This is a genomic window from Plantibacter lichenum (genome assembly GCF_050587525.1).
Taxonomy (GTDB): Bacteria; Actinomycetota; Actinomycetes; order Actinomycetales; family Microbacteriaceae; genus Plantibacter.
In genome coordinates, this window is record NZ_JBOBFT010000010.1 from 112,930 (window position 1) to 200,927 (window position 87,998).

The 87,998-nt window shown below is 68.2% G+C and carries 84 protein-coding genes (1 of these 84 running past the window's edge); 42 read left to right on the plus strand and 42 right to left on the minus strand.

What is annotated here, in order from left to right:
- From ACQ3HB_RS14545 to ACQ3HB_RS14590, 10 genes are all read right to left on the minus strand, one after another.
- Window positions 1-580, minus strand: partial view of a polyprenol monophosphomannose synthase gene (locus ACQ3HB_RS14545; RefSeq protein ID WP_430920836.1) — the 5' portion only. Its footprint begins 194 nt before the window's first position; the window shows 580 of its 774 coding nt (coding positions 1-580); the start codon lies at window positions 578-580; its stop codon lies beyond the left edge, outside the window.
- Window positions 577-1,206: a sortase domain-containing protein gene (locus ACQ3HB_RS14550; protein WP_430920838.1), complete on the minus strand. Its 630-nt coding sequence runs from the start codon at window positions 1,204-1,206 to the stop codon at window positions 577-579. Before ACQ3HB_RS14550 ends, ACQ3HB_RS14545 begins: the two co-directional genes overlap by 4 nt.
- 20 nt (window positions 1,207-1,226) lie before the next feature.
- On the minus strand, window positions 1,227-2,405 hold the full coding sequence (locus ACQ3HB_RS14555; protein ID WP_430920840.1) for a glycosyl hydrolase family 8: 1,179 nt from the start codon (window positions 2,403-2,405) through the stop codon (window positions 1,227-1,229).
- A 2-nt stretch (window positions 2,406-2,407) separates the two neighbouring features.
- Window positions 2,408-3,316, minus strand: coding sequence for a DUF4397 domain-containing protein (locus tag ACQ3HB_RS14560; protein ID WP_430920842.1), 909 nt, complete (start codon window positions 3,314-3,316; stop codon window positions 2,408-2,410).
- 104 nt (window positions 3,317-3,420) lie between these two features.
- Window positions 3,421-5,445 carry an ArnT family glycosyltransferase gene (locus ACQ3HB_RS14565; protein WP_430920844.1) on the minus strand — a complete coding sequence of 675 codons (2,025 nt, stop codon included), beginning with the start codon at window positions 5,443-5,445 and terminating at the stop codon, window positions 3,421-3,423.
- Window positions 5,442-6,905 (minus strand): glycosyltransferase family 2 protein, encoded by a 1,464-nt coding sequence (locus ACQ3HB_RS14570; RefSeq protein WP_430920845.1) that lies wholly within the window; start codon window positions 6,903-6,905, stop codon window positions 5,442-5,444. The genes ACQ3HB_RS14565 and ACQ3HB_RS14570 overlap by 4 nt, the downstream gene beginning before the upstream one ends.
- Window positions 6,905-7,537: a GtrA family protein gene (locus ACQ3HB_RS14575; RefSeq protein WP_430920846.1), complete on the minus strand. Its 633-nt coding sequence runs from the start codon at window positions 7,535-7,537 to the stop codon at window positions 6,905-6,907. The genes ACQ3HB_RS14570 and ACQ3HB_RS14575 overlap by 1 nt, the downstream gene beginning before the upstream one ends.
- A 298-nt stretch (window positions 7,538-7,835) precedes the next feature.
- Window positions 7,836-8,858: an adenosine deaminase gene (gene add, locus ACQ3HB_RS14580; protein WP_430920848.1), complete on the minus strand. Its 1,023-nt coding sequence runs from the start codon at window positions 8,856-8,858 to the stop codon at window positions 7,836-7,838.
- On the minus strand, window positions 8,852-9,862 hold the full coding sequence (locus tag ACQ3HB_RS14585) for a nucleoside hydrolase (protein ID WP_430920850.1): 1,011 nt from the start codon (window positions 9,860-9,862) through the stop codon (window positions 8,852-8,854). The genes add and ACQ3HB_RS14585 overlap by 7 nt, the downstream gene beginning before the upstream one ends.
- A gap of 91 nt (window positions 9,863-9,953) precedes the next feature.
- On the minus strand, window positions 9,954-11,315 hold the full coding sequence (locus ACQ3HB_RS14590; RefSeq protein ID WP_430920851.1) for an MFS transporter: 1,362 nt from the start codon (window positions 11,313-11,315) through the stop codon (window positions 9,954-9,956).
- A 185-nt stretch (window positions 11,316-11,500) separates the two neighbouring features.
- Here ACQ3HB_RS14590 and ACQ3HB_RS14595 point away from each other — a divergent pair, with 185 nt between their 5' ends.
- Window positions 11,501-12,292: a GntR family transcriptional regulator gene (locus ACQ3HB_RS14595; protein ID WP_430920852.1), complete on the plus strand. Its 792-nt coding sequence runs from the start codon at window positions 11,501-11,503 to the stop codon at window positions 12,290-12,292.
- Here the strand turns inward: ACQ3HB_RS14595 and ACQ3HB_RS14600 are convergent.
- The gene (locus tag ACQ3HB_RS14600) at window positions 12,264-12,944 is read right to left on the minus strand and encodes a helix-turn-helix domain-containing protein (protein WP_430920854.1); all 681 of its coding nucleotides are present in this window, start codon (window positions 12,942-12,944) and stop codon (window positions 12,264-12,266) included. The genes ACQ3HB_RS14595 and ACQ3HB_RS14600 overlap by 29 nt on opposite strands.
- 116 nt (window positions 12,945-13,060) lie before the next feature.
- Between ACQ3HB_RS14600 and ACQ3HB_RS14605 the strand changes: the two genes are divergently transcribed.
- A complete protein-coding gene (locus ACQ3HB_RS14605; RefSeq protein ID WP_430920856.1) occupies window positions 13,061-13,342 on the plus strand; it encodes a putative antibiotic biosynthesis monooxygenase in 282 nt (93 codons plus the stop codon).
- A gap of 37 nt (window positions 13,343-13,379) precedes the next feature.
- Here the strand turns inward: ACQ3HB_RS14605 and ACQ3HB_RS14610 are convergent, their stop codons facing one another.
- A complete protein-coding gene (locus ACQ3HB_RS14610; protein ID WP_430920858.1) occupies window positions 13,380-14,087 on the minus strand; it encodes a DUF6518 family protein in 708 nt (235 codons plus the stop codon).
- Window positions 14,088-14,316: 229 nt separating this feature from the next.
- Between ACQ3HB_RS14610 and ACQ3HB_RS14615 the strand changes: the two genes are divergently transcribed.
- Window positions 14,317-15,531, plus strand: a complete 1,215-nt coding sequence (locus ACQ3HB_RS14615; RefSeq protein ID WP_430920860.1) for an FAD-dependent oxidoreductase — start codon at window positions 14,317-14,319, stop codon at window positions 15,529-15,531.
- On the opposite strand, the gene ACQ3HB_RS14620 is transcribed toward ACQ3HB_RS14615, so the two are convergent.
- From ACQ3HB_RS14620 to ACQ3HB_RS14635, 4 genes are all read right to left on the minus strand, one after another.
- Entirely contained in the window at window positions 15,474-15,899 is a 426-nt protein-coding gene (locus ACQ3HB_RS14620; protein ID WP_430920862.1) for a hypothetical protein, read from the minus strand. The two genes, ACQ3HB_RS14615 and ACQ3HB_RS14620, sit on opposite strands and share 58 nt — an antisense overlap.
- 281 nt (window positions 15,900-16,180) lie before the next feature.
- Window positions 16,181-17,851: a DUF222 domain-containing protein gene (locus ACQ3HB_RS14625; protein ID WP_430920864.1), complete on the minus strand. Its 1,671-nt coding sequence runs from the start codon at window positions 17,849-17,851 to the stop codon at window positions 16,181-16,183.
- Window positions 17,852-18,176: 325 nt separating this feature from the next.
- Window positions 18,177-18,944, minus strand: a complete 768-nt coding sequence (locus ACQ3HB_RS14630; RefSeq protein WP_430920866.1) for an SDR family NAD(P)-dependent oxidoreductase — start codon at window positions 18,942-18,944, stop codon at window positions 18,177-18,179.
- A 40-nt stretch (window positions 18,945-18,984) separates the two neighbouring features.
- Window positions 18,985-20,181, minus strand: a complete 1,197-nt coding sequence (locus ACQ3HB_RS14635) for an ROK family protein (protein ID WP_430920868.1) — start codon at window positions 20,179-20,181, stop codon at window positions 18,985-18,987.
- A 182-nt stretch (window positions 20,182-20,363) separates the two neighbouring features.
- On the opposite strand from ACQ3HB_RS14635, the gene ACQ3HB_RS14640 reads away from it, so the two are divergent.
- From ACQ3HB_RS14640 to ACQ3HB_RS14665, 6 genes are all read left to right on the plus strand, one after another.
- A complete protein-coding gene (locus tag ACQ3HB_RS14640; RefSeq protein WP_430920870.1) occupies window positions 20,364-21,158 on the plus strand; it encodes an amino acid ABC transporter ATP-binding protein in 795 nt (264 codons plus the stop codon).
- Between the two features lie 108 nt (window positions 21,159-21,266).
- Window positions 21,267-22,223, plus strand: coding sequence for a glutamate ABC transporter substrate-binding protein (locus ACQ3HB_RS14645; protein WP_430920872.1), 957 nt, complete (start codon window positions 21,267-21,269; stop codon window positions 22,221-22,223).
- A 93-nt stretch (window positions 22,224-22,316) separates the two neighbouring features.
- Entirely contained in the window at window positions 22,317-22,961 is a 645-nt protein-coding gene (locus ACQ3HB_RS14650) for an amino acid ABC transporter permease (RefSeq protein ID WP_430920874.1), read from the plus strand.
- The gene (locus tag ACQ3HB_RS14655; RefSeq protein ID WP_430920875.1) at window positions 22,958-23,914 is read left to right on the plus strand and encodes an amino acid ABC transporter permease; all 957 of its coding nucleotides are present in this window, start codon (window positions 22,958-22,960) and stop codon (window positions 23,912-23,914) included. Before ACQ3HB_RS14650 ends, ACQ3HB_RS14655 begins: the two co-directional genes overlap by 4 nt.
- A 65-nt stretch (window positions 23,915-23,979) precedes the next feature.
- Window positions 23,980-25,014: an asparaginase gene (locus ACQ3HB_RS14660; protein WP_430920877.1), complete on the plus strand. Its 1,035-nt coding sequence runs from the start codon at window positions 23,980-23,982 to the stop codon at window positions 25,012-25,014.
- Window positions 25,011-26,810, plus strand: a complete 1,800-nt coding sequence (locus tag ACQ3HB_RS14665) for a copper homeostasis protein CutC (protein ID WP_430920879.1) — start codon at window positions 25,011-25,013, stop codon at window positions 26,808-26,810. The genes ACQ3HB_RS14660 and ACQ3HB_RS14665 overlap by 4 nt, the downstream gene beginning before the upstream one ends.
- A gap of 227 nt (window positions 26,811-27,037) precedes the next feature.
- Here the strand turns inward: ACQ3HB_RS14665 and ACQ3HB_RS14670 are convergent, their stop codons facing one another.
- Complete coding sequence (locus ACQ3HB_RS14670) at window positions 27,038-28,015, minus strand: ribokinase (protein WP_430920881.1); 978 nt, start codon at window positions 28,013-28,015, stop codon at window positions 27,038-27,040.
- Between the two features lie 110 nt (window positions 28,016-28,125).
- On the opposite strand from ACQ3HB_RS14670, the gene ACQ3HB_RS14675 reads away from it, so the two are divergent.
- Window positions 28,126-29,103 (plus strand): LacI family DNA-binding transcriptional regulator, encoded by a 978-nt coding sequence (locus ACQ3HB_RS14675; protein ID WP_430920882.1) that lies wholly within the window; start codon window positions 28,126-28,128, stop codon window positions 29,101-29,103.
- Window positions 29,104-29,122: 19 nt separating this feature from the next.
- Here ACQ3HB_RS14675 and ACQ3HB_RS14680 read toward each other — a convergent pair whose 3' ends face one another.
- The gene (locus tag ACQ3HB_RS14680; protein ID WP_430920884.1) at window positions 29,123-29,797 is read right to left on the minus strand and encodes a DsbA family protein; all 675 of its coding nucleotides are present in this window, start codon (window positions 29,795-29,797) and stop codon (window positions 29,123-29,125) included.
- Between the two features lie 324 nt (window positions 29,798-30,121).
- Here ACQ3HB_RS14680 and ACQ3HB_RS14685 point away from each other — a divergent pair, with 324 nt between their 5' ends.
- The gene (locus tag ACQ3HB_RS14685) at window positions 30,122-30,610 is read left to right on the plus strand and encodes an FBP domain-containing protein (protein ID WP_430920886.1); all 489 of its coding nucleotides are present in this window, start codon (window positions 30,122-30,124) and stop codon (window positions 30,608-30,610) included.
- A 40-nt stretch (window positions 30,611-30,650) separates the two neighbouring features.
- Here ACQ3HB_RS14685 and ACQ3HB_RS14690 read toward each other — a convergent pair whose 3' ends face one another.
- Window positions 30,651-31,244 (minus strand): TetR family transcriptional regulator, encoded by a 594-nt coding sequence (locus tag ACQ3HB_RS14690; RefSeq protein ID WP_430920888.1) that lies wholly within the window; start codon window positions 31,242-31,244, stop codon window positions 30,651-30,653.
- 63 nt (window positions 31,245-31,307) lie between these two features.
- On the opposite strand from ACQ3HB_RS14690, the gene ACQ3HB_RS14695 reads away from it, so the two are divergent.
- Window positions 31,308-32,054, plus strand: coding sequence for an SDR family NAD(P)-dependent oxidoreductase (locus ACQ3HB_RS14695; RefSeq protein ID WP_430920890.1), 747 nt, complete (start codon window positions 31,308-31,310; stop codon window positions 32,052-32,054).
- Window positions 32,055-32,145: 91 nt separating this feature from the next.
- On the opposite strand, the gene ACQ3HB_RS14700 is transcribed toward ACQ3HB_RS14695, so the two are convergent.
- Window positions 32,146-33,024 (minus strand): alpha/beta fold hydrolase, encoded by an 879-nt coding sequence (locus ACQ3HB_RS14700; RefSeq protein WP_430920892.1) that lies wholly within the window; start codon window positions 33,022-33,024, stop codon window positions 32,146-32,148.
- A 130-nt stretch (window positions 33,025-33,154) separates the two neighbouring features.
- On the opposite strand from ACQ3HB_RS14700, the gene ACQ3HB_RS14705 reads away from it, so the two are divergent.
- From ACQ3HB_RS14705 to ACQ3HB_RS14740, 8 genes are all read left to right on the plus strand, one after another.
- Entirely contained in the window at window positions 33,155-35,116 is a 1,962-nt protein-coding gene (locus ACQ3HB_RS14705) for an AfsR/SARP family transcriptional regulator (protein WP_430920894.1), read from the plus strand.
- A 233-nt stretch (window positions 35,117-35,349) separates the two neighbouring features.
- A complete protein-coding gene (locus ACQ3HB_RS14710; RefSeq protein ID WP_430920896.1) occupies window positions 35,350-35,985 on the plus strand; it encodes a ScbR family autoregulator-binding transcription factor in 636 nt (211 codons plus the stop codon).
- Window positions 35,986-36,086: 101 nt separating this feature from the next.
- The gene (locus ACQ3HB_RS14715; RefSeq protein ID WP_430920898.1) at window positions 36,087-36,782 is read left to right on the plus strand and encodes a hypothetical protein; all 696 of its coding nucleotides are present in this window, start codon (window positions 36,087-36,089) and stop codon (window positions 36,780-36,782) included.
- A 121-nt stretch (window positions 36,783-36,903) separates the two neighbouring features.
- Window positions 36,904-37,722, plus strand: a complete 819-nt coding sequence (locus ACQ3HB_RS14720) for an SDR family NAD(P)-dependent oxidoreductase (RefSeq protein WP_430920899.1) — start codon at window positions 36,904-36,906, stop codon at window positions 37,720-37,722.
- Window positions 37,719-38,084 (plus strand): hypothetical protein, encoded by a 366-nt coding sequence (locus ACQ3HB_RS14725; protein WP_430920901.1) that lies wholly within the window; start codon window positions 37,719-37,721, stop codon window positions 38,082-38,084. The genes ACQ3HB_RS14720 and ACQ3HB_RS14725 overlap by 4 nt, the downstream gene beginning before the upstream one ends.
- Window positions 38,085-38,166: 82 nt before the next feature.
- Window positions 38,167-39,498: a GNAT family N-acetyltransferase gene (locus ACQ3HB_RS14730; RefSeq protein WP_430920903.1), complete on the plus strand. Its 1,332-nt coding sequence runs from the start codon at window positions 38,167-38,169 to the stop codon at window positions 39,496-39,498.
- A 185-nt stretch (window positions 39,499-39,683) separates the two neighbouring features.
- On the plus strand, window positions 39,684-40,319 hold the full coding sequence (locus ACQ3HB_RS14735) for a hypothetical protein (RefSeq protein ID WP_430920905.1): 636 nt from the start codon (window positions 39,684-39,686) through the stop codon (window positions 40,317-40,319).
- 184 nt (window positions 40,320-40,503) lie between these two features.
- Window positions 40,504-40,854, plus strand: coding sequence for a hypothetical protein (locus ACQ3HB_RS14740; RefSeq protein WP_430920907.1), 351 nt, complete (start codon window positions 40,504-40,506; stop codon window positions 40,852-40,854).
- A gap of 149 nt (window positions 40,855-41,003) precedes the next feature.
- On the opposite strand, the gene ACQ3HB_RS14745 is transcribed toward ACQ3HB_RS14740, so the two are convergent.
- Together ACQ3HB_RS14745 and ACQ3HB_RS14750 are read right to left on the minus strand one after the other, a co-directional pair.
- The gene (locus ACQ3HB_RS14745; RefSeq protein WP_430920908.1) at window positions 41,004-41,507 is read right to left on the minus strand and encodes a hypothetical protein; all 504 of its coding nucleotides are present in this window, start codon (window positions 41,505-41,507) and stop codon (window positions 41,004-41,006) included.
- Window positions 41,504-42,163 (minus strand): TetR family transcriptional regulator, encoded by a 660-nt coding sequence (locus tag ACQ3HB_RS14750; RefSeq protein WP_430920909.1) that lies wholly within the window; start codon window positions 42,161-42,163, stop codon window positions 41,504-41,506. The genes ACQ3HB_RS14745 and ACQ3HB_RS14750 overlap by 4 nt, the downstream gene beginning before the upstream one ends.
- Before the next feature lie 95 nt (window positions 42,164-42,258).
- On the opposite strand from ACQ3HB_RS14750, the gene ACQ3HB_RS14755 reads away from it, so the two are divergent.
- Together ACQ3HB_RS14755 and ACQ3HB_RS14760 are read left to right on the plus strand one after the other, a co-directional pair.
- Entirely contained in the window at window positions 42,259-43,770 is a 1,512-nt protein-coding gene (locus tag ACQ3HB_RS14755; protein ID WP_430920911.1) for a DHA2 family efflux MFS transporter permease subunit, read from the plus strand.
- Window positions 43,771-43,801: 31 nt separating this feature from the next.
- Window positions 43,802-44,545, plus strand: a complete 744-nt coding sequence (locus tag ACQ3HB_RS14760; RefSeq protein ID WP_430920913.1) for an SDR family NAD(P)-dependent oxidoreductase — start codon at window positions 43,802-43,804, stop codon at window positions 44,543-44,545.
- Window positions 44,546-44,634: 89 nt separating this feature from the next.
- Here ACQ3HB_RS14760 and ACQ3HB_RS14765 read toward each other — a convergent pair whose 3' ends face one another.
- Window positions 44,635-45,573 (minus strand): SDR family NAD(P)-dependent oxidoreductase, encoded by a 939-nt coding sequence (locus ACQ3HB_RS14765; RefSeq protein WP_430920914.1) that lies wholly within the window; start codon window positions 45,571-45,573, stop codon window positions 44,635-44,637.
- Window positions 45,573-46,313, minus strand: coding sequence for an SDR family oxidoreductase (locus ACQ3HB_RS14770; protein WP_430920916.1), 741 nt, complete (start codon window positions 46,311-46,313; stop codon window positions 45,573-45,575). Before ACQ3HB_RS14770 ends, ACQ3HB_RS14765 begins: the two co-directional genes overlap by 1 nt.
- Window positions 46,314-46,451: 138 nt before the next feature.
- Between ACQ3HB_RS14770 and ACQ3HB_RS14775 the strand changes: the two genes are divergently transcribed.
- A complete protein-coding gene (locus tag ACQ3HB_RS14775; RefSeq protein WP_430920917.1) occupies window positions 46,452-47,213 on the plus strand; it encodes a TetR/AcrR family transcriptional regulator in 762 nt (253 codons plus the stop codon).
- On the opposite strand, the gene ACQ3HB_RS14780 is transcribed toward ACQ3HB_RS14775, so the two are convergent.
- Complete coding sequence (locus tag ACQ3HB_RS14780; RefSeq protein WP_430920919.1) at window positions 47,210-48,124, minus strand: LysR family transcriptional regulator; 915 nt, start codon at window positions 48,122-48,124, stop codon at window positions 47,210-47,212. The two genes, ACQ3HB_RS14775 and ACQ3HB_RS14780, sit on opposite strands and share 4 nt — an antisense overlap.
- An 88-nt stretch (window positions 48,125-48,212) precedes the next feature.
- Here ACQ3HB_RS14780 and ACQ3HB_RS14785 point away from each other — a divergent pair, with 88 nt between their 5' ends.
- Window positions 48,213-49,253, plus strand: coding sequence for a nitrilase-related carbon-nitrogen hydrolase (locus tag ACQ3HB_RS14785; RefSeq protein WP_430920921.1), 1,041 nt, complete (start codon window positions 48,213-48,215; stop codon window positions 49,251-49,253).
- 97 nt (window positions 49,254-49,350) lie between these two features.
- Here ACQ3HB_RS14785 and ACQ3HB_RS14790 read toward each other — a convergent pair whose 3' ends face one another.
- The 7 genes from ACQ3HB_RS14790 to ACQ3HB_RS14820 all read right to left on the minus strand — a co-directional run bounded on the left by ACQ3HB_RS14790 (window position 49,351) and on the right by ACQ3HB_RS14820 (window position 56,399).
- Entirely contained in the window at window positions 49,351-49,962 is a 612-nt protein-coding gene (locus tag ACQ3HB_RS14790) for a DUF1349 domain-containing protein (protein ID WP_430920922.1), read from the minus strand.
- Between the two features lie 127 nt (window positions 49,963-50,089).
- Window positions 50,090-50,869, minus strand: a complete 780-nt coding sequence (locus ACQ3HB_RS14795) for an ATP-binding cassette domain-containing protein (protein WP_430920924.1) — start codon at window positions 50,867-50,869, stop codon at window positions 50,090-50,092.
- Window positions 50,866-52,134 carry an alanine racemase gene (locus ACQ3HB_RS14800; protein WP_430920925.1) on the minus strand — a complete coding sequence of 423 codons (1,269 nt, stop codon included), beginning with the start codon at window positions 52,132-52,134 and terminating at the stop codon, window positions 50,866-50,868. The genes ACQ3HB_RS14795 and ACQ3HB_RS14800 overlap by 4 nt, the downstream gene beginning before the upstream one ends.
- Before the next feature lie 8 nt (window positions 52,135-52,142).
- The gene (locus tag ACQ3HB_RS14805) at window positions 52,143-53,123 is read right to left on the minus strand and encodes an ABC transporter permease (RefSeq protein ID WP_430920927.1); all 981 of its coding nucleotides are present in this window, start codon (window positions 53,121-53,123) and stop codon (window positions 52,143-52,145) included.
- On the minus strand, window positions 53,120-54,112 hold the full coding sequence (locus ACQ3HB_RS14810) for an ROK family protein (protein ID WP_430920929.1): 993 nt from the start codon (window positions 54,110-54,112) through the stop codon (window positions 53,120-53,122). The genes ACQ3HB_RS14805 and ACQ3HB_RS14810 overlap by 4 nt, the downstream gene beginning before the upstream one ends.
- On the minus strand, window positions 54,109-55,128 hold the full coding sequence (locus ACQ3HB_RS14815; protein WP_430920931.1) for a phosphotriesterase family protein: 1,020 nt from the start codon (window positions 55,126-55,128) through the stop codon (window positions 54,109-54,111). The genes ACQ3HB_RS14810 and ACQ3HB_RS14815 overlap by 4 nt, the downstream gene beginning before the upstream one ends.
- A gap of 140 nt (window positions 55,129-55,268) precedes the next feature.
- Entirely contained in the window at window positions 55,269-56,399 is a 1,131-nt protein-coding gene (locus ACQ3HB_RS14820; protein WP_430920932.1) for a substrate-binding domain-containing protein, read from the minus strand.
- Window positions 56,400-56,638: 239 nt separating this feature from the next.
- Between ACQ3HB_RS14820 and ACQ3HB_RS14825 the strand changes: the two genes are divergently transcribed.
- Window positions 56,639-57,832 carry an ROK family protein gene (locus ACQ3HB_RS14825; RefSeq protein WP_430920933.1) on the plus strand — a complete coding sequence of 398 codons (1,194 nt, stop codon included), beginning with the start codon at window positions 56,639-56,641 and terminating at the stop codon, window positions 57,830-57,832.
- 198 nt (window positions 57,833-58,030) lie between these two features.
- Entirely contained in the window at window positions 58,031-58,681 is a 651-nt protein-coding gene (locus tag ACQ3HB_RS14830; protein WP_430920935.1) for a Pr6Pr family membrane protein, read from the plus strand.
- A 15-nt stretch (window positions 58,682-58,696) separates the two neighbouring features.
- On the opposite strand, the gene ACQ3HB_RS14835 is transcribed toward ACQ3HB_RS14830, so the two are convergent.
- The 6 genes from ACQ3HB_RS14835 to ACQ3HB_RS14860 form a co-directional block, all read right to left on the minus strand.
- Entirely contained in the window at window positions 58,697-59,728 is a 1,032-nt protein-coding gene (locus ACQ3HB_RS14835) for a LacI family DNA-binding transcriptional regulator (protein WP_430920937.1), read from the minus strand.
- A gap of 107 nt (window positions 59,729-59,835) precedes the next feature.
- Complete coding sequence (locus ACQ3HB_RS14840) at window positions 59,836-60,561, minus strand: heme utilization protein (RefSeq protein WP_430920939.1); 726 nt, start codon at window positions 60,559-60,561, stop codon at window positions 59,836-59,838.
- A gap of 98 nt (window positions 60,562-60,659) precedes the next feature.
- The gene (locus tag ACQ3HB_RS14845; RefSeq protein ID WP_430920941.1) at window positions 60,660-61,970 is read right to left on the minus strand and encodes an extracellular solute-binding protein; all 1,311 of its coding nucleotides are present in this window, start codon (window positions 61,968-61,970) and stop codon (window positions 60,660-60,662) included.
- Entirely contained in the window at window positions 61,967-62,785 is an 819-nt protein-coding gene (locus ACQ3HB_RS14850; protein ID WP_430920943.1) for a carbohydrate ABC transporter permease, read from the minus strand. Before ACQ3HB_RS14850 ends, ACQ3HB_RS14845 begins: the two co-directional genes overlap by 4 nt.
- A complete protein-coding gene (locus ACQ3HB_RS14855; protein WP_430920945.1) occupies window positions 62,782-63,726 on the minus strand; it encodes a carbohydrate ABC transporter permease in 945 nt (314 codons plus the stop codon). The genes ACQ3HB_RS14850 and ACQ3HB_RS14855 overlap by 4 nt, the downstream gene beginning before the upstream one ends.
- 233 nt (window positions 63,727-63,959) lie before the next feature.
- Entirely contained in the window at window positions 63,960-65,270 is a 1,311-nt protein-coding gene (locus ACQ3HB_RS14860; protein WP_430920947.1) for an ABC transporter substrate-binding protein, read from the minus strand.
- 193 nt (window positions 65,271-65,463) lie between these two features.
- Here ACQ3HB_RS14860 and ACQ3HB_RS14865 point away from each other — a divergent pair, with 193 nt between their 5' ends.
- The 3 genes from ACQ3HB_RS14865 (at window position 65,464) to ACQ3HB_RS14875 (ending at window position 69,179) form a co-directional block, all read left to right on the plus strand.
- Entirely contained in the window at window positions 65,464-66,351 is an 888-nt protein-coding gene (locus ACQ3HB_RS14865) for an inorganic phosphate transporter (protein WP_430920949.1), read from the plus strand.
- A 116-nt stretch (window positions 66,352-66,467) separates the two neighbouring features.
- A complete protein-coding gene (locus ACQ3HB_RS14870) occupies window positions 66,468-67,148 on the plus strand; it encodes a DUF47 domain-containing protein (RefSeq protein WP_430920951.1) in 681 nt (226 codons plus the stop codon).
- Between the two features lie 108 nt (window positions 67,149-67,256).
- A complete protein-coding gene (locus ACQ3HB_RS14875) occupies window positions 67,257-69,179 on the plus strand; it encodes a glycerophosphodiester phosphodiesterase family protein (RefSeq protein WP_430920952.1) in 1,923 nt (640 codons plus the stop codon).
- A gap of 104 nt (window positions 69,180-69,283) precedes the next feature.
- On the opposite strand, the gene ACQ3HB_RS14880 is transcribed toward ACQ3HB_RS14875, so the two are convergent.
- Both ACQ3HB_RS14880 and ACQ3HB_RS14885 read right to left on the minus strand, forming a co-directional pair.
- Window positions 69,284-70,009 (minus strand): IclR family transcriptional regulator, encoded by a 726-nt coding sequence (locus ACQ3HB_RS14880; RefSeq protein WP_430920953.1) that lies wholly within the window; start codon window positions 70,007-70,009, stop codon window positions 69,284-69,286.
- Entirely contained in the window at window positions 70,006-71,583 is a 1,578-nt protein-coding gene (locus tag ACQ3HB_RS14885; RefSeq protein ID WP_430920954.1) for an APC family permease, read from the minus strand. Before ACQ3HB_RS14885 ends, ACQ3HB_RS14880 begins: the two co-directional genes overlap by 4 nt.
- Window positions 71,584-71,784: 201 nt before the next feature.
- Between ACQ3HB_RS14885 and ACQ3HB_RS14890 the strand changes: the two genes are divergently transcribed.
- From ACQ3HB_RS14890 to ACQ3HB_RS14935, 10 genes are all read left to right on the plus strand, one after another.
- Window positions 71,785-73,263 carry an APC family permease gene (locus ACQ3HB_RS14890; protein ID WP_430920956.1) on the plus strand — a complete coding sequence of 493 codons (1,479 nt, stop codon included), beginning with the start codon at window positions 71,785-71,787 and terminating at the stop codon, window positions 73,261-73,263.
- A gap of 173 nt (window positions 73,264-73,436) precedes the next feature.
- Window positions 73,437-75,488 carry a primary-amine oxidase gene (locus ACQ3HB_RS14895; protein ID WP_430920958.1) on the plus strand — a complete coding sequence of 684 codons (2,052 nt, stop codon included), beginning with the start codon at window positions 73,437-73,439 and terminating at the stop codon, window positions 75,486-75,488.
- A gap of 12 nt (window positions 75,489-75,500) precedes the next feature.
- Window positions 75,501-76,112, plus strand: a complete 612-nt coding sequence (locus ACQ3HB_RS14900; RefSeq protein WP_430920959.1) for a hypothetical protein — start codon at window positions 75,501-75,503, stop codon at window positions 76,110-76,112.
- 202 nt (window positions 76,113-76,314) lie between these two features.
- Complete coding sequence (locus ACQ3HB_RS14905; RefSeq protein WP_430920961.1) at window positions 76,315-76,704, plus strand: DUF7882 family protein; 390 nt, start codon at window positions 76,315-76,317, stop codon at window positions 76,702-76,704.
- Complete coding sequence (locus ACQ3HB_RS14910; protein ID WP_430920963.1) at window positions 76,704-77,057, plus strand: DUF7882 family protein; 354 nt, start codon at window positions 76,704-76,706, stop codon at window positions 77,055-77,057. Before ACQ3HB_RS14905 ends, ACQ3HB_RS14910 begins: the two co-directional genes overlap by 1 nt.
- A 186-nt stretch (window positions 77,058-77,243) precedes the next feature.
- Window positions 77,244-78,425, plus strand: a complete 1,182-nt coding sequence (locus ACQ3HB_RS14915) for a cation:proton antiporter (RefSeq protein WP_430920965.1) — start codon at window positions 77,244-77,246, stop codon at window positions 78,423-78,425.
- 147 nt (window positions 78,426-78,572) lie between these two features.
- Window positions 78,573-79,022: a Fur family transcriptional regulator gene (locus tag ACQ3HB_RS14920; RefSeq protein WP_430920966.1), complete on the plus strand. Its 450-nt coding sequence runs from the start codon at window positions 78,573-78,575 to the stop codon at window positions 79,020-79,022.
- Window positions 79,023-79,030: 8 nt separating this feature from the next.
- Window positions 79,031-80,524 carry a catalase gene (locus tag ACQ3HB_RS14925; RefSeq protein WP_430920967.1) on the plus strand — a complete coding sequence of 498 codons (1,494 nt, stop codon included), beginning with the start codon at window positions 79,031-79,033 and terminating at the stop codon, window positions 80,522-80,524.
- Window positions 80,525-80,637: 113 nt separating this feature from the next.
- Window positions 80,638-80,829 (plus strand): hypothetical protein, encoded by a 192-nt coding sequence (locus ACQ3HB_RS14930; RefSeq protein WP_430920968.1) that lies wholly within the window; start codon window positions 80,638-80,640, stop codon window positions 80,827-80,829.
- Window positions 80,830-80,840: 11 nt separating this feature from the next.
- Window positions 80,841-81,236: a hypothetical protein gene (locus ACQ3HB_RS14935; protein ID WP_430920969.1), complete on the plus strand. Its 396-nt coding sequence runs from the start codon at window positions 80,841-80,843 to the stop codon at window positions 81,234-81,236.
- 135 nt (window positions 81,237-81,371) lie between these two features.
- Here the strand turns inward: ACQ3HB_RS14935 and ACQ3HB_RS14940 are convergent, their stop codons facing one another.
- Complete coding sequence (locus ACQ3HB_RS14940) at window positions 81,372-83,018, minus strand: sensor histidine kinase (RefSeq protein ID WP_430920970.1); 1,647 nt, start codon at window positions 83,016-83,018, stop codon at window positions 81,372-81,374.
- 314 nt (window positions 83,019-83,332) lie between these two features.
- Here ACQ3HB_RS14940 and ACQ3HB_RS14945 point away from each other — a divergent pair, with 314 nt between their 5' ends.
- From ACQ3HB_RS14945 to ACQ3HB_RS14955, 3 genes are all read left to right on the plus strand, one after another.
- Window positions 83,333-84,883 carry a sensor histidine kinase gene (locus ACQ3HB_RS14945; RefSeq protein WP_430920972.1) on the plus strand — a complete coding sequence of 517 codons (1,551 nt, stop codon included), beginning with the start codon at window positions 83,333-83,335 and terminating at the stop codon, window positions 84,881-84,883.
- Between the two features lie 32 nt (window positions 84,884-84,915).
- On the plus strand, window positions 84,916-85,626 hold the full coding sequence (locus tag ACQ3HB_RS14950; RefSeq protein ID WP_430920977.1) for a response regulator: 711 nt from the start codon (window positions 84,916-84,918) through the stop codon (window positions 85,624-85,626).
- Between the two features lie 139 nt (window positions 85,627-85,765).
- Window positions 85,766-87,229, plus strand: a complete 1,464-nt coding sequence (locus tag ACQ3HB_RS14955) for an alanine/glycine:cation symporter family protein (RefSeq protein ID WP_430920974.1) — start codon at window positions 85,766-85,768, stop codon at window positions 87,227-87,229.
- A gap of 75 nt (window positions 87,230-87,304) precedes the next feature.
- Here ACQ3HB_RS14955 and ACQ3HB_RS14960 read toward each other — a convergent pair.
- Window positions 87,305-87,998: MFS transporter (locus tag ACQ3HB_RS14960; RefSeq protein ID WP_430920975.1), on the minus strand; the 694-nt coding region annotated here is incomplete at its 5' end.

Genomic DNA, 87,998 nt, shown 5'->3' on the forward strand with positions numbered 1-87,998 from the left:
GCTGCAAGGCGCGCCAGAGCAGGTCGACCTGGAAGCAGTACCCCTGCGAGGACACCTCGTCGAGGTCGATGGTGCGCAGCGCGTCCGCACGGAACGCACGGAATCCACCCGTGGCATCGGCGACCCCGATGCCGAGTGCGAGCCGCGTGTAGACGTTGCCGCCCCGACTCAGGAGCAGCCGGTGCAGCGGCCAGTTCTCGACCTCGCCGCCCGGAACCCAGCGGGATCCGAGCGCCAGGTCGTGCCGGCCCAGCAGCCCGAGCAGCCGCGGCAGGTCCTCGGGGTGGTGGGATCCGTCGGCGTCCATCTCGACGATCGCGTCGTAGCCGCGGGCGAGCGCCCAGGCGAAGCCGACGAGGTAGGCCCCGCCGAGGCCGTCCTTCACGGCACGGTGGAACACGTGGATGCGCGGTTCCGTCGCGGCCAGCTCGTCGGCGAGCCGACCGGTGCCGTCCGGGGAATCGTCGTCGACGACGAGGATGTCAATGCCGGGGTTCGCGAGCGTGCGCTCGACGATGGGGCGCAGGTTCTCGACTTCGTTGTACGTGGGGATGATCACGATCGGACGCTGGACGTTCACGGGGTGCCTTTCGATGGTGTCTGCACGAGACTCGCGAACACGATGTAGTTGTTCGCATAGCTGCCGGCGGCATCGTCGTACGGCCCGTTGCAGGTGATGAGCCGCAGTTGGGCGTCCGGCGTCGGGCCGTAGACCTGCGCGGTGGGGAAGGTCTGCTTCTCGACGTCGATGGCGCTGTCGACCGCGAAGGTCGAACTGCTGCCGTCGGACAGGGTGACGACGATCCGGTCGCCGGGCACGAGTTCCTTGAGGTGGGCGAACACCGCCTCCCGGAGGGTCGTGTCGAGGTGCCCGGCGATGACCGCGGGGCCGACGCGCCCGGGAAGGACGCCGGCACGATACCAGCCGGCATCGGCCCATTCGACCGGTGGCTGGAGGACGCCGGCCGCATCGCGTTCGAGTGGTTCAGTGGCCGCGTCCACACTGATCGCCGGGATCTGCACCCGGCTCACGGCGAGGTCGGCGACGTCGGCCGGGGCACCGGTCGAAGCGACCGGATCCTGCTTGCCGTCGGCCGATCCGATGCTGCTGGACGAGGGAGTGGCCGCCGGCGAGGGACCGGCCGCCCCGGACGCACACCCGACGAGGAGCAGCCCGGCCGCGACGAACGCGGCTGCCGATGCCACCAGCCTTCCCGGCCGGCGCATCACGATCCACTCCCGGAGCCGAGCGTCCCGCATCCGCCGAGGCTGTCCGAAGCGAGCAGCAGCGGGCTGAGCGCGGACCACGCCGCACCGAAGTAGCTCGGCACGTCCTGCGCGAGCGCATCGGCGGTTCGGAGATCCTTCGACGCATCGGCCGTGTTGCCGACGGCCACCCGCGCAGCGGCACGTGCCTGCAGGGCGAGCGGATGACGGTCCTCGGTCATGGGCGATCCACCGAGGTCCGTCTCTGCTGCGATTCCGATGGTCCGGCCGAGGGTCGACGCGAGCCGTCCCGCGAGCGCGACGTCCGCAGGCTCGCACGACTCCGCGTAGCGCAACGGGAGCCGCGCGGCGTCGTAGCCGTAGCGGACGCTCTTGCCCTTTCCTGCTGCGCCCGGCATCGCATCGACGGATCCGTCGGCGTGGACCTGCGCCCAGTCCGGCGGGAGGGGGCTCTCGTCGAGGAGCGCGGCCGTGACGGCCGCGGACCCGGCTTCGAGTTCCGCCCAGCGGGGATCGCCGGTCGCCTCGCCGAGCACCGAGAAGGCGACGGGCGATGCGTAGGACGGGTTGTACGCGTACGGTTCGGTCGCAGCGGCCCACATGCCCGGAAGCAGGATCCTGCCGGCGGCGGTCTGCGCGGTCATCCGATCCGCGATCAGTCCCGCGAGCGCGACGCCGGCCGTTGTGAAGGACGGCTCCTGGAATCGGTCGCCAGCGATGACGAGCGCTCGGGCCGCGTCGAGGTCGCCGTCGCTCGCGGGTTCGTCGTCGACCACCTTGCCGTCCGCCCATCGCCAGGCGAGGAGTCCGTCCGGGCGCTGCAGGTTCGCTTCGGTCCAGTCCCAGATCTCGGTGAACGCGTCCTGGTCGCCGACCCCCGCGGCGACGAGCAGCCCGTAGGCCTGCCCCTCGCTCACGGTGTCGTCGCCCTGGTCGCGGCGGACGACACGGCCGTCGTCGACCCAGTCGTCCAAGAAGTCCCTGGCCGCCTGCGCACCGTCCCGCGGGTCCTGCTCGGTCGGTGTGCCCTGGCTCGGGGTGAGCGTGGTGTTCGCCCCGTCCGACCCCTCTGGCGAGGATCCGCCCGGGAATCCGGTCATGGCCGAGGCGATCACCGCGGTCGTCGCGACTGCGGCGACCGCGGTGACGGTGATCCCGATCGTGCGTCGGGTCGACACGATCAGCTCACCGCCGTCCGCAGCTCAGTGACGACGGCGCGGATCGCGGCGCTGAGAGCACCGGCAGCCGATGCTTCGGGTGCACCAGCTGCGTCGTGCCGTTCCTGCTGCTTGGCGAGTCCTCCGCCGCCGGTCTCGACGGGTCCGGTCGGGGCGTCGCCCGCGGCCGAGCTGTCGAGCACGGGCATGAGGGTGATGCCGCCGGAGGCGTTGTCGAGGACGAACAGGGTGCTCACGGTGCCGGGGGCGAGGTCGACGGATGCCGAGGCCTCCTGCTTGCCACCAGTGAGTTCGAGGTTCCAGGGTCCTGCGGGGACGCTCGCGTACCCCGTCGCCGTTCCCGTCGCGGCGCGCTTGGCGATCGGGGTTCCCGTGGACGTGCTGACGTCGACCGAGGAGACCTCGGTCGAGGCCTGGATGAGCCGGATGCGCGCCGAGCCTTCGGCCGGGCCGGTCAGGTCGTCGACGAACACCTTCGTCTGGAGCTTCGTGTTGGGTCCGTACGCCGCGACCGTCGCGGCCTCCCCCTGCGTGATCGTCACGTTCGTGCTGATCATCGCCTTGGTGCTCGTGGGCGATCCGGCAGGCACCATCGACACCACGTACGTGCCGGCGGCGAGGTCGGTGTAGGGGGACACCTGGCCGTAGGCGACGTTCTTCAATTCGAAGACCGTCGCTCCCCCGGCGAGCGCCGAGAGTTTCACGTCGACCGTCTTCGTGTCGGCGGAGAGGTGGCCGACACGGATCCAGCCGGAGCCGGACTGCGCTTCGGTGCCGGCCGCCTCCTGCGCTCCCGTGGTGGCGGCCGCGGATGCTGCGGTCGCTGCCGTGCTGCCGAAGCCGACGAGCGCTGCGGCGGTGAGCCCCGCGATGCCGGCGGCGATGAACCGTCTGGTGGTGGATGTCCTCATGGGATGTCTCCTGTTCTGTGGGTTCTTCATGTGCGGGAGTCCGCGTCTGCGGAGATCCGCGTCGTGCTGGTCTGCTGCTGGGATCGTTCGGCCGGGGCGCTCTGTCAGAGCACGTCCGGTTCCACAACGGAGTACTGGATGCGCACCCCTGCCGCGGTGGTCGTGACCCGCTCCGGCGCATACGTCCCGGTGATCGAGCGGAGCGATGCCGCGAGCCCGCGATCGCCGTCCGCATCGCCCGTGGTCACCACGGCCGTACGACGCACTTCGCCGGTCTCCCCCGCGAGCACGGGCGTGTCGACGAGTTGCAGCGGGGTCGTCGCGAGCGTCTGGCCGAGGACGACGAGCAGGCGACTGTCGAGCTGACCGTCCGCGATCGTCTGCCCGGCATCGGATGCGGTCCGCAACGACGGGTTCACGAGCAGCTGCGAGCCGACCAGCGACCGCTCGGAGGCGGCGGCCGCCTCCTGCTGCTTGGCCGCGTCGACACCGTCCCGTTCGATCCGGCGCACCTCGACGGCCTGCGTTCCGGACCCGAAGGTCGCGATCAGTTCGGAGTTCTCGATCGCACCCTTGACCTCGGGGAACGTGGTCGGGAAGGTCCGCATCGAATCCGTCGTGACGATGTAATCGGAGTCGCGCCACCCGTTCGGCGACTTCGCCTGGACGGCGGAGTCGGTGTCCATCTTGTAGTACCAGATGACGTTGTCGCGGTCGAAGCCGGCGTCGACGAGGTCGACCCACATCGCGTCGTCGACGATGACCCTGGAGTCCTTCGGCACGTTCGCCTGCACCCAGGTCTGGGCCTGTCGGACGGGCTTGTCGAGATCGGCGAGGAGGAATCCGCGCAGTTGCGCCGCAGTGTTCGGGACGGCGACGACCGCAGCCGCGAGCACGGCGGCGCCCCAGGCCACGGCGATCGTCCGACGGCGGCGGCGGACCCCTGCTGAGACCGCTTCGCGGGACCGGAAGCGCTTGATCGCGGCATCGGTCACCCCGAAGACGAGGATCGTGAGGAACGGGAGCGCCATGATCACGTACGGGACGGGCAGATACCCGCCCGGACGCAGCATGAACAGGCCGAGGAACACGACGAACGCCGCGATGGGACGGAACCGGCGGAGGAACAGGGCGACGACCGCAGCCGCACCACCCAGCACGAGGAGGACGGCGTCGAGCTGCCACCACATCGACAGGGTCTTCGCGGACAGGCTCTCCGGATCGAAGACCGATCCGCTCGCCACCCGGTTCGCGAGCTGGAAGAACACACCGCCGAGCAGGCTCACCCGGTCCGCGCCGGGCACGAGCTCGCCTTTGATGAGGGCGAACAGCACGTACGCGGCACCGATGACGACGACGATCGTCGCGGCGACGGGAAGCGTGTACCGACGGGTCTCCTTGCGCGCCGCACGCCACATCGTCCAGGCGAGGAACGGCAGGGCGAGCAGGAACGTCTCCTTGCTGAGGACGGCGATCGCGAACGCCGCGCCGGAGGCCGCGAAGCCGACGAGCTGGTTCCGTTTCACCGTCGCCAGGACGAACGCGGCCAGGAGCCACGGCACGGCGACGTTGTCGAGGTACACCGTCCGGTGGAACTGCACGGCGAGCGGCGAGATCGCGAAGACGAGTGCGGCACCGGCCGCCATCGGACGGCTGAGACGCACCCGACGGGCGAGGACCCAGACGAGTACGACCGAGATCATCGTGGCGACGAGCATCGCCTCCCGAGCGGCGATGACCGCGATGTCGTAGCGGTCGAAGGCTCCCGTGAGGCCCGTGTACGCCGCGATCTGCAGCCAGCCGAGCGGCGGGTGGTCGTACCAATAGGTGTAATGGGCGAGTTCGCCGAGCTTGAGGACGGACCAGGCCTGCGCCGTGTAGGTGCCCTCGTCGTCGATGCGTTGGGGCGAACCGCCCATGTTCATCGCCTGTACGACGGCGGCTATCGCGAGGACCGGGAGCAGGAACGCGAAGCTCCGCCCGTTGCGGTCGAGCCAGCGGCGGAATGCTCCCGGGCCGCGCGGGGCGGGCGGGCCGGAGGCGATCCAGTCGAGTGCGTTGTGCCCGGCCGACGTCGGCGACGCGTTCGCGGGCGGCGTCACGTCCGGACGCTCGAGGATGCCGGTCATCGGGTGCTCCCGTTCTGGAGGGCGAGCTCGGAGGCCGCGGGGACGACGACGACGGGAAGGACGGGTGCTGCTGCAGGCTCATCTGCCCGGTGCGCACCGGTGTGCTCCGTCTTCTCCCACGAGTGGTCGCCCTTCCACTCACGGAAGACGGAGCGCACGGCGGCCAGGCCGAGGAAGATCTGGTACGGGAACGTGCCGAGGATGAGGCGCGCGTAGTCGCGGAACCGCACCTTCTGCCCGTAGAGCCTTCCGAACTCGCCGAGCCCGGAGGCTTCGACGGCGAGCGTCACGATGGTCGGTGCGAGCGGGATGAAGGTGAGGAGCGCGATGGGCGCGGGCACCTTCGCGAAAAGGACGAGCAGGACTGACACGGGGATGAGGAGTCCGGTCGCGGCCTGGAGGAACGGCATCGCGAGCAGGTAGCGGGCGAACATGCGCTGGCGCAGGGTCGGCAGTTTCCGCCACTCGCCCTTCTTCAGGACCTGCAGGAAGCCCTGGTTCCAACGGGTGCGCTGCTTGTACAGCGAGGCGAGCGATCCGGGCGTCTCCTCACGGGTGACGACCTCCGGGCTGTACGCGACGACGACCTTCGCCCCCGCGCTCGATAGGCGGACGCCGAGCTCGCAGTCCTCCGCGAGACAGTCCGCGTCCCAGCCCTCCGACCAGTCCAGCCACGACTTCTTCACGAAGACCGTGTTGCCGCCGAGTGGGATGAAGCGCGAGTTCGCGTGGAAGTGGAGACGTGAGCGGAACCAGAAGTAATACTCGAGCACGTTCCGGAGCGACCACCAGCTCGTCTGGAAGTTCATCAGTTGGACGCCGCCCTGGACGACGTCGGCATCGGTCTCGGTGAAGCGGGAGTCGACGAGGGTGAGCAGCCGAGGGTGCACCTCGTCCTCCGCGTCGAAGACGCCCACGACATCGCCGCGCGCGATCTGCAGCGCGCGGTTGAGCGCTTTCGGCTTGTTCTTCGGGACGCTGTCGTCGACGACGACCGTGATGAGATCGGGATGCCGCGCTTGCGCCTCACGGACGACGCGTTCCGTTCCGGGGTCGTCGTGTCCGACGATCGCGATGATCTCGAAGTCCGGGTGGTCCTGCTGGGCGAGGCGGTCGAGGGTCTGACCCATGACCTCTTCCTCGTGCCGTCCGGGGACGAGGAGCGTGAAGGATCGCTGCGCTGGGAGCGGATTGGCCGAGAAGCCTGTGTTCTTCAGGTGTCCCGTGGACCGCCAGGCGTGGAGCATCCAGTAGAGGGTCGTGACGGCGATGATCGTGAGCGCTGCGGCGAAGAGCAGCATCGTCGAGTAGCCGATCCATTCGCCGATGCCCCAGGTTCCCGCATCGGCGACAGCGGATGGATCGATGGCGGAACCGCGGTTGGGCAGCGGCGCCGGTGCGACGGGGGCTGGCGTGAGGAGCGGTGTGGGCACGAGGGCGAGCAGGGCGGTGACGGACATCAGGAGACTCCTCCGATGGGGGCTGTGGTGCTCGGGACGGGACCGGACTGGGCGGGACGGGACTGGGCGGGGCTGGCTGTGACGGCACTCGTCGAGACGGCGCTCGAGCTCGGCCGACGGAACACGAGGTACCGGTAGGCGAGGAAGCGGAAGGTCATCCCGAGGAGCAGGCCCACGCCGTTGCCCGCGATGTTGTCGGCGAGCGTCGAGGTGAAGCCGAAGAGGTAGTGGGACACGAAGAGGCACAGTGCTGCGATGCCGAGGCCGATGACGTTCATGAGCGCGAAGAGGGCGCCCTCGCGCCAGACGGCTCGCTTCCTGCCGCCTGCCGTGTCGGCCTGCGGGTCCCGTCCTCGCTGTTCACGGAAGGTGAGCGCGCGGTTGCCGAGCCAGGCGACGAGGGTCGCGACGGCGACGGAGATGACCTTCGCGCCGATGGGCTTGTCGTCGAGGAGTGTGGAGCGTAGGACGTTGTAGATGCCGACGTCGACGACGAAGGCGACCCCTCCGACGAGTCCGAAGGAGACGAGCTGGTGTAGGAGCGAGGGCAGTCGTCGCTTCGCGACCGCAGGCTCAGGCGCGGGCTCAAGAAGAGGCGCAGGCGCAAGAGCAGGCGCGGCGATCGTCGTCACACGGGTGCTGGGGGTTGTGGCTGGTGCGGTTCGGACTGGGATGGGGGGCGCGACGGAAGGTTCGGTCTTCACGGTCATGGTGCCGGGTTCGGGGCTTCTCCGACATCGGTTTGGGTGTTCTTCGGCGCTGTGAGGTATTTGCCAGGTTCCCGACTTCTCCGCGAAATTCCCTAGGTCTTCGCGCGCTCCAGTGGTATTCGTGCGCGGGTGTAGACCGATTTCACTCGCTGTGCCAGCCCGTTGCGGAGGGGGCCGAGCCACCCATCCAGGAGGTGCATGATGAAGAACCCGGGACGGCTCAGCCTACGAGCCGCCCCTGGAGCATCCGCCTCACGTCGTCTTCCATGAAGCCGAAACGGATGCTGTCCGCTGCGAGCTGCTGCAGGGCATCCGCATCGAAGCCCAGCCTCGAGGCGAGCACATCGTGTTCGCCACTGAGCAGGGATCCGGTCTGCCGGGGGTTGTCGTCGCCGAGGACCAGCGGCACACCCCCGATGCGGAAGCTCGGTGCCGGGTGGTCCTCGATCGAGGCGATGGCTCCCGTGAACAGATTCGAGGTCGGACAGACTTCTACGGCGACTCCCAGGTCCTGGAACCGAATGAACACGTCGGGGTCGTCGACGATGTGCGCGCCGTGACCGATCCTCGTGACCCCGAAGAGCGCGACGGCGTCGAGAGCAGCCTGCCCCGGCGCGGCCTCGGCCGCGTGGCAGGTCAGGCCGAGGCCGGCGGCGCGGGCGATGGCGAACGCGTCGGCGAACGAGGACAGCGCGGGGAAACGGAGTTCGTCGCCGGCGAGGTCGAAGCCGACCACACCACGGCCCGCACGCCTTGCGGCCGCCCGCGCCACCTCGCTGTTGCGTTCGGCGTCGTTGAGCCGTAACGCCGCGACCACCACGCCGGCAGGCATCCCCGTCAGCTCCGTCCCCTGCGCCACGCCATCGCACACGGCATCGATGACATCGTCCAGACCGAAGCCGTCCCGGACATGGGATGCAGGCCCGAACCGAAGCTCGAGGTAGTCCTCACCGTCCGAGAACGCGTCTTCGACCGCCTCGCGCGCGATCCGAGTGAGCGACTCGCGCGTCCCGAAGAACGGATAGGACGAGGACACTTTCGCGAGGTACTCCGTGAGATCGGACGGTGCATCGAGTTCGAGTGCAGATCGCCAGTCGACGTCCGTCCGCAGCCCGGATCGCTCCGCCAGTTCGGCCGCAGTGTCCGGGCGCACACGGCCCTCCAAGTGCGTGTGCAGGTTGAGGAGCACAGGACGATCGACGAGCAGTGAGGCCCCGTCCGGCGCGGGCCCGTCGGTCAGCACGGAAGCGCCGCGCTCAGGACGGGAGCGGTGAGCCGATCGATCAACAGCGGACCGAGCGGGACGTCGGTGGCGAGCACGACGCGCGTCCGCGCTCCGGGCTGATCGACCGCTCCCCGCCGTTGTCCGCGGAGGTCGGCAATCGTCTGGCCGCGCGCAGGTCCGTCGGTCGCGTCGACCACGAGCGCGACGGCTGGCGCATTCGCGACGCGGACCATGCCGACCGCGAGCGCCGCCGCGAGCGGATCGTGCAACGCACAGCTCCGCTGCCCGTAGAGCTCGACGTAGAAGTCGAAGTACAGGTCCAGCATCTCGCCGAGCGCCCTCGCCACGGGGTTCGGCGCGGCGAGCAAGCGCTGCCGATCCGTCTCGTCGAGCGTGTTCTCGAGGGTGACGTCAAGCGGGACGAGCATGAAGTCCCACTCAGCCTCGACCACCGCCAGCGCCGCTTCGGGATCGTTCCACACGTTCGCCTCCGCGACGGCCGTGACGTTCCCGGGCACCATCGCGGCTCCGCCCATGGTCGTGACGGACGCGATCCGCCCGGGGAGCGTCGGATCCGTCGCGAGCGCGACGGCGAGGTTCGTGAGCGGCCCGACGCTGACGATCAGGAGCTCTCCCGCATACTCGTGGGAGAGGCGGATCAGGAGTTCGGCGGCGCTCTCATCGACGGGCTCCCGAGTCGAATGCGGGAGTTCGACGTCACCGACGCCGTTGTGTCCGTGGATGTGGGGCACCCCGCCCTCGTAAGCGCGGGTGAGCCAGTCGCGCTCGCCGATCGCGACGGGCACGTCGTCCCGATCGGCGAGCGCGAGCAAATCGAGCGTGTTCGATGCCGCCTGTTCAGCGCTCGTGTTGCCGCTCACCGTCCCGACGCCGACGAGGTCGATCTCCGGGGACGCGAGCAGCAGGGCGAGGGCGAGCGAGTCATCGATCCCGGTGTCGCAGTCGAGGTAGACGGGGCGCTTGTCGGTCCAGCTGGTGGAGCCTGGGGTCGTGGTGCTCATGGGGATCCGTTCGAGAGTGGTTGTGCGGGTTCAATCGGGTGCGCGATCAATCGGGTGGGCGTTCAATCGGGTGGGCGGCTCAGGAGACGACTCAGATGCGTTGCCCGGTGCGTGGGCGGATGAGCAGACTGGCGACGAGCGCGAGTGCGCTGATCCCCACCGAGATCCAGAGCGCGGTCCCGAAGCCGCCGGTCGTCCCCGATGCGGCGAAGGGTGCGACGAGTCCGATGCCGAGGCTCGCCCCGATGCCGAACGCTGCGCCGTTGAGGCCCGGCAGCGCACCCGGGGCATCGGGCGGTGAGAGGAGCACACCGAGACCGTTGATGGTGGTCAGCACCAAGCCGTTGTAGGTCACGCCGAGGACCGCGATCGCGGCGATGACGATGCCCAGCTGGGAGGGGAAGAGCGCGACGACGACGAGCGCGAGGATGCTGAGGACGAGACCGATCCGGAGCACCCGGATCCAACCCGTCCTGCCTGCCAACCATCCGGCGAACGGGGCCGCTGCGACGCCGATGAGGGCTGCAGGCGCGAGGAAGAGCAGCGCAGACGTCGCAGCGTCGAATCCGAACCCGATCTCCGAGTTCTGGCTCAGGAGGACGACCGTGAAGTTGATCACCGCGAACACGCTGGCGAGGGTGAGGACGGTCGTCACGATGACCGGCCAGACGTGGCGGGAGCGCATCTGGTCCACGGCGAACAGCGGGGAGGACCGGTGCTTCTCAATGAACCAGAATCCGACGAGCGCGACGATCGTCGCCCCCAGGTAGACGAGCGTGATCGGCGCCGTCCAACCCGCCGACGGGCCGCTGCCGATGAAGTAGGTGAGGCTGATGAGGCCGATCGAGAGCGCTGCGGCTCCCCACCAGTCCATCCGGCCTGTCGCCGTGGGCGGACCGTCCTTCGGCACGACGAGAGCCACGCTCGCGAGGGCGATGATCCCGAAGACGAAGATGACGACGAAGATGGATCGGAACCCGAAGGTGTCGGCGAGCAGGCCGCCCGCGTAGCCGTCGAGCCCGCCGACGCCTCCGTTGACCGCGGTGACGACGCCGAGCGTCGTGCCGAACACCTTCGCGCTCAACGACTCGCTGAGGATGATGTAGGTCAGCTGGAAGGCCGCGCTCGAAGCGCCCTGGAGCACCCGGCCGATCAGCAGCACGGTCAGGTTGGGCGCGAAGATGCACAGGACGGTCCCGATGGCGAGCACCACGAGCACGATGATGAGTGTTCGTCGTCTCCCGATGTAGTCGCTCCAGCGGGACAGCACAACACCTCCGACGGCGCCTGCGAGGAAGAACAGCGACGTGACCTGGGAGACGGCGCTCACGTCCTCCCCCAACGTCCTGGCGATGTCGGGCAGCGCGGGGGCGAGCATGCTCGCGTTCAGTTGATACGAGAGCACTCCGAGAATGAGGGCGCTGACGAGTGCGACGGCTCGACCGCCTGTCACGGGTGGCGTTTCTCGGGTGGTTTCTCGGGTGGTTCCGGAGGCTGTTGCGGGGGCGCTCATGGTGACTCCAATGTCGGGTGAACGGGAAGAACCGGGGTAGTAAGAAGTTATACCTCTCCGGTATGACATGTGCAACTCATCGTTTTTGTGATTGAATGAATGCCGATCACCACGCGGAGGAACCCATGAGCACGAGCGTCGACAGCTTCCTCGGAGAGCGGCTGATGAGCGCGGCCGGACAGCCGCTTCGCGTCGCCGTCTACTCGCGACTCGCGGACGGCATCCGATCCGGCGTGTTCCCGCTCGGCGCCATGCTGCCACGGGAGACGGAGCTCGCCGGCCAGTTGGGCATCAGCCGCACCCCGGTCCGCGAAGCGCTCATGCTGCTCGAGGAGGACGGGCTGATCAGGACCAAACGCGGCGTCGGGCGTTTCGTCACCGACTCGATCCCGCGCTCGGGACTCGAACTGTTCCAGCCGTTCGATCAGGCGCTCGCCCAAGGAGCCCGTGTGGAGATCCGGCCCCGGGAGTTCGGCATCCAGCCCACCACGGATTTCATCTCCAACAAGCTCGCTCTCGACTCCGCGGCGAACACCTGGTTCCGTGAGAGCATCGTCCATCGCGACGGGGATCCGGTCGCACTCGTGCAGGAGCACCTCCCCGCCGGGAAGTACCTCACCGACGTGAGCACCGCCGTCGCCAACGCGCTCGAGGCGGCCGCGAGTCGCCCCGCGACCCTCCTCGCGGGTCTCATCGAACTGTGCGGGCCGATCTTCGGCGGCGCCGTCTGCCAAGTGACCGCGAGCATCGCAGGACCGTCGCGCGGTGCGCACCTCGGTCTGAGCAAGAACGATCCGGTCCTCGTGCTGACCCAGACCGCCGAACTCGATGGCACGCCCATCTACCTCGCGAAGTGCATCATCTCCTCGCAGTTCGGGCACCTGTCCGTCATTCAGTCGAGCGCTCAGCCGAGCTGATCGAGGCTGCTGCTCCTGTTCTTGTTGCTGTTCTTGTTCCCGTTCCCGCAGGCACCCCTGCCGTTGCCGCTGATCCAGCACTCTTCGCACGCAGATGGATGCGCTGCCCCTGCTTGCCGAACATGCTGAGGATTTCGACGGGGCCGGTGCCGCCCGAACCGAACCAGTGCGGGTTGCGGGTGTCGAACTCCGCCGCCTCCCCCGCACCGAGGATGAGGTCGTGCTCGCCGAGCACGATCCGGAGTCGCCCGGACAAGACGTAGAGCCACTCGTGTCCCGTGTGCGTGTGGAGGTCGACGGCGTGTTCAGTCGCCGGGATCGTGATCTTGTACGCCTGCAGCTCGCCCGGATGCTGCGACAGCGGCGTGAGCACACGGCCATCCGCGCGTTTCGGCTTCAGGGGAACGCGCGGATCCTCGATCCTCGGCGAGCTCACGATCTCCTCGAGCGGCACCGACAGCGCGGCGACGACTGGCAACAGCAGCTCGAGACTCGGTTTCCGCTGACCGGACTCGAGCCGAGACAGGGTGCTCTTCGATATCCCCGTCGTCTTCGACAGCTCCTCGAGCGTCATGTCCTTCTTCTGCCGAGCTCGCCGAAGCCTCGGGGCGACCTGCTCCAGTTCGCGAACGATCCGCTGTGTGACACTCATGCGCCCATCGAACCAGGTCGTCCCGATTTCAGCAACGGATGTCCCAGGACAGACGCAGCCGCTGGCATCGTGGTCTCGAACACGACACTCGTTCGTCCCGTCGACCAGGAGCACCCATGTCACAAACCTCTTCACAGCCGGAGACCGCGCCAGTTTCCGTCGCCGCATCCGCACCGATTCCGGGGCCGCCGTCCATCCACGTCCGCGCCCTCATCACCTGGATCGCGATCTTCCCCCTCGTGAGCCTCGGCTTCTTCGCCATCGCCCCGTTCGCGGAGCACTGGCACCCGGTCCTGCGCGCTCTCGTCCTGACGCTCGTCGTGGTCCCGCTCGCCGTCTACCTCGTGGTCCCGCAACTCATGCGTGCGCACGGCGCGCTCCGGCACCGCCGTCGATAGCACCGATGGCGGTCGCTCGACCGCCGACCGGACTCCGTCAGAACGGGACGCCTCCGCCGAGCAGCGCCCACGCTCCGATGTAGGACGCGGCGCCGATCACCCAGACGGCGATCGCGATGCCGAGGTGCCGGGGCCGAGGGCGAAGCCGGGTCGCCGCGACGGAGAAGAACAGCACCGACAGCACGATCTCGATGATCCAGTACGTGCTGCCCGTCGTGTCGGCGATCGTCTGCAGCGAGTGGATCCCTTCGCCAAGGAGCACCGCGCACAACGGAGTCACGGCGAGGATCCGCCACATCGGTGTTCCGTATCGGAGGAGTCCCGCTGCGGCGCCGACCACTGGTCCCACGACGACGCCCGCGAGTGTCCAGAACGAAGCGAGGGCGTTGAAGTCGTAGCCGCGAGCGGTCGACACGATGCCGTAGCCGAAGACGAGCGCTTCGAAGGCGATGAGTCCGAGGATCGCAGCGACGGCTGGTCGAGTGCGTCCGAGCCAGACGAGCACGAAGGCGAACATCGTCCAGCCGCCTGCGGAGTTCGCGAGTGGGCGGAGCCAGTCGGGCAGATACTGCTGACCGAAGCTCGTGAGGCCGCCGAGGGCGAGCCCTCCGGCGAGTGCGATGGCGAGTGCACCGGTGAGTGCGATGAGGAGGGCTCGGGGCGTCGAGTCGGGGGTTCGGGGCGTCGAGTCGGGGGTTCGGGGCTCCGCGCCGAAGGCGGATCGCGGTGACGCTCGTTGGGGCACGATCACCCTCTCGCTGCGTGTCGTCGTCGAGTCCGACATCTGTCGGGCGACTGGATCGAGCGTATGTGTGTTCCGCCATCGTCGGCGTCCGTCCAGCGGATGATGTTCCCGGTCACTGAGCCCACCCACCGGCCACTGAGCCTGTCGAAGTGCCCGCCCCACCCCACCCGTCGACACGCTCAGAGACCGGCCCACCCTCCGGAATGCACACACGTCGCTCAGCGTTCTCATGCCTGTGAATGGAACCGAGGGCGCCGACCCGACACCCGTCGACGTCGTGGTGATCGGCGCCGGCCAGGCCGGGCTCTCGGCCGCCTACCATCTGCGCCGTCGGGGGTTCGTGCCGCTCGACGAGCCGCGGTCCGCCGGCATCGATGGAGACTCGGAGCCCTCTCGCACCTTCCTCGTCCTCGACGCGAACGTCGCTCCCGGCGGCGCCTGGCAGCATCGGTGGCGCTCGCTGCGCATGGCGACCGTCAACGGCATCTACGACCTTCCCGGCATGCCGAAACCGGAACTCGATCCTGCGTCGGCGAGCGTCGACGTCATCCCTCCCTACTTCGCCGGCTACGAGCAGAACTTCGATCTGCGCGTTCGCCGCCCAGTCGCGGTGCGGTCGGTGCGTCGGGAGGATGAGGATCCGCACGGCAGGCTCATCGTGGAGGTCGCGACCGGCGAACGGTTCGCCGCTCGCTCCGTCATCACTGCGACCGGCACGTGGACGAAACCGTTCTGGCCGTACTTCCCGGGTCGGGAGCGGTTCCGCGGCCGTCAACTGCACGTCGCCGACTATGTGTCCGCCGAGGAGTTCGCCGGGAAGCGGGTCGTGATCGTCGGTGCGGGCATCTCCGCCGTGCAGCTCTTGGAGGAGATCTCGCACGTGGCGACGACGATCTGGATGACGCGTCGCGAACCGGAGTGGGTGGAGGAGGACTTCGATGTCGCTGCTCGCGTCGAAGCGATCAAGGGCGTTGAGGCGCGTGTCCGTGAGGGCCTGCCTCCGGGTAGTGTGATCTCGGTGACGGGGATGCACTGGACGCCGTGGGCGCGTGCCGCTGAGGCGCGCGGTGTGCTCGTCCGGCATCCGATGTTCCGCAGCATCGAGGCCGACGGCGTGCGGATGCCGGACGGTTCGTTCATCGAGGCGGACGTGATCCTGTGGGCGACGGGTTTCCGGGCAGCCCTCGACCACCTGGCTCCGCTCGACCTCCGACTGCCCGGTGGTGGCATCAGGCTTGATGGGACGCGTGCGACCGATGAGCCCCGGGTGCATCTCATCGGGTACGGTCCGTCGGCCTCGACGGTCGGCGCCAATCGCGCCGGACGCGCTGCAGTCGCGGCGATCCTCGCGGATTGGGCCGGGGAGCCCACGGCGTCTCGAGCCGGTCAGCCGCGTGCGACGCCGATGATGACATTGAACACTCCGACGGCGGCGATCACGTAGGGCCAGAAGCCCATTGGAATGAAGAAGAACGTGGAGCGCGGTCTCGTCCAGACCTGTTGTCCGGTCTCCTGGTTGACGACGGGCACCGGTCGGTGGGTCATCTTCACGCCTCGTTCATTGACGACGGGTTCGGGGAGCGGCTGGTAGATGAGCGCCGGTTGTGGTTTGTCGAGCTTCGGGAGCGCAAACTTCGCGAACGCCCAGAGTGCCACCGCACCGATGATGAAACCGGTTCCGATGAACACGTTCGCCCCGCCGGAGTTGTTGTCGGAGTATGGCGAGATCAGGGCTTTGAGTGCGAAGCCGAGGCCGACGGACAGCCCGAAGAACACGAAGACGAGAATTCCCCAGCGGGACCAGATGATCATGGGCCCACGGTATAGGCGCTCTGTCGAACCCGCGATGGGGACGTCTCCCCATCATCGGCCGTGCTGCAGCTCGGGATCCGGTGACGCTGGTCCCTGAGCCTGTCGAAGGGTAGGCCAACGATCCAGGGTGTCCGCACTTCGACAAGCTCAGTGACCGGGTGCGGGCCGGCCCCTGAGCCTGCCGAAGGGTTGACCCCACGGATCCGGGTCGTTCGCACTTCGACAAGCTCAGCGACCGGGTGCGGCATGGTCAGTGAGACTCAGGGACCGGGTGAACGTGCTCAGGGACCGTGTGCGTCACCGTCAGCTTCCGGGAGGGGTTCGAAGGGGTACCAGTCCGGAGGATCGGGTTCCGTGGTGAACACCTGGCCGCTCGGACTGATCCAGTGCAGCACCCCATCCGGGCCCGGCTCCAGGGACCAGTTGGTGTCGTGTTTGAGGTGGTGATGCTTCGGACACAGGTGCGCGAGGTTCTCCACCGACGTTTCACCTCCCTCCGACCACGGGACCGTGTGGTCCAGGTCGCACCCCTTCGCAAGGCGGTTGCAGCCCGGTGCCCGGCAGTGCGTGTCTCGGATCGCGAGGGCTCGTTTCATGTCGACGGGTGGCACGTATCGTTCTCGACTGACCGAGAGGACCGTCCCGGTCTCGGGATGGGTCAGGATCCGGGTGAACGACTTCGCGTGCACGCTGAGCCGGACCGCGGTCTCCGGGTCGATGGGACCGTAGCCTTCGAGGGAACCTGGTTGGTGTTCGTGGCCAAGGAGGGTCATCACCGGGACCGTCACGTGGATGGTGGGGATGATGCCTTCCGTGATGGCCTCGATGCTCGGGAGCGGACGGGTCGTGGTGCGGGGTTCGATGCTCGGGGACGACCCGGCTCCTTGGACCGGATCGGCGCTCTGCAGGAGCCTGGCCGTTTGGACAGGCACGGTCGTCTGGGCCGACTCGGTTACCTGAACCGGCCCGCTCATCTGAACCGGCCCGGCCATCTGAACCGGCCCGGCCATCTGAACGGGCTCGGTCATCTGAACTGGCCCGGTAGCCTGGATGGGCTGAGTGCGACGGTCCAGAACGACCAGGCCCTGCGTCGGCGTGACCGCCGTTCCGCCCGTGAACGCAACGGGACGCGCTGGTGCTGACCGTGCCGACCAGGTCGGGACTTCATCGTCCTCGGCCATGGGTGGCGTCGTGGGCGCCGCGACCGCGACCGCAGGGCCGGAGGACGCCGTGACGCCATAGAGGAGGAGGCTCTGGGCGTTGTCGACCATCAACTGCGCACGCGTCCGAACATCACCACGGCGCTGGGTGTTCGCAGTGAGGGCGGCGAGGCGGTTGTAGGCGGCAGTCGCGATGGTCGCCGTGGTGAGGATCGACAGCCACGACATCCCATCCGGTGCCGGAGACAGGGTCACGTGGCGGTCCTGTCTGGCCCGGTGGTGCCGGGTGCTGATGGTTTCGGGGTGGAGCTTCTCCTGCAGCTGCCGGGCGTACTGCTTCAGCTGTGCGGCGGTGCGGGTTTGCGCGAGGGGCAGGATCCGGGTCTCGAACTCTGCACGGTCCGCCGGGGCAACATCCGCGAGTTGCTCCACGATCACCCGGGCATGCCCTGCGGAGATCGACCCGGCAGCCAACGCCGAAAGCGTGGTGGGGAGGTGGTCGACGAGGGTTTCGGACTCGGCGATGCGGTGTTGGATCGTGCGCTCCGGAACCCGCGTCATCGCGGAGAGTTCCAGGTGCAGGGAGAGGCGGGCGAGATCCTTCGCCCGGGCCGGGGTCGTGCCGGGAGGAGCGAGCGTCAACGCGGTGAGATCGGACAGCCGGGCGGCCTCAGCGAACAGAGTGGCCCTGCGTGCTTCGGCGGCGGCGATGCAGACGTCTTCCGCGACGATCTGCTCGCCCAGGCTCGTGAGACGAGCGGCGATCGCGTCCGGAGTCGAAGGTATGTCCACTCATCAAGAATACCAAGGACCGGTGTTCTAGAACAAGGGTTCGAACGAATCTGTGGAGAACTGGTGCTGCGCGACTGGACCCCACACTTCGACAAGCTCAGTGACCGGGCTGGGGCAACACACTTCGACAGGCTCAGTGACCGGGAGCACACTTCGACAAGCTCAGTGACCGGGAGCACACTTCGACAAGCTCAGTGACCGGGAGAACATTTCGACAAGCTCAGTGACCGGGAGCACACTTCGACAAGCTCAGTGACCGGGCTGGGGCAACCCACTTCGACAGACTCAGTGACCGGGGACCGAGCGCCAGCGCGCGCAGGCAGGCCTAGAACAGGGTGAACCCACCGTCGACGGTCACGATCGAACCCGTCATGAAACTCGACGCCTCACTCGCCAGGAAGATCGCCACAGGACCCAACTCATGCGGCTCACCCCACCGCTTCATCGCCGCCGGATCCACACACCACGCCTGATACTCCGGCTGATCCACCGGCGACATCTCCGTCAAGAAATACCCAGGCGCCATCGCATTCACCCGAATACCGTACGGCGCCCACTCCGCAGCCAACCCCTTCGTCAACTGATGCACCGCCGCCTTCGACGTCAGATACGAGATCTGCCACCGCGGCTGATTCACGATCTGCGCCGACATCGACCCGACGTTCACGATCGTCCCACCACCACGCTCGGCCATCCGCTTCGCCACCGCACGCGAGCAGAACCACACCCCGTCCACGTTCGTCGACATGACCTCATGCCACGAACTGTCCGGCGTCTCGAACGCTCGCCCGCCGATCCCGATCCCCGCATTGTTCACGAGGACATCGATCTCACCGAACCGCTCACTGACCTCAGCCACCGCCCGCTCGACATCAGCCACATCCGACACCTCCAACTGCACACCGAAGGAACGGATCCCGAGCGCGGCCAACTCCGCAGCCGCAGCCTCCGCAGCCACCAACGTTCGAGCCGTGACCGCAACCGACGAACCAGCCTCACCGAGCGCCTGCGCCATCGCACGACCCAACCCACGACTCCCACCCGTCACCAGAGCCGTCTTGCCTTCGAGAGAGAACTTCTGCAGAGCGTTCATGATGCCTTCCGGGGTGGGAACAGGGGAGTCGGACGAACACCTACCCCTCGGCAGGCACCCGCACGCCGTCGGTGGAGAAGACCTGGTCGAGGAACATCCGCGCGGCGCCGCGCAGCCCGCCGGTCCCCTGGTGCTTGGTGACGTCGACGGTGAGCTGCTCGGTCGCCATCGGCAGGCAGTCCGCGAAGAGGGTCGAGCGCACGCCGGCCACGAACACGGCCGAGTCGGCGAGCACACCCCCGAGCACGAGCCGGTCGGGGTTGAAGAAGTTGACGATCGTGGCGAGCACGCCACCCGTCATCACACCGGCGTTCCTGAGCAGACGCGTGGCGAGCGGATGCGAGTCGCGGGCGAGTGCGATCATCGCCTCCACGGACGGGACGTCGTGCCCGGCCAACTGCATCTCACGGACGAGCGCATTGCCGGAGGCCATTGCGTCGAGGCATCCCATCCGCCCGCACGAGCAGGGGACGGCACTCGCACCGGGAACGGCGACGTGGCTGATGTCGCCCGCCCACCCGTTGCTGCCGGTGTAGAGCTCGCCGCCTGAGATGATGCCGCAGCCGATGCCGGAGCCGACCTTCACGAAGACCTGGTTCGCGAACGCGGCGTCCGCGGCGTCGAGCAGTTCACCGGCGGCCATGAGGTTGGCGTCGTTGTTGACGATGACGGGCACCTGGATGTCGCGCTGCACGATCTCGGCGACGGAGACGCCGTTCCAGCCCGGCATGCGTGACGGGGCGATGACGCGGGACGACGTCGACGAGACGGGGCCGGGGACGCCGATCGAGACGCCGCGAAGGCGCGTGTGCTCGGCGACGTCGGCGTGCTCGACCATGTCGACGAGTTCCCTGACGGCGAAGGACAGCACCTCGCGGGGGCCGGTGGCGATGTCGAGCGGCATGTGCCGTTCCGCGAGCAGCGTTCCTGCGAAGTCGACGAGACCGAAGGAGGCGCGGTCGACTCCGAGGTCGACGCAGCCGACGAGGCCGGCGTCGCCACGGATCGTCAATCGTCGGGGACGACGCCCTCCGCGGGACTCGCCTTCACCGGTCTCGACGACGTGCCCCTGCAGGATCAGGTCTTCGACCCTGGACGCGACGGTCGATGGCGACAGGCCCGTGACCTTCGCGAGCGCGGCCCGGCTGGTGGCACGCCCCGACCGCAAGGGACCGAGGATCTCGACGTTCTGCGGCGCGTGATGCGGCGGGGTGCGGAACGTCTCGCTCGTGCTCATCGGTCTCTTCCGGTCGGGACGGGGCGCGGATCATCCCGCAGTTGATCCATTATTGCACAAAGTTAGTCGAAATATCCCTGTAACAATGAGTTGTTAGGTTGAATCCGTCATCAGGGATGAGGGGATCCGACCGAGGATGGCGATGCGGCCCCGAAGCCGCATTTCACGAGAAAGCGGCAACGATGACTCACACACCCAGCTCCCCCACCGGCGCAGCGAGCCGCCCGGCCGGAACGGCGGCGACCGACATGGTCGTCATGACCGACGTGCAGAAGCACTACGGCGACAACCACGTGCTGAAGGACGTCTCGCTCTCGATCGCCCCGAAGGAGGTCGTGGTCGTCGTCGGCCCGTCCGGCTCCGGCAAGTCGACGCTCTGCCGCTGCATCAACCGCCTCGAATCCATCACGAGCGGCCAGATCCTCATCGACGGCGTCGCCCTCCCGGAAGAGGGCAAAGCCCTCGCGAAGCTCCGCAGCGAGGTCGGCATGGTCTTCCAGTCCTTCAACCTCTTCGCCCACCGCACGATCCTCGACAACGTCACGCTCGCCCCCATCACGGTCCGCCGCGAATCGAAGAAGGAAGCGGAGCGCCACGGCCTCGAGCTCCTCGACCGCGTCGGCATCGCGGACAAGGCCGACAGCTTCCCAGCCCAGCTCTCCGGCGGCCAGCAGCAGCGCGCGGCCATCGCCCGTGCCCTCGCCATGCGCCCCAAGGTCATGCTCTTCGACGAACCGACCTCCGCACTCGACCCCGAGATGGTGACCGAGGTCCTCGATGTCATGGTGTCGCTCGCGAAGGAGGGCATGACGATGGTCGTCGTCACGCACGAGATGGGCTTCGCCCGCCGAGCCGCCGACCGCGTCGTCTTCATGGACGACGGCCGCATCGTCGAACAGAACACCCCCGCGGCGTTCTTCGACCACCCCGAGAGCGAACGCGCACAGGCGTTCCTCTCCAAGATCCTGACCCACTGACCCGCACGCACCGACCCGCACGCACCGACCCGCACCCCAGCTCCACCAGTTCTGCAGCCCCACCCCAGCACCGCAACCCGCTTGTTCAGAGAAGAGAAAGGCACTCCCTTGCGCAGCTCCACCTCCCCCTTCCGCCGGGCCCTCCCGGTCGTCGCCGTAGCGATCACCGCGATGCTCGGCCTCGCCGCCTGCTCCGGCGGAGACGCAGCCGTTCCCGGCTCCGACCCCAGCGCTTCGGCCGCGACGTCCAAGCTCGACGAGGTCTACAAGAACGCCGTCGTTGCCGATGCGGCAGCGATCCTGCCCGACTCGACGATGGCCAAGATCAAGGAACGCGGCAAGCTCATCGTCGGCGAAGCCCTCGACGCACCGCTCCTCTCGCAGCAGGACCCGTCGAACCCGGACGACGTGGAAGGCTTCGACGCCGACCTCGCCAAGCTCCTCGCGATCTACATCCTCGGCAAGCCGAGCGTCGAGATCATCCCGCCGGCCTCCGAGACGCGTGAAGCGCTCCTGCAGAACGGCACGGTCGACGTTGTCTTCAACACGTACACGATCACCGAAGAGCGCGCCGCGCAGGTCGACTTCGCCGGCCCCTACCTCGAGTCCGGCCTCGCCGTCGCCGTCAAGGCCGACAACAAGGACATCAAGGGCATCGACGACCTCGGCGGCAAGACCGTCATCGTCGGCGCGAACACCCCGGCCGTGACCGCCGTCCCCGAGAAGCAGCCGACGGCGACGATCGTCTCCTTCGCAACCGACCCGCAGGCGATGCAGGCCCTCAAGCAGGGTCGCGGCGACGCGTACGTGCAGGACTTCACGCTCCTCGCGTCGAACGCCGCATCGGACCCGTCGATCAAGGTCGTCGGCCAGCCGTTCACGACCGAGGCGTACGGCATCGGTCTGAAGCACGACGACGCCCAGTTCAAGTCGTTCATCAACGACTGGCTGCTGAAGATCCAGGCCGACGGCACGTGGGGCAAGGTCTGGGACGCGACGCTCGGCGCCTCGGTCGAGACCAAGACGCCCGACGCTCCGAAGATCGGTTCCGTTCCCGGCAGCTAGTCGACCCGGCCGGTCGCCGGGCCACGAGCCCGGCGACCGGCATCCTCGGCTGCAGCACCGCTCCCAGCACCTCTCGACCGTCTGAAGGAAGTTATGGATATCTTCGTCGACAGCGCCGGCCCGCTCCTGGCCGCGCTCGCAACGACGATCGTGATGGCGATCACCGCCGGGATCGGTTCGCTCGTGGTGGGCACGCTCATCGCCGCGGCACGCATCAGCCCCATCCCGGTCCTCCGCGGCGCGGCCTTCGCGTACGTGCAGTTCTTCGTCAACGTGCCGCTCCTGGTGCTGTTGATCCTCGCGGTCTTCGCGCTTCCCGATGCCGGCATCATCATGCCGCTCGCTCCGACGACCGTCGTCGTCCTCACCCTGTACGAGGCCGCGTACGTCGCGGAGGCGATCCGCTCGGGCGTCAACACGGTCGGCAACGGGCAGATCGAGGCGAGCCGTGCACTCGGCTTCACGCTCGGCCAGACCCTCCGCCTCGTCGTCCTCCCGCAGTCGCTTCGCGCGGCCGTGCAGCCGATCGGCAACGTCATGATCGCCCTCACGATGAACACCGCGCTCGCGGCGGCCGTCGGCGTCGTCGAACTCACCGCTGCGGCCAACAAGCTGAACCTGGTCCAGGCGCAGCCCATCCTCATCTTCACGGTGGCCGGCGTGCTCTACATGCTGCTCGCCCTCGTCATCGGCCTGAGCGCCGGACGCATCGAACGAAAGGTGGCGATCGTCCGATGAGCGCCGCAACCCCCGCTGTTCCGAAGGGCTCGCCTCCGAAGAGCCCGGTACCCCAGAGCCCCGCACCGAAGCGCTCGGCACCGAAGCGCGGCACTCGCCAGACCGTCTCGCTGTACGACGAACCCGGCCCGAAGACCAGGCGCAACATCCGCATCTGGTCGGTCGTCGTCGTCCTCGTGCTCGTCGGCATGGTCGTCGCCGGGCTCGTCCAGTTCGGCTCGAAGGGCCAGCTCGATGCCGCGAAGTGGACGCCGTTCCTCTCCTGGCCCGTGTGGGAGTACCTGCTCGTCGGGCTCTGGGGAACGATCCAGGCCGCCGCGCTCGTCGCCGTCCTCGGCGGCGTCTTCGGCCTCTTCCTCGCCCTCGGCCGGCTGAGCCGCGTCCGCCCGATCCGCTGGGTGTCGACCGCCTACATCGAGATCGCCCGAACCGTCCCCGTCCTGCTCCTCATCTACCTGATGCTCTTCGGGCTGCCCCAGTTGGGGCTCAACTTCCCGCTCATCTGGAAGCTCGTCATCCCGCTCACGATCGCCAACTCCGCTGCGTTCGCGGAGATCATCCGGGCCGGCATCCTCGGCCTGCCGAGCGGACAGCGCGAGGCCGGCATCAGCCTCGGGATGTCGGAGGCGCAGACGACGCGCCTCGTCGTCCTCCCGCAGGCACTCCGGTTCGCCACGCCGTCGCTCGTGACCCAGCTCGTGAGCCTCGTCAAGGACACCTCGCTCGGCTACATCGTCGCGTTCACCGAACTGCTCTACCGCGGCCAGGTCCTCTCCTCTTTCAACCACCTCCTCATCCAGACCTTCGTCGTCGTCACCCTCATCTACCTCGTGTTCAACGGCGCGCTCTCCACCGTGGCGGCCCGTCTGCGGACCAGACCGTCGAAGCGCAGCCTGCGGAAACCCGGCAGTGCGGCGCCAGCGCCCATCGTCGGCACGCCGGTCCTCGACTGACGCCGCGCATCACCTGTTCACCAGCACACCGCACCAGCACCAGCACCAACCTCAAGGAGCAACCCGTGGCATCCCCGCAGACCGACCAGCACGAGCAGACCGTGAACGGCACCACCCCGGCCGATGGCGTCGACCTCGCGGAACTCGCGGTCCTCATCCGCTCCGGCGTCATCGAGAGCCGCCACTTCGGGTGGCTCGTCGCGCTCGACGCCGACGGACGAGTCGTCGCCGACCTCGGCCGCGGTTCCACGCAGGTACTCCCCCGGTCCACCACGAAGCCGCTGCAAGCGCTCGCATGCCTCATCGCGGGCGCCGACCTCGAGGGCGAGGACCTCGCCATCGCTGCGGGAAGCCACACGGGCGAGGATGCGCACGTCGAAGCCGTGCGCCGCATCCTGGCCCGCGCGGGTCTCGACGAGAGCGCGCTCGGCTGCCCCGTCGACTGGCCGGAGGACGAACCGACGCGCGAACGCCTGATCCGTGACGGCGAGACCAGGTCACGCGTGCGGATGAACTGCTCCGGCAAGCACGCGGCGATGCTCCTCGCGTGCGTCGCGAACGGCTGGGACACCGCCACCTACCTCGAGCCGGCGCACCCGCTGCAGCAGCTCGTGCGCGAGACGGTCGAACGCGTGAGCGGCGAGGTCGTCGAGTACACGGCCGTCGACGGCTGCGGCGCGCCCCTCTTCTCCACGACCGTCGAAGGTCTGGCCCGCTCGTTCCGCGCACTCGTCACCGCGGACGAGGGCACGCGTGAACGTCGGGTGGCCGATGCGATGCGCGCGCACCCCTTCTATGTGGGCGGCGATCACCACGCCAACAGCGACAGCATGACCCGCATCCCCGGCGTCCTCGCGAAGGGCGGCGCGGAGGGCGTCATCGGCATGGCCGCGGCCACGGGCGAAGCCGTCTCGATGAAGATCGTCGACGGCAACCCGCGCGCGACGACGCTGCTCGCCGTGACCGTCCTCGGCGCCCTCGGCGTGGACATCTCGCAGGCCGGCTCACTCGTCGAACTCCCCGTGCTCGGCGGCGGCGTGCCCGTCGGCGAGATCACCCTCGGTGCGGACGTGCAGTCCTGGGTCGACGCGCAGCGATGAGCGACTCCGGCAGCACTTCGCCTGTTCCTGCACCTGCCCTGTCACCTACCCCGGCGCCCTCCGGCGTGACCGTCGAGATCTGCGTCGACGACCTCGCCGGCGCGCTCGTCGCGGATGCTGCCGGCGCGACGCGCATCGAACTGTGCGCGGACCTCCTCGAGGGCGGCACGACGCCGAGCTTCGGCACCATCCGGTCCGTCCTCCGGTCCGTCGAGCGGGCCGGCGTGCAGATCATCGTCCGCCCTCGCGGCGGCGACTTCGTCCACAGCGAGGCCGAGCTGAACGTGATGTGCGCGGACCTGGAAGCGATCGTGGAGGCGGCAGCCGATGCGCGCGTCTCCGTTCCGGTCGGCGTGGTGCTCGGCGCATTGACTGCTGACGGAGAGGTCGACGTGGATGCGATGCGTCGGCTCATCGCTGCCGCCGGCCCCCTGCCGATCACCTTCCACAAGGCGTTCGATGCGACGCCCGATCTCTTCGCCGCCTACGACGTTCTGCAGGAGCTCGGCATCGCTCGCGTCCTCACGTCCGGCGGCCCCGGGACCGCCCTCGAAGGCGCTGCCGTCCTCGCCGAGCTGATCCGCCGGTCGGAGTCGGGTGCGGGCGGGCCGATCGTGCTCGTCGGCGGATCCGTCCGGCCCTCGAACGTGCGCGAGCTGATCGCCTCGACCGGAGCCTGCGAAGTGCACCTGCGTGCGCAGACCGCGTCCGTGCGTGGCGACGGCACGCTGGAGACCGACGCGTCGATCATCGCCGAGCTGTTCTCCGCTCTGGACGGCGTCGCGCCCTCATGCTCTCTCATCGGGACTCCCCTCGCCGCTCGTCCCGGCCAGGACACCTCCGTCGTCATCGCCCTCGACATCGGCGGCACCAACCTCAAGGGCGCGATCGTCGACGCGTCCGGTCGCGCCATCGCCTCCCGCTCCGCCGGTGTCGGTCGCACCGGCCAGGAATCGATCGAGCGCATCGTGGACCTCCTCAAGGACCTGCGAGCACAGACCGAGGAGTCGGGGCACACGGTCGTCGGCATCGGCGTCGTCACTCCAGGCATGGTCGACGCGCCCAACGGCGTCGTCCGCTACGCCTCGACGCTCGAATGGACGGACGTTCCTCTCGGTCCGATCCTGTCCGCGGAGCTCGGCGTTCCCGTCGAGATCGGCCACGACGTGCGATCGAGCGGCCTCGCGGAGAGCCTGTTCGGCGCGTCCGCCGGCGTCGCGAACTCGGTGCTCGTCGCGATCGGCACGGGCGTCGCCGCGTCGGTCCTGAGCGACGGCCACCCCGTCGTCGGTGCGGTCACGACCGCCGGGGAGCTCGGGCACATCCCGGCCATCCCCGATGGCGAGGACTGCACGTGCGGCCAGCACGGCTGCCTCGAGGTGTACCTCTCCGGCGCAGGCCTCGCACGTCGCTATGCGGCGGCCGGCGGTGAACCGGGCCTCGACGCCGCAGCCATCTCGCTGCGACTCGGGACCGATGCCATCGCCGACCGCGTGTGGACGGACGGTGTGCACGCGCTCGCGCTCGGCCTCAAGTCCGTGACGCTGCTCATCGATCCCGCGGTCATCGTCCTCGCCGGCGGCGTCTCGCGCGCTGGTGCGAAGCTCCTCGACCCGCTGCGCGCCGAGCTCAGCGAATCGCTCGTGTGGCGCGATGCTCCCGAGATCCGCCTGTCGGAGCTCGGCACGTCCGGTGGTCGGATCGGTGCGGCCGTGCTCGCGTTCCGTGCCGGTGGTCACGGTCGCGTCGTCGACGCCTGGTCCGCAGCCGATGTCCTCGCGGAGCCCGGCCCCTGAGCCTGTCGAAGGGCGTGGCTGCCTGTCCCTGAGCTACCCGGTCCCTGAGCCCGTCGAAGGGCGACTCGATCGAGCACAACTCCTTCAATATCGACAGAGCGTTGGGGAACTTCCCCGGAATTCCGGGGTTATCAATCGCCGCATGGTCCGAATTGAAGGAGTTGTGCTCGATGCCAGGCGGAGCGCGACCTCTGGAGTCCCGCCTGACCCCGTCGACGGGCGCAAGCTCAGCGGGCTGAGTCGAGGAGACGACGGACCGCAGCGGGCGAGAGGTCGGCGCCGTGCGCACCGACACCTGTGACGGCGACAGCCGCGGCAGCCGTCGCCCACCGAGCAGCCTCGACCAGCGACTCACCAGCACACAGGGCACCCGCGAGGGCACCGAGGAACGCATCTCCCGCACCGACCGTGTCGACGACATCGACCGACCACGCAGGAAGCGCCGTGATCACGCCATCGTGACGGACGAGCACACCAGCCTCGCCGAGCGTGACGATGACATCGCCGTACGGCAGCGAACCGAGCACACGTTCAGCGGCGGCGGCATCGAGACCGGTGCCCGTCGCATCCGTCGGAAGCCCGGCGAGATCAGCGAGTTCACCCTCGTTGACCACGAGGATGTCGACGAGGTCCAGCACCTCTGCGGGAACCGATCGCGACGGTGACGGGTTCAGGATCACGCGCGAGTCGGCCGCATACTGGCGGATCGCGGCGTGAACGGTCGCCTCGGGGACCTCGTGCTGCAGGACGACGATGCCGGGAGCCCGCGTCCCTCGCGCGCGATCCGCCACATGCGCCGGCGACAAGCGTTCGTTCGCGCCGGGCGCGACGACGATCGCGTTGTCGTCGGGCGTGACGAGGAGGACGGCGCGTCCCGTCATCGTGTCGTCGAAGCGGAGCACCCCCGAGAGGTCGACACCGGCCGTGCGCAAGGGTGCGAGAGCGACCTCTGCATCCGGGCCGACTGCAGCGAGCAGCGTGACATCGGAACCGAGCCGCGCGGCGGCGAGCGCTTGATTCGCACCCTTGCCGCCACCGGTCTCGAATGCCCCGCCGCTCGACATCGTCTCGCCGCTGCGTGGCAACCGACCGATGTGGACACCCAGATCGACGTTGACGGAACCGATCACGAGCACATCCGTCTGCGAAGCGTCGCGATCCCTCGAGTCGCGGATCGGGGCGGCGGTGGCGTGGGTGTCTGTCATGGCTTCACTCCGTTGTGGGAAATGCATTTCCCCAATCAATCATGGGACGGATCGACTGTCAACCTCGCGCTAGCATTGCGGAACGCGACCGAGCCTGAGACGGGTGGACCATGACGAAGCGGGTGAGCCTCAAAGAGGTGGCCGAGCACGCCGAGGTGTCCGTCCCGACCGCCAGCCGCGTCCTGTCGGGCGTCGACCGCAACGTCGACACCGCCCTCGCCGAACGGGTCCGCACCTCGGCGGACGCACTCGGCTACCGCGTCAACGCCGCCGCCCGAGCGCTCCGCCGCCAGTCGACCGACACCCTCGCCCTCCTCGTCCCCGGCATCGCGAATCCGTACTTCGCGGAACTCGTCGCCGCGTACTCGCAGCGCCTCGCCGAGGAGGGGCGCAGCCTCGTCACGATCGACACGAACGAGGACGTGGCCTTCGAAGCCGTCCAGCTCCGCAACCTGGATCGGGGCCTCGTCGACGCGGTCCTCGTGGTCCCCGTCTCCACGAGTGAGAGCGGCACGGCGATCAGGGAGCTCCAGCGAACGCGGCCCATCGTCCAGGTCGACCGCACGGCGGACGGTGTCGATGCGTCATCGGTCGGGCTCGACAACGCGGCGGGGGTCGGACTGCTCGTCGACCACCTTCGGTCCACCGGCCGCCGACGCATCGTCCTCGTCGACGCCCAGCACGGCAGCTCCGCCGGCCGGGAACGTCTCGCGAGCTTCCGCGCCATCGCCGGGCCGGACGACTGGGTCATCGAGATGCCGAGCTTCACCCTGAGCAGCGGCATCGATGCGGCGCACCGCCTCCTCGACGACCGACGAGGCGCCGATGCGGTCATCTGCGCGGCCGACGTCATCGCGATCGGCATGCTCACGGCGCTCCAGCAGGCCGGGAAGCGGGTTCCAGAGGACATCGCGATCACGGGATTCGATGGGACGAGTCTCGCGAACGTCGTCGAACCGGGGCTCACCACGCTCACGTCACGGGCGGACGACATCGTGCAGGAGTCGTTGCAGCTCATCGACTCCCCCACCGTGACCGTGGCGCTGAAACCGTCGCTCGACGCCCGCGGTTCGACGCTCAGGCGCTGAGCGGACGTACCGCGCAGGACTAGCCGTTCAGCGCCCGCTGCAGGGCGTCGCGGAGGTCGGCTTCCGACCGGAACTCGACGAGCCGGTCGTTGATGAAGATCGTCGGCGTCCCGTTCACTCCGAGGGAGCGCCCGGCATCGAAGTCGGCTCGGACGCGCGTCTCGGTCGCCGGATCGGCGACGGCCGCGTCGTAGGCGGCGAGATCGAGCCCCAGCTCCTCGGCGAATCCGCGGAACATCTCCGCCTTCGAATCCTGCTGCTCGCCCCACTCCGCCTGCGTCGTGAACATGCGCTGGTACATCTCCTCGAATCTGCCCTGCTGGGCGGCGGCCTCCACCGCCACGGCGGACGTCATCGAGTTCCGGTGGCCGGGGATCGGGAAGTATCGGACGACGAACGTGACCCGATCGGCGTACTCGGCCTTGAGCCGCTCGATGCTGGGGTACACCGCGCCGCACACCTCGCACTCGAAGTCGAGGAACTCGACGAAGGTGACCGTGCTGCCCTCCGGGTCCGTCAGGCGGTGGCTGTCCTCGGCCACCGTCGGCGAGGCATCGGTCGGGCCAGCCTGCGTGCGTGCCGCGTTCGACGTCGCGGAGACGATCCAGATCGCGGCGATGGCGACGGCCACGGCGATCACGGAGCCGATGGTCCATGCGGTGCTGGTCTTCATGGGCCAGGTGCTGGTCTTCATGGGCCGCTTTCTGCCGACGACGTGGTCGCCTCGACCCTAGCAACGCGACCCTGGTGAACCCCTGGTGCCCCTCGTGCCCCTCATGCTCCCGGTGCGCCCTGCATTCCTGCGGCGCTCCCAGCGGCGCGGGTTATGATCGGCACATGTCTGTTGCAGTGAGCACCCCCGCGGTGCAGAAGGAGGTCTCCGGCGCCACACGCGCCGGCGGCAGAGGCTGATGCCCGTCGGCGATCGTCGCGATCGCCGGCCGTTCGTCGTACCCGCCGGGGCCGTCCCCGGACCGGACCTCTTCCTCATCACTCCTTCTCACAGAGAGCAACATTCATGCACGCCATCGACGAGAGCGCGATCCGCGCCTCCTTCATCAACGCCTCTCGCAAAGAGGCATCATCCGTCACGCTGCCGGCAGGGTTCGCGACCGTGGACTTCGACACCCTCGACTTCCTCGGCTGGTCCGACCCGAAGATGCCGCGGCGCGCGTACGTCGCCACCCACCTGGAAGACGGCTCGCCCGTGTCCGTGCTCCTGCAGCAGGCGGAGCAGCGGACCCTCGCCCGCGCGCAGTGCTCGTGGTGCCAGGACGTCACCCTCCGCAACGACGTGCAGTTGTTCGTCGCCCGGAAGGCCGGCCCAGCCGGTCGCAAGGGCGACACCGTCGGCACGTTGATCTGCGCGAACTTCGCCTGCTCCACCAACGTGCGCATGCTCCCGCCGCTCGCGTACGAGGGCTACGACCGCGAGACCGCGCGCGAATTGCGGATCCTGCAGCTCCAGGAGAACGTGCAGGGCTTCATCCGCAAGCTGCGCGACTGACGAAGGGACTGACGAAGCGACGAGGTCGGGCCCCCAAGCCTCACACGCCGAAGGGAAGCAGCTTCCACACGCCCGCGGCGGTTTCGCGGCGCTGCGCATGCGGCGTCCTGGCGAGCGTGGAGGCGAGCATCATGATGCCGAGCCCGACCTCGTCGACCGTGACCCACGCGGGGACGCGACCCGCGGCCTGCGCCTCGGGCAGCTTCGCCGCGAGGATGCCCGTGATGCGCAGGGTGAGGTCGTCGGCTTCGCCCGTTTCGCCGAGGCCTGCTTCGTCGTCGCCCTCGCGCTCGCCCTGCACGTTCCGACCGTCCGCGACGAGTTCGAAGAGCGCCGTCGACACGATGGCCTGCTCGGTCACGAGGCCGAGGACGTCCTCCAGGGTGGAACTCGGTTCGTTCGCGAGCGCCTCGAGGTCGTCGAGGTTCTGCTGGAAGACGGCGATGGCGAGGCTCAGGCGCGTCGGGAAGTGCCGGTACAGACTCCCCTGGCCGACGCCTGCGACCTTGGCGACCGCATTGAGCGGTGCCGCGAGCCCTTGAGCGGCGAAGACCTCTCGGGCTGCGGAGATGAGCGCCGCCCGATTCTGTGAAGCGGCTCCGGGTCCTCGATTGGCGCGCGGAGAAGGGGTCACGAGTTCTAGACTAGCCCTACCGGACACTGTTGTCCGGTTCACGTCGAAGAGTTGAGGAACAGCATGAGCGAGAACCGTTTCACCGGCAAGACCATCATCGTGACCGGCGCCGGATCAGGCATCGGCCGGGCGACCGCCACCCGCCTCGCCGCAGAGGGCGCGACCGTCATCGCGACCGACATCGTCGAGACGGGCTTGACCGAGCTCGTCACGGCAGCCACGGGAACCGTCGTCACGGTGGTCGGAGACGTGAGCGAGGCCGAGACGATCGCCTCGCTCATCGAAGCGGCGGCCGGGAAGCTCGACGGCGTCGCGAACGTCGCAGGCATCATGGATCGTTTCCTGCCCGCCGGCGAGATCGACGACGCCACGTGGGACCGTGTCATGCGCGTCAACGTCACCGGCCCCGTCCGCCTCATCCGCGCAGCCCTGCCACTGCTCATCGCGAGCGGCAACGGGTCGATCGTGAACGTCGCGTCCGAAGCGGCCCTCCGCGGATCGGCGGCAGGCGTCGCCTACACGGCGTCGAAGCACGCGATCGCCGGCGTCACGAAGAACACGGCGTTCATGTACGGACCCCAGGGCGTGCGCACGAACGCCGTGGCGCCGGGGCCGGTCGCGACGAACATCGAGGGCACGCCCGGTTCCGAGCTGGGAGCGGCGCGGATCTTCCCGATCCTCGGCGCACTCGCGCTGCCCGTCGCGGAAGCCGACCGGCTCGCCGCGGCGATCACGTGGCTGTTGAGCGACGACTCCCTCAACATCAACGGCGTCATCCTCCCGAGCGACGGCGGCTGGTCCGCGATCTGACGCAGCTCGACAGCGTTTCACTGCGCGGTTCGGGTGGGTCCCCGGGAGCAACACCCACACGAACTGCGCACTGAACCGATCAATCCGCGCCTCAGCGGGCGAGCAACTCGCGCAGAGCGGCGATGACCGCGGCGGGGGCCTCCTCGGCCATGAAGTGGCCCGCGTCGAGCGTCCGGTGGTCGAGGTCCGGAGCCCAGGCGCCCCAGAGCGCTGCGGCGTCGTAGCCGAGCGCGGAGCCCCAGTCCTGCTGGATGACCGTCACGGGCATCGCGAGGGTTCGTCCGGCATCGCGATCCGCCTGATCGTGTCGGACATCGACGCCGGCGGACGCGCGGTAGTCGGCGACGATCGACGGCACCGCCTCACGGGACGCCCGCAGGTACTCGGTACGGTACTCAGCCGGGATCGCCTCCGGGTTCGAGACCCAGCCGTCGATGAACGACGCGAAGAAGGTGTCCGCGGTCGCCTCGATCATCGGTTCCGCCACACCCGCCGGCTGCGCCATGAGGTACAGGTGCCACGCGACCTTCGCATCGGCGCCCTTCAGGATGTCCCACATGTCGAGCGTCGGGAGGACGTCGAGTGACAGCAGGTGCGTGACCGTCCCCGGGTGGTCGAGGGCGGTGCGGATGGCGACGAGCGCGCCGCGATCGTGACCGGCGAGCGCGAACGTGGTGTGGCCGAGCTCACGGGCGACGGCGACGACGTCCGCTGCCATCGTCCGCTTCGAGTAGGTGTCCTCGTCGGCCTCGGCGGGCTTGTCGCTCGCGCCGTAACCGCGGAGGTCGGGGACGATGACGGTGTGATCAGTCGCGAGATCGGCGGCGACGTGCCGCCACATCACGTGGGTCTCCGGGAAGCCGTGCAGGAGGACGACGGCCGGACCGGAGCCCGCGACGGCGACGGCGAGGGCGACGTCGTCGGCAACGGTGATGCGGCGGTAGTCGAAGTCCGGGATGGTGAGGGTCATGGGAACGCCTTTCGAATTGGTGATGGCTCCACGATCCCCTCCGCCGATCAGCGCTCGATCAGCGCGGCAGACGCCCCGGTGCCCGTCGCACCCGTGAACCCGCGTCAGGCCCGTGAACTACAGTGGCCGGATGAGCGACCGCCGAGCATCGCGCGTCCGAGTGCGGGTGCTCGGGCAGGTCGAAGCCGAGCTCGATGGGACGCCGCTCCCACTCGCGAAGCCGAGACATCGGGAGATCCTCGCGCTCCTCGTCATCGCCGGCGGACGCGCTGTTTCGACCTCGACCCTCATCGATGAACTGTGGGACACCGCGGGGCCCGGTGCGGTCGGCGCGGTCCGCACCTTCATCGGCGAGCTCCGCCGCATCCTCGAACCCGACCGGGCTCCGCGCACGCCGCCTCGCGTCCTCGTGACCGTGGCGGACGGTTACGCCCTGCACCTCGCATCCGACGGCACCGATCTGCAGCGGTTCGAGCGGGCCGTGCGGGAGGCGGCGGACCTCCCGACCGACGGCCAGGCGGACACCGGCGGCGACGCCGACTCCGTCGAACGCCTCCTGTCCGGCGCCCTCGACGAGTGGCGGGGCACTCCGTTCGCCGAGTTTACGGACCGCCCCTGGGCCGACTCGGAACGCGCACGACTCGACTCCCTGCGCGCCGGCGCCGTGGAACGCCTCGCCGAAGCGCTCCTCACCCTGCGGCGACCGACCGATGCCGTCCCGCTCCTCGAACGGCAGACCGTCCAGCATCCGTGGCGGGAGCATTCCTGGCGGCTGCTCGCCCTCGCGCTGTACCGGAGCGAACGCCGGACCGACGCGCTCGACGCCGTCCGACGAGCACGCACCCACCTCGTGGACGAGCTCGGCCTCGACCCGGGCCGACGGCTCGCCGACCTCGAACGCGACCTCCTCCGCAACGATCCGTCGCTCGAGCTGCCGGAGGGCAGCGAATCGCTCCTCCTTCGCGCCGCGTCCGCGCACAGACGGACCGGGAGTCGCGCGCAGCTCGAGAGCGCGAGCGCCCTGGTTACTGGTCTGGCGGTCTCGGGCGAACTGGATGCAGCGGCCGAGGAGCGCATGGCGATCATCGAGGCCGCGCAGGCCCTCGGCGATCCCGAGCTCGCCGCCCGCATCGTCGGCGGGTTCGACGTCCCGGGCGTGTGGACGCGGTCCGACGACCCCGTGCGATCAGCAGCGATCGTGGACGCCGCGACCCGACTGCTCGCATCGCTCCCGCCCACGGCATCGGATCGATCCCGCGTCAGGCTGCTCGCGACGGTGGCGATGGAGTCGCGCGGGACCGCCGATCGGATGCCGGAGGCGATGGCGGCCGAACGCTCGGCCCGGGGGATCGGCGATCCGCAGCTCCTCTGCTTCGCCCTCGCCGCCAGGCACATGCAGTGCTTCGAGACGACCGGTCTGGCCGCCGCGCGCGAGGCCATCGCGTCGGAACTCGTGTCGATCGCGATCGCTGCGGAGCTGCCGACGTTCGAGATCCACGGTCGGCTCAGCCGGATGCAGGCGCTGTGCGCGCTCGACGACATCACTGCTGCAGCCGTCGAGGCCGACGCGGTCGACGCGCTGGCCCGCCGACACGAGCGGCCGCTCGCCTCCGTCTTCACGGCGTGGTTCCGGTGGACCTTCCTCGGTGGGGCGGACACCGTGGGAGCGGAGGCGCCCCCTGCTGGCGAGGAAATGCCCGGATTCACGGGCGGGATCGTCGCGCTGGCTACCGTCGCATCGAGTCTTCGGAACGGGCAGCCGCCGAACGGGATCGACCCGGCAGCGCCCAGCTCAGCCGAGCTCGGCCCCTACGAACCCTGGGTCCGTCCGGTGCTCCTCAGCCGATCCGGACAGACCGCGGAGGCACGAGCGGCCCTCGACGTCGTCCTCGATCCACCGCACGACCTCCTGCAAGAGGCCCTGTGGATGCTCATCGGCCACGCTGCGCTCGAAACCGGTCATGCTCCGGCCGCGAGACGAGCGGTCGAAGCACTCATCCCTGCCTCCACGGAACGAGCCGCGGGAAGCGCCGTGGTCGACCTCGGTCCGATCGCCCCGCTCCTTGCGGAACTGCAGCTCCTGGCCGGCTGAACGAACGCCTCGTGACGCGCGGGCGACGGCCGGAACATCACCGCAGATCACGGGAAAAAGAAAAGGGGGCGCTGGCGACGGATCCCCCCGACTCGCCAGCACCCCGCTACCCCATAAACAAGATAGCTGACTTATTCTGGTTTGTGCACCCCATGTGTCGGACAATTTCTCGATAATTAACCCTGAGTGAGCAACATCCGACATGGGCGACGGATCAACGAGGGGCAGAACTGATGCGAGACAGTAGTAATGGAGCCGCAACCGGCCGAGCGGTGCAGCAACGATCCATCGCGACACGGACGGCACTCCTCGACGCTGCAGGCCGCGTCTTCTCGCGACTCTCCTACGCGGAAGCGCGCCTGCGCGACATCTCCGAAGAGGCCGGCATCAGCCAGGGATCCCTCTACTTCCACTTCGGCAACAAGGAGGACATCGCCACGGCCGTCCTCGAAGCGCAGCAGGAGAAGATGACCTCCGCGCTCGCCTCCATCATCGAAGGACCGGAATCCGGCCTCGACAAGATCCTCATCCTGAGCGAGGCACTCGCACTGCTCATGGCGACCGACCCCATCGTCCAGGGCGGCACGAAACTGTCCACCCAGGCGGGAACCGGCTTCGAATCGGCCGCGCGCGAACCGTACTTCGAGTGGATCCGCGTCGCCACGTCGCTCATCACCCAGGGCGTGGAGGACGGCTCCGTCCACCCCGGCGTCAACCCGGGCAGCGCGGCAGAATTCGTCAACCAGCTCTTCGTCGGCGTCCAGGTCCTCTCCGAACTCGAAGACTCCTGGAAGTCGATGCCCGGCCGGATGCACGAAGCCCTGCCGCACATCGTCACCGTTCTTGGTCGCGCCCACCCCGGATCATGAACGACGCCTCGTGGCGAGTTCCCCCCGGCGCCGCGCACAAGCGCAACGCCCGCCACCTGTGGCTCGGAACCGCAACCCCGACGGACGCCACCGAAGTGTCCATGACGTTCCAGACCCCCTCTCACGGCGCCCCACCGCGCTTCGCGGAACTCGTCGAAGTGCAGCGGCAGGCCGGCATCGTCTACGCCCACCACGCCCTCGCCGTCGGTGAGAGCGACGTGTTCATCCTCACCTCGATCGGGCTCGAATTCGATCGCCAACCGGGTGGTCCGACCCTCGACCACCTCGACGGCACCGTCGCCGTCCGAGGCGAAGACCTCGCTCAGGGGCGGGGACGTCCGAAGTCCGCGATCCTCGACTTCTCGATGGTCGCCGACGAGCAGCCGTTCGCCCGCGGAGCCGCGACCGTGACCTTCGTCCACGGGCCCGTGTACGAGCGGATGCGACGGCGCGAACTCGACGCGGATCCGACCCCTCCCGCACCGGAACCCGACGTCCCCCGCACGACCGACGTGATCTCGAGCACCGTCGCGACCGATCCGACCGACCCGATCCTCGCCGACCACGGAGGCGACCACGTCTCCGCGATGGCGATGGTGTGCGCGATCGAGGCATCGCTCCGCGCCGAACGACCGGGCTCGCTCTTGGAAGCGCTGCGGGTCGACTTCACGAGCTACGCCGAACTGACGCCGGCGCCGACGCTCGACTACCGACTCGATCCGGCGGGCGCCTTCGACGGATCGATCACCCAGGCCGGACGACGAAAAGCCGTGTTCTCCGGTCGGATCACCGTCTGACCGGGTCACCCGCCCGCACGATCGCACCCACGCCGCCGCACCCGCACCGCGCACCACCGAACGCACCACACCACCCGAAGCACCACACCACCCGAACGCACCACCGCACCAAAGGGGAACCATGGGCACCACCGCGATCAGGCATCTCGCCGTCGTCACCGGAGCGACCGGAGGGATCGGCGCCGCCGTCAGTCGAACACTGAGCAGGGACGGTTTCGCGGTGGTGGTCCAGTTCAACAGCAATCGGGCCGCCGCCGACGAACTCGTGTCGTCGATCCACGCAGAAGGGGGCAGTGCGCACGCCCTGCAGGCGAATCTCGGAACCGATGCCGGGGTTGCACGCTTCGGTGACGAGGTCGCCGAGCTGCTCCTCGCCCACCCCGAGTACGAGCTCCGGGCGCTCGTCAACAACGCCGCGAAGCTTCTCGGCCCGTCGTTCTTCGACGCGACGCCGGAGCAGTTCGACGTCTACTTCGCGATCAACACAAAGGCGCCCTTCTTCATCGCCCAACGCTTGTCGAAACTGATGACCGCCGGCGGCGCCATCGTCAACGTCTCATCCGCCGGCGTGCACTTCTCGAGCCCAGGCGACATCGTCTACGCGATGTCGAAAGCCGCCGTCGAATCGTTGACCGTCAACATGGCCGAGGCGGTCGCGAAGCGCGGCATTCGAGTGAACGCGGTCATCCCCGGGTTCACCGACAACGGCCACGACGCGTTCAAGGTCGATGCCGTCCTCGAGTACATGTCGGGCTTCGCCGTGCTCGGTGGCGTCTCGCAGCCGGAGACCGTCGCCGAGGCCATCGCGTTCCTCGTCTCGGATCGCTCATCACGAACGACGGGGACGACGCTCGACGTGAGCGGCGGAAGCACCATCGGGGCCCGCGGTTCACGCGCCGGGTCCGTCGCACATCTGATCGAGGGAGCTGAGCCCGCATGATCTCCGTGGGAGACCTGCTGTACGTCAACCGTCTCGTCCTGGGGCTCGTCGAAGCCGAACGGAGCACGACCCGCGCGCATGTGCTCGCCTGGGCCGAGGAGCGCAGCCTGCTCGAACGGATCCGCCTCGAAGCTGCGGTCGCCGGTTTGGATACCTCGGAGCTCGACGGCAGATTGTCTGGTGAACAGGCGCAGTTCGCCGAGGACCTCATCGCTGCCTGGGGCGAGCATGCGCGCGCCGACGAGGCCGCGAGCCACGAGCGCGGCAAGCTCGGCGAATCGAACGGATGGGTCTTCCTGTCCGCCGGTCTCACCGAGCTCATCGGCCTGTCCGTCGGCTCGACCCGTCTCGGCTGGTCGTGAACGCGTCCCACGATCTGGAGAAGCCGCGCACGACGACTGCGCGACTCTGGGTGAGCGTCTGAGCACTCCCTAGACTGGCGGGATGGCTCTTCCCGGTTTCGTGTTCTCCCGTTTCCCTGCGACAGTGCTCGACGACGGCACCCCTGACGACCCCACCGCCGCCTGGATGTACGCCGCATCAGCTGCCTTCCACGACTCCGTCCAGAGCGACGAGCAGCTCCGCCAGGCGGGGGCGAACGTCGTCCGAGACGCACGCACCTACACCTCGGTGTACGACGAGGCGGCGCCGGACGGCTTCGACGGGAAGGCCGTGCCGATCGCGACCTTCGGGACGTTCCCCAAGCAGTTGAACCTGGGACGCGACCGTTTCGTCGACGCCCACCTCATCACGGGCGTCACCGTCCGCCCGACGCACCGGAGGCGGGGGCTGCTCCGCGAACTCATGACGAACGACCTGCACGATGCCGCCGAGCGCGGTTTCGGGGTCGCCCTCCTCACGGCGAGTGAGGCGTCGATCTACCGCCGCTTCGGATTCGGCAAAGCGTCCTTCACCCGCGTCGTCCGCGTCGACACCGGCCCGCGTTTCGCGCTCCTCAACCAGCCGGCCGGCCGCATCGAGGTCGTGGATCCGCTCTGGCTGGCTCCGCGGACCGAGCAGCTCTTCACCGACTTCCACCGCTCCACCGCGGGCTCGTTGGAACGGACCGCGCGCTACAAGGACTCCGTACTCGGCGCGAAGCCGGGCGAGACCGGACCCGCCGCGAGCACACGGGCCGCCGTGCACGTCGCCGCGGACGGAACGATCGACGGCTACGTGAGCTTCCGCGTCGAGGAGGGGAAGCTCCCGGGAGAACAGTCCCGCCTCGAGGTCATCGACCTCATCTGGGCGAGCGACGACGCGTACCTCGGACTCTGGCAGCACCTCGCATCGGTCGACCTCATGCAACTCGTCCGATGGGACTCGGCCCCGATCGACGACCCGCTCACCTGGGCGCTCCGCGACTCGCGGTGCATCGCCGTCGAGTCCGTCGAGGACATGCTCTGGGTGCGGATCCTCGACGTCGTCTCCTCGTTCGAAGCACGGCCGTACCTCGGTGACGGCAGTGTCACGATCCGGGTGCACGACGCGCTCGGCTACGCGGCCGGCGACTTCCGCATCGAGATCTCGAGCGGTTCAAGCGGTCCGAGAGATTCTGCCGGCTCCCCGACGGTGACGAGGCTGGGTGACGCGGGCGCCGCCGACGGCATCGATCTAGAACTCGACGCGTCCACGCTCGGCTCCCTCCTCCTCGGTTCCGTGCGTCCGTCGGTCCTCGCTCGTGCGGGCGATGCGACGATCGCCGCTGGTGCCGCCGAGCGCCTCGACGCCTTCTTCGCCCCGACCGCGACCCCGTACTGCATCTCTCACTTCTAGCCCTCAGCTCGCGAGGGGTCGCACATGGTGGGTCCAGACCCCCGCGCACTGACCGTTAGCGACCCCTCGCGGGCTGCGAGCAGGATGGAGGGGTGGCCCGGTCGAATCGGGCAGGCAGGTGGGTGATACTGGGCGCTGGGCAACCGGGCCCGGGAGGGCCGGAGCACGGAGCACAGGGGGACGACATGAGCGATGCGGGGATCACGCTGACGGAGAACGAACGCAAACGGCGCTCCCTCCAGCGGAGGATCCCGCTCGGCATCGCACTCGGAGCAGCGATCCTGGCACCGTTCACCGCCAGCCTCGTCGGACGTCAGCGCATGCTGGTGGTCCTCGGGCTCAACGGCGGCCAGATCACGGTCATCCTCATCTCCATCGCCTTCCTCGGCGTGGGCATCGCCCTCGCCTTCGCGGTCAAGCGGCTCAGTGAGCGCCGTCAACTCGCCGGGTCATGGCTCGGACTCCTCCTCGGAGTCGTGTTGTGCTGTGGCGCCGTCGTGGGAGCGATCGCGTTCTTCCTCGCGAGCTTCTTCGAGCTCACGATCATCCACGCGCCGGGCACGGGGCGGACCTGGGCGGTCGAAGAGATGGGATTCGATCAGACCGACTACATCCTGTACACGGGCGACGGCGCCATCTACACCCAGGTGCCGGAAGGGCCGCGCTTCGGTGGGAACGACCTCCCGAGCGGCATCTTCCGCAACGGGAACTACCGGGTCGACGTCATCGGTGGCGAGTACTTCCTCCGCTATCCGCTCGGCAAGGGGGGCGCCTTCCTCGGATCCGTCCAGCTCCCCTCCCCCACAACCGCTGATCGCTGATCGCTGCACGGGAGAAGGAGAACCGCGCGACAGAAGGACGGATGCTCACGAAGCGTCCTTCTGTCGCGCGGTTCTCCTCTTCTCGCGCGGCGCTCACAGATCGCCGGACCTCCTGATAGCGTCGCAATTCAGCGACTGGTGCTCTGAGGCCAGTGGTTGAAGCAGGTAAGGGAGAGGGATTCCGATGACGCACGACCTGATGACACCCGAGACGAACGTCCAGCGGATCATGTGGACCGGCACGATCTGGTTCGCAGCGGCGGTCGGCGGCGTCGCGATCACGATGGGGCCGCTGCTGTCCTCCGGATGGCGCCCGGCGGAATTGCCGGGCTGGCTACAGGTCGTGTGGTGGATCGGGGCGGCACTCGTCGGGTTGAGCCTCGGACTCATCGGCTGGTCCGGCTGTCCGATCCTCGAAGTCAGCGTGCCCGTCGCCGACCGCAACAAGACGCGGACGATGCAACTCGGCACGCTGCTCTTCATCGTCGGCGGCGTCATCGCACTCTTCGCGGTGCTGCTGGGACCCGCGCACTGAGGCACCCCGGTCACTGAGCCCGTCGAAGTGCCCCGGTCACTGAGCCTGTCGAAGTGCCCCGGTCACTGAGCCCGTCGAAGTGTGGAGTCACGCCCTTCGACAAGCTCAGGGACCGGGCCCGCTCAGGGACCGGGCGCCTCACCCACAACTCAGCTCCCGGCAGCGGAAGCGATCCGGAACACCTCGATGCCGAGGGCGGACAGCGTCGCGAGCCCGAGCCGGCCGCGCCACGACCGCCACCGACCGGGAGCACCGACGGCGAGCGCCGCGGACTCCACCTGGTACTGAATCTCCGAGCCGAGGAGCCTGACTGCACGATCCGGGATGCGCCCGGCGACGCCGGCGACCGTGATCACCACACGGATCGCATCGGCGGTGATCTGCGATTCTCGTTCGTGGACCGCGTCGAGCCCTCGGGCGATCGACGACTGACCCGGAACGGCGCGCACGGCCACCACGACGACAACGGCCCGCTCGGATACGGGTTCGTCCGGCGGGACCTCGGTCGAGATCGTCCGGATGCCGAGGTCCCGTGCTCCCTGCCGCAACGCTTCGACGAACTGTTCGGCGTCCCCTCCGAGCAGCATCACGGGCGCATTCGTGGGGTCGGACGGGAGGGCGCGCCCGTCCGCCGCCGAGCCGCCGCGGCTCATGACGGCACCGAGTGCACTCGGTCCATCATGCGGACGACCCGGTCGTACACCTCGGGCAATGGCGCCGCGTCGGGCCGGCCGTCGTTCAGCACCCACTCCTCGAAGGCGAGTCGGAGTCCGTACGTCGCCGTGTAGACGATCGCCCGAGCCTCCTGCAGGCCGTCTTCCAGCTCGACGGCCTCGTGGATCATGCCGGCGAGACGGATGTTGCCGTCCTCTTCGGCGTTGAGCGATGCCGCGCGCATTCCCGGATTCGCGATCAGGAGCCGCTGCACCCGGACGAGCTGCTTGCGCACACCATCGGCTTGGCCGCCGATCTCGACGGTCACGGAACGGAACGCGGAGACCAGCTGGCTGAGTACGGATTCGTCCGTCCGGAGGGTGGCGATCATCGCCAGCATCACCTCTTGGAACGCGTACTGTCCGCTGAGCGCGGCCACTTCCTTCGACGGGAAGTAGCGGAAGAACGTACGACTGGAGATGCCGACGGCGGCGGCGATGTCGGCGACCGTCGTGCGGTCGACGCCGCGTTCCTCGAAGAGGTCGAGGGTCGCGTCGGTGATCGCGGAGGCGAGTTCGGCGCGTCGCCGCTCTCGAAGCCCCAGGACCGGGACCGCGGTACCCGCTCCGGCTTCGTCCGTGCTCTCGTCCGTCATGCCCTCAGCATATCAACAGCTTCTTCTCATTGTGACAAGTTGTCGCACTGTGACACGATGTCTCACTGTAACGCTTTACTGAAGACGGAGTTCGCATGGACAGCACCACAACCACAACCAGCCTCGGACGGGGTGCCGACGCGGGCGCCGGAACGGGCGCCGACGCGAGAGCTACGGAGACGCCCGCCAGCTCCCGGAGCGCGGCCCCCGTCATCGGCGTGCTCATCGTCTCCGCCTTCGTGATGATCCTGAACGAGACGATCATGGGCGTCGCCCTCCCACACCTCATGAAGGACTTCGACATCACGGCGTCCGTGGCTCAATGGCTCGCGACCGGATACATGCTCACGATGGCGGTCGTCATCCCCGCGACCGGCTACCTGCTCAACCGATTCAGCATCCGACCGATCTACCTGACAGCGATCAGCCTCTTCGTCCTCGGTACCCTCATCGCAGCACTCGCACCCAGCTTCGGCGTCCTGCTCATCGCCCGCATCGTGCAGGCGTCCGGCACGGCCGTGATGATGCCGTTGCTGATGACGACGATCCTCAACGTCGTCGCCCCCGCGAAACGTGGGCAGATGATGGGCACGATCTCGATCGTCATCGCCGTCGCCCCCGCGATCGGCCCGACCATCTCGGGCCTCATCCTCAACTCGCTCAGCTGGCGCTGGATGTTCTGGTTCGTGCTCCCGATCGCCGCCGCAGTCCTCATCGTGGGCGCGTTCGCCGTCCGCAACGTCACCACTCAACGCCCCACGAGCCTCGACGTCCTCTCGCTCGTCCTGTCGGCGTTCGCGTTCTCTGGACTGATCTTCGGGCTGAGCAGCATCGGCGAGAGCCTGCAGGGGCACGCGCCGATGCCGATCTGGATCCCCCTGACGATCGGAGCGGTCGCGCTCGCGGGATTCATCGCCCGCCAGCTCGTCCTGCAGCGCTCCGACTCGGCACTCCTGGACCTGCGCACGTTCAAGACGCCGTCGTTCTCGCTTGCCGTCGTGCTCGTGTTCGTGAGCATGATGGCACTGTTCGGCGCGCTCATCATCCTGCCCCTCTACCTCCAGAACGTGCTGCAGCTCAGCACACTCACAACGGGGCTCGTGATGCTCCCCGGGGGGCTCGTGATGGCCGTGCTGTCACCGATCGTCGGAGCCCTCTCGGACCGCCTCGGCGCCAAGCCACTCGTCATCCCAGGCACGGCGCTCATCGCGACGGCGCTGCTCCTGTTCGCGATGCTGCTCGGCCAGGACACCTCGTCGGTGCTCATCGCGGTCCTGCTCGGCATCCTCAACGCAGGTCTGGCGTTCACTCTGACGCCGCTGCTGTCGTCCGCACTCGGCGGATTGACACCGGCACTGTACTCGCACGGCAGCGCGACGATCAGCACGCTGCAGCAGGTCGCCGGCGCGACTGGCACTGCCCTCTTCATCACCCTCATGACGACGACCACGACGACCCGCCTGTCGGAGGGAGCAACGGCTCTCGCCGCGGGTGCGGCCGGCGCCCACACCTCGTTCCTCTGGGGAGCCGCGTTCGCCCTCGCTGCGGTCGTCATCAGTTGCTTCATCCCGCGCCGCCCGAAGGCGCCCCTCCACGAATCCGTCTGACCATCCACCACCGAACACAAGGAGCACCACCATGCAACTCACCGGCAAAGTCGCGATCATCACTGGCGGCGCAGGCGGCATCGGCCGAGGCCTCACGAGGGCCTTCGTCGAAGCCGGGGCGAAGGTCCTCTTCGTCGACGTCTCGGCGGACGCGGGCCGAGCACTCGAGCAGGAGCTCGGAAACGATGCGCGCTTCCTCGAGATCGATCTCGCGAGCCCCCGGTCCGCGGAGACCATCCGCGACGAAGCGCTGGACGCGTTCGGTCGCATCGACGCCCTGGTGAACAACGCCAACTCGTCCACCCCGGCGCCGCTGCTCGCGGTGGACGACGCGAACCTCGAGCAGGTCTTCAACTCGAGCTTCCTCCCCACCCTGCGACTCATGCAGGCCTGCCACGACGCCCTCGCATCCTCCCAGGGCTCGATCATCAACTTCGCCTCCGGCGCCGGACTGAGCGGCGACCCGAACCAGGGCTCGTATGCAGCCGCGAAGGAGGCGATCCGCGGGATCACACGCGTCGCCGCCAACGAGTGGGGGCCGGAGGGCATCCGCGTGAACGTCGTCTGCCCGTTCGCCCTCACCGACGGCGTGAAGTGGTGGACCGACGCCTACCCGGAGCAGGCGGCGCACGCGCTGTCGATCGTCCCGCTGCGCCGCATCGGCGACATCGCCACGGACATCGCCCCTCCCGTCGTCTTCTTCGCGAGCGACGCCTCCCGGTACATCACGGGCCAGACGATCATGCTCGACGGCGGCGGCATCAAAATGCGCTGACCGCCCCTGCGTCACACGCTCATCGGTGGCGTCCCGCTGTTCCGCGCACTCGCGGACGACAGGACGCCACCGATGAGCGGCGCCGCGAGCTACAGTGCGTCGTTCGCGGGAAGCAGGTCCGCGATGCCGACACGATGATAGAACTCGTGGCGGATGCGATCGGCGACCGCGGACACGACCTCGCTCCCGTCACGACTCGGGTCGACGTGACTGCGGAACGGACGCGAGCCGGGGGCGAGTCCCACGATGCGGACGATCTCATCGGCGACCGACTGCACATCGGCCCCGTCCGGCACGATCGAGGCGAGGCGGTCCGTGAGGTCGCCGCGGAGCCGTCCGTACTCAGCGTCGTAGGCTCGCTCGCGCTCGGCATCGGCCGGCTTCCCGGCGTTCGCGAAGTGGTTCGTTCCGGACGTGAAGGCGCCCGGAACAACGATCGAGGTGTCGATACCGAAGCGGATGACTTCGGCCGCGTAGCTCTCCGCGATCGCATCCATCGCCGCCTTCGCCGCGAAATAGGGCGCGAGGAACGGCGGGTGGCCGCCGCGGGTGGAGGAGCTCCCGACCCAGAGCAGCAACCCGCTGCCCTGCTCGCGAAGGAGTGGGAGCACGGCACGATTCACGCGCTGTGCACCCAGGACGTTCACGTCGTACACCGCGGCGAGCTGCTCCGGCGTGAAGGCCTCGACCGGCCCCAGCACCATGTGGCCGGCGTTGTGCACCACGACGTCGAGTCGACCGTGGCGGCCGATGATCCGGGCGATGGACTCCTCGACGGACGCTTCGGACTGGATGTCCATCTCGACCGCGGAGATCGTGATCCCCTCGGCCAGCGCGACCGAGTCGAGTTCAGCGACCACCGACGCGTTGCGCCCGGCCGTGTTGCGCATCCCTGCCACCACATGATGCCCGGCCCTCGCGAGGGAGAGCGCGGACCGGTAACCGAATCCGCTCGATGCGCCCGTGACGACGACCACCTGGGGCACCTCGCCGATGCCGGGCGTGCTCTGTCCTGCAGTCCCGGTCATCAGACGATCCCGCCGTTGGCGCGGACGACCTGGCCGTTGACCCAGTGCCCGTCTGGGCCGGTGAGGAACGCGACGACGCCGGCGATGTCGGCCGGGGTGCCGAGGCGTTCGAGCGGCGGTTGCTTGGCGAGGTGTTCGATGGTGGCTTCGTCCTTGCCGTCGAGGAAGAGGTCGGTCGCAGTGGGGCCGGGGGCGACGGCGTTCACGGTGACGTCACGGCCGCGCAGCTCGCGGGCGAGGATGAGTGTCATCGCTTCGACGGCGCCCTTGCTGGCGACGTAGGCCCCGTACGTCGGGAACTGCAGTCCGACGACGGAGGTGGACACGTTGACGATGGCGCCGCCGTTGCGGATCCGACGGGCGGACTCGCGGGCGACGACGAAGGTGCCGCGGATGTTGGTGCGATGCTGCGCGTCGAGGTCGGCGAGATCGAGGTCGGCGATCGTCGAGAGCGACATGCGGCCTGCCGAGTTCACGACGACGTCCACGCCGCCGAAGGTCTGCTCGGCGGCGTCGAACATCGCCGCGACCTCGTGTTCATCGGCCACGTCGGCTTGAGCCGCGATGGCCCGCCCGCCGGCTGCCGTGATGGTGTCGACCGTCTCGGCCGCGGACGATGCGCGTCCCGCGTACCCGACGACGACGGCGAATCCGCGGTCGGCGAGCGTCGTCGCGACGGCCCGGCCGATGCCGCGTGAGGCGCCGGTGACGATCGCGACGCGCTGTTCCTGTTCAGACATCTGTTGCTCCTCAGAGGGTATGGACACGGCTGTTCGGACATCTCGATCTCGATGATTCGATGCCGCCGTATCAGTGCTATGCGGAAACGATAACACAGATTCGTAGCATCGGTAACAAGTTGTCGTATCATTGATTACATGATGACCGAGAACCCGGCTGCGAGCACCGTCGCGACTCTCTCCCCCGAGACCGCGAGCCTGCGCGAACGCATGCTCGCCGCCGCAGAAGAGCAGCTCGTCGCATCGACCGACAACGAGATCGCCACCCGCGCCGTGTGCGATGCCGTCGGCGTCACCCAGCCCGTCCTCTATCGACTCTTCGGCGACAAGCGCGGTCTCCTCGACGCCCTCGCAGACGCCGGGCTCGAACGCTACGCGGCGATCAAGGGCGCCGAGGCCGAGACGGCAGACCCTGTCGCCGACCTCCGCGCCGGCTGGGACGGCCACATGGAGTTCGCTCGCGAGAACCAGGCCCTCTACCAACTGATGTTCGTGCCGCGACCCTGGTCCACGTCGACCGCGCGCGAACGCATCCTCGGACTCCTCGACAAGACCCTCACCCGGTGCGTGGCGATCGGCGCGCTCACGGTCTCACCGCAGATCGCGGCCCAGCTCATCCTCTCCGCCAACGTGGGGCTCGTGCTCAACCACATCGCGAAGCCGGAATTGTTCGCGGACGCCTCCCTCTCCCACCGGATGCGCGATGCCGTGTTCGCGTCGATCCTCCTGGAGCAGCCGGATGCGGCGAGTGCCGCGCCCATGACCGAGGCCGGTTCACCGATCGGGGCGGCCGCGGCCCGCCTGCGCGCCCAGCTCGCCCTCTCCGGCACGGAAACCCTCGAGCCCGTCGAGTCTGCGCTCCTCGACCGCTGGCTGGAGCGCGTCGTCGACGCGGACTAGCCCGGCTCGCTCTCCTTCGCGACGCAGTCCACGAACAGCGGGATCAGCGGATCGGCGTTCCCCGTATGCCAAGCGATGCCAACGGTCCACTCGGACGAATCAGTATCGATCGGGAGCAGCTGCACACCCGCTGGGGCGATCGCCTCCGCGCTGGTGGGCACGATCGCCGAGCCGACTCCGGCCGCGACGAGGGCGAGCACCGTGAGCAGATCCGAGGTTTCGTGCTGCAGCGATGGCCGGCAGCCGAGGTCGGTGAAGAGGAGCTCGGCCTGAGCCGTGAGACCGGGGCCACGGGACGGCACGAGACGGATGAGCGGCCGCTCGTCCAGCCACACGCGGAGAGCGTTCCGGCTTCCGTCGGGGAGCGGCTCTCCGGCGGGGACTGCCACCGCGAGGCGGTCCCGATGAATCTCGCGCACGGTGATCCCGCGCGGTGCGGGCAGGCGCACGAAACCGACCGTCAGCCGTCCGGTCTCGAGCGCCTCGAACTGCGCAGAGGACGACATGTCCTCGAGTCGCACCTCGACCGATGGGTGCGCCGTCCGGAACGCGGCGACCGCTTGTGGGGCGACATCGATCGAGGACATGCCGAATCCCACGGCGAGCGATCCCTCCAGGCCCTCCGCGACCCGACGGATCCGCCGATCGAGGTCGTCCGCACGCCGCAGGAGCTCGACGGCGTCCGCGAGGACCAGCTGGCCAGCGGCGGTGAGCGCGGCCCCGTGACGGCCCCGCACGAAGAGCGCCGTCCCGCCCTGCCGCTCCAACTGTTGGATCTGCTTCGTGAGCGCGGGCTGCGTCACCCGCAGGCGGGTGGCGGCAGTGCCGAAGTTCCCCGTCTCGGCGACGGCGACGAACGATCGCAACAGACGCAGCTCCACGATGCTCCTCGCCTCGGGCTCGACGTCCATTCCCTCAAGGAATTGAATGGCGAGCACTTGTCATTGGACAGAATGCTTCAGCACGCCGAGCCTAGAGGAACGACCCCAAGGAGTTCCCATGCCGCACCACGATTCCGCAAACGCTCCCGCCGCCGCCGCTCCCGCAATCGCCGCCGACGCACCGGCTGACTCCGCAAGCATCAGGGCGTCCGTCATCCAGTTCGAAGCCGTTCCCGATGATCCGGACGCGAACCTGGAGACCGTGCGCCGGCTCGCGTTCGCGGCCGCAGCCGAAGGGGCCGAGCTCATCGTCTTCCCGGAGATGTGCCTCCTCGGATACTGGCACCTCCGCAACCACACGGCCCAGCGGCTCCACGAACTCGCAGAACAGACGTCAGGTGTCCGTCTCGGCGCCGTCCGCTCACTCGCTCGCGAACTCGACGCGGGCATCGGCGTCGGTTACCTCGAACTCGGCGATGACGGCCGCCTCTTCAACGCGTACTCGGTGTGCCTTCCGGACGGCTCGACCCACACCCATCGCAAACTCCACGCGTTCGAGCACGACGCGATCGCGAGCGGCTCGGCGTTCACCGTCTTCGACACCCCCTGGGGCGTCCGCGCCGGCATCCTGATCTGTTGGGACAACAACCTCGTGGAGAACGTGCGAGCAACGGCGCTGCTCGGTGCGACAGTCCTCATCGCCCCGCACCAGACGGGTGGCACCGATTCCCGCAGCCCCCGCGGCATGAAGCCGATCCCCCTCGAACTCTGGGAGGACCGCGCCGCGGAGCCCGCCGCGATCGAAGCCGCGTTCAGGGGCCCGAACGGGCGCGGCTGGCTCCTCCGTTGGCTCCCTTCACGCGCGCACGACAACGGGCTCTTCATCCTGTTCAGCAACGGGGTCGGACGAGATGATGACGAGATCCGGACCGGCAACGCCATGATCATCGATCCGTACGGAGCGATCATCGCCGAGACCTGGATCGCCGATGAGGCGATCGTCACGGCAGATCTCGATCTCGACCTCGTCCCCCTCTCGACCGGCAGACGATGGATGCGTGGAAGGCGACCCGAGCTCTACGGGCTCCTCACCGAGCGCAGGGGCGACGAACTCGATCCGCGGGCCGCGCGATTCTCAACGGAGCCCGTGCGGCCGTGACACGGGCTTTCGCTCATCGGGGTCCTGTTGCGGTCCACGAGCTCTCGGTCCAGCGTCACGACACCGATGAGCACAGGGAGCCGAGGAAGCAGCAGCCTCAGGAACCGTCGCGGATGGCGGCGAGGGTGCGCGCTTCGAAGGCGACGTCCGTGAAGGTGGCCGTGGTGCCCGCACCCGTCGGGGACTGGGCCAGGACGCCGAGCTTGATCGTGTCCGGAACCGTCTCGCCCATCGAGAAGTAGCGGACGAGCGACCATCTGACGGCATCGGCAGAGCTGTGCAGTGCGAACACGTTGCCCATGCGCGCGATGCGGAGGTACGCGCCGGACGGGCCGATCTCCCAGCCGTTCGCATCGTCGGACGTCCCGCGCGTGACGACGGTCACGACATCGACACCGCCCACCGGATCCCGCTCGGAGCAGATCTTGAACCAGTTCTCCGCATCGATCCAGCCGATGAGGACACCGGAGTCGAAGCTGCTCGAGAACTCCGCCGTCACGTGCGCGCTGAAGACGAAGTCGCCGGTGACCTCGGCGAGGAAACGTTCGGCATCGGGCCGCCGCACTGTCCCGGACGGGTGGACGAACAGGTCTGCACCCGCCGCGGCGGTCAGGACCACTCGGCCGTCCTCAACCACGGGGGCGATGCCGGACGACGGCCCCTCGGAACGGAACGGGAAGGGGACGCTCGGAACGACGATCTCGGCCATGCGCCCAGCCTAGATGCGACGGACCACCCGCAGGAGAACAGGAGAACAGGAGAACTGCCTGAGGCGAGGACCGATCCGTGGATCCGTCCTCGCCTCAGGCAGTTGTCCTCGCGTCGCGGGAGAGACGTCAGGAGGTGAGACCCGTGATCATCGACACGAGCTCGTTGTGCGTCGTCTCCGCGACCGTCTTCGTGGCGACCTGCGTGCCGCGGCGCAGCACGGTGACCCGATCGGCGATGCGGAACACCTGCTCCATGTTGTGGCTCACGATGAGCACGGCCGCACCGCGCGCTTTGAGCTTGAGGATGGTCTCCTCCACCTTCGCCGTCTCGGCGACGCCGAGGGCCGCGGTCGGTTCGTCCATGAGCACGAGGCTGCTCGACCAGTGCGTGGCGCGAGCGATGGCGATGCCCTGCCGCTGTCCGCCGGACAGGTCGCTGAGCGCGGCCTTCGCGGACGGGATCCGCACGTCGAGTTCGTCGACGAGCGCTTGCGTGCGCGTCGCCATCGCCTTGCGGTCGAGGATGCCGAACGGCTTCTTCCGCAACTCGCGGCCGAGGAACAGGTTCATGTACACGGGCTGCAGGTCCACGAGCGCGAGGTCCTGATAGACGACCTCGACACCCTTGTTCCTGGCGTCCGAGGCGTCCCGGAAGCTCGTGCGAGCCCCGTTCAACCAGATCTCGCCATCGGTCGGCTGGTAGAGCCCGGAGATGATCTTCACGAGCGTGGACTTGCCGGCGCCGTTGTCTCCGACGAGCGCGACGATCTCGCCCGGTTCGATCTCGAGGTCGAACCGTTTGATCGCGACGATGCCGCCGAAGTGCTTCGTGATGCCGTCGAGCCGCAGCGGGTTGACTGCCGCCCCGGCCGAGCCGGGGGTCGAAGTGGTGTCTGCGATGGTCATGCCGTCCTCCCGGATGCGGTGGAAGCGCTGGAACTGGATGAGATGGAGCGGTTGATGCCGTCGAGCGCATCGGCGATCGTGAGCGGCGCGGAGCCGTCGGCGGACCAGACGCCTTCGACCCGCGGGTTGCCCGTGGACAGCCCCGAGATCCCGGCGGTGAGTCCGCGCGACACGAAGACCTGCGGGCGGAACCCGAAGAGGACGGTGTCGCCCGGTGCCGCACGATGGTCGCCGAGCGGAACGCTCGCGTAGTAGTCGATGGCGTCGGCCGCCGGCATGTCCACGTGCAGTTCCGGCGCGGTCGCGACGTCGGCGCCCGGTGAGACGAAGAGGGCGCTCGTCGGCGTCCCTTCGAGGACCGGGTCGACGTAGAGGCCGCCGCCGAAGACGTATGCGTCGCCGTTCCAGAGGTGCGAGACCTCGGAGACGTAGGCGATCGCCGGTTCCTCGACGAGGTCGTGCGCCGCGTGCAGCGGGGTGGTGCCGGTGAGCCCGTGGCCCGGCTCCACCTGGGTGGCACCTGCCTCTGCGAGCGTCGACAGGATCGAGACCGACGTCGTGCCCGGCGCGTTGACCTGCACGTCCTGGCGTCCGGCACGTTCGAGGGCCCGCAGTGCGGTCGTGAGCGTCGCGAGGTTCGGCGTGGACGCCGCCGTCCCGGTCTCTCGATCGAAGAGGGTGGCGGGGAACGTCGTGATCCCCGCGAACCGGACGCCGGGAATGGCATCGATGCGATCGGCGAGTGCCACGACGTCGGCCGCGTCGAATCCACCCTCGTGACCGCGATAGAAACGATCACCCGGGGCGACGATGCGCAGCAGCACGTCCTGGAAGCGACCGGCGGCGAGCGCGGCCGCACCGGCCTCGGCGGCCTTCGTCTCGGAGAACACCGTCCAGTAGAGGGGTGCGAGTGCAGCGGCCTCGGACGCACGGTGCTTGGGGATCTGCACGAGGTGACCGAGGTGACCCGCCGCGAGCCCGCCCGCCGCGGCGGCGATCGCGCACTCGAGGTCGACACCGACCGCGTGGCTGATGCCCCCGGCGGCGATCGCCCGGGACGCGTCGGGGTTCCGTCCGATCTGCTTGGTCATCGCGAACGGCGTGAGCCCGAGCCGTGCGGCTTCGGTCGCGAGCGCCGTCGCATTGCGAGTGACCGCATCGAGGTCGATCACGTACGTGTTGGCGGGGATCGTCCCGTCCTGGTGGAATCGCGCGGCCGCTTCGAGGAGCGTCGGGTTGCGGCGGCGGAGGAGGTCCAAGAACATCGGTGGTCCTAACTGCTCTTCTTGGCGCGGAGGGAGAGGGAGACGGCGATGAGGATGATCACGCCGCGCACGATCATCTGCTGCGCCACGTTGAGACCGGCGAGGAGCAGGCCGTAGTTGATCATGCTCATGAACAGGCTGCCGACGAGGGCGCCGATGATCGAGCCCTTGCCGCCCGTGAGCGCGGTGCCGCCGACGATGACCGCGGCGAGCACGCTCATGAGGTCGGAGGTGCCGAGCGTGTAGGTGGCTCCGGCGAGGCGGCCGGCGTAGAGGAGGCCGGCGAGCGCTGCGGTCACACCGCTCAGGATGAAGACGATCATCGTGACCCGGTTGACCCTGATGCCGCTCACGGCCGCAGCCGCGGGCTTGTTGCCGACCGCGAGCACATGAGCACCGAAGCGACGCTGGCGCAGCACGTGCCAACCGATCGCGACGATGATCACGGTCCACCAGATGAGGATCGGGATGCCGAGGAGGGTGCCGCCGCCGAACACGAAGCTGAAGACGGGCTCGGTGACCGGGACCGACTGCAGGTTCGTGAGCTGCTGGGCGAGCCCCGTCACGAGTCCCATCGTCGCGAGCGTCACGAGGAACGACGGCAGCCGCATGATCGTGACGAACGCACCGTTCACCGCACCGACGGCTGCGCCGATCGCGAGCCCGGCGAGGGCTGCGATCCACCACTGGTGCGTGGACTGCAGGGTGACGGCGGCGCCGAGTGAGGCGAGCGCGACGGTCGAGCCGATGGAGAGGTCGATGTGCCCGATCGAGAGCACGAACACCGCACCGACGGCCATGACCGTGATGGGGGCCGCCTGCGTGATGATGTTGACGAGGGTGGTGGCGTTCAGGAAGTTGCCTCCCTGCGTGGCGGCGAAGTAGATGAAGACCACGACGAAGCCGATGTAGACGACGTACTGCCTCCAATCGACGTGTCGCAGGGCTTCGCCGGCGGTCTTGCGGCCGTCGGTCGTCGTGGTTGTCATGATGCTTCTCTTTCTCGTGGGGTGCGCTCAGTCTCTTCGGAGTGGCGTGCGGTGTCGATGGCCAAGCGCACGGCGCCGGCGATGGGCGCGTGGGAGCCGAGGGTGCTGATGACGACCTGGAGGTCCGGTCGCCCGAGCCGGACGAGCCAGTCGCGGATGGGTTCGAGGAGTTCGACGCGTGTGCCGATCCCGCCGCCGAGGACGAAGAGGCCGGGATTCACCACGGCGTCGACGGCGACGAGCGCGTGGGCGAGCCAGCGGGCTTCGGCGTCGAGGGAGGCGACGGCGTGGGCGTCGCCGAGTTCCGCGCGGTCGAAGACCTCTGCTGCGCTGTGGGACGCCTCCCCGGAATGGAGCGTGTACCTGCCGGTGATCGCGTCGCCGGCGACGACCTCTTCGAGCGCTCCTCTGCGGTGCGAGACGGGGTCGAGCGGATCGGCTCCGAGCGGCAGGTAGCCGATCTCGCCCGCTCCGCCGTTCGCACCGGCCCAGAGCTTGCCGTCGAGGATGAGGCCGACGCCGATGCCGGTGCCGACCGAGACGAAGGCGAAGCTGTCGTGGCGTTCTCCGGCACCCTCGTGGAGTTCGCCGAGGGCCGCGATGTTGACGTCGTTCTCGAGGACGACGGGGTGGCCGAGCGCGGTTTCGAGCTCGCCCGTGAGGCTGAATCCGGCGAGGTCGCCGAGGTTGGGTGCTCGGTCGAACTGGCCGGACGACCCGTCGGCGACGCCGGCGCCGCCGATCGCTGTTGCGACGACATCGACCGAGGTGGCCCCGGCGGCGACGGCGAGACGGCTCACGATGTCGGCGAGCTGGGTCACGAGACCGCGCCCGCCGCCGTCGATCGTCGGTTCCGCCACCTCGTACAGCACACGGCCGGTCAGATCGGCGAGCCCCGCCCGGACCTTCGTCCCGCCGAGGTCGATGCCGACGACGAATCGGGGGCTGTCCGCGGCAGCGCCGGAGAGCGGCTGGTGTGAGGCGTTCACAGCACCTCCAGGACGCGTGCGGGGTTGGTCGCGAGCAGGTGCTCGATCTGGGCTTCGGTCACACCGCGTTCGAGGAGCGCCGGCACGAAGGCTGCACCGAGGTAGGAGTAGCCGAGCTGCCCGTGGGTGCCCGGGTTCATCCAGACCTCGGCGCCGGTGAGGTCCTCGGCGAGCAGGATGCGGTCGGTGTACCCGAGGGAGACGAGCCAGGCCACGAGGTCGGCCCGACCGGCGTCCGAGCGGTGGAACGAGTGCTTTCCGAACTCGCCCTCCGGGCGGTCCTCCGGCTCCGGCCCGAGGAAGAAGTCCCAGGTCTCCTTGCCGATCGTGTCGATCGCGATGCGAGCACCCAGGTCGAGGACCTCGCGGACGAGGTCACGGGAGAGATGGGTGTCCATGTGTCCGACGACGACGCGATCGAGGTCGACGCCTTCCCAACGCAGGATGTCGAGTTGCTCGACGGCCATCGTGCCGTGGGTCGTGTGGGTCATGATCGAGAGGCCGGTCTCGCGCTGCGCACGGCCGATGGCGCGGAGGCACTTCTCCTCGTGTGCGGTGATCTCGCCGAGGCTCGTCGCCTGTTCGCCGAAGATGCCCGCGCGGACACCGGATTCGCCGATGCCGTGCCGCACGTCCCGCAGGAGTCGCTCGGTCAGGGTGGCGAGGTCCGCTTCCCGCGACCAGGCGGGCGAGTACGACTCGAGGTAGAACGCGGTCCCGGAGACGATGTGGAGACCGGTGCGCCGGGACACCTCGATGAGGAGCGCAGCGTTGTCGCCGTCCGCGTCACGGCCGACGACGCCGTACGGGCTGAGGTCGACGACGGTTCCGAAGCCGAGGTCCTGCAGCCCGGCGAGGGCCGCGACCGCGAGCTCGACGGCATCGACTCCCGCTGCACGGGTTCCGCCGCTCTGCCACGGACCGGGGGTCAGGGACAAGAGGTGTTCGTGTGGCATGACCCGGCCCAGTTGATCGGCTGGGACCGGCCCGAGCACGGTGGTGACCTGCCCTGGCATGGTTCTCCTTCGGTGGTGCGAGTGGTGCCCTTCGACAGGCTCAGGGACCGGACGTGCGTCCCTGAGCCTGCTAGAGGGTGGTGCGGTTGGGCGGGCGAGGCGGCAGTTGGGGGGATCCGCCGCCCCGCCCGGTCTGTGGGTCAGCCTCCGGTGACGCTCGACGGGGGCTTGGTTCCGTAGTCGGACTCCCACCCCTTGTCGAGATCGGACTTCGTGACCTTGGTGGGGTCGGAGGCGACCAGCTCGGGAGCGGCCTTGTCGAGCACGCCGTACGCGCCGGCGAGGGCGAGGCCCTTGCCGATGCCGAGCGAACCGTTGCCGACCATGCCGGCGACGGTGTCGCCGGAGACCATCGCTGCGCCGAGCGTGGTGTCGAGGTCGTTCGTCACGACCTTGATGTCGGTGCGGCCGGAGGCCTTGATCGCGGCGACGACGCCCTGTGCCGCGGTGGCCCAGGAGACGTAGATGCCCTTGAGGTTCGGGTTCTTGGCGATCATGGCGGCGGCGATGGTCTGCGTGGCCGTCTCATCGGCGAAGCCCTGCTCGTCGACGATCTTCATGTCCGGGTACTCGTAGGCGAGCCACGACTTGAACGCTTCGTCGCGCTGGTTCGTGAACCAGAAGTTCGCGTTGTAGGAGATGTAGCCGACGTCGCCCTTCTTGCCGAGCGCGTCGCCGAGGATCTCCGCGTTGTCGCGTCCTGCTTCGGTGAGGTTCTCGGTGACGATCGAGACGAAGTCCTTGCCCGCCTTGTAGCCCTCGGGCGGCGTCGTCATGATGACGAGCTTCGTTCCGGCGTCGACGGCAGGCTTGAAGGCCTTCGCCGCGGAGGTCGGGTCGACCGCGATCGTGACGATGATGCTCGGCTTGAGCGCGAGGACCGTCTGCACGTTGTTGGCCTGGGTGGCGGCGTTGAAGCTCGCCTGGGTGCTGGCGACGACGTCGATGCCGAGCTTCGTGAACTCGTCGCGGGCGCCCTTCTCGACGGCCGTGACGAAGTCGCTCGAGGTGTGCCAGACGAAGGCGGCGGTGAACTTGCCCTCCTTCACCTTGGTCTGCTCCTCGGGGGTGAGGGACAGTTCGGAGAGCGCGCCGGGCTTCTCACCGTTGGGGCCGGTGAATTCGAGGCTGGGTTTGGCGGCGGGCGTGGACGATGCCGTCGATGCGGCGCCTCCGCCTGCCGAGCAGCCCGCGAGGGCGAGCGTCAGGGCGAGGGCGCCGACTGCGGCGGCCCGCAAGCGGAACCTTCGGGTGGTGGGTGCTGTGCTCATGGGGTGTGACCTTCCGTGACCGGGTGGGGGACCTGTCCGGTGGCGGCCCGCGGAGAGCATCCGTGACCCCGTCACCATCGACTTGTGTGAATCATTTTGATTTCAACAAGCAATCAAAGTCAACCCCGAGTTTGTATCGAACAGATTACGGGCGGATGAAAAGCTCTGACATTGGTCGAATCGACGCGACTGCGGTAGTTTTGAGTTCAAGCTGATCGCAATAGGGGAACGAGGGCTCGATGGTGCAGGACACGCGGGAGCTGAACCGCAAAGCCGTGCTGACCGCGCTCATGCACGCGCGCCCGGCCAGCCGGAAGCAGATCGCCGAGGCGTCCGGCATCTCCGCCGCGACCGTCACCCGCGCCGTCGACCAGCTCATCACCGAGGGCATCGTCACCGAGACGACCGAGATCATCGCTGAGACCCGCGGCCGGCGGGCGGTCCAGCTCGATGTCGTGGCCGACCGCAGCTATGTCGTCGGCATCGATCTCGGCGCCTCGAACACCCGACTCATCGTGGCCGACCTCCTGGCCAACCCGCTCATCGCCATCGAGACGCCCACTCCCGGCGACACGACCTCCCTCGAACTCGCGAGCTGGCTCGCAGACACCATCCGCGATGCGGCGGGCGACGTCTGGGACCTCGTCGAGCACGTCTCGCTCGGCCTGCCCGGCGCCGTGAGCCAGCGCGACCGCACCGTGTCGAACGCGCCCAACCTGCCGCAGATCGAAGCCGGCGCGTTCCTGTGGGACGTCGAGGAGGCCATCGGCAGGCCCGTCCGCTTCGACAACGACGCCAACTACGCTCTCCTCGGCGAGCAGCACTTCGGAGCCGCGCGCTCCGCGACGAATGCCGCGATGCTCACGATCGGCTCCGGTCTCGGCGCCGGTCTCGCGATCGACGGCCGCATCCTCCAGGGCGAGCGCGGCCTCATCGGCGAGTTCGGTCAGCTCCCGGTCGGACCCCTCGGCACGCGTCTCGAACACCTCGTCACGGGCGGCGGCATCCTGCGTCGTGCCGCGGAGGCCGGCATCGAGCTGAGTGAACCGCACGAGCTCTTCGCGGAGGATGCCGGCCCGGCGCTCCAGGCACTCCGTGCGCACTTCGACCAGGCGCTCCTCATCGTCCTGACGGCGACGACCGTGTCGTGCGATCCGCAGACGATCGTGCTCGGCGGCGGCATCGCGAACTCGCTCGCGTCCACGCTCGACCGCTACCAGCTCGCGCTCGAACAGAACCTCCGCGTCTCGCCGACCCTCGCACCCGCGGAACTGGGCGACTTCTCCGGCTCGGTCGGCGCCGTCGTCGCGGCTCTGCACGGTGTGTACGAAGGGCTCGGCGTCCATGAGGACACCTTCGTCCGGCTCCCCCACGGCACCGCGCTCGCCCGGGCGCAGGTCGATGCGGCGAGGCGTGCGACCCGTCCGGTGTGAGCCTGAGCGAGCTGTCCTGAGCGACCCCGCCTGAGCGACCCCGCCTGACCGCAGGACACCAGCCCGAGAGCAGGACACCAGCCCGAGAGCAGGACGGACCCCTCGATCCGTCCTCACGCCACGCAGTTCTCCTCGTCTCGTGCTCCTCCACACGTGTGGCGCAACCGCTCTCCACCCGCCCACCACTACGGTGATTCCATGCAGAGTCGCCTCATCGCCCCGGTCGCGTACCGCCTCCTGTTCGCTGCCGCGGGCCTCGTCGCCGTCCTCACGCAGCTCTTCGCGGTCACGGTCGCCAAGGGCTACGGCGTGGTGAACTTCTTCAGCTACTTCACGAACCTGTCGAACCTGCTCGTGTCCGTGGTGTTCATCGTGAGCGCGATCCGTCTTCTGCGGAACCACACGCCCACTCGGGCCGATGTCGCGATCCGTGGTGGGGCCGTCGTGTACATCGCGTTCGTCGGTCTCGTCTTCAACACGCTGCTGCGCGACGTCGATCTCGGCGACCTGATCCCGTGGGTCAACCTGATCGTGCATTTCCTCATCCCGATCGTCGCCGTCGTCGACTGGATCCTCTGGCCGCCGAGGCTCACGCTGCCGTTCCGCGTCACGTTCGTCTGGATGATCTTCCCCGCCGTGTACGTCGCGTACTCGCTCATCCGCGGGGCGGCGACCGGCTTCTACGCGTACCCGTTCTTCAACCCGGCTCAGCCCGGTGGCTACGTCGGTGTCGCCCTGTACTGCGCCGTGATGCTCGTCGGCTTCTTCGTGCTCGCCGTCGTGATCCGCTGGATCGGCAACGCACGCAGTGCGGAACGCGTCACGGAGCGGACGACCGCGCGGGGCTGATCGGGGCCGCGCTCGTCACCGGTCGCTGATCGCCGTAGCAGTGCGGCCGGGGACGAGGAATCCGGCGAGGACGTCGTGGACGGCGCGTGCGTCTGATGCCGCGTCGGCCTGATCCGACTCAGGCCGCCCCTGGACCGCGGCCAGAAGCGCGGCCATCCGCTCGATGGTGCGTGCAGCGAGCGCTTCGACGGGGAGGCGCACGGTCGTGAGGCCGAGCAGGTCCGAGCCGTGCAGGAGCCCATCGCACCCGGTGACCGACACGTCGTCGGGACAACGGATGCCACGCGCCGCCGCCGCACGCAGCACCTCCAGCTGGCGGAGGTCGGTCGGGCACATGATCGCCGTGGCCCGACCTGCCGAAACCTCGTCGAGAGCCGCATCAGCACCATCGGCCTGCGCAACGGCGGAAACGACGAGCACGGTCGCTCCGAGTTCCGTAAGCCGTTCGGCCATCGCAGTCGCCCGCGTCCATTCCGGGTGCGAGATCGTCTCTGGTGGCGTGATGACGGCCACGCCCCGGTGCCCGAGCGAATACACGTGGTCGGCCAACATCCGGCCGTGCAGCCGCTCGTCGTAGGAGACGGCGTTGATGCTCGGGTGCGGTTCCGGCCTCCCGGCTCTGATCATCGGAACCTCGTCGCGGAACGGCAGGAGCCGCTCGCTGGATACGTCGCCGGTCGCGATGATGAGACCGGCGACCCGCATCCCGAGCAGGCGCCGGAGCCCGGAAACCTGGCTCTGCCCGTCACCGTCATGAGTGGCGGTGACGGAGACGAGCTCCATCCCCCGCACATGTGCGGCACTCTGCAGGGAGTCGAAGAGCCGACCGTACGCGGGGTTCGTGGAGTCTCGCAGCAGGAGACCGATGACGTCGCTCCGACCTGCGGCGAGTTCGCTCGCCATCATGTTCGGGACGAACCCGAGCTCGTCGGCCGCGTCGATGACGCGCTTCCGCGTCGCATCGGACACCCGACCGCTGCCGTAGAGCGCTCGGGAGACGGTCGCACGAGAGATCCCGAGGTGGCGGGCCAGGTCGCTTTCGGTCAACCGAAGTCGTGGCGAAGCCGGGCGATCTGTGAACTCGTCGGCCGCCATATGCCCTCCGGAATCGCCCGTCGACGCGAGCCGATCACCGGTCGCACGTTCCGTCAACTCTACCGACAGCCCTCCGTCCGCCCGCAGCCGTCGCAGCCGTGCGGGCAGCCGCCGCGGATGAGCTCGGGGGCGTCTGCGACGCTGGCGCCGGCCGCTTCGCTCGTCAGGTTCCACGTGTGGACGGGCTCCCATTCGAGGCTGTTCCACCAGTGACCGGACCAGTCGTCGGACTGGAAGCGGTACATCGAGACGTACTCCGCGGTGAAGTCGGTCGAGGGCGCGATGTCGAGTTGCCGGATGAAGGCATCCACCTCCGCCTGCCGCTCGGGCCACACCATGAGTTCGTGCGAGGCGAGTGAGAGATGAGCGCGGAAGTGATCCGCTCTGAACTCCTTCACGAGGTATCCGTCGAGGGGCACGACGAGTGGTTCGAGAGCGGCATTGACGTCGACGGCGAGGCTGTGGAGCGGTTCGTTGACGCTGCCGTCGGCCAGACGGTCGACGTCGTAGCCGATGGCGGATCGTGTGGCGATCCCGCCGTTGTGGACGGGGAAGCCCGGACGATCCGTGAGGACGGGGTCGAGCGCCGCGATGATGTCGGCCTCGTCCGCCAGCATCGGGACCGAGCCGGCGAGCGTCGCATGGGGAGGGTAGGCACCGGCCGAGACGAGCCCGAACTGCCGTTCGACGAGGAAGGTGATCGTCGAGACGGCCGTGGACGTGCGCGCATCCGGGCGGAGGAAGACGCCGTAGACGGGCGGCTGAGTGGAAGGAAGAGAGGTCATCGTGAGTCATTCCGTGAGGGGGTGAACTGGACAGCGGTCGAGCGGCTCGACTGGGTGGTGGGGCGGACCTTGGGCTCCGAGCCCGCCCCACCAGGGCGTCACTTGCGGACGTTGTATTCCTTGATGGCCTTGTCACCGCCGTCCTGTGCTTTCATCAGGGCGGTCTTCACATCGGCCCCGCCGAAGATCTCTTCGACCGCGCTCTTCGCGAGCTTGCGCGCCTCACCCATCGCACCGGTGTGGCATCCCGCACTCGCGACCGAGTCGGTAGTGTTCTTCAGCTGTTCGAGCAACACCTCCTGGGTCGGTGTCACGGTGTCGCCCAACTCATCGAGCGCTGTGGTCGAGCTCGGCAGGTAGCCGGTCTCCTCGAAGATCCGACTCTGCGATTCCGGAGTGGCGAGGAATTCGGCGAACGATGCGGCAGCAGCCAGTTCAGCGTCGCTGTTGCCGTCTTTGACGAGCCACACCGAGTTACCGCCGGGGACGGCTCCGCCCTTGGACGAGCCGATGGGCAGCGGCCACGCACCGAACTCGAACCCGGCTGCCTTCTTCGCATCGCCGTAGATGCGCGAGGACTGAAGCATGAGCGCGGCCTCCCCCGCCACGAACGCGTTGAGCGCAGCGCCGCCGTCGCTTCCGACGTTGAGCATTGCACCGCTCGTCACGAGGTCCTGCATCCGCTGCCAGATCGCGACTTGCCGATCACTCGCATACGAGAATCCCGTCGCGGCTTCGGAGCCGACCCCGTTGTCCGGCGTACAGTACGCGATGCCCTCTGACGCCGAGAACTGTTCTGGCCACCATTGGTCGATGAAGGTGGTGAACCCCGGTTTGCCGGACGCCCCGTGCAGTTTCGTCGCGACGTCGAAGAGCTCGTCGAGCGTCTTCGGCGGCTTCGCCGGGTCGATGCCCGCTGCCTCGAGGACCGCCGTGTTGTAGACGATGACGGGCTGCGACACCATGATCGGGATCGACGAGAGCTCTCCGTCGAAGGTGTAGTAGTTCGCGAGCACCGGAACGAGGTCCGAGTCGTCGAAGGTCTTTCCCTCGAGGTTCTTCACCTCGCCCGGCGGCACCGTCAGACCGCTGTCCTTCAGATAGGTCGAGAAGGTGTCTCCGCCCTGGATGATCGCCGGGAGCTCACCACCTTGGACGGCATTCGCGAGCTTCGCCATCGACTCCTCGTACTGGCCCTGGAAGATCGCATTGATCGTGACGTCCTCGTGACTCTGGTTGAACTCGTCCACGAGCGCCACGAGCGTGTCGGCCGGAACGCCCGTCGCCGAGTACCAGAAGTCGATCTTCACGGGACCGGCCGGTTTCTCCGGAGTACCGGCACAGCCGGCCAGGAGTACTGCGGACAGCCCCAGACCGACGGCGGCGGGGGCGATGCGATTTCGTTTCATTTCACTGCTCCTTGAGTGAGTCCTTTTGCAAGGAATCGTTGCCCCGCGATCACGAGGACGATGGTGGGGACGACGGCGATGAGCACGCCGGCGAGGGACGCGCCGATGTCCGCTCCGGATTCATCGGTGAGGATTTTGATCCCCACCTGGACGGTCCGGATGTCGGGGCTCTGCGAGACGATGAGTGGCCAGAGATAGCCGTTCCACGCGCCGATCGCAGACAGCAGCGTCACGGTCACGACCGTCGGCCCGTTGAGCGGCACGAGGAATCGGAACAGGAACGACATCGGTCGCACGCCGTCGACGACGGCTGCCTCGTGGATCTCCTTCGGGAAGGACAGGAACGTCTGCCGGAGGAGGAACACGTTGTACGCGGAGACCAAATAGGGCAGGAACATCGCGACGATGGTGTCGAAGAGCCCGAGCGACTGGATCGTCAGGTAGTTGGACACGAGTGTCGTCTCGCCCGGGATCATCATCGTGATGAGGATGAACCCGAACATGATCGCCGGTCGTCGGAGCCTTCCGAACACGAGCGCGTAGGCCGCGAGCAGCGCGGTCAGGACCTGCGCTCCGGTCTGAGCGATGGTGACGACCGCCGAGTTGAACATTTGCTGGACGAGGGGCGCCCGACGAAGTGCGTCCTCGAAGTGTTCGAAGGAGAACCCCGTCGGCAGGATGTCCGCGATCGTTCCCGTGATGGCCTGGCCGGGGCGGAACGCCGCGAACAGCACGTAGACGACCGGCAGGATGACGAGGAAGGAGACGATCGCGAGGTAGCCGATGATCGAGAAACGGGCGAGTCTGGCATTCACGAGTAGGTGACCTTCCGCTCAAGGCATCGGAACTGGATCGCGGTCATGATCGCAATGATCACGAGAAGGACGATGCCGCGCGCGGACGAGGCTCCGTAGTCGGCCGTTCCGCTGAACGCCTTCGCCCAGATGTCGAATACGAGCGTCTTCGTGGCTCCGCCGGGACCGCCGCTCGTGACGATGCTGATGACCGTGAACTCTCGGATGGCGCCGGCCGACTGCGTCACGACGAGGAAGAACAGCGTCGGTGTGATGAGGGGGAAGGTGATCGACCGGAGTCGTCTCCACCATCCCGCCCCGTCGACAGAGGCCGCCTCCTCCACGTCCACGGGGATCATGTCGATCGCGGCGATGAGGATGAGGGTTACGAAACCGAGCGACGTCCACACCTCGACGATGACGATCGACACCATCGCCATCGTCGGTTCTGTGATCCAGCCGGCAGGACTGCCCGTCAGCGCAATCGCGACCTGGTCGAGGATGCCGATGTGCGGCGTCATCATCGCGCGGAAGGCGAGACCGCCGACGGCCGCGGACACGGCCATCGGGATGAGGACCGTCACCCTCGCGAACGTCGTACCGCGAAGGCGTTTCGCGAGGGGCACGGCCAGGGCGAGCCCGACGGCGAGCTTGCCGGCGACCGTGAGGATCACGAAGACGAGGGTGGTCGTGAGCGTCCGGTGGAGTTCCGGGTCCTCGAACATGCTCACGTAGTTGTCGAGCCCGATGAATCCGGCCGCACGGCCGAAGAGGTCGGTCTTCTGGAACGACAGCGCGAAGGTGTTCACGAGCGGTGCGTAGCTGAACGACAGCAACAGGACGGTCACGGGGGCAAGCGCGATCCAGGCCCAGAACAGTGGTCTCCTTCGGCGTCGAAGCGTTCGAGGACGCCCAGGTGGGTCGGCGTCCCTGATCTCGCTCGCAACGGTGGTCAGCTTCATTGGTGCTCCTCGGTCTCGACGGTGAGTGTGTTCGTTGCAGGTTCCGGTGATGGGCCCGGCTGCGAGAGCGCGTCCGCACGCACATCGCAGAATTGCGAGAGCGCGTCCGCAATTGCAGTTACCCTAGTTCGATGGTTCCCAATATGCAATGCAAGATACAGAAATAACAGACGTTGGTTATGGGTGAACAGACCAACGAGCGGCGAGGCTTCCACCCCGCCGCCCCGGCCTGCTCATCGGCGCACGTTGTACTCCTCGATCGCCTTGTTGCCGGCGAGCTGCGCTTTCGTGAGCGCCTCGGCGACATCGACCCCGGCGTAGATCTCCTCGATCGCACTCGTCACGAGCGACCGAGCCTCGCCGAGAGCACCGGCGTGGCAACCAGCGCTGGCCATGGATTCATTCGCATCCTCGAGCTGCTTCAGGATCACACTCTGCGTCGGTGCCAGCGTTCCGTCGAGAGCCTCGAGCGCCCTCACGGAACTGGGCAGATAGCCGGTCTCCTCGAAAATGCGACGCTGAGCGTCCGGCGACGCGAGGAACTCGGCGAAGGAGGCAGCTGCGGCGAGCTCCTGGTCGTTGTTGCCCTCCTTCACCAGCCACACCGAGTTGCCACCGGGGACGACACCGCCCTCCGACGAGTCGATGGGGAGCGGCCAGGCACCGAACTCGAAGTCGGCTGCGGCGAGCGCGTCTCCGTACACTCGCGACGACTGCAGCACGATCGCAGACTGCCCCGTGACGAATGCCTTCAGCGCTGCGTCGCCATCGGTCCCGACGTTCAGCATCGCACCGCTCTGGACGAGTTCCTGGACACGCTTCCACGCAGCGATCTGAGGATCTGTCGTGTAGGTGAAACCTGTCGCCGGTTCGGAACCGACCCCGTTGTCCTGCGTGCAGTACTCGACGCCGGCGGATGCCGCGAACTGCTCCGCCCACCACGGATTGATGTGCGAGGTGAGGCCGGCACCTCCCGTGGACTGATGCGCCGCGGCGGCGATATCGAAGAGCTCCCCGAGCGTCGACGGCGCTTTCGACGGGTCTATGCCCGCCGCCTCGAGCACGGCTCGGTTGTAGAAGACGACGGGGTGCGACACCATGATCGGGATCGAGGAGAGCTCACCGTCGAAGGTGTAGTAGTTCGCGTTGCCGGGGACGAGGTCGGAATCGTCGAACGTCTTCCCGTCGAGGTTCTTCACTTCACCCGGCGGAACAGTCAGCCCGCTGTCGCGCAGGTAGGTCGAGAAGGTGTCGCCCCCTTGGATGACCGCCGGGAGGTCCCCACCTTGGACCGCATTCGTGAGTTTCGCCATCGACTCCTCGTAGAGCCCCTGGAAGATCGGGTTCACGGTCACGCCGTCGTGGCCGGCGTTGAACTCGTCGACGAGAGCGACGAGCGTGTCTGCCGGCACACCGGTCACCGAGTACCAGAAGTCGATGTTCACCGGGCCGGACGAGGCCGGCGGCGCGCCGGAGCACCCCGCGAGAAGGGCTGCGCTGAGCCCCAGACCGACGGTGACGGGGAGGATGCTGCTGCGTTGCATGTCACTGCTCCTTGGGTCAGTCCTCGAACGAGGACGCGGGCCCTCTTCGACGAGGGCGATGGTTGTGGCGGAAGTGGCAGCTACGTTATTGGCCCGTTCGATAATCTGCAATGTTAGCGGCAAACATGTCAATAAGGGTTCATTTGCCTTATGCTACGAGGATTTGTTCACACGACCGAACGGGAGGGACTCGATGGATTGGACATTCGCGGCAGCCGCGGCAGCGGCCGTGATCGTGCTCCTGACCGGGAGGAATGATGGCTCCCCTCTCGCTGCCCTCGCGCAGTCGACGTCGCGCGGCGCAGGCGCCTGGGCTCCCGTGCTGCTCATCGCGATACTTCCCCTGCTTCCACTGCTTGGCGTCCATCACGTGGCCGATTCATTGCACGCACTGGCCGCCGGACCATCGACGTCACGAGCGGGACTTCTGGCATTCCTCCTGGCGATCATCGCGACGATCACCCTGTCGGTACTCCTGTCTGCGCCCAACAGCATCACGCTCGCGATCGTCGGAGCGCTCGCAGGGACCGCGATGGCGACCGACAGCGCAGTCGACGTGCGGCGCACCGCCACGGTCCTCACCATCGCGATGGTGGCGCCGGTCATGGCCGCCGTGCTCGCCTGGTGGCTGGCACGCCTCCCCCTGCACCTCGGTCCAGCCCGAGCCGACGCGGTCCTCGCCGGCGCCCGGAAGACGGTGTTCGGGGCACTCGCACTCGCCTACTCGGCGAACGACGGCCAGAAGGTGCTGTTCCTCATCACCCTCGCGAGCGGCGGATCCGTCGCGTCGACCGCACGATCCCCAGCACTCATTGCCGCGGGCGTCCTGCTCTTCGGCACGGGAACGTTCATCGGACTCCGCCGTTCAGGACGAGCACTCCGGCACGGGGCGAGCTCCCCCAGCCCCACCCAGTCCCTCTGGTCCCAAACGTCCGCGGCGATCGTGGTCACCGCCGGGGCCGCAGCAGGCACTCCGATGAGCATGACGCAAGCGACCGTCGGCGGCGTCGTCGGGGCAGGCCTCACGCGCGGCTGGCGAGCGCTCCGTTGGATCCCGGTTGCCCGCATCATGCTCTCCTGACTGTGGTCGCTGCCCGTCGCCGCAGGGATCGCGTACGGGCTGACGCTGCTCCTGGAGCGTCTCTGACCGCCCGATTCGCATGACCGGATTCCATTCACCCCTGAAAGGCAAGACCCATGAGCCGACTCTCCGACCGCCTCCGACACCGCAAACGCCGCACGATCCCCGAACTGCTCCTCCGACAGATCGACCACACGATCGCGGGCGTCGCCCTCGCCAGACAGGTGTGCGCGGGGCCGGGCGACGCACTCGAAGCCGGCCCCGACCTCGCTTCCGCACCAGTGTCGGGCACTCCACCGGTGAGTGAAACCGGCCGGAGCGAGATGGCGGAGATCGAGCACCGCGGCGACTCAGCGCGAGCCCGGCTCATCGACCACATGTCGAGTTCACTCACAACACCCCTCGACCGGGAAGACATCTTCCGCGCGTCCAGATCGATCGACGACGTCCTCGACAATGTTCGCGACTTCATCCGAGAACTCGACCTCTGGCAGGTCCGGATCCCTGCTGGCGGCGCAGATGCTCTGGAAGCGATCGCCGACGCACTCGTTCACCTCCAAGAGGGCGTCCGTTCCATCCGGCTTCCCGCTTCACAAGGCCATCTGCTCGCCGCACGAAAAGCTGCGAAGGGCGTTCGATCCCACTATCAGCACGGTCTCGCGGAGATCTTCGACGGCGAACTGACGATGGACACGCTCAAACGACGAGAGGCGTTGCGGCGTCTCGATGTCGTCTCACTGCGACTCGTCGAAGCGGCCGACGCCCTCCTCGACGGGCAGATCAAGCGCACGATGTAGGGCTTCGCTCGCTGTCCGAGCATGCACATCCACCCTGTGGATAACTCTCCTCCAGTGCGAAGCGCACCTGATATACCTGATGAGTTCGATGACGAAGCAGGAGAGCACATGACGAGACACAGAACCATCCGCCGTTCGATTGCGGGTGCACTCATCGGCACACTCGCCGCGCTCGCGGGATTCGCCGGGGGAAGTGCCGGGGCGACACAGCCCATCGGTGTCTCAGAGCCCGACCGATCGGGGTGGTGCCCCACGTGGCAGCAGCAGTACGAAGCGCAGTCGAACGTGATCGGGGTGACTTCCGACACAGTCATGACGCTTCGGCACCGCGCGGACTTCACCGCCGAGCGCCCGGAGAACAGCCTCGCGGCGTTCCACACGTCCTATCAGTACTGCCGTGCCGGGATCGAGACGGACGTCCGACCGACGCAGGACGGCGAGCTCGTCGCATTCCACGACGCACACGTCGGCAAGATGCTCGAGCCCGGATTCGACCCGCTCTCTCTCCAGGGGCCCAACCAGCTTCTGAGCGAGCTGACACTGGCCCAGGTGAAGACGAAACGGCTCGTGAACACGGCGACGAGGCGGCCCACCGAGCACTCGGTGCCAACAATCCGCGAGCTGCTCGAGGACTACCTGACTCACGACGGCCAGTCGATCCTCTACCTGGAAGTGAAGGACGGCGCGAGCATCATTCCAACGGCCGCCGTCATCCAGGACGTCGCGGCGCTTCATCCCGAGGCGGAGTTGATCAAACGCGTCATCCTGAAGATCGTGATGAGCACGTACCCCACCCCTACGGACTTCTTCGAAGCCCTCCGACGAGCCGGCATCACCCAGAACATCCGAACGGCTCCGATGATGGCCCCACGCATGGCCGATCGCATCAACAATCTGCCGTACAGCGTCCCGAACGTGCCCGGACAATCCTACGAATCAAACGCGACCCGGTCCGTCGCCCAATGGGCCAACCAGCCCGGAAGCCTCGTCCAGAGCGTCGAAGTCCTCGTCAAGGACTCCTCTGACTTCGTTCATACCGAGATGAAAGCCAGCTCCCAGGGCGACTACGCCGCTCCGACGTCGCTGACCACTGCGAACACGAGCGAAGGCACGATGGCGGAGATGGCGATGGTCGTGAAAGCCAACCGGAAAGCACTCGGGAATTTCGTGCCGATCCCCGACTACATCCTCTGGCGCACCGATCGTCTGCGCGACGCGAGCGTGCCGAACGTCATCCCGGGCAAGAATGAGACGATGCCGGTGACTGAGGCGTACTACCAGAATGACTCGACGTGCTGCTTCCAGCTGCAGGATCGACTCCAGCAGAGTGATACAGCCCACGAAATCGCCGAGCTCCGGATGAACCTTGCCTGGCAGCGCAGTATCGGCTTCAACGTCTTGACGACGGATGATGCAGATTCGATCGACACGTTCTATCGGGCTCGAGGCGAGCTGTCCACAGTCACCACACCCCGCACCTACCCACCGCCCGCAGCCATGAACTCACGATTGTCCTGGGATCTCGGATACGTGCCTCTGCCCGATCGGCCGAAGATCAAGCTGATGGGTTGGGGCGGCGAGTGGGCCGGGTGGTGGGGCGGCACCGCATGCCTGTGGAATCAGAAGCTCGGTTGGGGCGCCCCCACCTACGGCTGGGTGTACAACTGCGGCAACGGGACGGCGCAGGGCGACGGGTACTCCGATCGAATGGTCACTCGCGTCCTCAGCGACGGTCGAATGGAGATCCGATCGTACGAGCCCGGCGGATACTGCCTCACTTCGCCTGCCTCGTCGGATCCGAACGCCTCGGGCACGGTGGATTGGGTTCCCTGCGGAATCCAGGCTGCTGATGAACGCGCTCTCTGGACCATGACCCGAGAGGGTCGGTTCCGCGACCAGCACGGCCGGTACCTGTCGTTCACCGCAGGCGGCGCGCTCTACGGAGGTCTGCCATACGGGGTCACGAACGTCGTGCCGGCGGCCGAGGCGACCGACACCTGGACGCAGTGGGCCTTGGCGCCGAACCCCTAGGCGCCATCCTGGCCACAGGAGAACACCCCCGCAGCAGGACGGAGCTCCGGATCCGCCCTGCTGTCGGGCTGTTCTCCTGCCCTCGAGCTGCCTGCAAGCAGGGCTCACACGAGCAGGGGCGCGAGCTGCCGAGAGCCGTCGAGCATCAGATCGAGGAGGTCGGCCGGCTGCTCCACACGGATCGACGGGGCCGAGAGCGAGAGACCGGCGACCAGCCCGCCACGGTCGTCGCGGATCGGAACGACGAGACAGCCGTACCCCGGGGTGAGCTCACCGGACTGCCGCGCGTAGCCGAGCCGCTCGACGTCGTCCACGAGCGCCCTCACATCGACCGACGGCGAAGCGACCAGGCCGGAACAGTCCTGGCCACCCGACACGAGCTCCCGCAGGAGCAGCCGGCCGATCGCGGACGCGTCCAGATGCCGGACGATCCGCGCCTCATCGCTCAACGGGAAGTCCGGATCCGGGTCGACGATGCGGATGCGCTCACCCTCGTACCGGACCAGATGGACGCCACCGCGGACGCTCGAACGCATTCGGCCCATGACGTCTCGTGCGGCTTGCGGAGGTGGAGCCGGGGCGACGAGATGGGCGAGCTCCACGACTTTCCGCCCGAGCGCGAACCCGCGGAGATCCGGCATCCGCACGAGGTACTCGTCCTGCACGAGGAGATTGAGGAGCCGATACGTCGTCGCCCGAGGCATGTCGAGTCCGGCGGAGACCTCCTGCGCGGTGACCCCCGCACCGCATCGGGCGACCTCCTCGAGCACCGCGAGGGCGCTGTGGATCGCCTTGGGCTGTCTGGCGCGGAGATCGCCCGCCCCACTCATCGCGGGGCCGCCGGCGAGCCGCCCCCTGCGTGATCTCCGACACCGGCCCCACCATCGTCCCGGCCACTGGCCCCACCCCTGCCGACACCGGAACCGGAACCGGAACCGCCGAGCACGTCCCCCAGCACCGTCACGTCGAAGACGCCGACCGTCGAACTCAACCACGGTCTCCGCAGGTGTCGGACGGCCCACACACAGACGCCCGCGATCATCGAGCAGAGGAACACCCACACGCCCACAGCGCGATCCGTTCCCAACTCCACGACGAGGTACACGACGAGCGCGACGGCGAGCAGGGCACCGGCCGCGAGCGCACGCACCACGGGCCAGGCGGTCGCCTCACCGATCCGCCTGAGGAAGACGGGAGCCGCCGCGCACACGAGGATGTACGCCGTGATGTAGCCCGCGGCGGCGACCACGATGAGCACCTGCATCGCCGCCCACACCCCGCTGCCCACCGCGATCGCGACGATCGGAACCACCGTGACCATGGGCATCGCCACCAGGATCGCGACGTGCGGCGTATGGAAGCGACGATGCGTGCGACCGAATCGCGACGGCAGGACGCCTTCACGTCCCATCGAGAACAGGACCCGGACGAGCGCAGTGACGGACGCGATCGCACACGCGAGGAAGGACGCGGCGACCGAGACGTCGAGGAGCAGCCCCATCCACTCGACCCCGTACGCGGTCGCGAGGTCGTTGATGGGGCTCGCGCTCGCAGTGAGGTCAAGGCCGAGGCCCGCGAACCCGACGAGTTGACTGTAGGAGGTGACGAGGTAGAGCAGCCCTGAGACGATGACGGTCCAGCCGATGGCACGTGGGATGTTCGCGAACGGGCGCCGCGCTTCGACGCCGAGGGTCGCGGAGCTCTCGAAGCCCACGAACGCGGTGATCGCGAGTACGGCACCGACGGCGAAGTTCGCCGGATCCGCGTGGACGGTCAACGCCGACCACTCGATCGTCGGCCCGAACCGGCTGAGCAGGACTCCGACGAGCACGAGGACGATCGCGACGGAAGCGGACTCGACGAGCAGGGTCACCCTGGTCGACACCCGGATGCCACGCACGAGCACGACGAGGCAGACGGCGGCCATCGCGACGATCAACACCGCCACCACGAGCGAGGACCCCGGCATCCCCGGCCAGAACCGGTGGAGCAGGATCGCGAGGTAGTAGCCCGCTCCGGCGAGCGCGAACATCGCGATGAAGCCGTAGCCGATGAGGAGCGCGACGCCCGCGACGAACGCCGCGCCGGTTCCGAGCCCCTTCGACACGAAGGTGTAGAGCGAGCCGGTCGCGGCGATGCGCTTCGTGAAGACGTTCACGGTGCCTGCGACGAGGAGGGAGATGAGCATGGCCGTCGCGAGGGACCACACGGTCGCGCCACCCGCCGTGACCGTGACGAGGAGCGGGATGGTCGTCGCAGCGGCGGACGGCGCGACGGCCGAGACCGATTGGGCGAGCACGTCGACGAAGCCGACGCTACGGCGGTCGAGGCCGTCCACGGGGGACCTGGAGTCGAGGCCGTGGACCATCGGCGGATTGCTGATCGCACGCTCGAGGGCCGTCATGCCGCAAGCGTAGGCCGCCCGCATTGCACCGGCGTGGCGGCCGTGTTTCGCGTTCGTGACCGTCAAATGAGACAGGGGTTCCGCATCGTCTCATTCGTCGTGCGGAGGGTGTTACCCCGTCGAGACGGCGGCGCAACAGCCGAGGACGATGCTGATGCCATCCCCGATCGACCGGCACCACCGAACCCTGGAGATCACCCCATGACCGTCACGAAAGACCCCGCCGCCGTCGCGGGACAGCCCACCCGGGCGCTCACCGGATCCCTCGGCGTCACCGCCATCGTCTTCATGGTGGTCGCCGCCGCTGCACCCCTCACCGTCGTCGGCGGTGCGGCACCCCTCGGCATCCTGCTCGGCAACGGCGTCGGCTTCCCCAGCATGTACGCGATCTCCGCGGTCGTCCTCCTCCTCTTCGCCGTCGGCCTCGCGGCGATGACCCGCCACGTCCCGAAGCCCGGCGCGTTCTTCACCTTCGTCGGTTACGGCCTCGGCAAACCGGCCGGCCTCGCGACAGCGTTCCTCGCCCTCCTCACCTACACGGCCATCCAGGTCTCGGTGCACGGCTACATCGGCTACCTCCTGAGCGTGACCGTCGCCGGCCTCGGCGGACCGACGATCCCCTGGTACCTGTACTCGCTCGCGGGCATCGCGATCGTCGGCTTCCTCGGGTACCGGCACATCGACCTCAGCTCGAAGGTGCTCGGCATCCTCCTCGTCGCGGAGGTCGGGATCGTGCTGATCCTCGTCGCCGCCGTCGTCTTCCGGGGCGGCGCGACGGGACTCTCCGCGGCACCGTTCGAACCGTCGCACGTCTTCTCCGGATCTCCCGGCATCGGCCTCATGTTCGCGATCGCCGCGTTCATCGGCTTCGAAGCGACGGCCATCTTCCGCGACGAGGCGAAGGACCCTGCACGCACCATCCCGCGGGCGACGTACATCGCCGTCATCGGCATCGGCGTCTTCTACACCCTCGCCTCCTGGGCGCTCGTGATGGCGTGGGGGCCGGACGAGGTCGTGAAGATCGCGGGCGACGACCCCGGCGCGATGATCCTCAAGACGACGCTCATGTACCTCGGCCCGGTCGGCGAGGCGGTCATCAACGTGCTCCTCATCACGAGCATGTTCGCGTGCGTCCTGTCCTTCCACAACGTCATCACGCGGTACCAGCACTCGATGTCGAATGCGGGTGTCCTCCCCGGACGGCTCGGCGGCGTGCACCACAAGCACCTCTCGCCGCACACGTCCTCGCTCGTGCAGAGCATCACGGCGGCCGTCCTCATCGTCGTCTTCGCGGTCCTCGGCCTCGATCCCGTCCTGCAGGTCTTCACCTGGTTCGCCGGAGTCGCGACGCTCGCGATCGCGATCCTGATGGCCGTCACGAGCCTCGCAGTGATCGTCTACTTCGCCCGAACCAGGCAGGACAAACGACTGTGGAACACGGTGATCGCGCCCGGGCTCGGCTTCATCGGGCTCGTCGGGGCGGCCGTGGTCATCACCGCGAACTTCCCGATGCTCGTCGGCGATGTGAATGCGTCCGGGGCTCCGAGCTTCGGCCTCGTGAGCGCCGTCCTCCTGGCCCTCATCGTGATCTGCCCCGTCTTCGGGCTCGTCCAAGCGGCCGTCCTGAAGCGGACGAGGCCCGCCGTCTACAGCAACATCATGGACGCCATCTCCGACTGAGCCGGCCCCTAGTCCCGGTCCCTGAGCCCGTCGAAGGGCATCGACCGCCCGCACCCTCCCCGGTCCCTGAGCCTGTCGAAGGGCATCGACCGCCCGCACCCTCCCCGGTCCCTGAGCCTGTCGAAGGGCATCGACCGCCCGCACCGCAACCACCCCGTGAAGGAGCACCACCCATGACCATCACCGACCCCACGATCACCGGCGGCACCGAGCAGACGTCATCGCAGCACCCGCTCACGAGCCTCACGGCGGCGGAGTTCGAGCGCATCCGCGACATCGTCACCGCCTCCGCCCCCTTCACCCCGACGACGCGATTCGCGTACGTGGGCCTCGAGGAACCGCACAAGCGCGAGGTCCTCGCCTGGCAGGACGGAACAGCTCCGCTCCCGGAACGGAACGCGCGGGTCATGCTGCTCGACATGGCGACGGGCGCATCGACCGACAACATCGTGTCCCTCGACGCGGGAGCCGTCACGACCTCGCACCTGCTCGACGGTTCCACCGGACAGCTGCCGATCCTCATCGAGGAGTTCGAAGCGGTCGCCGACATCGTCGCAGAGGACCCCGCGTGGGTCGATGCGCTCGCCTCCCGCGGGTGCACGGTCGACCAGGTCGTCGTGGTCCCGTTGTCCGCCGGATACTACGACTTCCCCGAGGAGGCGGGCCGCCGCATCGTGCGCGTGCTCGCCTTCCGCCAGGACTACCCGGAGGACCACCCGTGGGCGCATCCGGTCGACGGGCTGAGCGCCTACGTCGATACGGCCGCGCGGAAGATCACGCGACTCGTCGATGCGACGCCGCTCGCGATCCCCGCCGAGTCGGGCAACTTCGACGACCTGGCCGTGCAGGGCGAGCCGCTGACCACCCTCAAGCCCATCGTCATCACCCAGCCGGAAGGTCCGAGCTTCCGGGTCGACGGCGAGTTCGTCGAGTGGGCGAACTGGAAGTTCCAGATCGGCTTCGACACCCGCGAAGGCCTCGTCCTCCGTCAGCTGTCGTTCAACGACGCCGGCACCGACCGGCCGATCATCTACCGCGCCTCCATCAATGAGATGCTCGTCCCCTACGGCGACCCGTCACCCGTGCGGTTCTGGCAGAACTACTTCGACACCGGCGAATACCTCTTCGGCCGCTTCACCAACTCGCTCGCCCTCGGCTGCGACTGCGTCGGCGAGATCCAGTACTTCGATGCGACACTCGCCGACGAGCTCGGCAACCCGTTCACGATCGAGAACGGCATCTGCATGCACGAGGAGGACTTCGGAACGCTCTGGAAGCACAGTGACATGTTCACGGGATCCAACGAGGTGCGCCGGTCGCGTCGCCTCGTCATCTCGTTCTTCACGACGGTCGGCAACTACGACTACGGCTTCTACTGGTACCTGTACCTCGACGGCACGATCGAGTGCGAATCGAAGCTCACCGGCATCCTCTTCACCTCCGCGTACCCGGGACTCGACGAGGACGGCAACGACTACCCGTACGCGTCGGAGGTCGCGCCAGGACTCGGCGGCCCGTACCACCAGCACCTGTTCAGCGCACGGCTCGACATGATGGTCGACGGCGTCTCGAACGCGGTCGACGAGGTCGACGCGGTCCGGGTGCCGATCGGACCGGGCAACGAGCACGGCAACGCGTTCACGAAGCAGGTCACCCGGCTCACGAGCGAAGCGACGTCCGGGCGGACGGCCGATGCCTCCGTCGGCCGCGCCTGGCACATCGTCAACACCGAGCAGACCAACCGAATGGGCCGGCCGACCGGATACGTGCTCTACCCGCAGGATGCACCGACGATGATGGCTGACCCGTCGTCCTCGATCGCCAAGCGCGCCGAGTTCGCGACGAAGCACCTGTTCGTGACGCAGTACGACCCGGCGGAGCGCTACGCGGCCGGCGATTTCGTGCACCAGAACCCGGGCGGGGACGGCATCACGAAGTACATCGCCGACGACGCATCCGTCGACGGCGAGGACATCGTGCTCTGGCACACCTTCGGGCCCACGCACTTCCCGCGGCCGGAGGACTGGCCGGTGATGCCCGTCGACTACGCGAAGTTCACGCTCAAGCCGTACGGCTTCTTCGGGAAGAACCCCGCGATGAACGTGCCGGCGAGTGAGCCCGTCCACGCGTGCTCGCACGGACACGACGGCGATGCGCACGCGGGTCACGGTGGCCATGCGGCCGCGCACGACGACCACGCCGGTCACTCGCACGACCAGTACTGAGGACCCGCGATCATGGTCGAGGCACTGCACCTCGGGGCGCTCCTCCCCGCCGCCGTCGGTGCATGCTGCACAGTGGGAGGCCGACGCGGGATCGTCGACCTCGTCGCCGCCATCGTGATGCTCGCGGCCATGATCGACGCCGCCACGGGCGCCGCGCTCCTGCACCCTCTGGTGTGGGGCGCGGTGCTCGTGGCGGTCGGGATCGTCTCGGCCGCGCGGTTGCGCGGGGTCGGGGCGAGCTCGGCGACCGCGGCGACCGCCGACATCGGCGCCGACACCGAGACTCCGGCCGCCGTCGCCACCGTCACCGTCACCGCCGAGCGACAGCATCGCCTCATGCTCGTGCACACCTCTCTCGGCTTGCTCGTCATGGCGACGATGCTCGTGGCGATGGCGTCACACGGATCGCATGCCGCCCTCGGCACACCTTCTTCCGTCACGCATCATGGCGCTGCCGGAGCCGGCACGTTCGGCGTCATCGTCGCTGCGGCAGTCGCTTCCTACACCGCCTTCACGGCATGGCTCACCGCCTCGGCCGTGCGTTCCCGTCGCATCCTCCCCGCCGTCGAACTCACGAGCATGGCCCTTTCCCTCACCGCAATGGCCTTCGCCCTCGCCGTCTGACCCTTCTCGAGCCTTCGCAGCTGAAACGGGTCCGGGATGAAACTGGACGACAGTCAAGCAACGGATGTCGATGATTCGACATAGAATCGAGCCAGTTGTCCGGCCCAGACCCCGCTTGACGAAAGTCGCGTTCACGCGTGCACTGGACCAGCCAATATCACTCTCGCATCAGCAGAGCGACCGCACGCGAACGAGGTCTGACATGGGAACCATCATCTACGGTTCGGGCGAACGCCAGCTCCACCTCGACGATCGAACGTTGGCGCACCTGAAGTCGATCGTGGTGATGAAGCTGCGCCGCCAGGAGTCGTTCCTGCTCTCCTGGCAGCGTGCCGATGAAGACGGTCCGGCCGGCCGCGTCTCACTCTGGGTGCACCCGTCCATCCCGCTCGAGTTCCAGTTCGAGGAGGCCGAACGCCCGGCCCTCAACCGCGAATGGCTCGAAGCGCTCATGGAAGCGTCGAACCGCTCAGGCGACCTGCAGATCACCGCAGAGCCGGGTGTCGCCGAGCGGCCCGTCGTCGAGTCGCCGGAGACGCCTGCCGTGGCCGCCATCTCGCGCGCCACGACCACCGAACGGGCAGTCGTCTGATGGGCTCGTTCAGATACGGCGCCAACAACGCGGCGGAGCTCGACGATCGCGTCCTCGCTCACGTCCAGCTCCTCATCGCGGCGAAGCTCCGCAAGCGCGAGGGCTTCATGCTCAGCTGGACGGTCGAGCCGGAGCACGGTTCCGGACGCGTCTCGATCTGGGTGGACGAGGGCATCCCGCTGTCGTTCCGATTCGACGGTTCACGGACCCCGCTCATCAATCGTGCCTGGCTGAACCACATGATCGACCAGTCCTACAGCGTCCCGGGCACGGAGATCACGAGTGAGGCCGACTTCGAGGCGCACGTCGCCGCGCAGCAGGCCGCCGCGGACGCGCCCGTCGCCGGCAACTGACCCGTTCGCCTGGCGCGACTCCGCCGCCCCACCGCTGACTTGCCCCACCGCAGGACAACAGCGCCGCAGCAGGACGCATCGGACACGGGACCCTCCTGTCGTGCTGTTCTCCTCCTCTCGTGTGGTCGCTCGCATCACTAGGGTGGTCCCATCCCGGCGACCGGGCGATGAGAGGACCAGACGGACATGGACACCGAACCGCTCGCACTCATCCTGATCCCCGCGGTCGCCGTCGTGGCCCCGATCATCGCGGCGCTCATCGGCAAGGTCGCGAAGATCCCGCTCGTCGTGTTCGAGATCCTCCTCGGCATGCTCCTCGGACCCGCGCTCCTCGGCTGGATCCGCCCCTCGGAGTTCACGTCGACCCTCGCCGACCTCGGCCTCGCGATGCTGTTCTTCATGGCTGGCAGCGAGATCAACTTCTCCGCGATCAGGGGCAGACCGCTCAAGCGGGCCGCGCTCGGCTGGGTCATCTCGCTCGCCACGGGCGTCGCCGCTGGTCTGCTGATCGCTCCGGACGCCTCCGCCGGGGTCATCATCGGGATCGCTCTCGCTTCGACCGCACTCGGCACGATCATGCCCGTGCTCCGCGATGCCGGCGAGCTCCGGACGCCGTTCGGTCTCGCGGTCACCGCGATCGGCGCGGCGGGCGAGTTCGGTCCGCTCATCGCGATCTCCATCTTCCTGAGCGGTCGTGCTCCCGGCCCGTCGACGATCGTCCTCCTCGTCTTCGTCGTGGTCGCGGTCGCAGCGATCTGGTGGGCGTCTCGCGGACCGCACTCGGCACTCCACCGGCTCGTGGGCGCGACCCTCCACACGAGCGGTCAATTCGCGGTCCGTCTGGTGCTCCTCTTCATCGCGGCGCTCGTTGCGCTCAGCATCGTGCTCGGCCTCGACATGCTGCTCGGCGCGTTCACCGCCGGTGTGCTGTGGCGAGTCCTCGTGTCGAGCGCTCCGGCCGCGGACCGTGAGATCGTCGAGACCAAGATCGAGGCCGTCGCGTTCGGCTTCCTCGTGCCCGTGTTCTTCATCAGCACGGGTGTCACCTTCGACCTGCAAGCGCTCCTGAAGGACCCGACGGCGATGCTGCTCGTCCCGGTGTTCGCGTTGCTCCTGCTCCTCGTGCGCGGCCTCCCCGGACTGCTCGCCGCACCGAAGGGGTCGTCTCCGGCCGACAAACGCGCGATCGTCCTGTTCAGCGCGACCGGTCTGCCGATCATCGTCGCGGTCACCGCCATCGGCACGGACAGCGGGATCCTGTCGTCCGCGACGGCCGCGTCACTCGTGGGCGCCGGGATGGTGTCGGTGCTGTTGTTCCCGCTCATCGCGTTGCTGCAGCGGCCGAAGGTGGCCCCACACTCGAGCTAGCCGACCCCAGACCTCCGTTTTCGTGCAATACGCCCGTTTTCCATGGCACTTCTTGCACGAAGACGGAGGTCTGGGCGTGCGTCCTGGAAGACTGGGAATATCACATCCGTTATTTTGAGTCATTCAAAACAGTGTTAGGGTGAAGCCATGACCATCACTCCCGTCGAACAGTTGCGTGCAGCCGAGCTGCGCGTCACCGCGGGCAGAATCGCCGTCCTGGAAGCGTTGGACACGCTTCCGCACTCGGACGCCGACTCGATCTACCAGCGCGTCCGGGGCGCACTCCCCGGCACGTCACTGCAGTCCACGCACAATGCGCTCCGGGACCTGTCCCGAGCGGGACTGCTCCGGAAGATCGAACCGGCAGGTTCTCCCGCGCTGTACGAACGACGGATCGGCGACAACCATCACCACCTCGTCTGCACGGAGTGCGGAGCGGTGGCGGACGTCGACTGCGTGGTCGGTCATGCACCATGCCTGGAGCCGTCGACCACGGCCGGGTACTCGCTCACGACGGCGGAGGTCACCTTCTGGGGACTCTGCCCGGCGTGCCAGCAGCGCGCGGCGGAGATCTCGTCGCCCGTGGAACACCACTAAGGAGACACATGTCGGAGAACTACACCACCAGCCAAACCGGATCCCCGGTCGCCAGCGATGCTCACTCGCTGAGCGCAGGAACTGACGGCGCGATCGCTCTGCACGACCGATACCTGGTGGAGAAGCTCGCCCAGTTCAACCGCGAGCGCATCCCGGAGCGGATCGTCCACGCCAAGGGCGGCGGCGCGTTCGGTGAGTTCGTCGTCACGGGCGACGTCTCCGCGTACACCCGCGCGGCAGTCTTCCAGCCCGGCGCGAAGACGGAAACCCTCCAGCGGTTCTCCTCCGTCGCCGGCGAGCAGGGCTCGCCGGACACCTGGCGCGACGTCCGCGGCTTCTCGGTCAAGTTCTACACGACCGAGGGCAACTACGACATCGTCGGCAACAACACGCCCGTCTTCTTCATCCGCGACGGCATCAAGTTCCCCGACTTCATCCACTCGCAGAAGCGTCTCCCCGGTTCCGGCCTGCGCGATGCCGACATGCAGTGGGACTTCTGGACGCTCTCGCCCGAGTCCGCACACCAGGTCACGTACCTCATGGGCGACCGCGGCATCCCGCGGTCGTGGCGCCACATGCCCGGCTACGGTTCGCACACCTACCAGTGGATCAACGCGGCCGGCGAGCGCTTCTGGGTCAAGTACCACTTCCACGCCTTGCAGGGCAACGAGGAGATGGACGGCGTCGAGGCCGAGGCCATCGCCGGTGCGGATGCCGACTACTACCGCCGCGACCTCTACGAAGCGATCGAGCGCGACGAGTTCCCCTCCTGGAAGGTCTCCGTGCAGGTCATGCCGTACGAGGATGCCAAGGACTACCGGTACAACCCGTTCGACCTGACGAAGATCTGGCCGCACACGGACTACCCGCTCATCGAGCTCGGCGTGCACACGCTCAACCGCAACCCGGAGAACTTCTTCGCGCAGATCGAGCAGGCGGCGTTCTCGCCGGCCAACACGGTTCCCGGCATCGACATCAGCCCCGACAAGATGCTCATGGCCCGCGTGTTCTCCTACCCGGACGCCCAGCGGTACCGCGTGGGCGCCAACTACAACGAGATCCCCGTGAACGCGCCCATCGCGCCGGTCCACAACTACTCGCAGGACGGCAGCGCACGCCACGGGTTCAAGCCCGCCGGCGCACCCGTCTACGCGCCGAACTCCTTCGGTGGCCCCGTCGCCGACGAGGTCCGCGCGGGTGCGGGCACATGGGAGTCCGATGGTGCGCTGCTCCGCTCGGCCGCCGCGCTCCACGCCGAGGACGATGACTTCGGTCAGGCGGGAACGCTCTACCGCGAGGTCTTCAGCGATGCCGCCAAGGCGCGCTTCCTCGAGACGATCACCGGCGCGGTGAGCGGCGTGCAGAGCTCCGTCATCCGCGAGCGCGCGATCGCCTACTGGACGAGCGTCGATGCGAACCTCGGTCAGGCGCTCCGCACGAACCTCGAATCGGGCACGCAGACCGCCGACGAGCAGGCCGAGTACGTGGGCGTCGCCGACTAGGCGAACCACCAGAACCCGCTCGCCGAACGGCGAGTGAACATGACGATGCCGGGGTTGCAGCCCCGGCATCGTCGTCCGCACCATGCACACCAACCCTTGGACAGGAGGCTCAGATGAGTCACGAACACCCCCAACCCTACGACGCTCCGATGCAGCACGCGATGGGACGGGTCGCGCAGGACGCCGTCGTGCGCGATGCGATCACCCGCACGACGGGCACCGAACCGGCACCGCTCGACTCCATGCAGGCCGCGATGGGCCGTGAGCGGCAGATCCGTTCCACACACGAAGCGCTCGGCGCATGACGGCGGGAGAGATGGGAACGGCCGACACCGTGACGTCCGCATCGTCGGCTCCAGCGTCCGCTTCCGCATCGGCCCGGGCGTCCGCATCGGCCCCGGTCCCCTCGACCGAGACGTTGCTCGTCGGGACGATCACGCCAGGGCACCTCGTGCAGCAATCGAGGCGGCCCAGGTCGCTCGACGGTGACGAGTACCTCGCATCGCTTCCGAGCGGCGGCCCCGGTGCACCGAGTTATGTCATCGGCCGTCGTGTCTCGGGAGAGCCCTACCGGCGCGTCGTGCTCCACTTCGGTCCGACCGATCGTCCGTGGCAGCGCACGTGGGAGCTCTGCACGGATCGGGGTTCGGAGGTCGACTACCGGATCCTGACCGACACCTCCTCCTCCGGCTTCGCTGCCACCCACCCCTGACCCCACCCGCCCGACCTCGACCCCGCCGAGGTGAGGCTTCCGGTTGTTTCCGGGCACCCAGAACAACCGGAAGCCTCACCTCGGCGGTAGGGGTAGGGGGCGGGGGCGGGCAAGGGCGGCAGCAGCAGCAGCGGGTTAGGCGGCGGGAACTCGCGGGATCGTGACGGTGAAGGTCGAACCACGACCGGGAACACTGTCGACGCGGATCGCGCCGCCGTGAGCTCCGACGATCGAACTCGTGATCGCGAGCCCGAGACCCGCTCCCTGGATCGCCCGGCGCTCCGCCTCACCGGACCGGTAGAAGCGCTCGAAGATGTGCTCCTGTTCGCGCGAACCGATGCCGATGCCGTCATCCGCGACGACGAGCGACCAGGTGGCCTCATCGGCTCGCAGGGACACCTGAACCGTACCGTCCACCTCGGTGAACTTGATCGCGTTCGCGAGCAGATGGTCGACGACCTGGCGGATCTGGGCAGAGTCGATCATGGCAGCGACAGTGGGGACGTCGTCGACGAGCAGCCGGATCTGCGCCGCGGCGGCACGGGATGCCGCTGCATCCGTCGCCGCCCGCACGAGCGCACCGACCTCGCCCTGGACGATCCTCGTGGCAGCAGCGTCCCCCGCCGCGAGCAGCAGGTCGGAACCGAGCCCGAGCAGCCGCGCGACGTTGCGTTCGATCGCGGCGACCTCCGACGGCGCCTGGATTCCGGCGTCCTCGAGCCGATCCACGATGAGGTCGAGGTTGCCGACGAGTGCGGTCAACGGTGTGCGCAGTTCGTGGGAGACGGTCGTCAGGAACGACTCCCGGACGCGGATGCTCTCGATCAGGCGGGTGATGTCGTGCGCCACGACGACGGTTCCGAACGGCTCGCCATCGGCTCGGGTCAGCACCTGCGAGCGGACCATGATCGCGAGGCGATCGGCCCCCTCCCCGATCCACAGCAGCCGGCCGTCGGGAGCCTCATTGCCGAGCGTGTCCGCGATCGAGGCGGGGTCCGCGGCGACGGGGGTCGAGCCGTCCGACTGGAACACTTTCGCGCCACTGCCGTCCAGACCGATGGTCAGACGTGCTGCATCGGCGAATTCGAGAGCCAGGCGATTGCGTCGGAGCACCCGCCCGTCCACGTCGAGGACCGTGATCGCCGCATCGACCGTGTCCTCGACGGCTGCGAGGGACAACCGCTCCTCTTCCTCCGTCGCGAGGGCGTTCCGGAGCTCCCGGGTCGTTCGCTGCAATTGGTCCCGCTGGCGTTCGAGGTGCCGGGCGGCGAGCCGAACCGAGAGCGCGACGCCCGCCGCAGACGTGGGGAGGAGGAACACACGTGCCCAATCGAGCGGTGTGGGCGGGAGGGTCAACATGAGGATGTACGGGAAACTCGCGACGAACAGCGCGCCCGTGATCGACAGCCAGACGGTCGTCAGAGCGAATTCGTAGGCCAGCCAGATGACGGGGAAGAAGACGAGCCCGCCCACTCCCGGCAGGATGAGGCCCGCGGCGTCGCGGAGGAAGGCGACGGCGATGAAATCGAGGACGGGGATGATCGCAACCCACCCGTGGTCGAAGCGCTCCCACGGGACGAACGCGGCGAGCGCCGACGTCCCGATCGTGACCACGACCCCGATGAGGATGAAGAAGTCCTGGAGGGGCGTCAGGTCGAGGACCGCAGTGGAGACGGCCGCGACGACGAGCACGGCGGCGAGGAAGGGCGCTTGAACGGCACCGACGGCGCGTAATCGGAGGCGCGCACGCTCTCGGAATGATGAGGCCGGGGATGACACCATGCGTGCTGCACTTTCATGACGGTCGAGCCTCGAGGGCGGGGTGTTTCGCCACCCGTTCCTGCACAGTAGCGGACCAATGACGTGACATGAAGTCGGCACGCATGGCGGGACGCCAAATGACCCCCGTTCTGCGATTGTGAACCGTTTCAGGCGATTTGACGATCGAAATGATCATCAGATGTCGGAAAGGACGACCGATTTCGCGAGGAAAGCGCCCTCCCATCAACACTCGCCGCTGCGCGCATCAGAACACCAGACGAAGTCCGGTACTTCCGACTGAGGCGGCGCTCACCGATCGCGTCTATCGTCGAGGCATGCTTGCAGACACGGGACGACTCCATTCCGTCGCGCCTCCGGCATCGTCCACCCAGGCGAACACCCCAGCACAGCCGGCATCGCGCATGACCGTGCTCCTGCGCCGCGCCCTCACCGGACTCTCCTGGCGCGGCTTCGGCGCCCTCGCCTGCGCCATCGCGGTCGGACTGCTGGGGATCCGGGAGATCATCGAGCTCCGCAGCTACTCGGACCTCGCCGCATCGGATGTCGCCGGCTCGGACACCGTCGACGGCTTCGCGAAGGCCCTCCCGCCGGGAGCCAACCTGAGCGATGTCGTCATCGTCCTCGGCTTCGCGGCGTTCGTGGGCATCTCCCGCTGGTACCCGGCCTGGTCGTTCGCGGGCGTGTGGGCGGTCGCCATCCTGCAGATCGCCACGCGCACCGAGCTCCTCCTCGCGGAGCTGGCGGTGTGCATCATCGCGTTCAACATCGCGCGGCACGGCTCCCGCATGCTCCTCCGCGTGAGCGCACTCGCGTTCCCGGTCCTCGGCGTCATCGGCCTCCTGCAGTACACGCAGGTCTACTACCTCGACAGCGCCCGCGGGCCGTTCCTCTCCCTCTTCCAGTACGCACTCGGGTTCTCCTTCTCCGGGGAGTCCGGTGCCGTCGTGCTCGTCGCGGCCCTCGTCATCGGCATCCCGTGGCTGCTCGGCATCGCGCTCAGGTACGCCGATGTCTCGCGCGCGTCGCAGGCATCGCTCGCCGTGGCGGAGGCGGAAGCGGCGAAGGCGATCGAGGAGCGCAAGCGCGCGGAGGAACTCAGCGCGGCCCGTGACCAACAGGCGCAGCTCGCTCGCGATGTGCACGATGTCGTCGGGCACTCGCTCGCCGTGATCCTCGCCCAGGCGCAATCGGCTCAGTATCTCGAGAGCGCCGATGCCCTCCGCCGCACGATGAACGTCATCTCGGATTCCGCCAGGTTGTCGTTGCAGGACGTGCGGAAGGTGCTCGAACCGGCCTCGCCGAACCCCGGCGGCTCGGGAGGGCGACGCCCGACCGGTCGGAACACCACTCACGACGCCCCGGAACGGCAGGAGCTCCGATCGCTCGTGGAACGTGTCCACACCAGCGGCCGATCGGTCCGACTCGACGAGACCGGGATGTCCCGGCCGATGCCACCTGACCTCGAACTCGTCGCATTCCGGGTCCTTCAGGAGATGCTGACGAATGCCATCAAGTACGGCGACCAGGACGCGGAGATCGTCGTCGCGCTGCGCTGGGACACCGCGCTCGAGATCGAGGTGCGGAACAAGCCGGGCACGGCGCCGCTCACGGCGGAGTGCGCTGCAGCGTGCGCGGCGGCTGTTGGTGCGGGTGCTGCAGCCGCGGCCCGTCCCGGTACGCAGGACGCGGTGCCCGACGCGAGCGATCACCTCACTGCCGCCGACCACGAGCACGGTGGGGGACGGGGCATCATCGGGATGCGTCAGCGGCTGGAGCGCGTGGGAGGACATCTCGTGATCGATGCGATCGGCCTCGACGGGCGCTTCGGTGTGACCGCGACCGTCCCCCTCCGAGTCGCCCAGTGAGCGCGGCCGAGCCAGGTGCCGCGCGCGACTCGCTGACGGAACCGGAATCGACCGCCGGCACCGCGCAACCGTCCGCGGACTCGATCCGCGTCCTCCTCGTCGACGACCAGAAGCTGTTCCGCGCCGGCATCGCCGTGATCGTTGACAACCAGCCCGGCATGCACGTCGTCGGCGAGGCCGGCGACGGGTTCGAAGCGTTGGAATGCGTCGAACGGCTGCGGCCCGACGTCGTGCTCATGGACATCCGCATGCCGGAGATGGACGGCGTCGAGGCGACCCGCCGCATCTTCGAACCGGTGCCGGGCGATCCGTTCCGGCAGCCGCCGCGCGTCATCGTGCTCACGACGTTCAACCTCGACGACCGAGCGGCGCGCGCGATCCGACACGGCGCGAGCGGCTTCCTCCTCAAGGACAGCTCGCCGGCCCAGCTCGGCGACGCCGTCCGCACCGTCCACTCCGGCAACGCCGTCCTCGCGCCGGCCGACCTCGCGATGCTCCTCGACGGCGAGTTCTCGATGACGCCCGTCCCCGAGACGCCGCAGGCCTACCTGGAACTGACCTCCCGCGAGCTCGACATCTTCGCGGAGGCTGCCCGTGGCCTCGCGAACGCGGAGATCGCGGCATCGATGTTCCTGAGCGAGTCGACCGTCAAGACGCACCTGTCGTCGATCCTCCGCAAGCTCGACCTGCGCGACCGCGTCCAGCTCGTGGTCTACGCCCACGAGCACAGCCTCCCCCGCTAGCTCGCGCGCTCTTCTGCCGAGGGGTCGCAAACTGCGGGTGCCCCAGCCTGACACCCGCACTTTGCGACCCCTCGGCAGAAGCGGGAGATATGTCAGCCGGGAGGTATACAGGCGGGTCACCGGGTGCCAGACTGTGCGGATGGACCTCCTGAACGACGTCATCCTGTCCGGCGGCGACTTCCTCTGGACATGGGCCGTGTTGCCGGTGCTCGCCCTGCTGGGCCTGTACTTCACCGTCCGGTCAGGTGTCGTGCAGTTCCGACTCATCCCGGAGATGTTCCGCACCCTGACCAACAAGACCCCCGTCGGCGATGACGGCAAACCCCAGTCGGTCTCGGCGTTCCAGGCGTTCACGATCTCTGCTGCCTCCCGCGTCGGCGTCGGCAACATCGCGGGCGTCGGCACCGCGATCGCGATCGGCGGTCCCGGGGCGATCTTCTGGATGTGGACGATGGCGTTCATCGGCGGGGCGTCGAGCTTCGTCGAATCCACCCTCGGTCAACTGTTCAAGGTGAAGGACCCGTCCGGGTTCCGCGGTGGCCCCGCGTACTACATGCAGCACGGGCTCAAGGCCAGGTGGATGGGCATCGTCTTCGCCGTCATCCTCATCGTGTGCTTCCCATTCGCGTTCAGCTCCCTGCAGGCGAACACGATCAGCGCGACCGTCTCGTCGAGCTTCGGCGGCGACGTCTCGTGGATCCCGTGGGTCATCGGCATCGTGCTCGCCGCCCTCACCGCACTCGTCGTGTTCGGCGGCGTGCGCCGCATCGCGAGCGTCACCCAGGCCGTGGTGCCGGCGATGGCCCTCCTCTACCTGCTGCTCGGGCTGGTGATCGTCGCGATGAACATCGACAAGCTGCCCGAGGTGTTCGGCTCGATCTACACGCAGGCGTTCGGCTTCAACGAGGTCGTCGGTGCGACGATCGGCACGATCATCATGACGGGCGTGAAGCGGGGCATGTTCTCGAACGAGGCCGGTCTCGGTTCGGCGCCGAACGCGGGTGCGAGCGCGGCCGTCACCCACCCCGTCAAGCAGGGGCTCGTCCAGACGCTCGGCGTCTACTTCGACACGTTCCTGGTCTGCACGATCACCGCGTTCATCATCCTCGTGTCGAGTCCGGACCTCGCCGGCGCGACCCGAGGCATCGGCCTCACGCAGGCCGCGGTCGTCGGCAACCTGGGCGCGTGGTCGAACGTGCTGCTCAGCATCATCATCTTCCTGCTGGCGTTCAGCTCGATCCTCGGCAACTACTACTACGGCGAGTCCAACATCGAGTTCATCTCCACAAACCGTCGTGTGCTCACCGGCTACCGCATGCTCGCGGTCGTGGCCATCTTCGTCGGCTCGATCGCTTCGGCGGACGTCATCTGGAACACGGCCGACGGCATCATGGGCATCATGGCGCTCGTGAACCTGATCGCGATCGGGCTCCTCTCCGGCATCGTCTTCCGGCTGCTTCGCGACTACTCCAGGCAGCGTCGCGAGGGCCGCGATCCGGTCTTCACACGCGATCTCCTGCCGGACGTCTCCGGCATCCAGTGCTGGCAGGACGAGCGTTCGGTGACGGGCGCCATCCCCACCATCAGCCGCCCGACCCCCTGATCCCTTCTGCCGAGGGGTCACAAAGTGCGGGTCCGCCGACCGGAAACCCGCAGTTTGCGACCCCTCGGCAGAAGATCAGGTGGGGTTGCGACGGGCGAGGTGGACGGTGAGCGGGATGTGCGCGACGGCGATGAGCCCGGCCAGCAGGACTGCGGCAGCGACGGAACCGACCGCGTCGAACACGGCGAGCGCGACGAGCGGACCGACGACGGCGCCGACGTCACCGGCCGTGCGCGTGACGCCCACGACGAATCCGCTCCGTGACGATGGGACGGCCTCGCTCATGACGACCGAGGGGACGACGCTCGCGATACAGCTCGCGAGCCCGTAGGCGATGATCGCTGCGGCGAACGCGATCGGTCCCGCCGCGAACGGGAAGACGGCCATCGCCGCTGCTGCTGCGACGACGCTCGGTACGAGGACCCGCAGTCGGAAGCCGCGGTCGAGGAGCGGCCCGACGATGAGCATCGCCCCGAGGGACACGACCGTCGCCGCCGCGAGCGCGAGCCCCAGGGTGAACGGCGTGAGGCCGCCTCCCGCGTAGCCGAGGAGCGGGATGAGCCCTTGCTCGCCGCCGAACCGCGCCGCGAACACGGCGAACGATGCGATGGCGAGGGCGATGACGACGGGCGCGATGCCGCGTGGGCGGCTGGTGTCCGGAGTGGTTGCGGCAGCGGGGAGGGCTGCACGGTCGGTTGCGCCAGCGGCCGTTGCGGCAGGCGCGGCGGCGGCAGGCGCGGCTGAGCCCGGCTCGAGGCGAGCGGCGGGA

Bases quoted from the DNA above. Each gene is read 5' to 3' on its own strand.
- ACQ3HB_RS14560 (WP_430920842.1), bottom strand. From the start codon at position 3,316: ATGAGGACATCCACCACCAGACGGTTCATCGCCGCCGGCATCGCGGGG.
- ACQ3HB_RS14565 (WP_430920844.1), bottom strand. From the start codon at position 5,445: ATGACCGGCATCCTCGAGCGTCCGGACGTGACGCCGCCCGCGAACGCG.
- ACQ3HB_RS14570 (WP_430920845.1), bottom strand. From the start codon at position 6,905: ATGTCCGTCACCGCCCTGCTCGCCCTCGTGCCCACACCGCTCCTCACG.
- ACQ3HB_RS14585 (WP_430920850.1), bottom strand. From the start codon at position 9,862: ATGAGCACCACGACCCCAGGCTCCACCAGCTGGACCGACAAGCGCCCC.
- ACQ3HB_RS14595 (WP_430920852.1), top strand. From the start codon at position 11,501: ATGAGCACGAGCGTCGACAGCTTCCTCGGAGAGCGGCTGATGAGCGCG.
- ACQ3HB_RS14600 (WP_430920854.1), bottom strand. From the start codon at position 12,944: ATGAGTGTCACACAGCGGATCGTTCGCGAACTGGAGCAGGTCGCCCCG.
- ACQ3HB_RS14605 (WP_430920856.1), top strand. From the start codon at position 13,061: ATGTCACAAACCTCTTCACAGCCGGAGACCGCGCCAGTTTCCGTCGCC.
- ACQ3HB_RS14615 (WP_430920860.1), top strand. From the start codon at position 14,317: ATGCCTGTGAATGGAACCGAGGGCGCCGACCCGACACCCGTCGACGTC.
- ACQ3HB_RS14620 (WP_430920862.1), bottom strand. From the start codon at position 15,899: ATGATCATCTGGTCCCGCTGGGGAATTCTCGTCTTCGTGTTCTTCGGG.
- ACQ3HB_RS14630 (WP_430920866.1), bottom strand. From the start codon at position 18,944: ATGAACGCTCTGCAGAAGTTCTCTCTCGAAGGCAAGACGGCTCTGGTG.
- ACQ3HB_RS14635 (WP_430920868.1), bottom strand. From the start codon at position 20,181: ATGAGCACGAGCGAGACGTTCCGCACCCCGCCGCATCACGCGCCGCAG.
- ACQ3HB_RS14640 (WP_430920870.1), top strand. From the start codon at position 20,364: ATGACTCACACACCCAGCTCCCCCACCGGCGCAGCGAGCCGCCCGGCC.
- ACQ3HB_RS14650 (WP_430920874.1), top strand. From the start codon at position 22,317: ATGGATATCTTCGTCGACAGCGCCGGCCCGCTCCTGGCCGCGCTCGCA.
- ACQ3HB_RS14655 (WP_430920875.1), top strand. From the start codon at position 22,958: ATGAGCGCCGCAACCCCCGCTGTTCCGAAGGGCTCGCCTCCGAAGAGC.
- ACQ3HB_RS14665 (WP_430920879.1), top strand. From the start codon at position 25,011: ATGAGCGACTCCGGCAGCACTTCGCCTGTTCCTGCACCTGCCCTGTCA.
- ACQ3HB_RS14670 (WP_430920881.1), bottom strand. From the start codon at position 28,015: ATGACAGACACCCACGCCACCGCCGCCCCGATCCGCGACTCGAGGGAT.
- ACQ3HB_RS14675 (WP_430920882.1), top strand. From the start codon at position 28,126: ATGACGAAGCGGGTGAGCCTCAAAGAGGTGGCCGAGCACGCCGAGGTG.
- ACQ3HB_RS14680 (WP_430920884.1), bottom strand. From the start codon at position 29,797: ATGAAGACCAGCACCTGGCCCATGAAGACCAGCACCGCATGGACCATC.
- ACQ3HB_RS14685 (WP_430920886.1), top strand. From the start codon at position 30,122: ATGCACGCCATCGACGAGAGCGCGATCCGCGCCTCCTTCATCAACGCC.
- ACQ3HB_RS14695 (WP_430920890.1), top strand. From the start codon at position 31,308: ATGAGCGAGAACCGTTTCACCGGCAAGACCATCATCGTGACCGGCGCC.
- ACQ3HB_RS14700 (WP_430920892.1), bottom strand. From the start codon at position 33,024: ATGACCCTCACCATCCCGGACTTCGACTACCGCCGCATCACCGTTGCC.
- ACQ3HB_RS14705 (WP_430920894.1), top strand. From the start codon at position 33,155: ATGAGCGACCGCCGAGCATCGCGCGTCCGAGTGCGGGTGCTCGGGCAG.
- ACQ3HB_RS14710 (WP_430920896.1), top strand. From the start codon at position 35,350: ATGCGAGACAGTAGTAATGGAGCCGCAACCGGCCGAGCGGTGCAGCAA.
- ACQ3HB_RS14715 (WP_430920898.1), top strand. From the start codon at position 36,087: ATGACGTTCCAGACCCCCTCTCACGGCGCCCCACCGCGCTTCGCGGAA.
- ACQ3HB_RS14720 (WP_430920899.1), top strand. From the start codon at position 36,904: ATGGGCACCACCGCGATCAGGCATCTCGCCGTCGTCACCGGAGCGACC.
- ACQ3HB_RS14725 (WP_430920901.1), top strand. From the start codon at position 37,719: ATGATCTCCGTGGGAGACCTGCTGTACGTCAACCGTCTCGTCCTGGGG.
- ACQ3HB_RS14730 (WP_430920903.1), top strand. From the start codon at position 38,167: ATGGCTCTTCCCGGTTTCGTGTTCTCCCGTTTCCCTGCGACAGTGCTC.
- ACQ3HB_RS14735 (WP_430920905.1), top strand. From the start codon at position 39,684: ATGAGCGATGCGGGGATCACGCTGACGGAGAACGAACGCAAACGGCGC.
- ACQ3HB_RS14740 (WP_430920907.1), top strand. From the start codon at position 40,504: ATGACGCACGACCTGATGACACCCGAGACGAACGTCCAGCGGATCATG.
- ACQ3HB_RS14745 (WP_430920908.1), bottom strand. From the start codon at position 41,507: ATGAGCCGCGGCGGCTCGGCGGCGGACGGGCGCGCCCTCCCGTCCGAC.
- ACQ3HB_RS14750 (WP_430920909.1), bottom strand. From the start codon at position 42,163: ATGACGGACGAGAGCACGGACGAAGCCGGAGCGGGTACCGCGGTCCCG.
- ACQ3HB_RS14755 (WP_430920911.1), top strand. From the start codon at position 42,259: ATGGACAGCACCACAACCACAACCAGCCTCGGACGGGGTGCCGACGCG.
- ACQ3HB_RS14760 (WP_430920913.1), top strand. From the start codon at position 43,802: ATGCAACTCACCGGCAAAGTCGCGATCATCACTGGCGGCGCAGGCGGC.
- ACQ3HB_RS14765 (WP_430920914.1), bottom strand. From the start codon at position 45,573: ATGACCGGGACTGCAGGACAGAGCACGCCCGGCATCGGCGAGGTGCCC.
- ACQ3HB_RS14770 (WP_430920916.1), bottom strand. From the start codon at position 46,313: ATGTCTGAACAGGAACAGCGCGTCGCGATCGTCACCGGCGCCTCACGC.
- ACQ3HB_RS14775 (WP_430920917.1), top strand. From the start codon at position 46,452: ATGATGACCGAGAACCCGGCTGCGAGCACCGTCGCGACTCTCTCCCCC.
- ACQ3HB_RS14780 (WP_430920919.1), bottom strand. From the start codon at position 48,124: ATGGACGTCGAGCCCGAGGCGAGGAGCATCGTGGAGCTGCGTCTGTTG.
- ACQ3HB_RS14785 (WP_430920921.1), top strand. From the start codon at position 48,213: ATGCCGCACCACGATTCCGCAAACGCTCCCGCCGCCGCCGCTCCCGCA.
- ACQ3HB_RS14790 (WP_430920922.1), bottom strand. From the start codon at position 49,962: ATGGCCGAGATCGTCGTTCCGAGCGTCCCCTTCCCGTTCCGTTCCGAG.
- ACQ3HB_RS14795 (WP_430920924.1), bottom strand. From the start codon at position 50,869: ATGACCATCGCAGACACCACTTCGACCCCCGGCTCGGCCGGGGCGGCA.
- ACQ3HB_RS14800 (WP_430920925.1), bottom strand. From the start codon at position 52,134: ATGTTCTTGGACCTCCTCCGCCGCCGCAACCCGACGCTCCTCGAAGCG.
- ACQ3HB_RS14805 (WP_430920927.1), bottom strand. From the start codon at position 53,123: ATGACAACCACGACGACCGACGGCCGCAAGACCGCCGGCGAAGCCCTG.
- ACQ3HB_RS14815 (WP_430920931.1), bottom strand. From the start codon at position 55,128: ATGCCAGGGCAGGTCACCACCGTGCTCGGGCCGGTCCCAGCCGATCAA.
- ACQ3HB_RS14820 (WP_430920932.1), bottom strand. From the start codon at position 56,399: ATGAGCACAGCACCCACCACCCGAAGGTTCCGCTTGCGGGCCGCCGCA.
- ACQ3HB_RS14825 (WP_430920933.1), top strand. From the start codon at position 56,639: ATGGTGCAGGACACGCGGGAGCTGAACCGCAAAGCCGTGCTGACCGCG.
- ACQ3HB_RS14830 (WP_430920935.1), top strand. From the start codon at position 58,031: ATGCAGAGTCGCCTCATCGCCCCGGTCGCGTACCGCCTCCTGTTCGCT.
- ACQ3HB_RS14840 (WP_430920939.1), bottom strand. From the start codon at position 60,561: ATGACCTCTCTTCCTTCCACTCAGCCGCCCGTCTACGGCGTCTTCCTC.
- ACQ3HB_RS14845 (WP_430920941.1), bottom strand. From the start codon at position 61,970: ATGAAACGAAATCGCATCGCCCCCGCCGCCGTCGGTCTGGGGCTGTCC.
- ACQ3HB_RS14855 (WP_430920945.1), bottom strand. From the start codon at position 63,726: ATGAAGCTGACCACCGTTGCGAGCGAGATCAGGGACGCCGACCCACCT.
- ACQ3HB_RS14860 (WP_430920947.1), bottom strand. From the start codon at position 65,270: ATGCAACGCAGCAGCATCCTCCCCGTCACCGTCGGTCTGGGGCTCAGC.
- ACQ3HB_RS14865 (WP_430920949.1), top strand. From the start codon at position 65,464: ATGGATTGGACATTCGCGGCAGCCGCGGCAGCGGCCGTGATCGTGCTC.
- ACQ3HB_RS14870 (WP_430920951.1), top strand. From the start codon at position 66,468: ATGAGCCGACTCTCCGACCGCCTCCGACACCGCAAACGCCGCACGATC.
- ACQ3HB_RS14875 (WP_430920952.1), top strand. From the start codon at position 67,257: ATGACGAGACACAGAACCATCCGCCGTTCGATTGCGGGTGCACTCATC.
- ACQ3HB_RS14880 (WP_430920953.1), bottom strand. From the start codon at position 70,009: ATGAGTGGGGCGGGCGATCTCCGCGCCAGACAGCCCAAGGCGATCCAC.
- ACQ3HB_RS14885 (WP_430920954.1), bottom strand. From the start codon at position 71,583: ATGACGGCCCTCGAGCGTGCGATCAGCAATCCGCCGATGGTCCACGGC.
- ACQ3HB_RS14890 (WP_430920956.1), top strand. From the start codon at position 71,785: ATGACCGTCACGAAAGACCCCGCCGCCGTCGCGGGACAGCCCACCCGG.
- ACQ3HB_RS14895 (WP_430920958.1), top strand. From the start codon at position 73,437: ATGACCATCACCGACCCCACGATCACCGGCGGCACCGAGCAGACGTCA.
- ACQ3HB_RS14900 (WP_430920959.1), top strand. From the start codon at position 75,501: ATGGTCGAGGCACTGCACCTCGGGGCGCTCCTCCCCGCCGCCGTCGGT.
- ACQ3HB_RS14905 (WP_430920961.1), top strand. From the start codon at position 76,315: ATGGGAACCATCATCTACGGTTCGGGCGAACGCCAGCTCCACCTCGAC.
- ACQ3HB_RS14910 (WP_430920963.1), top strand. From the start codon at position 76,704: ATGGGCTCGTTCAGATACGGCGCCAACAACGCGGCGGAGCTCGACGAT.
- ACQ3HB_RS14915 (WP_430920965.1), top strand. From the start codon at position 77,244: ATGGACACCGAACCGCTCGCACTCATCCTGATCCCCGCGGTCGCCGTC.
- ACQ3HB_RS14920 (WP_430920966.1), top strand. From the start codon at position 78,573: ATGACCATCACTCCCGTCGAACAGTTGCGTGCAGCCGAGCTGCGCGTC.
- ACQ3HB_RS14925 (WP_430920967.1), top strand. From the start codon at position 79,031: ATGTCGGAGAACTACACCACCAGCCAAACCGGATCCCCGGTCGCCAGC.
- ACQ3HB_RS14930 (WP_430920968.1), top strand. From the start codon at position 80,638: ATGAGTCACGAACACCCCCAACCCTACGACGCTCCGATGCAGCACGCG.
- ACQ3HB_RS14935 (WP_430920969.1), top strand. From the start codon at position 80,841: ATGGGAACGGCCGACACCGTGACGTCCGCATCGTCGGCTCCAGCGTCC.
- ACQ3HB_RS14940 (WP_430920970.1), bottom strand. From the start codon at position 83,018: ATGGTGTCATCCCCGGCCTCATCATTCCGAGAGCGTGCGCGCCTCCGA.
- ACQ3HB_RS14945 (WP_430920972.1), top strand. From the start codon at position 83,333: ATGCTTGCAGACACGGGACGACTCCATTCCGTCGCGCCTCCGGCATCG.
- ACQ3HB_RS14955 (WP_430920974.1), top strand. From the start codon at position 85,766: ATGGACCTCCTGAACGACGTCATCCTGTCCGGCGGCGACTTCCTCTGG.